The organism is Alkalimonas cellulosilytica (assembly GCF_036325985.1).
Lineage (GTDB): Bacteria > Pseudomonadota > Gammaproteobacteria > Enterobacterales > Alteromonadaceae > Alkalimonas > Alkalimonas cellulosilytica.
The window spans coordinates 115,344-229,645 of record NZ_JAUHLI010000006.1 but is presented as its reverse complement, the minus strand read 5'-3'; the positions used below and the strand labels follow the sequence as shown (position 1 = coordinate 229,645).

Below are 114,302 nucleotides of genomic sequence, written 5' to 3'. Positions count from 1 at the left end.
TGAATATCCGACAAGGTCGAGGCACAAACACGAGCGGTAAAGGTCGAGGCATTGAACTCGTGCTCGGCATACAAAATTAACGAGGCATGCATCACTTTTTCATGCAGCGGGCTTGGCTTTTTATCGTGCAGCATATGCAGGAAGTGGGCACCGATGGAGTCGTCGTCGGTGTCGGTTTCTACCCGCACGCCATCGTGGCTGAAGCGGTACCAGTACACGACGATGGCCGGGAACAACGCCAGCATCCGCTCGATGTGCTGATCGGCCTCTGAAAAGTCCGCTTCGGTTTCCAGGTTGCCCAGCATCGAGCAGCCGGTACGCATAACATCCATCGGGTGGGCGCTGGCCGGAATGCGCTCCAGCACGTCTTTGAGTGCCTGTGGCAGCTTACGCAGTTGCTTTAACCGGGCTTTGTACTCGGCCAGTTGGCCGGCATTTGGCAACTCGCCATGGGCCAGCAGGTACGCCACTTCTTCAAACTCGGCCACAGCGGCCAGCTCAGAGATATCGTAGCCATAGTAGGTTAAACCGGAGCCGGATTGACCGACTGTACAAAGGGCGGTTTGTCCTGCTACTTGTCCGCGCAGACCTGCGCCACCTAAAGCTTTATCGACCATGATTGTTGTCCTCTTGTTCTGTTGATTTGAATAGGGTTCTGATTATTCGCTGCTTGCAAAGGCCGGCTGGCAATTCTGTTGGCACAGCCAGAGGATGTCTGACTGAGCGCTCGCGCGAAGGAGTTGCTATGGCGAGCACAACAGAGATTGGCAGACGGCCTATAACACGGCAACTACTTCTTTTGGCTAAACAACTGATCCAGCTTGTCTTCAAAGCTGTGGTAATTCAGAAAATCGTACAGCTCCATCCGGGTTTGCATGTCGTCGATCACCGCTTTCTGATCGCCCTGCTGCAAAATGTTTTCGTACACTTTTAATGCGGCCTTGTTCATGGCCCTAAAGGCACTCAGTGGATACAGCACCATGGCCACGCCGACACTGGCCAGCTCGTCTTTGTTGAACAAGGGCGTTTGGCCAAACTCGGTGATGTTGGCCAGTACCGGCACATCCAGCGCCTTGGTAAAGGCCTGGTACTGCTCCAGCGTGTGCACGGCTTCGGCAAAGATGGCATCTGCACCGGCGGCCTGGCAGGCCAGGGCCCGCTCAATGGCCGCATCCACACCTTGCTGCGCTAAGGCATCGGTGCGCGCCATAATAAAAAACTGCTCATCGCTGCGGGCATCGACCGCGGCTTTGACCCGGTCGACCATTTCGTCCAGCGACACGATTTCTTTGTTCGGCCGGTGACCACAGCGCTTTTGCGCCACCTGATCTTCAATATGAAAACCAGCAGCGCCGGCACGGGTCATTTCTTTCACGGTACGGGCAATGTTAAAAGCGCCGCCCCAGCCGGTATCGGCATCGACCAGGAGTGGCACTTCGGTCGCGCCGGTGATGCGGCGGATGTCTTCACAGACATCGTTCAAGGAAGTCATGCCCAAATCCGGCAAGCCAAAGGAGGCATTGGCGACACCGGCACCGGATAAATACAAGGCTTTATGACCCACCCGCTCGGCCATCATGGCGGTGTAGGCATTGATGGTGCCGACCAGTTGCAAAGGTTGATTGTCGACAATGGCCTGACGCAGCCGGGCTCCGGCGCTAAAATGAGTGCTCATGCTTGATTCCCCGTTAGTTGCAATTCAATGTTTCGCCGTGACGCGCCTATGTGGCGGCGCATCAGTAAATCGGCCAGTTCACCATCGCGGTTGGCAATGGCATGGATGATGGCTTTGTGTTCATCAAAGGCCCGCGACACCCGCGGCCCGTTCATGCCTAACTGCACCCGGTACATCCGGACCAGAAAGTATAGCTCATCACATAAAATGTTGATTAAGTATGGATTTTTGCTGCCAAGAATAATGCGGTAATGAAAATCCAGATCGCCCGCTTCCTGGTAGTAGCTCTCGCCTTCGCGCACCCGCTGGGTGCTGAGGTGCTGGTCGAGCAAGGCGCGCACTTCAGCAATTTCGGCATCGGTCATCTGCTCGGCGGCAAGTCGGCAGGCCAGGCCTTCCAGCTCTTCGCGCAATTGATAGAGCGATATCAGCCCTTCTTTCGAGAGCGTCACGACCCGGGCACCGGCATTGGGGATGCGCTCAATCAGATGGCAGCGCTCCAGCCGTGCCAGCGCTTCACGCAGAGGCGCCCGGCTTAAATCAAAGCGCCGCGCCAGTTCAGGCTCGCTGATTTTGCTGCCGGCCGGGATATCCCCTTCCACAATGGCGCGTTGTATTTCCAGCAGCACACGGTCGGCTGCTGTCACCGGCATCCGCCAGATTGGGCTTTGCGTTGTCATCAAATTGCCACACCATCCACGCTAAATTGTCGACAGATAAAAATGATAATGCAGTTTTAGTGGCTATTGTACCGATTGTCAAGCAAAGCAACCTAAAGATTGTCGACAATAACACCAAAGTTGTAGCCAGATCATGCCAGTTTCAGCTTTCTGCAGCCGACAGATGATCCCACCATCCGTTTCAAGTACAATAATCGCCCTTTACTCTTTGGCGACCCGCACCATGTCCAATGCAAAAACTTACCCCATCGTCACCCTGGCTGCTGGCCGGGAAAAAGCGTTAAAACGCCGTCATCCGTGGATCTTTTCCAAAGCGGTGCATGCAGTCAAAGGCACCCCCAACGCCGGTGATACCGTCGATGTGGTGAGCTTTGATCAAACCTGGCTGTGCCGGGCGGCCTATTCACCCAAGTCGCAAATCCGTTTACGGGTCTGGACAGAGCAACAAAGTGAAGCCATTGATCAGGCCTTTTTTGAAAAGCGCATTCAGCGGGCACAGGGCCTGCGCAGCCTCTGGTTTGCCGATCAGGATACCACTGGCTACCGGCTGGTGGCGGCCGAGTCCGATGACCTGCCAGGCATTATTATTGACCGTTTTGCCGATGTACTGGTCTGTCAGCTACTCTCAGCGGGTGCCGAGGCCAATCGCAAGCACCTGCTGGCTGCGCTAAAAGCGCTCTACCCCGGCTGCAGCATTTACGATCGCTCCGATGTCGAGGTGCGCAAAAAAGAAGGGCTGGAACTGAAATCCGGCTGGCTGCATCAGCCACTGCAAAGCACCGAAGTGATCATTCGTGAGCATGGCATGCACATATTGGTGGATGTGGCCGAGGGCCATAAAACCGGTTTTTACCTCGATCAGCGCGCCAATCGTCTGCGCCTGCGCCAGTTGGCCGCCGGCAAAACCGTGCTGAATTGCTTTAGCTACACCGGTACTTTTGGCGTGGCGGCTCTGCTTGGTGGTGCCACAGAGGTAATCAACGTCGATGCCTCTGAAAGCGCCCTCGCCTTGTCTGAGCGTCAATTAGCGTTAAATGGCCTGAAACCAGAGCAAGCCAGCCATGTGAAACAGGATGTGTTTAAGCTGCTGCGCCAGTACAAAGAAGAAGGCAAGCAGTTTGATCTGCTGATTCTGGACCCGCCGAAATTTGCCGACAACAAAGGCCAGTTGATGGGCGCCTGCCGTGGCTACAAAGACATCAACCGGGTGGCGATGCAGTTGGTAAAACCGGGCGGCTTGCTGCTGACTTTTTCCTGCTCCGGCCTGATGGAAGACAGCTTGTTCCAGAAAGTGGTGGCTGATGCGGCGTTGGACGCTGGTCGCGACTGTTTGTTTGTGGAGCGGATGCAGCAAGATGCCGATCACCCGGTCGCCAGCTTCTACCCGGAAGGTCACTACTTAAAAGGATTGATCTGCTACCTGCCTTAACCCCGTAATCAACCGCAGACACCCGCTAATTCCATACAAAATGCGGGTGTTTGTTGGCACTGCCTTTTGCTATGCTGCCATTCACTTAGTCATACAATTGTCACACAGGGATCTGCATGAAAACGCTGTTTTGTTCTTTATTGCTAGCCACCAGCCTGAGCGTCAGCGCCAGCTGGCAGCTCGATAACAACCAGTCACGGCTGGATTTTGTCTCTCTAAAAAATGATGTCGCTGCCGAAGTCCATCAATTTAGTCAGTTAAAAGGCCATTGGCAGGACGATGGTAGCCTGAGCATTGAAATTGCTGTGGCAGGGTTACAAACCCATATTCCAATCCGCGATGATCGCATGTGGCAGTATTTGTTCAAACTGGACGATTACCCACTGATTAGCGCCACCGGCACTGTCAGCCCGGATGCCATCGCCGATTTAGCCATTGGCAGCAGCAAAACAGTGCGGGTTCCCTTGCAATTGACCATCGTTGGTCAAACACAGCGGGTGCAAAGTGAAGTGCTGGTTACCCGGTTGGCTGAGAACAGCCTGCAAGTGAATACCCAAGCGCCTATTATGGTGAACGGGGATCAATTTGGTTTAACTGAAGGTTTAAACCGGCTGCGCGATCTGGCCGGGCTGCAAAATATCAACCCGATGGTGCCGGTCACTTTTACCGTGCGGTTTGAAAAGTAACTGCGTTACAAAACGAACGAAACTTACGAAACTGAAGACAGTTATGAAAAAATAGTGCAGCCCGGTTTATATCGGGCTGCCTTACTACAGACTAATTCATATCGATAAAAGCCAGCCCCAGCTGGTAGCTTTCCCCACTTTCCTGACCACAGCGCATCACTTTGGCGGTTGCATCCAGCGGTGGCACACTGTTATTGGCAGACTCCAGCCGGACCCGAATCAAGGTGCCCATTTCCAGCGGCTCATTGATATCGACCGACATGCCAGAGGCACTTAAATCCCGGCAAATGCCATCAATGGTGCGGCCTGCTTCCGGATCATTGATCAAAAGCTGTACATCGGCATTGACCATCATGCGGTAAAAATGGCGCTTATCGCTTTGGTTTAACATCACTACTCCCCCAGCTTGTCCTTGCTTAATGTGTTTGTACCTAACACATTAGTTATATAGCTTTAACGGATGCCTGTAAAGGCAGGATTGAAAACACCGGTAGATTTAAGCCTCAGGCTGCAGACGACTTCGCGTCACTGATGGCATTGAGCACCCGCTTGAGTGAAATCGGATAGGCCGTGCCTAAGGTTTGCGCGAACAGCGATACTTTCAACTCTTCTATCATCCAGCGGATCTCCGCCACAGGCTCAGGCAATACAGCAAGGGTTTTGTAATGGCCCAGCAATGCCTGATAAGCTTCTTCAGCGCGCTGGTAATCGTGCATCATCAACCGGTCGCGGTGCGGATCTATCGGTAGTTTCTCCAGCCGTTTCTCTATCGCTTTTAAATAGCGCAGAATATCCGCTAATCTGGCTGCGCCATGCTGGCTGACAAAGCCTTTAAACAGCAAGCTTGCCAGATGCTGTTTGACTTCACCCTGCGCCTGCACATGGGCTAAATCCACCTTGCCCTTTAAGCGCTTTTGGATCTGGTGACCGAGCGACAAAATTTGCTCCACCTGCAAGGCAATGGCCAACACCCGCTCGTTCAGCTCAGCCCGTACAGCCTCTTTGATGTGTTGAAATTGCTGTTGGTTGTGTGGAAAGTCCTGCTCTGCCAGCATGGCATCCACCGCCGCCGCAATGCAGTCGTCTATCAGCTCCAGCACCTTGCCAAAAGGATTAAAATAAAGCCCAAGCTTGGCCTTGTTCGGCAACGACTCCTGCAAGTATTTCACCGGCGATGGAATATTCAGCAATATCAAGCGGCGTAGACCAAGCAAGCTGGTTTGCCTGGCTAGAGCGGCATGGTCCAGCAGCTTAATGGCGACTGAGTCGCCCTCATCTACCAGCGCCGGATAGGCCTTTATCTCGTAACCCGCCTGCAGCTGCACGTACTCACTGGGTAACTGACCAAAGCTCCAGTCGGTCAGCTGTTGCTGCTCGATATCCGGCTCTGCCACCTCACTCAAAGTTTGCTGCACATCCCCCTGCAATTGCTGCTTTAACAGGGCCAGTGAACGCCCCTGCACCATCAGCTTGCCGCTGGCATCGACCACTTTAAAATTCATCTGCAAATGGGCAGGTAAACTGACCAGGTCCCAGGCATCATCCGGGATGGTGGTACCGGACATCCGTCGCAACTGAGCGGTCACCGCCTCCAGCAGCTTGCCCTGGCCAGGTTGCAGCACCTGCAGCAGAGCATCGGCGTAATTGGGTGCCGGTACAAATTGGCGGCGGTAATTTTTCGGCAGCGATTTAATGAGCGCCACCAGCAACTCATGCAACAGGCCCGGGATTAGCCAGTCAAAGCCTTGATCGTTGATTTGATTCAGCAGCGCCAGCGGGATCACCAGACTGACCCCATCGTCCGGCTCGCCCGGTGCAAAATGATAGCTCAGCGGCAACTTCAGATTGCCCTGGCTCCATACATCCGGGAACTGTCCTTCGCCAATGTCATCGGCAGCACGCTTTTTCAGGGCTTCGGGGTCAAAGTGCAAAAAGCGTTTGTCTTCTTTGCGTTTTTGCTGCCACCATTTGCTGAAATCAACGCGGTTATTGGCTGCCAGCGGCACGCGCGCGGCGTAAAACTGCACCAGATCCTCTTCATCCACCAGAATATCGCGGCGCCGGCTTTTATCTTCCAGCGCGATCACTTCATCCAGCAGCTTGCGATTGTGCGCCAAAAAGGCTTCCTGCTGTCCCAGCTCTTCATGCACCAGGGCTTCACGAATAAAGATCTGGTGGCAGGTCGCAGCATCGATGCTGCAGTACAGCACTGGCCGTTTGCCGACAATGATCACGCCATACAAACTGACTTGCTCAAAAGCAATAACAGCCCCGCGCTTTTTCTGCCAGTGCGGCTCGCTGTAGCTGCGGCTGACCAGGTGTTCGGCCAAAGGCTCCACCCAGTCCGGCTCTATTTTTGCCAGGCTGCGGGCGTAGAGTTTGGAGGTTTCCACCCATTCGGACGCCATCACCCATTTGGGTTTGCGTTTAAATAAGTGACTACCGGGAAAGGCATAAAAGCGGGTTTGCCGCGGCCCCAGATAATCGGCTTCGGCATCTTTGCAACCAATCTGCCCGAGCAAACCACTAAGCAGACTGCGGTGAATTTCGGCATAGCCTGCTGTGGCCTGATTGGCACGAAAACCAAGCTCCTGCATCAGTTGCGTCAGCTGATAGACCAGATCCTGCCACTCCCGCACCCGCAGGTAGTTGAGTAACTCGGTTTTGCACAGTTTGCGAAACTGATTGTTGCTCAATTCCTCCTGCTGCTGTTGCAAGTACTGCCAGAGCTTGAGGTAACTGACAAAGTCCGAGTCCTGATCGGCAAAGCGACTATGCAGCTCATCAGCTTTTTGCTGTTTATCCAGCGGCCGTTCGCGCGGATCCTGAATCGATAATGCTGCTACGATCACCACCACTTCACTCAGCGCCTGCTGTTTTGGCGCTTCGAGCAGCATGCGGCCAAGCCGGGGATCAATCGGCAAACGTGCCAATTGACGGCCAAGCTCGGTCATTTGCAACTGACCGGCTTTGCGTTTGGTTTCAACCGCTCCTAGCTCTTCCAGCAGCTTGATGCCATCGGTGACAAAACGGCTGTCGGGCCGCTGCAAAAACGGAAAAGCATCAATGCTGCCAAGACGCAAAGACAACATCTGCAAAATAACCGACGCTAAGTTGGTACGCAGGATCTCCGGATCGGTGTACTCCGGCCGGTTTAAAAAGTCCTCTTCACTGTAGAGCCGGATGCAAATACCAGCCGCAACCCGGCCACAACGGCCTTTGCGCTGATTGGCGCTGGCCTGGCTGATGGGTTCAATCGGCAGCTGCTGCACTTTCGAGCGGTAACTGTAACGGGAAATGCGGGCGGTACCGGGGTCAATCACATAGCGGATCCCCGGCACCGTCAATGAGGTTTCAGCCACATTGGTGGCCAGCACAATGCGCCGGCCCGGGTGCGATTGAAACACCCGGTTTTGTTCGCTGGCACTTAAACGCGAATACAGCGGCAGGATCTCGGTATGCGGCAGTTTCAGTTTTTCCAGCGCATCGGCGGTATCACGAATTTCACGCTCGCCGTTTAAAAACACCAGAATATCGCCCGGCGGCTCGCGGTACAGCTCCTCCACCGCATCGAACAGGTTTTGCAGCTGATCGCGATCTTTATCGTCCTGTTCAGCCTTCTCATCGAAAGGCCGGTAACGCACCTCCACCGGGTAAGTACGGCCCGAGACTTCAATCACCGGCGCATCATTAAAGTGTCTGGAAAAGCGCTGCGGATCGATGGTGGCCGACGTGATAATCACCTTCAAATCCCGCCGTTTTGGCAGCAACTGTTTCAGGTACCCCAGCAAAAAATCGATGTTCAGGCTGCGTTCGTGCGCCTCATCAATAATCAGGGTGTCGTACTGATTTAAGAAACGGTCCTGCTGCATTTCTGCCAGCAGCACCCCATCGGTCATCAGTTTAATGCGGGTCTGCTCGGAAGTATGATCGCCAAAGCGAATTTTAAAACCAACCTCTTTACCAGGCTCTACCCCCAGCTCTTCGGCAATGCGATTGCTGACACTGCGTGCAGCCAAACGCCGCGGCTGGGTGTGGCCTATCATACCGGCAACACCGCGCCCCAGCTCCAGGCAAATTTTCGGCAACTGGGTGGTTTTGCCCGAGCCGGTTTCACCGGCAATCACCACCAACTGGTGCTTAGCAATGGCCGCTTTGATGTCGTCTTTTTTTGCCACCACCGGCAGCTCGGCCGGATAGTTCAGTGACAGCACCTGGCTACCTCGTTGCTGGCGCAGGGCAACCGAGCGCTCCAGCTCCTGCGCTATCGTGGCCTGTGCTTTATTACGCTTTGTTTCATCGCTGATTTTTTTCAGACCATGCAGGCGCTTTTGCAAACGGAATTGATCTTTTTGCATGGCGAAACGAAGCTGCCGGTGCAGTTCGTGGAGCGACAATGGACTGGGAATGGACTTGGGTTCAGACAAAAAAACGCCCTCAGCAGAATAAGGGCGTTATGCTAGCAAGAAGCGCAAAGCGCTGCAATCAAACGGCTTTGCGATAATGCGAATTCATTTCCTTATCGATGGCAGCCAGAACATGGCTACGGCTGATGATACCAAGCAGATGGTTGTTGTCATCGACCACCGGATACAACTTGGGTTTCAGCTTAAGCATGGTTTGCGCCAAATCGATGATGCCATCGTACGCTTTTACCGACAACACCTCGGTTTGCATGATATCGCGCACATGCGCCACCTGCTGGTCGTGGTAGGTGGATTTTAGCATTAAGGCGAGACAATCCTGCTCGGATAAAAAACCGATCACCTTATTCTGCTCATCCACCACCGGCCCGCCGGTCTGGTTGCTGATGGTGAGCCGATCGGCTGCCAGCTCCACCGTCATATCCGCAGTAAAGGTCACCGGATGGTTGTTCATGTAATCGCCTACTTTCAGTAAGTCCATGTTTCCTCCTGAAGACACATTGCTTGCTTTAAGCCTAGCTTAAACTGGTAAAACTGCCGGATTTTAGTCAGCAAAAAACCACTGACTGCTGACTTTTTAGCCAGTTACTCGTCAGCAAAAATTGCCGTCAAGGCCGGTTGATTGCTACCAATCTTACCGCGGTACATACCTGGTGTGTTAAAAGACCAGCTAAGCTCGCCTTTGGCATCCACCACAATGACACCACCGGTGCCACCAACCGGCAGCAATACATCCTGGATCACGGCATCGGCAGCAGCTTTGGCGGAAACGCCCTGATACTTCACTCGGGCACAGATATCGGAAGCCACCTGGTAACGGATAAAGTACTCACCATGACCGGTGGCAGAAACGGCGCAGCTGCTGTTATCGGCATAATTTCCAGCTCCTATGATGGGTGCATCGCCAATCCGGCCATAGCGCTTGCCGGTCATGCCGCCGGTAGACGTTGCTGCCGCCAGATTGCCCTGACTATCAATGGCAACAGCCCCAACGGTGCCCATTTGCCAGTTTGGATCACGCACCATGTTAGCCTGGTGCGGCACCGCACCTTCAGCCGCTTTCATGCGCTTGAGCGCTTCATAGCGAAACTCGGTGTTAAAGTAACTGTTATCGACCTGCTCCAGGCCCTTCTCTGCAGCAAACTGCTCGGCACCGGCGCCGGATAACATCACATGCACCGACTCCGTCATCACCTTATGCGCCAGCAAAATAGGGTTCTTGACAGTACTGACCCCAGCCACAGCACCGGCATTTAAGGTCGCACCATCCATAATCGAAGCATCCAGTTCATGGCGTTCATCCCAGGTATAAACCGCCCCTTTACCAGCGTTGAACAGCGGATTGTCTTCTAAGATGGTGACCGCTTTGATGGCTGCTTCCAGGCTGGAGCCACCGGCTTGCAAAATAGCATAGCCCTGCTCCAGCGCCAGTCGCAGTCCGTCATGGTAAGCTTGTTCCTGTTCGGGTGATAAGTTAGCGCGTTCTATGGTGCCGGCACCGCCGTGGATCACCAGGCCAAGGGGGGTGTCTGCTGCCGCGGCTAAGCCGGTGCTGAGTGCAGAGGTTAAAGCAGCTGCCATCAATGTCTTACGCATCTTGTATGTCCTGTGGTTATCGAAGTGGTGGATAGGCTAGTTGTAACCGATCTCAGCAGCACTGACAAATTTGTGCGTTTGATGGCACTGGCTTTGCGGTAGATCAAAGCCAGCCTTGGGGTTCAGCGCTAGGATGGCGTGGTTCCTGGTATACCCAAGTAACCTCAAGATGCGAGTTTCAGAGCCTTTGGGCGCTTTCAATGCAAGGCACACTGGCGACGCAATGTCGACCACCTTGCTAGCCAGGGTAACATCGCAGTGGAAGCGCCCAGAGGCTCCCGAAGGGCGGGGTTAAAAGCGCTTTAAGCGGCGTTAGCTGTTGTCGATTTGGAACCACCAAACCTTCCAACAACTGCCTTGCCTAAAGCGCTTTTATCTCCCGCTGAAGCCTGCATCTTGAGGTCACTTGGGTATATCTCCAGACACCAACCTAGTCTGCTGACATTTTAAGCGCCGCTTGCCGGCGCTTTTTTTTGTCCGCATCGCGGCATAAGCTGCGACTGAAGCCGTGATGTCAGAAGAAACGACTGAAACTAAAAAACAACTGAAATCCGCGACGCCTGTCGGTCAGTGGGCTGTCGGCTATCGCATCATCGTACCAGCGGTGATCCAGGCCTAACCGGGTCATGCCACCGAAAAAGATCGGGGTGGCTACCGACACGCCAACCCCGGGATTCCATGCACTACCCGCCTGATAGGCCGGCCGGTTGCTGGTGGCTTCCTCCGGGCGCACGCCATAGTAATAATTCACCAGCCGGGCGTTGCTGTAATCCAGACTGACGTGCGGCTCAACAAAAACCGGGCCAAAGCGATGCTGGTAGCCAATGCGATTGCGTACTTCGTAGCCATCGGAGTTGCCGAGTACATCGTGCAGCCAGGATGTTTCCAGCCGGATATTCTGCCAGTCGTAACGCAGGCCAACACCCGCATCCATTGAGGTTTTGCGTTTTTGCATGCCTTCAAAGACCGGGCTTTTCGAGGCATCGGTACCGGCAAAGCGTGGGGCTATCCGCGCCGTTAGCGTCAAGCCGTCTTGTTGCAGCAACTCATAACTGATAAAAGGCCCATACACCGATAGGCGCTCGCCCCGGTACCCAATCACCGGAATGGGCACTATTCGTCTGCGGTAATCCTGATACAGCTCCTGATTCAGCCCCACCCCAATGCCATAGATAAAGCCACGTGGCTCAGGCCGGACGGTCTCGCTATCTGCATAGGCAGATGGCTGCCAAAACAGGCTCACAGCGATGAAGGTAGTACAAAGGGTGTAGCGGTATCTCATAAACGCCTCTCGTTACAGCACAGTTGGGTTTAATTGCCAGATGCTCCAGGTAAGTACCGTCGCAAAACCTACCCAACACAAATAGGGTACCAAAAGCAGAGCCGCCAGATTGCTGTGTCGTTTAAACCATAGCAGAGTGACCAGGATAGCCAGCCACAGCAATACAATCTCCGCCAGTGCCGCTGCCCCCAGGTACCAGGCAAAAAACAGCCAGCTCCAGAGCGCATTCAGCACCAGCTGAATACCATACAACTGCAAAGCTCTGCCCGTAACGACGATACGGTCACTGCGCCAAACCAGCCAGGCAGCCACCGCCATCAGGGTATACAGCACGGTCCAGGCAGGACCAAACAACCAGCCGGGTGGTGCCCAGCCCGGCAGTTCCAGTTGTTGGTAAAACGCCGGCGCATTGATAGAGCCCAGGCTTCCCAGCGCTGCCGCCAAAAAAGTAATCAACAGGATAACCAGCAAGCCACCGCTTTGCTGTAACTTTGTGTAAGGAGATGGTGCTATCATCATCACGCCATGGTATTTAAGTTATTGTTTCATAGTTAGGTTACGGCCAGAACAGTGCTTCGATCACTTTTCTTTATACCTTTCCCCGCTGCTGCCGGTACTGCTGTGGCGTAACACCTTGCTGGCGACGAAAGGCGCGACCAAAATTAGCCGGATCGGCATAACCCAGTAAGTAAGCAATCTGCTGAACCGCCAAACGGGTGTTCGTCAAATAATGACAGGCCATGTGCTGACGCCAATGCTCTACCAGCTGCTGATAACTGGTCTTCTCATCGGCCAGTCGCCGGCGTAAAGTACGACTGGACATGGCAAACTCACTGGCAACCTGCTCAATACCGGGTAAACGTCCTTTGGTGCGCGACAACATCTGCTGAATCAAACCAGCTGTACTTTGTTGTTGCTGCCAACGCTGCAATTCCTGCTCACATTGACTGGTCATTTGCGTTTTTAGCAACGGATCTGCCCAGGGCGACACAATATCCAAATCGTTTCGATCGATAATCAACCGATGCGTTGGTTGATCAAAAACAAGCGGACAAGGCAGAAATGCTTGATACAGAGAGCTGTAAGCCGGGCGAGGAAAGCCAAATTGCACCTGCAACAAGCGGTATTGATGACCGGAAACAAAATCAAGCATGGCATGCAACGCAACCGCAAAAGCCTCCACTACAAACTGACGAACCGCACCTAAAGGCTGCACTTCAGACAGGTTCAGATGCAGTTGCCTTTTGTGCAGCTGTATACTGAGGCTGAGTAAGGGGCTTCGCACTGCCGTGTACTGACAAATAAGCTCGAGTGCTTCCTGCAAATTACGGCTACTCATTGCCGCCAGCCCAAGCAGCCCGTGTGTGGTAATCGTCAGCTGGCTGCCAAGATAAAGCCCCAGTGCCGGCTCATTGCTCTCTTGGCAGCTGGACAAAATAATGCTTTGAAATTGCGACCAGCAGAGTGTCGCATTCGGCTGCTGAGCTGCATCGGCGGCCAGCCCGGCTTCAGCAAGCACGCTCACCGGGTCGCCCCCACGGCTTTGCACCAGATCCAACAGATTGCGCAAGTAATGACGAGGCAAGTGCACTTCATGGCTGTGGTTACTGATATTCATGGCCTTATTTGTCCATTGGCAGCTTGTTGTTTGCAGCTTAACCCAGCTTAGGTCATCCGACAGACTTTGTCCGCAAATGACCAGAAATTGGCTGCTAAGGCCATGTTAATACCATCATCCAGCGCCTATGCTGAGTTTAAAAAACACATCAAGGCAACGACTATGTGGAAGTACGCTAAATTTTGCCTATTTCATGTACTAACCCTGCCTTTTTTCATTGGCATCAGCCTGGGTGGGCTCTGGATGTCACTTGGCTTGGGTTGCATGCTGCTGGTCATAGTAGCAGGCGATTTGCTGGCCGGAGATGACACGACCGAGCCGGTCTATCATCATCACTGGCTGCTAAACGGGCTCTTGTATAGCTCTTTGCCATTGATCATGCTGTTATTTTTCAGTTTGTTATGGAGTGTATCCAGCCAGGATTTGTTCGGCTATGGCCAATGGATCCAGCAATGGAGCGGCTACGATGCGCTGGCGGCCCGGACACAAAATCAGTGGTGGCATTATCTGCCCCTGAGTGCTGGTGCCGCTTTGCTGATTGCCATGGTAGCTACCGTACCAGCGCACGAGTTGACCCATCGCACTTCCAACCGGCTTGCCATGTTGGTGGGCCGCTGGCTGCTGGCCTTTAGCTGGGATAGCTCTTTTTCCATCGAACATGTGTATGGCCATCATCGTTATGTTGGCACGACCCGAGATCCGGCTACAGCGCCACGTGGGCGAAATGTGTATGCTCATATCCTGTATGCGACTCTAGGTGGCAATATCAGTGCCTGGCAGATTGAGCAAACGCGCCTCGCCAGGCTTAAACAGCCAGTGCTGAGTTACCGCAACCGTTTCCTGCGTGGGGTTGCCATGTCGTTGTGCCTTTGCGTTCTGGCCTTTGCTCTGGCTGGCTGGCAAGGCTTATTGTTGTTCAGTCTGAGCGCTCTGCTGGCCAAAGCGACACTTGAGGTGGTGAACTACATCGAGCATTACGGGATTGAGCGGCCACTCAATCAGCCGGTTCAGCCTTACCATAGCTGGAACAGCACCAAACGCATCAGCAGCTGGGCCAGTTTTAACCTGACACGCCATTCCCACCACCATGCGCGGGCGCAACTGCCCTTTTATCAGTTAAAACCGTACCCGGAAGCACCCAAGCTGCCCACGGGTTACCTTGGCTCTATGCTGCTGGCGCTGATTCCACCGTGGTGGTTTCGTTTGATGACACCAAAACTGGCAGAATGGGATCAGCAATATGGCGAACATGGTACTGGGCGTTGAGCATACTTTTCGCTATGCTGTTGCTCCGGCCATCGATTCGAGTGCGTTATGCAAACAGCTTTACCCTTTTCACAGGCCTGTGAAAACAACAAAGGGCCAATTTTACAGATCCTGCGCCATGCCTTTGCCAAACGCCAACAGGTGCTGGAGATTGGCAGTGGCACCGGACAACACGCCGAATACTTTGCCTGTGAGTTGCCGCACCTGCATTGGCAGTGCAGCGATCAACCGGCCTATTTACCGGATCTGAATCGGCGCTTGCAGCAGGCAAAACGCCCTAATCTGCCTCCAGCTGTAGCACTGGATATTCGGGAGCACCATTGGCCTTACGCCAAAGTGGATGCGGTGTTTAGTGCCAATACCTTGCACATTATGAGTTGGGCGGTGGTACAACAGTTGTTTACCCGGCTGGATGAGCTCTGCCTGTCAGCTGCCAGCCTTTGTATTTATGGACCTTTTAATTACCAGGGGAAATTTACCAGTGCCAGCAATCAGGCTTTTGATCAAAGCTTAAGACTGCGTGACCCGGCCATGGGCATTCGTGATCAGGAAGCCGTAGTTGCACTAGCGACTCAGGCCGGTTTTGCATTAATGGCCGACCATGCCATGCCGGCCAATAACCGTTTGCTGCATTTTCAGCGTTAAGATAAAGGTTCTGAGTTTGCCGGCTGGCGAAATGGCAACCTGGCCTGCGCCTGACGTTGATAGAGCGCCAGCATATCCTCTTCCCCTTCAAAATAGCGGCCTATCGCATCTTTTAGCGGGCTATCCCGAAAGTGATAGCAACCATAACGCGTAACCGGTTCAAAGCCGCGTTGCAGCTTGTGCTCGCCCTGAGCGCCGGCGTCAAAGCGCTGTAAGCCCTGCTCAATGCAGTAGGCAATGCCGGCATAATAGCAGGCTTCAAAGTGCAGAAAATCCCATTCGGCTTCACAGCCCCAGTAACGGCCATACAGGGTGTCCGCTGAGCGGAAACACAAGGAAGCGGCTATCAGTTGCTGCTGCTGGTAGGCGGCAAAAATCACGATGCTATCGGCCAGTTGCTGGCCCCATTCGTGAAAGGTGGCTTCGGTCAGATAACCGGCATGGCCGGAGCGCTTTAAGTAGGTCCGTTGATAAAAATGGTACAGTTGCCGCCAGAGCGCCGCATCGGCATCGCCCCCATGGACGACGCAAAGCTCAACACCCGCATCCTGCACCCGCTGGCGCTCCTTGCGAATTTGTTTGCGCTTGCGTGAACTTAAACTTGCCAGAAAGTCATCAAAAAACGCGTAACCATAATTACGCCATTCAAACTGCACATCCTGCCGTGGCCAGTAGCCGGCAGCGGTTAGATGCTCGCGCTGCGCTTCATTGGGGTACAAACACTGAATGCTGCTCAGGCGCTGTTTTTTCATGCGCTGCTGCAAGGCATCGAGCATCAGCGCCATCAGCTCGGCCTGATCTTCACCCGCTAACACACCAAAACGCGGCCCTTCGGCCGGGGTAAAAGGAATGGCCAGCACCAGCTTGGGGAAAAAATCCAGGCCATAGCGCTGATAGGCTTCAACAATGGCCCAGTCAAACAGGTATTCGCCATAGGAGTGTTGCTTCAGATAGGCCGGCACGGCTGCAACTAATTGCTCACCTTGCCAGATGGTCAGATGACTGGCCTGCCAGCCAGTACCTGGCCCAACACTGCCGCCACTTTCAAGCGCCTGCAAAAAATCATACCGGGTAAAGGGGTAATCCGTTGAAAACAAAGCATTCCAGCTATCGGCAGGCACCGTTTGCAAGGTGTCTATCCATTCAATGCGTCTACTGGCGGTCATTGGCTATCCTCTGCAAAGCCTGTCAGAGCTGGCGCAGCGGCCACCACCGACAGGTTATGCGTAACTTTAATGCGCAGTATTTTTGCCATACTGGCGCAGTCTGGCGCTTCGGTCAAGCAGCAAAAAACAGGTCTGGCTTTGCATCCGCTTTTGTCTATCGGTCTGTCATGCTGTTACACTAGCAGCAGAAAAAAATCGCCAGCCCAAAGCTGCCAGCCAAGAGCCATGATTGCTTATGTCTTTTTATTTCTACGATTTTGAAACCTGGGGTGCCGATCCCAAACGTGACCGCCCGGCCCAGTTTGCCGGTATTCGCACCGATGACGAGCTCACTATTGTTGGCAAACCGGATGTCTGGTATTGCCAGTTGGCTCCCGACTACCTGCCGCACCCACAAGCTGCGCTGATCACCGGTCTGACCCCGCAACTCTGTCAGCAACGCGGCCTGCCGGAAACCGAGTTTATCGGAAAAATTCTTGAGCGTTTCAGTGAGCCAGACAGTTGTGTGCTTGGTTACAACAGTATCCGCTTTGATGATGAAGTCACCCGCCACAGTCTGTACCGCAACTTTTATGAGCCTTATGGCCGCGAGTGGCAACAGGGCAACAGCCGCTGGGATTTGCTGGATGTGGTGCGGGCTTGCTATGCGCTGCGCCCGGAAGGCATTGAATGGCCGTTAAAAGACGACGGCACGCCCAGCTTTAAACTGGAAGATCTTGCCAAGGCCAATCAGTTGGCGCATGAACAGGCGCACGATGCACTGTCCGATGTCTATGCCACCATAGCGTTGGCTAAACTTGTGCGTGACAAACAGCCGCGTTTGTTTCAGTTCTTGTTTGAGCACCGAAAAAAACAGGCTCTTGGCAAGTACATCAACCTGGCCAATCAAACCCCTTTGGTGCATGTGTCCGGTAAATTCCCGGCCAGCCAGGGCTGTGTCAGTTGGGTGGTGCCATTAGCGTTTCATCCAACCAACAAAAATGCGCTGATAGCCTGGAATTTGCAGGCCGATCCAAGCCCGCTGCTGGAGCTCGATTGCGACCAGCTGCGCGAGAAGCTTTATACCAAAAGCGCTGATTTAGCCGAAGGCGAAGAGCGACTGGGCCTGAAACTGATTCACCTGAACAAATGCCCGGTGCTGGCCCCTGCGAAAACCCTATCAGAGCAGCGGGCCGATGCCCTGGGTATTGATCGCAGTAAATGCCGTGCACATTTAAACTGGTTGCTGGCCAACCCAGAGGTGCAGCAAAAAGTACAGCAGGTGTTTGCCCAAGCCGAAGCATTTCCGCAAGAAACCAATCCGGATTATCAGCTCTATCAGGGCTTTTTGGCCGACGACGACAAGCAAAAAATGGCGCAACTGCATCAGCTCAGCCCGCAGCAGCTGGAGGTGCAAGCCCCGCTGTTCAGCGATGATCGCCTGAATCAATTGCTGTTTCGCTACCGGGCGCGTAACTATCCGGCCAGCTTAAATGAACAAGACATGCTGCAATGGCAGCAGTATTGTGTGGATCGTTTAACCGATGGGCTGGATGATCCGCCACTGACACTGGAGGCTTTTCATCAGCAACTGGAGTTGGCGGCACAACAGCATCAGCACGATGAGCGGGCGATGCGGATTTTAAAAGCTTTGTACCATTACGCAGAGCAGTTGTAGTTCAGAGTTGCTTTTGAAGATGGCAGCGAGGTCTGACCCCGCTGCCTCAGACCATTACAGCGGTTGATCTTTCTCTGCCAGTTTGCGCAGATTTTCGTGAATTTTAAACAGTACAATTAATAATTCACACCAAATCCGTACCCCGATGGCACCAAAAATCAGAATACCCAAACCAGCAAAGAAGCTGGTGGTAAACATAGTCCCCAGGCCACTCAGAACAACCCCAACCAATAGCAGCCAATAAACAAAGGTGATAATTTTAGGTGTGAGCATCGAATCAAAGAATAAAACCTGATTCATCCGTAATTCCTTCTGTTGTTATTGTTTCAGTATGGCTTCATGGCAGACTGCCCAAAAAGCACTTACTAACCTTATGACAACACGAATAAAAAGCAAGCCCCTTGCATTCACTTTTGCTCTACGTATACTAACAACCACTTGTCGGAGTGCCCTGACGATTGCCATGCAATCGAAAGAGCTGAGATCGCTGATGCGAGATCCGTGGAACCTGATTCAGGCTAATACCTGCGAAGGGAACAAGATGCGCCGCCTCGTCCAGTCGTTTTGGACCCCATCGGCTGCGCCAGGTGCATGCTGTGGAATTATCGGCCCACTGCCCCGCCTTTGTTCACCCACTCCAGACAAGCAACCTCAACCGTTATCGGAACCAAGGAGCTTGCTATGTCAGAGAATTCAACCCCAGTATCCAAGCGCGAATTACGCGCCCGCGCCCAGGCTTATATTCGTCAGTTGCAGGGCGAAACCTTTCCCAACTCAGTTCGGCGGTATTTACAGGGCGAACGCCCGGATATCAAGGTGCCGGTCCGTTCTATCCAACTGCATCCGACCAAACACAAAGATGGCAGCTTAAGCGACAACCCACCGCTCAATGTGTACGACAGCTCCGGCCCTTATGGCGATCCTGAGCAAAAGCTGGATGTATTGAAAGGACTGCCTAAGCTCCGGCTGGATTGGATCACAGAGCGCGCGGATGTGGAAGCTTCTCCGGTACCGCCTTACCAGGAAATTGCGCTGGATGAATGGCACACCGAATTTTCGCATCAGCCATTGCGCGCCAAAGCCGGCAAAACAGTGACCCAGTTGCACTACGCCAGAGCCGGTATTATCACGCCGGAGATGGAGTTTATTGCCTTGCGCGAGAACATGGGCCGCTCAGAACAAGCACAGGATGATGGCATGCGCCGGCACAGCGGCAACAGTTTTGGCGCCCGCACGCCCAAGGTGATAACTGCGGAGTTTGTGCGGCAGGAAGTCGCTGCAGGCAGGGCCATTATTCCGGCCAACATCAATCACCCGGAAGCCGAGCCAATGATCATTGGCCGCAACTTCAAAGTGAAAGTCAACGCCAATATCGGCAATTCCTCGGTCACCTCCAGCATTGAAGAAGAAGTTGAAAAGCTGGTCTGGGCCACCCGTTGGGGTGCCGATACGGTGATGGATCTCTCCACCGGCCGGCGTATTCACCAAACCCGCGACTGGATTTTGCGCAACAGCCCGGTACCGATTGGCACAGTACCGATTTATCAGGCGCTGGAAAAAGTCAAAGGCGATGTCAGTCAGCTGAGCTGGCAGGTGTTTAAAGACACCCTGCTGGAGCAGGCCGAGCAAGGAGTGGATTACTTCACCATTCATGCCGGTGTGCTCAAAGAATACGTTGGCCTGACCGCCAACCGGGTCACTGGTATCGTCTCGCGCGGTGGCGCCATCATGGCGCAGTGGTGCCGCATCTTTAACCGGCAAAGTTTTTTGTACGAGCATTTCGAAGAGATCTGTCAGCTGTGTGCGGCCTACGATATTTCGCTGTCGCTTGGCGATGGCCTGCGCCCTGGCAGCATTGCCGATGCCAACGACGAAGCCCAGTTTGCCGAGCTTCGTACCCTGGGTGAGCTGACCCAAATCGCCTGGCGCTACGATGTGCAGGTGATGATTGAAGGCCCGGGCCATGTGCCGATGCAGCTGATTGAAGAAAACATGACCGAGCAGCTCAAGCACTGCCATGAGGCACCTTTTTATACCTTAGGGCCGCTGACCACCGACATCGCCCCTGGCTACGACCATATCACGTCCGGCATCGGGGCTGCGATGATTGGCTGGTATGGCTGCGCCATGCTCTGCTACGTCACGCCCAAAGAGCATCTGGGCTTGCCGAACAAGGAAGACGTCAAGCAAGGCTTGATTGCCTACACCATTGCTGCCCATGCCGCCGACCTGGCCAAAGGCCACCCGGCGGCGCAACTGCGGGATAATGCCCTATCCAAGGCCCGCTATGAGTTTCGCTGGGTCGATCAATACAACCTGGCACTGGATCCCTTCACGGCCAAAGCCTACCACGATGAAACGCTGGGTCACGAAGGGGCGGACAGCGAAGAGTTCTGCTCCATGTGTGGGCCTAAATTCTGCTCGATGCGACTGAATCAACAAATTGCAGAAGAGTCCGCAAGTCAAAGCAGCACCACGGAGTTGGCCGATGCAAGCAGCTAATACTTCGTTAGCCCGTCCTCAGCCGGCAGCAGCACTGCAGCCGGCTAAACCCCTGGTCTGGAGCATTGCTGCCTCAGACTCCGGGGGTGGCGCAGGCATCCAGGCCGATGTGCTGACTTTGCAGGATCTTGGCTGTCATGCCTGCACCGCTATCACCGCCATTACAGCGCAGAACTCGCTTGCTGTGCAGGCGCTGGAGCCGGTTTCAAATAAAATGTTACAGGCTCAGCTGGACGCCTTGAACAGTGACTTACCAGCGCGGACGATTAAAATAGGTTTGCTGCCAACAGCTGAAATGATTTGGCAGCTGGCCGACTGGCTGCAGCAGTACAAACAACAGCACCCGGTACTGGTGGTGGCCGATCCAGTGCTTGGCAGCAGTGCAGGTCAACACTGGCACAATGAGCCCCTGCTGGATGCCTGGCGGGCCTTGCTACCAATGATTGATGTGTTAACCCCCAATCTACCGGAACTGGGCTTGCTCAGTGGCCGGCCTCATCACAGCATCAATGAGCAGGTCGCACTGCTGCAAGCACTGGGGGCTTCGTCTGTACTGGTGAAAGGCGGCCATGCCAGCCAGTCATCAGAAGTAACAGACCTGCTTTACCAGCATAGTGATGTCAGTTCTTTTAGCAGCAAACGGCTGCATACGCCACATCAACACGGTACCGGCTGCACCCTGGCCAGTGCCCTGGCTGCTGTCTTGGCGCATGGTTACCCGCTGGATGATGCGCTGGTGTTGGCCCGGGCGTATTTACAGGCGGCACTGGAGCAAGGCTATGCCACCGGCGCAGGCCCCGGTACCCTGGCGAAGCCAGGCTGGCCCAGCAGGCAAAGTGACCTGCCACGAGTTACCCGTGCCAACTGGCCAAAAGCACCGGCAGAGCCTTTTGCCGGTATCAGCCAACCGCTTGGTATCTATCCGGTGGTGGACTCCATCGAGCTGCTGCAACAGTTGCTACCGGAGCAGCCGGGCTGCATCCAACTGAGGATCAAGCTCGGCAGTGCCGCAGAAATAAGCGCTGAAATTGCTGAAGCTGTCGCGCTGTGCCGCAAATTTCAGGTACGGCTCTTTATCAATGATCACTGGCAACTGGCCATTGAGCATGGTGCATACGGTGTGCATTTAGGCCAGCAAGATGTTGCCCAGGCAGACTTGGCAGCAATTCAGCATGCCGGGCTTCGGCTGGGCATATCCAGCCATGGCCCTTTTGAGCTGGCCAGCGCCTTGCAATTGCGCCCGTCCTATGTCGCTTTGGGCCATGTCTTTCCAACCCAAACCAAACAGATGCCATCCCAGCCACAAGGTCTGCGCAAGCTGGCTTTATCTGTCCCTTTGTGCGATGGCACTCCAACGGTGGCTATTGGCGGTATTGATCAGCACAGCTTTGCCAAAGTCTGTGCCTGCAAGGTGCATGGCGTAGCCATGGTCAGCGCCATTACCAAAGCAGAGCAGCCCGCCGCCAGCCTGCGCCACTTTAAACAGTTATGGGAGCAGCATTATGCATATCACCGTTAATCAGCAACCAAAACAGGTTGCTGAGCCTTGCAGCTTACTGCAGCTGGTGGAGCAACTGGCACTGAACCCTAATGGGCTGGCACTGGCGGTGAATCACACCGTTATTGCCAAAGGAGCATGGGCCAGCACCTTTCTTGCGCCTGAGGATCAGGTGGCCGCTTTTCAAATCGTAACCGGAGGCTAAGATGCTTACCCTGGATGGCGTGCAATTAGACAGTGCTTTGCTGCTGGGAACCGGCAAGTTTGCCAGTGCCGGGCAATTGATAGCAGCAGTCAAGGCATCAGGGACTGAACTGGTCACTTTGGCAATGAAACGGCTGGATCTGCAGCATCAAACCGATGATATCCTGGCGCCCCTGCAACAGCTCGGCGTTCGGCTACTGCCCAATACCTCTGGCGCTAAAAACGCCAGCGAGGCTATCTTTGCTGCCGAACTGGCACGGGAAGCACTTGGTACCCACTGGCTGAAACTGGAAATTCACCCGGATCCGCGCTATTTGCTGCCGGATCCGATTGAGACCCTGCAAGCTGCTCAGGAACTGGTAAAGCGCGGTTTTGTGGTATTGCCCTACTGCCCGGCCGATCCGGTACTCTGCAAACGGTTAGAAGAGGCAGGCTGCGCTGCCGTGATGCCATTGGGTGCGCCAATTGGCTCCAATCAGGGCTTGCAGACACAGGCGATGCTGGAAATTATTATTGAGCAGGCCGGCGTGCCGGTCATTATTGATGCCGGGCTGGGCGCACCATCCCATGCCTGTCAGGCATTGGAGCTGGGTGCCAGTGCCGTGCTGGTCAATACCGCCATTGCCAGTGCGGCTGATCCCGTGGCGATGGCAACCAGCTTTCGACTGGCTTGTCAGGCCGGTGTCCATGCCAGGCAAAGCGGTCTGGCAGTCGCTTGTACCCAGGCGCAGGCATCCAGCCCGCTGACCCGCTTTTTGGAGACCTTATGACGGCCGGCTTCTTTGAGCTTTGGCAGCAGCAAAGCTGGGAGCACCAGCTGCTTCAAAGCCGCAGCTACACACTGGCACAGGCTAAACAGGCACTCAACAAAGCCCGGCTTAGCCTGCACGACTTTCAGGCATTGCTATCGCCCGCGGCCGAACCCCTGCTGCCGGCAATGGCAGCCAAAGCCCAGCAACTGACACGACAACGTTTTGGCTGCACCCAGCAACTGTTTGCACCATTGTATTTATCCAACCTCTGTGCCAATGAATGCAGTTACTGCGGCTTTTCCATGAGCCAAAAAGTAAAACGCCGGGTGCTTACTGCAGAAGAAGTTGAGATAGAGTGCCAGGCACTGCGCAAGTTAGGGATTGATCAGGTACTGATAGTCACCGGCGAACACGAGCGCAAAGTGGGCATGCCCTACTTCCGGCAGGTATTGCCTGTGGTCCGGCGCTATTTTAGTAGCCTGATGCTGGAAGTGCAGCCCTTGCCTGAAGCCGACTACCGTGAACTGCGCCAGCTGGGAGTCGATGCAGTGATGGTGTATCAGGAAACCTATCAGCAAGCTGCTTATCAACGTTATCACCTGAAAGGTCAAAAGGCCGATATAGAGTGGCGGCTGGATTGCCCGGACCGGCTGGGTAAAGCCGGCCTTGATAAAATTGGGCTTGGAGTGCTGTTTGGTCTGTCCGACTGGCGCACCGATGCCACTTTTTTGGCGATGCACTTACTGTACCTGCAGCAGCTGTACTGGCAAAGCCGTTATTCACTGTCGGTCCCCAGGATCCGACCATGCAGCGGTGGCATCGAGGTGCCCCACCCGCTTAGTGATAAACATCTGGTGCAGCTGGTCTGCGCCTTTCGGTTGCTGTCGCCCAGCCTGGAGATCAGTTTATCCACCCGCGAGCGGGCCGAGCTGCGCGATCAACTGGTGCCCATCGCCATCACCAGCAGCAGTGCCGGCTCCAGCACCCGCCCCGGTGGTTATGCAGTGGATCCTGAAGCACTGGAGCAATTTAGCATTGACGACAACCGCAGCCCCAAAGTCTACCAACAACGCTTACAACAACTGGGGCTAGCGCCAGTATTAAAAGACTGGGAGCCTTACTTGGGGCGTCAGTTTTTCCCATGATTACATCGCAAAGGATCCAAATGACAGCCGCCCATAAGCTTTCATTGAGTTGATTTATTGATTTTTTACAAAGTAGCGACCTGAACTGCTAAGATTATTTGAAAAATTATGTATTTTCAGTGGTCAGCTAAATTCAAATTTTCCTCTGAAGATTTAGATATCCCATGCAGCATATCAGGAGCAGATCATGGATATTTTGAAGCGAAATAATGTGCAGCTGAGTGGTTCCGTTGAACACCCCACGATTATCTATGCCCATGGTTTCGGCTGTAGTCAGGCTATGTGGCACCAAGTAACACCGGCATTTGAACACCGCAGTAAACAAATCTTGTTTGACTATGTTGGTAGTGGCCAGTCTGATATCAGCGCTTATCGCTTTTCCCGCTATGCCACTTTAGATGGTTATGCTCAGGATGTACTGGATATTTGCGATGCCCTGAATTTAACGCAGGATGTAATTTTTATTGGTCACTCGGTAAGTTGCAGCATAGGTGTCCTCGCTGCCAATCAACGGCCGGGCTTGTTTAAAGCAATGGTGATGTTAGGCCCCTCACCCTGTTTTCTGAATATGCCACCTGATTATAAAGGCGGTTTTGAACGTCAGGATCTGGAAGGGTTGCTCAGTTTAATGGACCAAAATTATTTAGGATGGGCCAGTTATCTAGCGCCAGTGGTGGCTGGTGCTGAAGCAGATCCCACCATTACCGGCCAACTATCCGAGAGTTTTTGTTCCACTGATCCCGTTATTACCAGACAGTTTGCAGAGGCCACTTTTTTTGCAGATAACAGAGCAGATTTTGCCCGGTTGCAAGTGCCCACGTTGATCCTGCAACACAAAGTTGATGCTTTGGCGAGCATCGTGGTTGGCAAATTTGTGCAGCAACAAATCTCAAATAGCCAATTCCAGCTCCTCGATGTTTCAGGACATGCCGCGCATATGAGCCATCCAAGTTTAGTTATCGAAGCAATCGAGCGCTTTTTGACGACGGAATTTATTCCGTGAGCGAGATAGATGGACTAAATCAATTACCATGTGCAGTACTTATCACTAACCTGCAAAATGAACTTCTGTTTGCTAATCAAGCAGCGCAGGCTATTCAAGGCATCACGGAGACTGAATCTCTTTTAAAGCTTGAGCAATTATTACCTCGATCGGCACAGATTTTTCTATTAACGCATGTATTGCCGATGTTGCTAAAAGATACTGTGATCAATGAATTATACCTGGATTTTCTGGGGAAAAATAAAACCGTACTCCCGATGTTGGTCAACGCCAGCTTAGGCAGCTTTGAGGGGCAGCCATGTCGACGCTGGGTCTTATTCCCTGCAAAACATCGTGCCGAATTTGAACAACAACTAGTAAAGAGCCGTCAGCAAATGCATGCCTTTGCTGTAAAAGCTGAAACAGAGAGGCAAGTGTTACAAACTGTTCTGGACGGGGTAAAAGATGTAGCTATTCTGGCTTTGGGAGCTGATGGCAGTATTGTCTTTGCAAACGTTGGTGCCGAAACAATGTTTCAAACAAACCAGCACGTATTGATTCATCAACCAATTGAAGCTTGGTTAGATATACCTTTAGCTTTGAGAGATATTTTTGCAACGGATGAAAAAAATTTTCCAGGCAACGGCTCTGATGAAGACCGTTTGAAAATAGCTCAGGATTTTGAAACCAAACTACGTGTAAAATCAGACGCCCAGCTGGATGTGCAAGTGCAACTGAGAAAAGTAGAGCATATATCGGCAGATGCTGAACTGAGTTACATCCTTATTATTACTGATATTCAAAAACGTAAGCAGTACCAGATGCTGCAGGATAACTTCGTGGCTACGGTAAGCCATGAACTGCGAACACCTTTAACAGCAATGCAGGGCGCATTAAAACTCTTGATGAATGATAAAAAATCGGTATTGTCGGCTCAAGCACAAAAGATGTCCGTAATTATGCTAAAAAATGGAGAGCGATTACAGGCATTGATTAATGACATCCTCGATTTTTCAAACCTTGAAACAGGCCAGATTCATTTGCAGTTGCAAACGGTAAAGCTAATGCCGTTGTTACGACAGGCAATCAATGAACATCAGTTTTATTTAGCCGATAAACATATCCGGATTGAGTTGTTAACTGATATACCAGACATTGATGTGGTAGTGGATAAAGCGCGTTTGTTTCAAATCCTGAATAACTTACTAAGTAATGCCAAAAAGTTTTCACCTGCCAAAAGTATCGTGAGGATCACTCTGGAAGCACAGCCTGCAAGCGTCAAAGTAAGTATTATTGATTGTGGACCGGGCATAGCAGAAGATTTTATTCCTCTATTATTCAGTAAGTTTCGGCAACAAAATAATTCAGCTAATCGTGAGTACGAAGGCAGCGGCTTGGGCCTGGCAATTTGCAAACAACTAACCGAAGCATTGGGGGGCGAAATAGGCTATCAGCCTCACAATCATGGCAGTATTTTCTGGTTTACTCTACCTGTTCAAACACCAAAGAATCCAAATTGCTTGAGCAGTGACCCGAATTAAAACATCTCAGCTGGCTCCAGATCTAGCCAGCTGGATCTCTGTGCGATCAATGCCAGTTGGATGAATGATGCACCACAATAATCAACAGGTCTTAAGCTAAACCATCAATTACCCAGGTCCAGCCCAGCTGCCTGCAGCATTTGCAACAGCTCTGGTTGATGCCGTTGCGCCAGCTCCATGCCGATTTGGGCACCTTCGGCAAATAATTGTGGCATCAGGTTGATGCTTTTCGCGCCAACCGGGCTCTGGTAAAACTCCACCAACTCCGATAACTCTTCATTGGTAAAGTGTTTTTTATAAATGGCTGCCATCGGCTCGCGCATTTGCTCCCAGGTCATGTAGGTCCGGGTCCACTCCACCAATACTCCCTCATACTGTGCCAGTACCGGATTGGAGCCTGCCATCATCTGCACCATCTGCTCCTGCATTTGCGACATCTGCTCTTTGCCGCCCATCACATCCAGCAGTTGATACACAGGTTCCGCTTTTAAAGGAGCACAACAAAGCAATGCAGCCAGTAACAAAGATTTTTTTAACATACGATTCTCGTCTATCCTTCTAAAGATTGGTTAAACTAACGTAAAGATGGCGCTAAAGCAATCCGCACAACTTTGCCAAAGTTGCCAGGTAGAACACTACCATGCGGTGCTAAGCTAAAAATTATATTGAAAACAGAGGGAGATAGCATGAAGCTGGTTGAAGTGAAACACCCGCTGATCCAACACAAAATGGGCTTGCTGCGCGCAGCCGATATCAGTACCAAACAGTTTCGCGAGCTGGCCAGGGAAATAGGCAGCTTACTGACCTACGAAGCCACCACCGATTTACCGCTGGAGGAAACCAGTATTGAAGGATGGTGTGGCACCATCCCAGTCCGGCAAATTCAAGGCAAAAAAGTTACGGTGGTGCCTATTTTGCGTGCGGGTTTAGGCATGATGGATGGCGTACTCGAGCACTTACCCAGCGCCCGTATCAGTGTGGTTGGCATCTACCGCGACGAAGACAGCCTGCAGCCTGTCCCCTACTTCCAGAAACTGGCACCCGATATTGAGCAGCGGTTGGCGATTATCGTTGATCTAATGCTGGCCACCGGTGGTTCAATGATCGCGACCATTGATCTGTTAAAACAGCATGGCTGTAAACACATCAAGGCACTGGTACTGGTTGCAGCGCCGGAGGGTATAGCTGCGCTTTCGACAGCCCATCCGGATATTGAGCTTTTTACCGCCGCCATTGATGAAAAACTGAATGAGCAGGGCTATATTCTGCCTGGTTTGGGGGATGCGGGCGATAAGCTATTTGGTACAAAATAGAACCGCTTGCTGTGAACGGTTGCAGTGGGCAGGCAACTGACCTAGAATAAATAGAGCTTTTACTCTAAAGAGGCATTCATGCAACTGCGCTCTTCTTTAACCCGTTGGTCCAGTATCTTATTGCTGCTGCCTGTAAGTCTAAACGCGATGCCGCTGAGCCTGGCAGATGCCGAAAAACGCCTGGCATCGAACCCTATGATGCAGGCACAGCAAGCCGATGTCGATGCCTGGCAAGCACAACAACGTGCTCTTAATAGCCTGGACCTGCCTCAATTAAGTATTACCGTTGCTGGCATTGCTTATGAAAAAGAAGTAACTTTTGACATACCCGTCATCAACCAGCCCGCTGAACTGGACGTATTTCGCAGCGGCATTCGCTCACAACTGAACCTGTTATGGCCTCTGTACACCGGTGGTCGCACCGACGCGGCCCGGCAACAGGCAGGTGCCAGAGTTACCGAAGCCGAAGCAGAGCAACGGCAGCTGCAGCTGTCGCAGCTAAAACGCTTGTTTGACTTGTACTTTTCCAGCCAGATGATGCAGCAAGTGGTACAGGTAAGGCAGCAAGCGCTGCAAACCTTGGAGGCTCATGTCCATAAAGCCAAGCGTTTTGAACAAGAAGGCCTGATTACCCGACTGAACCGGATGCAGGCAGAGGTTGCTCATGCCGAAGCCAGGCGTGAAGCAGTCATGGCCCAACGTCAACTGAGTGATGTACGGGCAGCACTGCAAAACCTGCTGCAACTGAATGAGCTCGGCTGCCTGAGCACGCCTTTGCCTCAGCCGGTACCACTCACCAAGCCTGTAGACTGGTTTGTCAGCCAGGCTAAACGGCATAATCCTGTATTTCAACAATTGCTGGCTAAAGATCAGCAATTAAAACAACAACTGCGTATTGAGCAAGGCAAGCGGCTGCCAGAAATGTTTCTGGTCGCTAGTTATGATGTAAACCGCTCTGCCACACCCTTGACTGAGCCGGACTGGAGTATTGGCATCGGCATGCGCTATCACTTCACCACACCAGTCGATCGGCGAGCCAGCGCCAATGTGGTGCATAGCCGCCAACAGCAGTTGGCTTATAGCCATCAGCAGGCCGATGCCGATATACAACTGGCGGTGGAAAGCAGTTATCGTACTGTGCTGCTGCATCTGGAGCAATTTGAACTGCTGCAGCAGGATCTGCAGCTGGCCCGAGAACATGCCAGGCTGCAACAACATGCCTTTGAGCAAGGGATGACCACCTCGCTGGACGTAACGGATGCCCGTCTCAAACAAGCCGCGGCTGAGGTGCAGGCCCTGCAAGCCGCTTTTCAATACAGCAGCGCCCTGGCGCAGTTAACCCAGCTAAGTGGTCAGCCAGAGCGGATAACAAGCTGGCTGCCAACCTTAATGCAGCAACAAAGCTGCCCTGCTTTCTGAGGAAGCCTTATGCCCATCAAAAAAATTGTCGTTGCCATTGCTGCGCTTTGCTTGCTGCTGGTTTTATTCTGGTGGATTTGGCCCAAACCACAGCCAGAACTGTTGCATGGCAATGTAGAAGTTCGTGAAATCCGTCTGGCCAGTAAAATCCCCGGGCGTATCCTCCGGTTGCATGTAGAAGAAGGTGAGCGGGTAGAAGCCGGTCAGTTATTGTTTGAGCTGGATAGTCCGGAGCTGACTGCCAAGCTGGCGCAAGCAGAAGCAGCGGAAGCGGCTACCCAAGCCTTGCAGGATGAGGCGGAGGCCGGCCTGCGCAGTGAAGAAATTGAAATGGCGCGGCTCGACTGGCAGCGCGCTATGGTGCAACAAAACCTGTACCAGTCCACCTTAAACCGGATGCGCAACCTGCATGCAGAAGGCCTGGTATCGCAGCAGCAACTGGAAGAAACCCAGGCAAAGTGGCAGGCCAGTCTCGATCAGGCCAATGCAGCTGAAGCACGCTACACCATGGCCGCGTCCGGTGCCCGGGAAGAACAACTACGGGCAGTGCAGGCACAAAACCGCCGTGCTGCCGCGGCCGTGGCGGAAGTGGAAGCCTATCGGCAGGAAACCAGGATGTTAGCCCCTGTGGCTGGTGAAGTGGCCAGCATTGTGATTCAGCCAGGCGAACTGGCCCCGGCTGGATACCCGATCATCACGCTGGTTGATCCAACCGATGTCTGGGTGGTGTTTAACATTCGCGAAGACAAACTGAATGCACTGGTGCCCGGCACTACCTTTGATGCCAGGGTACCGGCACTGCGTCAAACTCTGCGCTTTCGGGTGAGCAAGCTCAATGCGCTGCCATCTTTTGCCAGTTGGAAGCAGGTTCGCGGCACCCCCGGTTACGATTTGAAAACCTTCCAACTGGAAGCACGGCCAGTCCAGACAGAGCAATCACTACCTCAGCTACGGGCAGGTATGACCGTGATTCTGGCGCTGGAGGACTGATGTCGGTTTTTCGACGTAGCCTGCGGCGGGAGCTTACTCACCTGCAACAGGACAAAGGCGATCATGTTTTAACCTTTTGGTTGCTACCGGCACTGTGCCTGTTTGTCTGGTGGATTTTTTCTGCCGGACAGCCGGAGCAGTTGCCCATTGCAGTCTTGGATCAGGATCGCAGCCCTTTGTCTCGTCAGCTCATCCGTTTGGTGGATGCCGCTCCAGGTGTGGCTGTGACACTAAGCGCCGACGACAGCAGCATCGCAGTCGATGCTCTGCGTAAACGAAAAGTCTATGGCCTGCTGATCCTGCCCAAGGACCTGCAGAATACCGTGTATCAAGGCCAGTCTGCCGAGCTGGTGTTACAACTAAATAGCCAATACACCACCTATGCTTCGACCCTGCAACGAGGCATCCAGCAAGCGATAGGCACCGCAGGGGCCGCCATCAGTGCTGAACGTCTGCAGCGACTTGGTGTTTTTACCGACGCCAGTGTTGCCACCGTCATGCCAGTGCAGGTGCTGGCAACCCCTTTGTACAATGAAGGCCCTAATTACGAGGTCTTTTTAGCTGCAACCCTGATCCCGGCTTTATTTCAAATTCTTGCGATGGTGCTGACGGTGTCGGCTATCGGCCGGGAGCTGAGAGACGGCACTGCTCAGGATTGGCTGGATACGGCCAACGGTTCGGTAGTGCTGGCGCTGTGCAGCAAGCTGCTGCCTTATTGGTCGATACTTTGCCTGTATGGTGCTGGTTATGTTTGGTTTTTCCAGCAGCTGGTGCCACATAGCTATACCGGCTCGCCCCTTGGTATCTGGCTGAGTTTTGTGTTAATGAATGCAGCGGCTATGGCCGTAGGGGTTCTACTGGTTGCCCTTACCCGCAACTTTCGGATGGCGCTCAGCCTGGCAGGCTTTTACAGCGCCCCGGCTTTTGCCTACTCTGGGCAAGCCTTTCCGCTGGTGGCTATGCCGGAGCTGGCTCAGTACTGGGCCAGTATCTTGCCGCTGACGCACTGGTTAAAGATCTACAATCAACAATGGTTAGCTGCAGCCCCTGTTATGGCGGTAAAAACCCCCTGGCTTATCCTGCTATCCATGCTGGTATTCGCCAGCATCGCCGGCTTGGTGTTACTCAAGCGCTCTGGCTTTAAACCAGAAAACTGGGGAGCACGTTGATGAGTATCTGGCAGCATAGTCAGCGTACCTGGCAACTGATATTTCAGGACAAAGGGGCCATCTTGTTGTTGTTCGTTGCCGGACTGATTTACTCTTTTTTCTACCCTTTGCCTTACCACTATGAGCAGGTCGAGGCGGTACCAGCCATCCTGGTTGATCAGGATCAGAGTGCCTCCTCCCGCACACTGCAGCGTTTATTGCTGGCGGCGCCAAATCTGGAGCTTCGGCAGATCAGCAATGATCCTGCCACTATCCAATCGGCACTCTGGCAGGGTGACGTGATGGCGTTGATTATTATCCCACCTGGATTTCATCAGGAAATTCTGGCAGGCCGCACGGCTCAGGTGCAGGTAGCCAGCCATGGCGGCTATTTGCTGGCTGGCAGCAAAGCACTGATGAATGCCAGTGAAGCTGCCATGACCATGGGCGCCGGCATCGGTTTGCATAAGTTGCAAAGTTCAGGCTTTGCTCCAACGCAAGCCATGGATAGCCTGCAACCCCTGCAATTGCATAGTCGCGCTCTGTTTAATCCGAACGGTGGTTATGGCCACTCGATTGTGCCCGCAGTAATGGTGCTGGTGATCCAGCAGACACTGTTGATAGGGGTTACCTTGCTGCTGGGGCGCCAAGCCGAACTGAAACAGCTCCCCACTGGCTGGCGCGCATACAGCGGTATGCTGCTCACCTTCAGCAGTATTGGGTTGTTGAACTCGCTGTATTTTTTCCTGGTGGCTTTGCGGTTGCAGCAGTACGCCCAGTTGGGTGCCTTACTGCATTTAATTGTATTTTGTCTGCTGTTCTCGTTATGCATCGCGGCTTTCGCTCTGCTGCTTGGACGGTTGTTTCAAAGCCGCGAACGGGGCCTGCAACTGCTGCTGGTCAGCGCTGTACCGATGTTGTTTATCTCCGGCTACAGCTGGCCGGCAGAGGCCCTGCCAACTGCCCTGTATTATCTGCGTTGGCTGCTGCCTTCCACTGCTGGTATTCATGGTTTTGTTGGCATTAACCAGCTTGGTGCCAGCTTGGGGGATATTCTGCCTGAAGTCATGGCACTAGGCGGCCTGACCATTGCTTTGGTGAGCTGCGGGCTTTGGCTTTATCGCAGCAGCGGCAAACTCAAGCCTTAAAGCGGCAGCCTATTGCCGCTAGATAGCTGCTGGTTGCTTTGCAGCTCTCAGTATCCCTTTGCTATAAAGTAGCGTCAAGCATGGCGCAGCCTTTGCATAACCTCTGGTTTACATGCAGTCATCTTTCCATTGCAGTAATACCATGAGGAGCCATCAGCATGCTGATCCCCCCCAACATCGATAGTCGTGAATACCAGACGCTGAAACAACGCCTGCTCGAAGGCAAAGCCAATGTCCAGCCATTGCCCATCAAGCAACCAGAGAACGGTATAAAGCCAGATATCCAACCCCAGCCAGTGCCGGATTTGCTGCCAACGCCGATACCAGAGCCCGACCGGGTGACCCTTAGCCAACCAGCCAAACAAGCGGACAGCTTAAGCCTGACCTACAGACCGGATGGCAGAATTGCCGAGGAAGCCCCCTTAGAGGTCGATTACCTGAGCCGGATGATGCAGGCCATGACCGACTCCCGGGTTGGCTTTGACCGGGAAAAATACGAAGCACTGCAAGAAAAAATAGAGGAAATCCTGGCCAAAGATGAGCTGACCGATGCCGATCATGCTCAGATTGAAGCTCTCGAACAGGAGCAAAGCCGGTTGTTCGAAGTCGCGGCGAAACGCACAGCAGAGCAAACCGCCAATAAGGAAAAAGTCTGAATCTGACTTGCGGCAGGATGCGAAAACTGGCATCTTGCCGCACATCTTATGTGCAACAGGGACAATGCTGGTGGAACTTCTCCCCTGGTCTTTTCATACCCACTATGGCTTTACCCTGCGGGGCTATCACAGCGCTCCGCGTGGCAAACCAGTGCTGCATGTATTGCATGGCAATGGTTTTTGCAGCCGGATGTATCAGCCAATGCTGCAGCAACTGGCCACAGACTATGACTTGTTTTTATCCGATGCCCAGGGCCATGGCGACAGTGATCATGGCGGTGCTTTTATCGGCTGGAACGAAAGCGCAGAATTGGCTCGTCAGGCCTGGCTGGCACATCGCCACCTCTATCCGGGGGTACCCCATATCGCTCTTGGCCACAGCTTTGGTGGCGTGCTAACAGCACTGAACAATGCCAGTCACCCTGAGCTCTTTCACCAGGTGATCCTGCTGGAACCGGTACTCTTTACCCCCAGCATGCTGGCCAGCATGAAAGCGTTGAGCATGGTAAGGCTCTATAAACGCAACCCTTATGCCCGAGCCGCCCTAAAGCGTCGCCAGCATTGGCCAGACAAAGACAGTGCCCGCCACTACCTGCAGCAACGCGCTCTGTTCCGTGACTGGCAGCCTGAAGCGTTAGCGGCCTACATTGAGCATGCGCTCAAACCCAGCGACCAGGGCGTCAGTTTAAAATGCCAGCCAGAACGGGAAGCGGAAATTTTTGGCTCTTTCCCACGTGACTTATGGCGCCAGCTAGCCAACCCCTGCGCCCCGACCCTGGTGCTCTATGGTGACAACAGCTATCCCTTTGTCGCAAAAGCTTTGCAAAAGTGGCAGCGGCTTAACCCAGCCATCGAATTGCAACAACTGCCGGGTGGTCACTGCTTTATGCAGGAAGCGCCTGAAATAGCAGCCAATGCGATTCAATCGAAACTTACCTCGATCCGAAACGTCTGAAACAGGTATAATGGTCCGCATCTGTTCAATGGGAGCATGTCCGAGTCATGATGAAAACACGTATTGCCCTTTGTGCGCTAACCAGTCTGCTGGTTGCTGCCTGTACTACCAAGCCTGAGATCAGCCGCAGCGAGCGCTTACCAGCCACCATGGTGCCGGTCGAAACCCTGGTGGTGGAAGAAGTGGCTGACAGCGATGTGACCCAGGCACTGGCTACCGATTTTGAGATGATTTTCATCGATCAGGACATGAGTTTTATTGGTACCCTGCCCTGTGCAGATTGTCCTGGTATTGCCTTTCATCTGAACCTGTACCGCGATGGTCGTTTTGAAATTCGCCAGGAATACCTGGAGCGCAACGATATATTATTGGTTAAAGGCACCTGGCTGCTCGAGCAACGCACCCTACACCTGATGAACCAGCAACACACCCTGCCTACCTTTCAGTTTGTCAGCAATCACCGGTTGACCATGCTGGATATGGCGGGTAAGCCTATTGTTTCCAGCCTGAACTACCATCTGGATCGCGCCAGCCGGTTGCAATCCATTGATACCCGCCGCCCGATGCTGGGCCTGTATCAGGTGAACGGTGACAGTGCCAGTTTTACTCAGTGCGACTCGGGCGAGCGCTTCCAGGTCGCAATGACCCAGCATCATATGCCGATGTTGCGTAATTACCGGCAGGATCCACAGCTAAATGGCCAAGCGGTGATTGCCACCCTAACTGGCCGGCTTGGCAACGGCAGCGACAGCAACACACTCTTTATCGATCAGTTTGAACAGTTCTGGCCGGGTGCCAGCTGTCCGCAGCGCCATGCGCCCAGCTCGGTGCAGGGTGTGGTTTGGCGGGCAGAGAAAATTGCCGATCAGTACGTGCCGCAACAATTGAATGTTCGGGTGCTGTTCCGTGACAACAATACCCTGTATGGCTTTTCCGGTTGCAATAACTTTCATGCCAACTACCGCCAACGTGCTAATACCCTGCAAATCAACGCACTGGCGATGACCCGCAAATTCTGTGAAGAAAGCAGCCGCATCGAAAGTGACTTCACTGAGCGCTTGCAAAGTGCTGACCGAGCGGAAGTGAATGGCCATGCGTTGCAGTTATTTAAAGACAACCAGGTCATTATGCAGCTGGTGCCCGCGGCCAATTAAGCCATCCAATGTTCAGCAAATAAAACGCCGGCAATTTTTGCCGGCGTTTTGCTAAGAGACACTAAATCACAGAATTCATTGCTCGTTCAGTTGCAAAGCACTATCCTGTTTTAAACTCTCGGCTGCTTTAAACTCTTGATGATTGGGCCATTATGCGTCGATTTTTTCGTATTTTCAGCCTAAGCCTGACCTTGCTGCTTGCTGTGCTGCTGGCAGTCTTTTTGTGGCTGCAACATCAGCTGCGTCAGCTGCCGGTACAACAGCTCGATTACCAAATCAGTCAGTGGGGTTTTCGCCAGTTGCACTTGCAGCATCTGAGTTTTGAGTATCTGCTCGATAACAGCCCGCTCCGGGTCGAATTCAAGCAACTAACCCTAGGCTGGCACTGGCAAAACTGGCGACCACAGCTGAACCAGTTGAGTTTGGAGCAACTGGCCGTCCGGCTGGAGCAACTACCTGTCACCGCTGAGTCTGAAGCTAGCCCGGCGATGCAACTTCCTACCGAATGGCACTTACCTGACTGGCTGCCAGCCTACAACACGATAGACCAATTGCTGCTGGACTTGCCTTGTGGTGAACAACGCTGCCACTATCAGGGCAGTCTGAAACTAAAGCTCAGTGACCAACTGAGTGCCTATGGACAACTGGCACCGCAACATCAACCCGACAGCCAGTTGACCCTGCAACTGGATTATCAGCTGCAACAGCAATGGCCTGACATCCGTTTGCAACTGCAAGTCACCGACTTACTTCAGCTGCAGTTACTAAGCAGCCTGCAAGCAGACCAATCCGATACCACGCAGGCTCACTGGCAGGGGGATATGGCTCTCGAGTTGCAGCCGCCACCAGCCTGGTTGCTGACAGAACTCAGGCAGTGGCAGCTAGTACTGCCTGAAACCTGGCTGCAGCAATTCCAGCAGCAAGTGACTGCCAACAGTCAATGGCAGTTGCTGGTTCCAACGCAAATCAGTAGCCAGCCCTGGCAACAGCTCACTGGCCGCATGCAACTGCAACTTAGCAGCCCAAGCCCGCTGTATCTGCCCGAATTCGGGCTGATCACCGCTGAGCTGGAAGCTAACGCCGAATTTGAGCAAGGGCAACTGGCCCCATTTCGTTTAGCGGCTGGTGGTACCCTGACTGAACTGCAGTTGCCAGAACCACTGACAGCACTTGGCTTTAAAGCTGAGCCCCTGTATTGGAGCCTGAGCAGTCAACACAATGAAGCGTTCAGCCTGGCTGCACTCCCCTTGCAGTTTCTGGTCTCCTCCGCAGATCGCAAGCAACAACTCAGAGCTGGCTTTCAATTGGATCTGCCAGCGCAGCAGGCGGTTATTGAGCAGCTGGAACTGCAGCTGACACAGCCTGAACTTAGCTCCGGCGACTGGCAGCTAAGCGACTGGCAACTCAGCAGCAGCCTGAGCGGCATGCTAAGTGCTCAGTCCATGGAACTGGTAAGTACCAAGCCTCTGCAGCTGCAGGCCATAGTGCAAAACCCGGCACTGGAGCTTAGTTTAGCGCGTATGAGCCTGGAGCTGGATGAGCTGCGATTCTCATCGTCAGGCCAATCGTCTGGCCCGGCGCCCGACATTCAGCAAAAACCAGCTCACACTGAACAAGGCTTCATGGCGAAAGCATCGGTCCATGCCACACAACTGCTACACCCTGCCGTCAAACCACTGGACTGGCAGTGGCAAGGACGCCTGGATGCCAACAGCAGCTCAGACTGGCAATTTGCAGCCGAAGGTGAACTTGCCGCCTCATCGGGCCTGGAGTTTCAAACAACTGTGCAGGCAGGTCCTGAACAACTGGCATTCAACTGGCAACTGGCTGATGTTTTTCTGTTGGCCGGCAACACCCTGGCCACAACGCTGACCGATTGGCCAGAACTGCTTACCTTACAGCGCGGCCGTATCAAACATCAGGGCGAGCTTATCATCAGCCAGCCTGATGACAGGCTGAAGCTTACCAGCAGCACCGAATTGCTGGATCTGGCTGGCTTTTATGACACCACCACTTTTCGTGGGCTGAGCAGCCAACTGCAGCTAACTATGGAGGCTGAACAACTGCTGCTCGAAATCCCACGCCTAACGCTGCAGCAATTCGAACAAGGCGTGGTCGGTGGCCCGCTGCAATTAGCGGCCACCTATCAGGCTACGCTGACTGCGCCTGCCTCCGGTACCCTTGAGTTGTTTGACAATGAGCTGGTGCTGTTCAATGGCCGGGTTAAGCTGCCGCCAATGACGCTGGATCTGGCCCAGCAAGCCTGGGAACTGCCTCTGCACATTCATCAACTGGACTTGCAGCAGTTGCTTACCCAGCACCCAACCTCGGATCTAACTGGTCAGGGTTTGATCAACGGTCGGATCCCATTGCTTCTTTCAGCTCAGGGCATTGAAGTTGCCAGAGGCCGCTTGCAGGCGGAAGAGCCCGGCGGCAGGCTGAGTTACCGCTCACCACAGGCTCAGGGGATGGCAGCCAGCAACCCGGGCATGAAAACGATCGTTGCTGCACTGGATGACTTCCACTACTCTGTGCTTAGCAGCGACGTCAGTTACAGCACAGATGGGCATCTGACACTGGCACTGCGGCTGGAGGGCCGCAATCCGGCGATGGAGGGCGGCAGGCCCGTGCACCTCAATATTACGTTGGAAGAAAACATTCCGGCGTTGATCACCAGCTTGCAATTAACCAATCAACTCAACGAAGTGATTCAAAAACGGGTTCGTGAGCGGTTACAACAACCGCGCCAGCCTTAAGGAGGAAACACCATGTACACCAAAGTGATCGGCTTGCTTGCGTTGTCGCTGTGGCTGAGCGGTTGCACCCCAACCGTGCAGGTAGCAGCGCCAACCGAGCCAATTACCATCAACCTCAATGTTAAAATTGAACATGAGATCTTAATCCGGGTGGACCGCGAATTGGATCAGCTGTTCAGTGATTCCAGTGGCTTATTCTAAGGAGAGCACGATGAAAGCAACGACAACCTTTCGTACCCTGCTGGCGACCTTGTTATTGGTATTTGCCCTGCCCGTACTGGCCATGAACTTGCAACAAGCCATGAACGCCCTGGGCCCTGCCAAAGAGCAAGGTCTGATCGGAGAACAAGTCAACGGTTACCTCGGCGTGGTTCAAGCCAGCCCTGAAGCCCAGCAAATTGTGGAGCTGATCAACGATGCCCGCCGTGCTGAATACAGCCGTATTGCCCGCGACAACAACATTGCGGTGGCCGATGTGGAAGCCAGGGCCGGCCAACGGGCGATTGAACGTACCCCAGCCGGTCAGTTTGTCAAACTGGATGGTCAATGGGTAAGAAAGCGCTGAACCAGCTATGACAGGCCGGCTTTATAACAGCGAGCAAATCCGGGACATTGAGCAGCAAGCCATTGCTGAGATGGCTCAGGGCGACTTTGTGCTGATGCAACAAGCTGCCAGTGCCTTGCTCGGCCTGCTGAAGCAACGCTGGCCCTGTCGCAAACGTTTGCTGGTGTATGCAGGAGCCGGCAACAACGGTGGTGATGGCTACCTGCTGGCTGCTTATGCCCAAGCGGAAGGCTACCAGGTTGCAGTTAAGTGCATCGGCGATCACGCGTTACTGCCTAAAGCGGCGCAGATGGCAAAAAAAGCGACGGAACAGGCAGAGGTGCCTTTGCTTGCTCTGAGCGCTGCTTTTAAAGCTGATGTCGTGGTGGATGCACTCTTTGGTATAGGTTTAAATCGTCCGGTCAGCGGCGATTACGCCAGCGCCATAGAGCAAATCAATCAGTCCTCCTGCCCGGTACTAGCGGTTGACGTTCCTTCCGGTCTGTGCGCCGATACCGGCCAGGTGTTGGGCTCTGCAGTGAAGGCCAGTGTCACGCTGGGCTTTATAGGCCACAAAATCGGTTTATTCACGGCGGATGGGCCTGATCACTGCGGTGACTTGCTGCTGGAGCCACTCTCCATCCCACAGCGCATCTTTGCTGCTCAGGAATACAGCGCCAGACAGGTCAACGGAGCGCAACTACTGGCACAGCTACAACCCAGATGCGCTCATTTCCATAAAGGCCAGGCCGGTCATGTGGTCATTGTTGGTGGTGACTTTGGCATGGCTGGTGCCCCTTTGCTGAGCGCAGAAGCAGCACTGCGTTGTGGAGCGGGTCTGGTGACAGTGCTGACCCGCAAAGAGCATGTTCCGGCATTGATTGCACGCCGGCCAGAGTGCATGGTGCATGGCGTAGAAGCACAGCAGGATTTGCACCCCTTTTTCCTGAAAGCCAGTGTTATTGTGGCAGGCCCGGGCCTTGGACAACAGTTTTGGGGCCAGCAATTGTTGCAGCAAGTACTGATGCAAAACAAACCGGTGCTGCTGGATGCGGATGCCCTTAACTTACTGACGCAACAAACAACTCCCCAACTTAAGCAGTTGATTTTAACCCCACACCCGGGTGAAGCGGCCCGTTTGCTGCAGTGCAGCAGCAAAGAGGTGCAACAAAATCGTTTCAAAGCGGTACAGGCCCTGCATCAGCAGTATCAGGCCACAGTACTACTTAAAGGCAATGGCAGCCTGATTGCAGGTGAGAAAGACCTGCAGTTACTGAATGCAGGTAATCCAGGCATGGCGTCTGCGGGCATGGGCGATTTACTCAGCGGCATCATTGCTGCTTTGTGGGCACAAGGCCTGAATGCTGAAACCGCCACAGCACTTGGCAGCTGGCTGCATGCTACCGCAGCAGATCATCTTGCTGCCAGATTTGGCCAGCGCGGCTTGTTGGCACTTGATCTGTTAACAGAGGTACGTACCCTCCTCAATCAACCGTGCAGTGGATAAATTTATTACACTCATTGATTTCAATGACTTAATCACCTATCTTTTAGGTTGTATGCGGTAATAAAGGCCGGTAATCGCACCATGCCCGTTCATTCTTTGTTCAGACAGAACCCTTTTTACAGCACAAAATGGCTGATGATTGTCTGTATAACCTGCAGTTTGCTCCAGGCAGCTTGGGCGCAAGCCTTTCCTCCGGTTCCCTCCTTATTTTTTCAAACAGGCAACCATCAACAAATTCCGGAACATATTGTCACCGCGATCGAGCAGGACAGGACCGGTTTTTTATGGCTTGGAACCGCCAATGGCCTGATCCGATACGATGGCAGCCGTTTTCTACGCTTTAGCCATCAGGCAGAGCACAGCAACAGCCTGCATGGAAACTTTATCCAGTCGTTGTTGCTGCGCCAGAATGGCGACTTGTGGGTTGCAGCGGTGCCAGGCGGGTTAAGCCGCTACCTGCCAAACACTGCTGCCTTTGAACGCTTTGACACCTTTCCGACTGAGCAAGCAGCGTTTTGGCACAGCGCCCAGACGTTGGCTGAAGATCAGCAACAACAACTTTGGGTGGGTAGTCGCAATGGCCTGGCTCGGATCTCGACCTCTGGTCAGGCGGATATTCTGCAGGCTGCCGAACTCAGAAACATCAATGTTAGGGCCTTGTTGGTGGATGCGGATAATCAGCTCTGGATTGGTCACCGCCAGGGACTGCTAAGACTTGATTTAAACTCAGAGTCAGCCCTACCAGAAGTGTTTGACCAATTAGCTGGTCAAAGCGTTCTTACTCTGAGCGAAGCCCCGGATGGCAGCATCTGGATAGGCAGCGCTAATGCTGGCGTGTTCTGGTGGCAAAAAGGTGAGCCTGCACTCAGACCTTTCGGGATTTCAGCCAAGTCAGAGGTACACAGTCCGGTACATGACATACTACACCTGAATGAGCATGAGATCTGGTTGGCCAGACTGGGTGGCATTGAACGCTGGCAGCGCACACCAGAGCAATTGCTCAATCGATTTGAGCCCGATCCATCTGATCGCTACGCCCTGTCACACAACGATGTACGGGTGCTGTTTCAGGATAGCGACCGACGGATCTGGGTAGGTAGTTTCGGTGGTGGCTTACAGCATTATCAAAGCTCCCAGCATGTAAGTATGCTGCGTTACAGCCTGAAAGATCGTCAGGGGATCTCTGCCCCGGATATCACCAGCATTTTGGAGTTGGATAATGGCGATATCTGGCTTGGCACCCGCGGCTCTGGTGTTGATATACTGCGAGCTGAAGCTGGCATTATCGCCCGGTTGCAGCCAGGTTCCTCACCGGATCAGCTGCAGCAAGGCTTTATCACCGCGATGATCCAGCAACAGGATGGGAAGGTATGGCTGGCAACCTATCCGCAAGGGATATATCTTGTCGAGCCTCAGACGTTAACCATAGAGCGCCTGACACTGGCCAATGGATTGAATGAAACCGTTCGCCGTTTTTTCATCGACAGTAAGCAGCAGCTTTGGCTTGGTACCCAACAAGGCCTTTATCGCTGGCAACATTCCCCTGCACAACTGCTGTCTTATCCATTAATGGCGGCACAACCTCAGGCAGACTTTATCAATGCAATTGCTGAAGATGGATTGGGTCAAATCTGGCTGGGTGGTGGTGCAGGCGGTTTGTACCGGCTACGCCCTGGCGAAGATGTCGCCAGGTTGGTGCACTTTGCCAACCATGAATCAGCCACCTTAAGCATCCTGGGTTTGCTGGCAGATGAAGAGCAACTGTGGCTGGATACTCCCCAGGGATTGTACGTTCTCGACCAACTCAGCGCTGATCGCCCCTTGTTGCGTAAGGTGACCAATGGGTTGAAGCAGCATCAGGCTATGGGCGCCAACCTGCTGAAGGATAGCCATGGTCGTCTATGGACACAGCAACATCTGTACGATCCTACCAGCAAACAGAGTTTCAGCTTGCCTGAAACCGAAGGCTTTGTGGTGGGAACCCCATGGTTTCGTTCATACACCCAAACCCGCTCAGGCCTGATGCTTTTTGGCAGTGCCGAGGGGTTATTGGTGGTTGATGCCGATAACTATCAGCCCGCAACCGGATTCCCGAACCTGACCCTGACCTCTGTGCAGTTGGATGGGCAAGCAGCGCCATTACCTGAGCAGCAACTGACACTGGCACCACATCACCGTGGTTTTAGTGTTGAGTTCGCCGCCCTTGAATTTCAGCAAGCGGACGCAATCCGTTATCGTTATCAGTTGCAAGGTTTTGATCAAAGCTGGACAGAGTTGGACTCTTCACAGCGTCACCTCAGTTACACCAACCTCTGGCCAGGGCACTACCTGTTGCGTATCCAAAGCAGCAATGCGCAGGGCGACTGGAATCCGGAGCTGCTGACGCTGGATATACGGGTACTGCCTCAGCTATGGCAAAAGGGGTGGTTTGCCCTGCTCTGCTTGCTTTTGCTGGTCGCTGTGCTGACGTCTCTGTATCTATGGCGAATGCACGCAGAGCGGCGTAAGGCCATAGCATTGCGCCACCAGGTTGCCAGGCAGCAACGTGAGCTGGAGGCCACGCAAAAACTTTTGGTTGAGAAGGAAAAGATGGCATCTTTGGGGCAGGTAGTTGCCGGCGTGGCGCACGAATTAAACACCCCGCTGGGTATAGGATTAACCTCCAGCACCGTCTTGTTAAATGAAACTGAGCAAATGACGGCGCTTTACCAGCAAAAGCAAATCACCAACCAGAAAATGCAATCCTTCCTGCAGCATTGCCGTGAGCATTTGCAGCTGCTGATTAAAAACCTTGAGCGAAGTGCCGATCTGGTGCATCACTTCAAACAGGTCGCGGTGGATCAGAGCGATGCCCGGTTGCAAAGCATTCAGCTGCCCAACTGGCTGCAAGAGCGGATCAAGCCTTATCAGCTCGCCTACCCGGACATCGACTTCCAGCTGTCCTGCCCACAAACACAGCTAGAGCTGCGTGCCCAGGCCCTGGAGCAAATTATTTTCCAATTGCTGCAAAACTGCTGTCTGCATGCCTTTGCGATGGACGGCTCAAAACAGGTGCGTATTGAGTTAAGCATTACGGCTACCGAGTGCCATTTGTTGATTGAAGACGATGGCCAGGGCATCGCACCTGACATACAGCAGCGCATTTTCGAACCCTTTGTCACCAGCAAACGAGGCAGCCAGTGCCATGGACTAGGTTTGCATCTGAGCTACAACTTAGCCAGTCAGGTGTTAAATGGCGGCATTGAGTTGCAAGAGAGCAGCCCCAGAGGGACCCGCTTTTTAGTCCGCTTCCCACGCCAACCTGAGGCCCTATAAACAGCGGCGCTACCCACTTGCATTTTTACCAAAAAGGTCCAATATAAGGGATATCCCCGCCTGTTCCGCAGGCGGTTTTTTTTATGTGACAGGAGATAGCAATGTCCAAACAACCTGCGATTATTCTTTCAAGCCTGGATTACGATCGCATTGATGCGTTACTGGCCAAAGAAAAAGAGCTAAGCCCAGTACACGAACAGCTATTGCTGGAAATGGAGCGCGCCACTCTGGTTGAACCAGAAGCCGTTCCGGCCAATGTGGTGACTATGCATTCTAAAGTGCGCTTTAAGCTCAAAAGCAGCGGCAAGGAATTTGAGAAAACCCTTTGCTACCCGCAAGAACTGGCAACGACCAGCGATGGCATTTCGATTTTTGCACCAGTCGGCGCAGCGCTGCTTGGCTTAGCGGTCGGCCAACACATCGACTGGCCGATGCCGGGTGGGCAACTGGATCAGGTAGAAATTGTCGAACTGGTTGATCAGCCCGAGCGCAAAGGCGAGTTTTATCGCTAAGCGCTCAGCGCCTGTGTTTTGCCAGGGGCAGCGTCGCTGCCCTATTCCACCATCTCTAAAATCGGCCCCATAATATCCTGCATCGTCACCAGGCCGGCCAGTTCGTTGTTGTTCAGCACCAGTACCCGCTTAATACGCTGTTGGCTCATCAGAGCGGCCACATGCTTGACCGCTAAATCTTCGCCCACCGCCACCACTGGCTTGGTGTAAATGTCGTACACGTGCAGCAGATCAATATCGCCGCTTTCCGCCACGATGGTTTTTAAAATATTGGTGTGGGTGATCAGGCCATAGGCATCGTGCGGCTGCTGCTTATCCACCACCAGGGACTTTAAATCGTGCTTTTTCATCAGGCTAAGCGCTTCGCGCAGGGTAGTAAAAGGTGATACCGTCACCACCTCTTTCACCATAATGTCTTTGACCAGTCGAACCGAGTCCATACTAGAGCTCCTCTTTTAAATGTTGTTCAAAGCGCTGCACTTGTTTGAAATCAATGCCGGCTAAATGCTCCAGCGGCACCGTAAAAACCAAGCCTTCAGAACCGCCCTCATTTTTGGCCACCACGTTTTTGATGGCTTTAAGGACCCCCAAAGACAATGACTTTTCCAGCACCATAATCAGCACACTCTGACTGCCTTCAAAGCTTAAGCCAAAAAAGGTTTTGCGTTCATCACAGGGAATGCCTTTACCCGCCAGTATGGTAATGCCGGTGGCACCATGCTTGCGGGCAGCTTTGATGGTTTGCTCTTCGTATTCATCATTCACGATGGCCACCAGGGCTGAGAACTTCATGCGGTTTGTCTCCTGAATTTGGCGGCGTACTCCATGATAATTGCGTACGCCATCACGGTAATAATGGGGAAAATCGAGGCAAAGGCAATCAGGCCAAAACCATCGATCAACACATTGCGTCCTTCAATATGGGTAGCCAGACCAATGCCCAGGGCGGTGACCAGTGGCACCGTCACTTCCGAGGTGGTCACACCGCCCAAATCAAAGGCCAGGGCAATAATGTATTTGGGCGCCAGCGCCGTCAGCAAAATGACCAACAAATAACCGGCCATAATGTAATAATGGATGGAATCGCCGGTAATAATGCGGTGCACGCCAACGGCAATGCCAATGGCCACCCCTAAGGCAACAATAATACGGATCACACTGCCTTTTAATTTACCGGGCGCGGCTTGTTCGGCTTGCTCACCAACAGCAATCAGTGCTGGCTCGGCCATGGTGGTAGCAAAGCCTATCATAAAGGCAAACAGGTAAATAAATGGCAGGTAGTTGCGCGCCATCAACTGCTCGGCCATGCCTTCGCCTATCGGGAACAAGCCGAGCTTTAAGCCAATCACAAAGGCATACAAACCAAGCAACACCATCACAAAACCAAAAATGACTTTAACCGGATTTTTCAGTGGTTTACGCAGTACCAGATACTGAAAGAACAGCACCACCAGAATAATCGGCAGTACATCACGCAGCATGGTCAGTAGATCGAGCAGCATTTGCAGCAGTGGATGCACTGCTTTAATTTCGCTGGAAACCAGCTCCAGTGCCAGCTCCGGTGTAGGCGCTACGTTGTACACCCAGATACCATACAGCTGCACGCTGATCATTGGCACCATCACCGCCATCGCCACCAGGCCAAAGCCATCCATTAAGGGGTTACGGCCCCGAATGGAGGCGGCCAGGCCTAACCCCAGTGCGGCAATCAACGGCACCGTCACAATGTTGGTGGTGACCCCACCCGAGTCGTAAGCCAGGCCAACAATCTCTTCCGGTGCAAACCAGGTGACCGTCACCACCAGGATGTAACCGATGATCATGTACCAATGGATCGGATGGCCCAAAATAATGCGCAATACGCCAATGGCCATAACCGCCCCTACCGACAGCGCGACAATCAGCCGAAGTGTTAGGCCATCGACCCGGCCATCGCTGATTTGTTCTGCCTGCTGCGCCACCGCAATCAGCGCCGGCTCGGCCACCACGGCCGAAAAGCCCATGGCAAAGCCAAAGGCCATTAAAATAGGAATGGATCCCTTACGGGCAAACTGATTGGCCAAGCTTTTGCCCACCGGGAAAATACTGAACTCCAACCCCTGCAAAAACATCGCCACGCCAAGGGCAACAATGCCAAGCCCAAGCGCCAGCATCCAGGGATCGTTGGGCATTTGCCGTAAAATCACCGCCTGAAAGAACACCACCACCACCACAATGGGCAGCAGGTTTTTACTGGCATGCAGTATTTGATGCAGAAAGTCCTGAAAAAAACGCACGCTCCCTCCAGTTTGGCTTTAATCAGTTGATCATACCCTGCTGCTCTGGCATCAGCATTGATCTGCTTTAAGCTTTTAACCGCTCTGCCACATGAGACGCTAAGCCAACACCTGCCTCCGACATGGTTAAATAGGTCTCATCGGCACCGGCCGCACGGATTTTTTCGGCCTGATCTTCATGCATGCTGTGAGAGACGATCACACCACTAAAGCCGTATTGCCGCAGTTTACTGGCCGCAATCATTTTCGCCTCCGCATCATTCATGCTTAAAATCACCGCTTTGATGTTCTGGCAATTAAGTCCTTGCCAGAACACCTGATCTTCTGCATCGGCAAAGAAAATATTGATCCCATTCTCTTTTTGTTTTTCTACTTTGGAGGGATCAGAGTCCATCGCAATCAATCGGTAGTGACTGTTCAAATGCTGATAAGCTGCGGTACCGGTTCGGCCCATGCCCATAATGAGTATTTCAGCGTCACCCAGATCGACCGGCTGTTCATCTGGGTGGCGAATATTGCGCTCAAATGGCAACAGACGGCGGCACAACCTCTCATACAGTGGATGTGCGATACGGTTTAATGGTGCCGACACCACAAAGGACAATGCCACCGTTAAAGCCAGCGGGATTAACCACTGTGGCAACACCACACTGGCTACAATCAAGCCAAACTCACTGTAATTCCCAAGGCTTAAGCCACTTAAAAAAGCACTACGGGCCCGTAGTTTGAAGAAGATTAGTAAGAAGAAAAACAGGATCGCTTTGAGCGGTAACAGCAACACCATCACCACCGCAAAGAGCCAGGCTTGTTGATCCGGCAAACCACCCATACCAATCTGCAGGAAAAAGCCAACCAGGAAAAATTCCTTGATGCTCCACAGCGACTCCGACAATTCCACCGCCCGCTTGTGCTTCGATAGCATGGCACCAAACACCAGAGCGCCCAGCTCACCGCTTAACCCAACCAGCTCAAAGCCATAACCACCAATCACCAGTGCCAACAACAAGCCGAATAACAACAAGAGTTCATCATGGCCGCTGGCATCCAGCAATCTGTAAAGCACCGGCCGCAGCAATGGGATGGCAAATACCAACAGCGCCCAGGGCGATGGCAAGGTGCCTGCGGCCAGGCTAATCACCACCAGGGCAATCAAATCCTGCACAATTAAAATACCAATCGCCACCCGGCCATGAAAAGCCCGCAGCTCCCGTTTGGTCTCCAGTACTTTGGCAGCCAGTACCGTACTGGAAAACGCCAGCGCAATAGCAAGCATCAAGGCGGTATAGAGGCTGATATCCAGTAGCAAATAAAGGGCCGGAGCCATCAGCAGGCAGGAAATGGCAAAATGGATCAAGCCCCCACCAATCACTTCGGGCTTGATAATTTTCCGTACATCCAACTTCAAACCAACAGTAAACAGCAGCAGCAAGACCCCAAGATGGGCTACATGCTCAAGGATTTTACTGCTCTCGGAGGGCAGACCAATTTGATCAGAGACGGCCGTGATGGCAAAACCTGCTGCCAGGTAGCCAATAAGTGGCGGTAAACCTATGGTTCGAACCAACAATCCCAGTGAAAATGCAAACCCAATCCAGATGGCTTCAAGCAACATAAAGGCACACTACCTGCATTATTTATTCCTGATTGCAGTGTAGCGGCTTCAAAAACGAAGGCAAACAGATTTTCAAATCATCTGATTTTAAATAAAAAAACGGTAGCCTACCCCGGCTTCCGTTTGAATGTACTTTGGGCTGGCTGGATCATCACCGAGCTTTTGCCGCAGATGGCTGATCACAATCCGCAGGTAATGGGTATCATCCTGATGACTGGGCCCCCAAATGGCTTTCAATAACTCAGTTTGCGTCACCACACACTGGTTGGCCTGTACCAGCCGGGATAGCACGGCATACTCTTTCGGGGTCAGCTCAACACGCTGCCCGTCCAGCGTGACTAAGCGCTGCGGTAAGTTAATGCATAAGGTGCCATCGGAAAACTCATTGGTTTGCTGTCTGTCTCGACGCTGATCGCGCAGGCAAGCCCGTACCCGAGCCAACAGCTCTTCCACACTAAAAGGTTTGGTCACGTAATCCTGAGCTCCCTGATCCAGCGCCCTGACCTTTTCTTTATCCTGATTGCGCACCGATAAAACGATGACCGGCATCTCCGACCATTGCCGCAGTTGCAGCAAGACCTGGTGACCTTCCATATCCGGTAGGCCCAGATCCAGGATCATCAGTGCTGGTTGCTGCCGTGCAGCCTGCACCAGGCCCTGTTCCCCACTGTCAGCTTCGATGACCTGATAGCCGTCGCTGGCCAGTGCAATTTTCAGCATACGCCGGATGGGTGTTTCATCATCCACCACTAAAATACGTTCATTCAACGTTGTGTTCTCGTTCAAAAATGGTATCAGTACCGCCAATACATGGGGACAAACAACACCAACAGAGTCAAAATTTCCAGTCGCCCTAACAGCATGCCTAGCGACAACGCCAATTTAGCACCATCAGGCAATGGCGCAAAGTTTCCGGCCGGCCCAATAACATCACCAAGGCCTGGCCCCACATTACTCACTGCCGTGGCAGCCCCTGTGATGGAAGTGATAGGATCAAGCCCGAACAACGACAACACAAAGGCTAGCAAAGCTATCGTGGCAAAGAAAATAAAGCAAAACGACAGTACGGAGCCAAGCAACTGATCATCGACCCGTTTGCCGGCATAGTGCTGCACAAAGACCGCATTCGGATGGATCAACAACCTGAGCTGACGGATCAGCAGATAAAATGACAACTGACTGCGAAATATTTTCAGCCCTCCTGATGTGGAGCCTGCACAGCCCCCGCTAAAGGTCAAATAGAAGAAGGCAATAAAAGCCATGGTGCCCCACATGCTGTAGTCTTCTGACGCATAGCCACAGGTGGTAATGATCGACACCACATTAAAAGTTACCTGCGTCAGCGCATCAAACCAATCCCTGCCTTGCACAGACAGATAGAGTGTCAGCCCCAGCACTGCGATGAACACTACGAGCAGAAAAGCCCGAACCTGAGGATCCCTCAGCAGCAACCAGGGATCGCCACGCAGCATGCCAACATAAAGAATAAAGGGCAAAGCAGCCAGCAACATCCAGAGACTAGCCAACCACAACAGCCAGGGCTTGTCGTTAAAGTGTCCAAACGACGCATCGTAGTTGGCAAAACCTCCTGTCGCCACAGACGTCATGCCATGGGTAATGGCATCAAACGCACTCATACCACCCAGCCAGTAGCTCAGCATCGCTAATAGACTTAAACCACCATACACCCACAAAATTGCCATCGATACCCGGCTGCTTTGCGGCAGCATTTTCTCAGAAATATCTGAGCTTTCCGTCTGGAATAGCTTCATGCCTCCTACTTTCAGCGCTGGCAACACAGCAACCGCCATGGCGATAATGCCAATCCCACCAAACCATTGTAAAAATGCCCGCCAAAACAACACTCCTTTTGGCAACGACTCAATATCACTCAAAATGGTCGAGCCGGTGGTGGTCACCGCCGAAACCGCTTCAAACCATGCATCCACTCGTGATATGCCATCCAAAGCCAGGTACAGAGGGATGGTTGCAAAAGCACTGAATAAAATCCAACCCAACGCCGTCACCAGAAAGAGATTGCGTTTAATCAGCCTGATTTCCTGGCCGGCCAGATACAACAAGCTGCCACCAACCGCTGCGGTGATGATGCTGCTCAGTAAAAATGCCCAGATGGTTCTCTCTGCATACCAGGCAGACACGGCGGCAGTTAACAGCTCAGCCGTGGCCAGAAAAAGCAACAAATAACCGAATACCCGGTAAAAAACACTGCGGCGATTGGCCGATGTGGCAGCAGAGGTCACAAACATGGATGATCAGTCTCACTTAGTCCTGGGACGATCCTAAATCAACCAAGACAGCTCCACCGTAAAAATGCCATATAGAAGCAGCCTGAAGCGTAAATTTTTCATAAAGAAATCAGCCGTCCTCTTGAGCTTTTGCCCAAACTGGCTTTAATAGCCGCCAACTGATCACAGGAGTAGGTGCAAAGATGGCACAATTTGCAGTCATTGGTCTGGGGCGTTTTGGTGGCAGCGCCTCGTTGGAGCTTATGAGCCTGGGACATCAGGTGATAGGGCTGGACAGTTGCGAAAAGTTCGTTGCCCGTGTGGCCGACAAACTAAGCTATGCCGCTATCATTGATGCCACCGATGAAGACGCATTAAGGGAATTGAATATTGGCCAGTGCGATGCAGTGTTAGTCGCCATCGGCGAAAATCTCGAGGCCAGTATCTTGTGTGTGCTGCATTTGAAAAACCTGGGTATTAACAATATCTGGGTCAAAGCATCGTCCAAATCCCATCACAGCATTCTGTCAAAGCTGGGTGTCAGTCGCATCATTCATCCGGAAGAGGAAATGGGGATCCGGGTTGCGCAAGCCCTGAACTACCCGATGGTGAATCAATACATGGCGCTTGGACACAACATCTATCTGGTTGAGATTGAGATCATCGAAAAGTTGCAAGGTCAGACTCTGGCACAGCTGCTCAAGGATGCCAGCGCCTTTGTGCATGGCTTTTTAGTCAAACGCCGTAAGGATGTATTTTCCCCAGTGCCAGCCGATTTTGTACTGGAAGCTCACGATACCCTGGTACTGGCTGGCCCTTTGACCGTATTAAAAAGCCTGGCTCCGAGACTAATTTGATGATTAAAAACTGGGATCCGCACACCAGCCATTACCGCACCATACAAACTACCAGACAACATTTTCTGGCATTAAGCCCACCAGCGATCCTGGCACTGAGCTTTCTGATGCTGATCCTAACCGGCAGCGTATTGCTGTTGTTACCGATGGCAACCACGGCCCCACTGACGCTGCTGCAGGCACTCTTTACCGCAACCTCAGCCGTGACAGTCACGGGGCTGGTGGTGGTGGATACCGGCAGTCACTTCACCTTGTTTGGCCAGTTGGTGATTGCCGCACTGATCCAGGCAGGAGGCTTGGGTTTTATGACCTTTGCGGTGATAGCGGCGGTCAGCCTGGGGGCAAAAATTGGTTTAGGCCAGCAAATGGCAGCGCAGGAGGCCATGGGGCAAACCAGCCTGGCACGGGTTGTTCAGACCGCTAAAGCCGTGCTGCTTTACTCATTGGTGATCGAATCCATTGGCTTTTTGCTGCTTACACTCACCTGGTGGTCTGAACTTGGCCTGGCCACAGCCAGCTACCACGCCTTCTTTTACACCATTTCGGCCTTTAATAATGCCGGCTTTGCCTTATCAGCCGATAGCCTGATGCCCTATGCCGGCTCTGTCGCCGTCAATGGCATCATCACCGCCTTGTTTATCATTGGTGGGATTGGTTTTGCAGTCCTGATCGATCTTCGCAGCAACAGCCGGCACTTGCGGCTAAGCACCAACACCCGCATGGTGCTCTGGGCAACCTTGTGGATCAACCTTATCGCTTTCTTCGTCATATGGCTGCTGGAATATGGCAACCCCGCCACCCTAGCCAGCCTGTCGCTGGCTGATCAGGCGCTGGCGGCTTGGTTTCAGGCGGTCACGCCAAGAACCGCAGGTTTTAATACCCTACCCACCGATGAGCTGACGCAAGCGACCACCGTCTTTACCTTGCTACTGATGTTTATCGGCGGTGGCTCCCTGAGTACCGCCAGTGGCATCAAAGTGGGCACCTTTGTCATACTGCTGATGGCCACCTATGCTTTTTTGCGCCGCCGCCAGCAGGTGACCCTGATGAAACGCACGGTGCCGCCGGCTTTGGTGATGAAGGCCCTGGCACTAACGGTGGTTTCCATGATGCTGACCTTTCTGGCCATTTTTACCTTGACTGTGATGGAAGATGCCGACTTTCTGGACATCGCCTTTGAAGCTGTTTCCGCCTTGAGCACGGTCGGTTTATCGCGCGGCTTAACCGGTGAGCTATCCGCCGCAGGCCAGACAGTACTGATTGTCCTGATGATTGCCGGTCGGCTTGGACCGCTCACGCTGGCCTATTTTCTGGCGACACCCAAGCAGAAGAAAGTAAAGTACCCGGAGTCGCGCTTTCAGGTTGGTTAATGCAGTTCAGGCTGGTTCAGTTCGTTTAACGGCAGTGACAGTTCAAAGCAAGCGCCCTTGCCTGAGAGGTTTTCCCGTACACGAACAGTGCCACCATGTGCACCTATCATGCCTTTGCAAATGGCCAGCCCCATACCAGTGTTACTCTTCTTGCTATCGCCCGATGCCACCACGAAAAACATATCAAAGATATGCTCCCGGTCTTGCTCTGGCACACCTGGTCCCTGATCAAGGACTTGCAGTAGCAAATCTTGCGCCAACACAGACTGCACAATGGTCACGGGGGCATCCTGCGGATTGAAGCGCACGGCATTTTCCAGCACATTAAACAGTGCTTGCTCGATCAAAGCGGCATGCACATAAATCAGCAAATCCGATTGCTGCAGCTGCACCTGAACCCTCGCATCCGGTTGATAGCGTTTCAGCCGCTGTACGGCACTGCCAATAATATCGCTTACCTGTACCCAATCACGCTCAATCTTAAGGGTACCATAGCCAAGCCGGGTCATATCCAGCAGATTCTGAATGTAATTTTCCAGTCGGTTACTTTCGCTGCAAAGCGCATCAATCAGCTCTGCTTTATCCTCCGCACTCAATTGCTGCTGACGATGCTTTAAAGTCTCAGCAGCGCCTATCATTGCAGCCAGCGGTGATTTCAAGTCATGGGATACTGAAGACAACAAGGCGGTACGCAACTGTTCAACTTCGGCTTTGAGGCGCGAGCTTTCCAATGCGGTGCTTAATTCCAACCGGTGCATGGTGGTCGCAGCCTGCTGCAATAACGCCGTAATCAACTGCTGCTGGAAGACACTGATTTGTGTCGCTGTTGATGGAAAGCAAACCACAGCTACGGCAAACACCTGCTGCTGGTTGGAGATCGGGAAAAAAGTCTTTTCTAATGACGATAGCGTATTGTAAAAACGGCCGGCAGGTACATTATTGGCAAACACCCAGGCTACCGCAGATTGCTCCTTAACACTTAATGGCTCCAATAGCTCCTTATCTACCACAGAGCAGCTTAACTTCAGTTGCAATTGGCAAATCGATTCAAGCTGCTGATACACTTCCCGCTTCTGCGTAAAGCGCGTTAAGGATTCAGCAAAAATCCGCAAGCTCTCAGAAAAACGGCTGGATTCGTTCAACAAAATAAGTTGCCGACGCACACGCGATGCTGCCGGTCCACTGATAATGCCAATGAATGATAAAAAAATCAGTGTTGCGACATCATCCTGGTAGGTTACGGCAAAAGTATAGAAGGGCTTTGTCAGGAAAAAGTTAAAGCTTAGGAATGATAGCAACGCGGCAGACAGTGCAGGTCGCGAGCCATAACGAAGCCCTGTAACCACAACTGCAGCGACATAAAGCAGCACTAAATTGCCACTGCTTAAATAGTGACTGGCCAAAATTGCCAGAGCGGTGGCCAAGACCACAGCACCTGCGCCCACTGCATAGCCAAGCTTTCTGCCAACAAAACCACTCGTGGTCACCGGCTTGATCAAAGCGGGAGCATGCTCCGACAATGTATAGACTGAGACCTCCAAAGACATACCGGCTTCAATCAATCGCTGGTACAAAGGTTTGCGCCAAAAACGCCATTTAACCGCAGGATTTCCCACTAACACCGTACTTACCCGGTTTTCCTGCAAAAAAGGCACTACGCCGGCAAAGCTACTCTGACCTCGCAAGGTGATCGCCTGAGCACCAAGCTCGGTGGCTAAATCAAGGCTGGCTTTTAAGCGTGCACGCTGCAAGGTTGACAAGGTACGACCCGTGTCAACCCAGAGTACATACCATGTGATCTGACGACGGTCGGCAATCTGCCGCCCCTGCCGAATCAGATAGTCGTGGTTTCGGTTGCTACTAATCATCACCAGCAACTTATCCTGGATGCTATAGCCCGGCAGCTTTGCTTTTGCCATCAGTTCTTCAGAGAGATTGGAATCGACCCGAACCAAAACTTCCCGTACAGCCATCTCCCGCAAGGCAGTCAAATTTTCACGGGTAAAGAATCTATCCAACGCATCGCGCGCATAATCCGGCACATACACCTTACCATCTTGCAAGCGCTCAATCAGACCGTCCGGGGGCAAATCGATAAATTGTATTTCAGAGGCTAAGTCAAACACCCGATCCGGGACTGTTTCCTGAACCCTAACTCCGGTAACTTTCAGCACCAGGTCATTCAAACTGGCCATGTGTTGGATATTGACTGTGCTGTATACATCGATGCCTTTTGCCAGTAACTCTTCAATATCCTGATAGCGGAAGCGATTCCGGCTGCCTGGTGCATTGGTGTGTGCCAATTCATCCACCAGAATCAAGGAAGGCTTTCGCACCAATGCGGCATCAAGGTCAAACTCATCAATACTGGCCGAGTGATACTGAATGGATAATGGCGGTAGTATGGGTAACCCCGACAACATCTGCTCAGTATCTTCCCGACCATGCGTTTCAACCAGACCAACCAACAAATTGACTCCCTGTGCACTTTTGACTTTCGCTGCACTTAGCATTGCAAAGGTTTTCCCCACCCCGGGAGCGGCCCCCAGAAACAAGGTCAACTTTCCTTTGTCATTCTGCTTCAATCGCTTCAGTAAAATATCGGCTTGTCGTTGGTCTGGCATGGATTTAAAAACTCCGGTTTAATGAAAAAACAGCCCGACTTTGACAGTCCTCAAGGCATTGACTGCGCCCAATTGAGGTACCAACCCAAGCTAAACTAAAGGCCCAATCGTCAGCAAAATTCCAGCTCACTCCAAGCTGGTAATCCCAATAGGCCGACTTACGGCCATCGAATGCCCCTAAAAGTTGATTCAAATCCGTGCTGGAATCAAACCGATTATAACCTAATGATATAAATACATCATAACTCTGCAAACTGTAGCTATAGCGACCAAACCAGTAACTGAATCGACCAACATCCTGTCCAAAGTAATCTGGGCTGTAATGCATTCCAAGCTCAAGTTGTTGCCAGGAAAAGTGAGCGTACCATTCATTGTAATTGTAGCCTTGTGTTCTATCGGCGTTCGGGTACCAGTAACGCATCACCCCCACATCAAGCCCAAATGACTCAGCGAAGTCCCCTTGCCAGCCCAACAATGTATCCAGCTCCACACTGCCATCTCCGAAGCTGATATTCGATCCCCAGACAGTGGCGTAAAAACCCGAGGTGTGGCTGGCTGAATACTCAAGCTGCACAGCCGGGCTACGCTCAGTTTGTGAAACGCCCCGAAAACGGTAGTCTGAAATCAACACGGCCTCTCCAGCCAACTCAAACGCAGGGGTTGTGCTGGCCCAGACCGGGCCTCCACACCAGCCCTGTAGAGCCATCATGGCACTCAATGTCATCAAACCTGTCATTTTTTTCATACAATCCTCTACGATTACAAAGTTTCTTGCGTCGACAACACCGGGAAGCGATCATCCAACGCGATATTCAGCGCCAAGACATTGACTCTGGCCTGTCCCCAAACTCCAAATGAAGGTCGCTCTGTAAGCTCATTGATCACTGCGACAATGGCAGACTCATCAACGCCTCTGGCAGCAGCAACACGTGCAGCTTGCATAGAAGCTGCCCCTGGGGATATATGCGGATCCAACCCCGAGCCTGACATCGAAATCAATTCAACCGAAATCTGTTGCGCAGTGACCTGCTCACGTTGCTGGATACGCTGACTGAAACCAGTTGCTAACGATCTAAGCTCTGGATTGGAAGGCGCCAGGTTACTGCCACCAGTATCCGTTGGGTCATAATCAACGGCACTGGGACGCCCATAGACATACCGCTCAGACTCAAAAGCTTGTGCAATCAACACAGAGCCACGAACTTCCCCATCATGCACAATCAGACTTCCTTTGGCCTGCTCAGGAAATAGCAGGCTTCCACTGAGCGTGCTTAACCCCGTGTAGAGCACACCACAGACCAATAAGGACAACAGAGTAAAGCCACTAACACGCTTTAACTCGGCAGCGCCCCGAAGCTCTGTTAACAACAGAGTGTGTTGCTGATTCATTTTGTTCATTGCAGCCACCTATAGAAACATCGACAAAAACATATCAATCCCTTTAATCGCCACGAATGGCACCAGAACACCACCCAAGCCATAGATCAGCATGTTGTGCTTTAACAACACATCGGCTGTGGCAGCTTTCAAACGAACACCTCTCATGGCTAATGGAATTAAGGCAGGGATGATCAATGCATTAAATATCAAGGCAGAGACGACAGCAGTGCCAGGACTATGAAGTTGCATAAAGTTCAGTGCGGCAATACTGGGAATTGCCCCCGCAAACACGGCAGGAATAATGGCAAAGTACTTGGCAACATCATTGGCCAGCGAGAAGGTGGTTAAAGCGCCACGCGTGATCAACAGCTGTTTGCCAATCTCAACCACGGCCAGTAGCTTGGTAGGATCCGAATCCAAGTCCACCATGTTGCCAGCCTCTTTGGCTGCTTGCGTACCATTGTTCATGGCCAAACCAATGTCCGCTTGGGCAAGCGCTGGCGCATCGTTGGTACCATCCCCAACCATCGCAACCAAACGGCCTGCGTCTTGCTCTTGTCGGATCAATTGCAGCTTGTCTTCAGGCTTTGCTTCAGCAACAAAGTCATCCACCCCAGCCTGCGCGGCTATCACCCCCGCTGTCACCGGGTTATCCCCTGTTACCATAATGGTTTTAACGCCCAATGCCCGTAAGCTGGCAAAACGCTCCGCGACGCCAGGTTTAATCACATCGGTTAAAGCGACAACACCAAGAATGGCCGTATCCATGGCAACAACCAAGGGGGTGCCACCTGACTTGGCAACCTGATTGACCAGAAGGTCAAGATTCGCCGGGATCCGCAACTCACGTTGCAACGCCCATTTGATGATCGCATCGGCAGAGCCTTTTACCGCGATGCTTTGGTTGGTAAGGGTGTTTCCGGAAATGCGGGTTTCAGCAGTAAATGGAATGGACTCCTGAATAGCAACCTCTTCCGGCAGGTCGGTGTGATCAAGTGTTAGTTTGAGAACAGACTTTCCTTCCGGGGTTGGATCGTTCAAAGAGCTGATACCTGCCGCTATGGCAAGCTGAGTGATGCTTACCCCTTGCACTGGTAAAAACTCTGTAGCCTGGCGATCACCATAAGTAATGGTGCCCGTTTTATCCAGCAATAAGGTATCAATATCACCGGCGACTTCAACCGCCTTACCAGACTTGGCAATCACATTGGCTTGTAAAGCACGGTTCATACCAGCTATACCAATCGCAGGCAATAACCCGCCGATCGTGGTAGGTATAAGGCAGACCAGCAATGCAATCAGCATCACATAATCCAGACTTACGTCCAAAAAACTCGCTATAGGAGGCAGGGTCGCAACCACCAACACAAACACCATTGTCAGAGCGGCAAGCAACACGGTTAACGCTTGCTCATTGGGTGTTTTTTTCCGTTCAGCCCCCTCGACCAGGGCAATCATTTTATCCAGAAAGCTATGACCTGGTTCCTGGCTCACTTGCACAACAAGCTCACCAGTCAGCAAAATGGTGCCAGCAATCACACTTGAACGATCAGTATTTGCTTCCCGGAGCACGGCAGCAGACTCTCCTGTTACCGCCGACTCATTGACGGTACCGAACCCCTTAAGGATTTCACCATCGACAGGAATCACCTCACCCGCTTTGACCAAAACCTGATCACCGGGTTTTAACAGTGATGCATCCACACTATCGAGCTTCCCTGCGCTGATGCGTGTCGCTTTTAACGCAGCACGCGTTGCTTTAAGGGACTGAGCCTGGCCTTGCCCCCGAGCTTCAGCAAAAGCTTCTGAGAAGTTTGCAAACAACAGTGTGAACAATAAAATGACACTGCAACTGATCGCCAATCCAAATGGCTGTTGCTGCAACATTAGTTGAAAACTAAGCAACAACGACACCAGTGTACCAAGCCAGACAACAAACATGACCGGGTTCTTAAAAGCATGTTGCGGTAACAGCTTCACCAAAGAAACCATGATGATGCTCTTGAAATTAGAGGTTTGCATTAGAACGACTCCTTACCAATCACCGCAAGCTCCAGACCTTCACCAATAGGCCCCAATACTGCGGATGGCAGAAATGAAAGGAAATTCAACATTAAGATCACCACCACCAACGTGATGCAAAAGGTCAGACTGGATAATGTAATGGCATTACTGGATTGCTGTGAAACCCGCTTTGAGGCCATCATGCCTGCTACAGCCAATGGCAAGATAATTGGCAAATAGCGGCCAAGCAACAAGGTAAGAACAGCAGATAGATTCCACCAGGGCGTATCATCGTCCAGTCCCTCAAAACCAGATCCATTGTTGGCAAAAGCAGAAGTGTACTCATAGAAGACCTGTGAAATACCATGGAAACCGGGATTGGTGTTGCCTGTTAAAGATGGAAATGCCACTGTCACCGCAGTCAGTACCAAGATTACAGCTGCAGGTAATACCACCAAGCCTCCCAACAGACTTATCTCTTTAGTTTCTAGTTTGCGACCTAGCAATTCAGGTGTTCGCCCCGTCAATAAGCCCGCCAAAAACACAGCAACCCAGACATAAACAATAAAGTTAATCAAGCCGCTGCCAATACCACCCCAGATGGCATTGATCAGCATACCGGCCCGTGTAGTTAACCCTGCGATTGGATTCAAAGAGTCATGCATGGCATTGACAGAGCCATTCGAGGTTTGGGTGGTTAACGTTGCCCACAGTGCAGAAGTATCCGAACCAAACCGGAATTCTTTTCCTTCCATATTCGAACCGGGATGACTTAAATCAGCCAAGGCTGCATTTTGCTGTCGCTCGCTGTATATCGTCGCCGTAATCAAGCTCAGACTGAGCACGCCCATAACCACAAAAGCCATCGCCGAGAATGAACGGCTCCTAAGCACTGAGCCGGCCATCAATACCAGTGCAATAGGGATCAACCATATGGCGATCAGTTGCAGAACATTGCTCAGCGGAGTCGGGTTCTCATATGGGTTGCTGCTGTTGGGTCCAAAATAGCCCCCGCCATTGGTACCAAGTTGTTTAATGGCAATCATAGCGGCCGCAGGCCCACGAGGGATTTCTTGCTGCACCACCTCAGTGGCAGGATCTAAGGTTGTCGCCATGGCTGCCCCTTGAAAGGTACTGGGTGTACCTTGCCAAACCAACAACAATGAAAGTACGAAGGCAATGGGCATCAGTACCCGAAACACCGCCCGGGTCGTATCAACATAAAAGTTTCCCAGATCCCGCGGTTCCCCTTCTTTAGCGCTCTGATGATTACGACCACCAGACATAGCACGTAATATTGCCAAGCAGGCAGCCAAACCCATCGCGGGTGTCAAAAACTGCAACGTAACAATTAACGTTCCTTGCGACAGATACGTCAGTTGAGCTTGACCGCTGTAATGCTGTTGATTGGTATTGGTTAAGAACGAAACAGCCGTATGCAAAGCAAGATCCCAGCTCAACGCCCCTATGCCATCCGGGTTTAAGGGGAGAATATGCTGAAACTTAAGAATGAGAAATGCCAGGATACCAAACATCAAGTTTGTTAGTAGAAAAGCTTTCGCATAGACTTGCCAAGTCATGCCCTGCGAAGCCTGAACGCCTAACAAGGTGTATAAAAGTGACTCAAGCGGCAGAAATAGTCGATCACTAAAGTGGGGACTTTGATTAAACACCCCTGCCATATAGCGACTTAATGGCCAAGCCAGTGCTAGTGTCAGCAAAATAATCGTAGAAACCTCAAGCATAACTTCTCCTAGAACTTTTCTGGGTAAAACATGGCGAATGCCAAGTAGACCAACAGAAAAATAGTGATAAGCAACAACAATGTATTCATGGGTACCTCCTGATTGGAGGCATGATTCTCTGAGGTTTTGGCGTAATTTTTCTAGATTAAGAAGCCGTGGATGGCATAAAGAATGTCTAAGTATGAATAAAGAAAGTGTAAAGTGCGACGCTGTGCTTCAAACTATTCATTAAGCTCTGCTAATTTGTCCTGTTGATACAGGCTTTCAAGCTCTGCGGCCTTTTGCTGCGCCGCCAATTTCTGCACGTCTTGATTGATTTTCTGCATATGACTATTTTTCCTTAATGTACTGGATACCCTGTTCATTTTTTTAAAACGCCAGCGAGTTAATAGCAAACTTTTGAAGCATAATATCACCAGAAACCTTGCTTCGTTAAAGCCATGATTCTTGACAAACTGCATCCGGCACCATAATCTTACCTAAGTCTTACTTTACGAAATAGCTGCCGTGGAAACCACCAAATTATCCAGCAAAGGCCAGGTCATCATACCGAAGCATATCCGGCAATCTCATCACTGGGAATCAGGTTTAGAGCTGCAAGTGATTGAACAAGAGGGTGGTGTTTTGCTAAAGCCGAAAGCCCCCTTTGCCCCAACCGCACTGACAGAGGTTGCTGGCAGCTTGCCCTATTCTGGCAGCAGCAAGACCAATGCAGAGATTGAAACCGCAATGAAACAAGCCGCGAAAAAGGCCTGGCGTGATAGCAATTGATACCAACATCATTGTCCGGCTACTCACCAAGGACGATGCGGTGCAGTATGCGGCCAGTCTTCAACTATTCGAAGCCGAACAAATATTTATACCCGATACCGTGATTCTGGAAACTGAGTGGGTACTGCGCTTCGCATACGACTTCGAACCCCAGCAGATTTGCGCAGCACTTAGAAAGTTATTTGGGTTGCCAAACGTGGCTTTATCCAATCCGTATCTGATGGCACAAGTTTTGGACTGGCATCAGCAAGGGCTGGATTTTGCCGATGCTTTTCATTTAGCCCAAAGCCAGCAGTTGCCGACTTTCAAAACCTTTGACGAAAAACTAATTAAAGCCGCCAAAAATCTTTCCTCGTGCGTAGTTCAGAAACCCTGAGCTCAGTGGCGAAAACTAACCAACGGTGTCAGCTGCTCAGCCCAGGTGTGGTGTGCACCCTCGCCCTGCGCTTCTAAAAACTCCAGCAAACCGTCGAGAAAGACTCTGACCCGGGCAGGCAAGTAATCGCGCTTGGGGTAAATGGCAAAAACGCCGTTGTCTGGCTCCGGTGGCCGGTAGTAAGGGTACAGCGAAACCAAAGCCCCGCTTTGCAGCCCCTCTTTAGCCAGAAAGTGAGGCAACTGCGCAAAACCCACGCCATCGGCACACAGCTGGGCCATGGCTTCGCCATCATCGGTGATATGCCTTGGCTGCAAAGCAGTGGGTTGATAGTTGCCATCGGCATCTGGCAGCATGATAGGTTGCAGCTGCTGGGTTTGTTTGAAGCGAAAGCCTATCCAGGCATGCTGGGTAAACTCATCGGCATAAGCCGGCGTGCCATGCTGGGATAAATAGCCAGGGGAAGCACAGACCAGAAAATCCATCGGGCTTAAGCGCCTTGCGACCAGCCGACTGTCTTTGATGTAGCCGGTGCGCAGGGCGATATCGATGTCGTTTTCTATCAGATCAACATGCAGATCATTGAGTTGCAAATCCAGCTGTATCGCCGGATAACGCTGACTGAATGCCTGTAGCATCGGGCGCAGATAGAGATGGCCGTAACAGACAGCGCACGTGATCCGAAGCACCCCGCCAGGCCGGTCATTTAATTGCTGAAGCTCACGCTCGCAGCAACTAAGCTCCTGCATCATGCTGCGCACCGTCGCCGCATAACGCCGTCCAGCCTCGGTAATGCTTAAACGCCGGGTCGAACGCTGGAAGAGTGTCAATGCCAATTGTGCCTCGAGCCGGCCAATGGCTTTGCTTACGGTAGAAGGATCCGTACCACAGCTTTTGGCTGCGGCGGCGAAGCTACCACCATCACAAGTTGCTAAAAAAATCTCCAACAAACGCAGTTTGTCCATCATTACTCACTGCCCTCAGCCCTACAATCAATCCAAAATACCATGAAATTCATGAATTGTATTCATGAGTGAAAGGGTGTTACAGCTAATTTTCTTTTAAGTGTACGACCATAGAATACCAGCCAACAACGAGCAGAAGGATACAGAGGATAACTATGTTGCGCATTTCAACATTTTCTACGGTCATAGCAACCGCCAGCAACAGACCAGATCTTCACCACTGGCTGGCAGCCCTGCTGCTAGCCTTTATCACCATGAGCGGCTTGTCTTACATCAACTTTCTCCCGGCTCTGGTCAGTGCACTGGCCGGTGACATTGGTTTTAGTGAGGTACAGGCGGGCCAAATCGTAGCACTGAATGGCTACGGTGCTTTGTGTGGCACCAGTCTGGCGATTTTCTTAGTACGCCACATCCGTTTTCGCCCGGTGCTAATAGCAGCTTTACTGCTGTTGGCAAGCATGGATATTGCCACCCTCTGGCTGGATGATTTCTTGCTGCTGCTCGGCTGGCGCTTTCTCGCCGGCCTGGCTGGTGGTCTCGCCCTTGGCTTGGGTGTGGCCCTGCTGGCACGACACCCTTACCCCGATCGGGCCTTTGGCGCTTTATTGTTTGTGCAATTCAGTGTTGGCTCCCTGGTAATTTACCTGCTGCCCACGCTCGAAGCCATGCTCAGTGCCCATGCTGTCTTTTATGTGATGGCCAGCTTTGCAGTGCTTAGCCTGGTGTTGGTGTGCTTACTGCCAGCTGGCCGGCTGCAGGCGGCCCCCGATCAGGTGCCTGGTATCTCACCCAGCAACCAGCATGGCAGAGCTGTCATCACGGTGCTGTTGCTGCTGGCAGCCATGCTGGTGTACCAAATCGCCGCCAGTGCCATCTGGGCCTATGCTGCGTTAATCGGCACTGCCGCGGGTGTGCACCATGAAAGCGTCAGCACCACCATCGCAGTGACCGGGATGCTGGGTTTGCTGGGCGCTCTGTTACCCATGATGCTGGGCAATAGCTATGGTCGCCTCCCCTGGCTGATTGCTGGCTGCGTGTTCTCCATCAGCGCTGCCATCCTGCTCACTTATCCCAGGCAAGGTCCGTCCTATCCCCTGGCGCTGGCACTGTTGTTCTTTTCCTGGCCAGCGGTGCAATCCTTCTTGTTGGCAGCAACCTCAGCCCTGGATAGCTCCGGCCGGCTGGCGACCCTGGTGGCGCTGGTGTCTTCTGTCGGCCTGGCCACAGGGCCTCTGCTGGCTTCGGCATTGATCGCTGACAGCCATTTCGGCTTGATGCTGCAGATTGGCGCCAGCCTCTTTGTGGTCAGCCTGCTGTTACTGTACAAGCCTATTCTTTGGTCCGGGCAGCATGCTAAGGAAGCTTAACTTATGATTCGTTACCTATTGAATAAAATGCTGCTAACGCTAAAAAAGCGCTACCACTACGATGTGCGCTATCAACAGGATATTCTGCAAGCTGATCTGGCTGCGTTTTTAAAGTTCATCGGGTTTCAGACCATGGCGACTCACTCAGGCCCGGTACCGCTTGATGCACTCTACGCCGCCAGAATAGGCGCTCTCCTGTCGGAAGACTGTGGCCCCTGCACCCAACTGGCGGTGGATTTGGCACTCGAGGCCGGGGTGGCCCCTACCATAATCCAGGCCATTGTGCAGCGCGATGTAGCAGCTCTGCCAACGGAAGTGGCCCTGGTGGTGAACTTTACGGAGCTGGTGTTAACCCGCAAGCCGGAGGCGGATGCGCTACGTGAAGGCATCCTGGCGCTGTGGGGGCAACAAGGGCTTATTGCCCTTGCTTTTGCAATCAGTGCGTACCGGGTATATCCTGCGCTAAAGTACACATTGGGTTACGGCAAAGCCTGCAGTCAGGTGGTTGTTGATCACCAGGCTCTGGTGCCAAAGGTCTCTGACGATTTGTCAGCCTGAGTACTGTACTGTGGTTTCTATAGGATACCCCCAACATCAGCGTCTTTGTTACTGTATAAAAAAACCCCGGCTTTGTACCGAGGCTCTGTATCAACAAGCCTTGAAAGCAGGCCTGGTTCTTAATCGACCTTACACGGCTTCAGTTGCCAGACCCGGTCTACATAGTCCTGAATCGAGCGATCCGAGGTGAACTTGCCAACACAGGCGGTGTTCATGATGGCTTTTTTCGCCCAGCCGGCTTTGTCGCGGTACCAGCCGTCGATTTGCTGTTGCGCCGCCTGGTAGCCTTCAAAGTCGGCCAGCACCAGATAAGGATCGCCACCTTCCAGCAAGCTGTGCTTGATGGCCGCCAGCTCGCCCGGCTTGCCCGGCGTGAAGTAATCGGTTTCCAGCCAGTCCAACACGGCTTTGATCTCCGGGTTGTTGTGGTAGTAATCCCGGCTGTGGTAGCCACTTTGACGCAGTGCTTTCACTTCATCGACCGTTAAACCAAAGATGGCGATGTTGTCCTCGCCCACCTCCTCGGCAATCTCGATGTTGGCGCCATCCAAAGTACCCACCGTAATGGCACCATTTAACGCCAGTTTCATATTGCCGGTACCGGAGGCCTCTTTACCGGCGGTGGAGATTTGCTCCGACACATCGGCTGCCGGGATCATCTTCTCGGCCAGCGTGACCCGGTAGTTCGGCATAAAGACCACTTTGATGCGATCTTTAACCCGCTTGTCGTGATTGATCTTCTCGGCCACTTTGTTGATGGCATAGATGATCTCTTTCGCCAGCTTGTAGCCAGGCGCTGCCTTGGCACCAAAAATAAACACCCGTGGCACCATATCGTAATCCGGGTTTTGCAGGATCCGACGGTACAATGCAAGAATATGCAACAGATTCAGATGCTGGCGCTTGTACTCGTGCAGCCGCTTGATTTGAATGTCAAAGATGGCAGCTGGATCGACCGCTACACCAGTCAGATCCTGGATCACTTTGGCCAAATCAGCTTTGTTCTGCTGCTTGATGGCCATAAAGTCGTCCTGCACCTTAGGATCATCGGCATAAGCGGCCAGTTTCGACAACTGCTTCAGATCCGTTGGCCAGTCGCTGCCAATCAAACGGTCCAGCATCGACGACAGCCGCGGGTTACAGGCTTTTAACCAGCGCCGTGGCGTAACACCATTGGTGACATTGGTAAATTTTTCGGGCCAGAGTGCTACCATTTCCGGGAACAAGTCGGATTGCACCAGTTTGGAGTGGACTTCGGCCACACCATTGACCCGGAACGAGCCCACCACCGACAAATGCCCCATCCGCACCATCGGCTCATGGCCTTCTTCGATAATGGAGAGTTTGCGCTTTTTGTCGTTGTCGCCCGGCCAGCGCACATCCACTTGCTCCAACAAGAAACGACGGTTGATTTCGTAAATGATTTCCAGATGGCGCGGCAGTACTTTTTCAAACATCCGCACCGACCAACTCTCCAGCGCCTCGGGCAGCAAGGTATGGTTGGTGTAAGCAAACACCTGCTGACAAATGCCCCAGGCTTCATCCCAGTGCATATCGGCGCGGTCGACCAGAATACGCATCAGCTCCGGGATAGCGACCGCCGGGTGGGTGTCGTTCAGCTGAATCACCACTTGCTCTGGGAACTTGCTCCAGTCATCGCCATGGGCGCGCTTGTAACGGCGAATAATGTCTTTTAACGAGCAGGAGCAGAAGAAATACTGCTGGATCAACCGCAGCTCTTTACCTGCTTCGGTTTCATCGTTCGGGTACAGTACCTTGGAAATGGTTTCCGCTTCGATGTTTTCGCGTGAGGCATCGACGTAGCCGCCGGAGTTAAATACATCCCAGTTAAAGAAATCACTGGCACGGCTTTCCCATAAACGCAGCACATTGACCGAGCTGCCATGATAACCCACCACCGGAATGTCCCAGGGCACCCCTTTGATGATGCGCCCCGGGTGCCAGACTTTCTTCATGCGGCCTTGCAGGTCATAGACGGTTTCGACATAGCCATAGACCGAAATTTCCTGCACCGACTCTGGCCGGCATATTTCCCAGGGGTTGCCGTATTCGCGCCAGCTGTCCGGTCGCTCGATTTGCCGGCCTGCCTGAAACTCCTGCTGGAACAAACCATGCTCGTAATGGATACCATAACCGACCGCCGGCAGGTTCATGGTGGCCAGCGAGTCGATAAAGCAAGCGGCAAGACGGCCAAGGCCACCGTTGCCAAGCGCCATGTCTTCTTCCTGATCTTCCAACTCGGCAATATCATGGCCCAGCTCAGCCAGCGCTTGCTTGGCAGACTGATACAAGCCCAGGTTGTGCAAATTGTTGCTAAACAGACGGCCCATCAGGTATTCCAGGCTGAAGTAATGCACCGCCCGGGTATCTTGTTGGTAATGCTCGCGCTGCGTGGTACGCAAGCCGTCGAACACGGATTCATTCACTGCCGCACAGGTAGCCCGCCACCAGGCTTGCGGGCTGGCCTTATTGATATCGGTGCCCAGGGTCGCATGCAGATGACGTACGATTCGCTCTTTCAGCTGCTCGGCAGTTAGCTGCATAGCGGCAGAACTCGGTTTTGTGGAAGTAGTTTTCTTAGTCATTGCCAATCCTGTTGGTTAGAAGCTCACCTGTCATTCACAGCCGCAGCGAAAACACCTGCTGCTGGCTGCTTGCTAAGCTTAGCTGGTTGCTAAGCTCAGACAAGTGAAAGATTTCCTGCTATTAAATGTAAAAAGATTACAAAAAACAAGGCAGGAATACGTTTGCAGTGGCATTGACAATAAATTATCGTAAGAATATTACACTATTTAGCGCCATCACTCCTTGATGGCGGCAAAAACAGCATCGACAAACGCTTTCGCATCGACTTCCAACTGAGCCAGATGGCTGGCATCGACGAAGCTTTCGAGATAAATTTTGTAGGTATTTTCGGTACCTGAAGGCCGGGCCGCAAACCAGCCATTTTTAGTCACCACTTTCACCCCGCCAATACCGGCCTGGTTGCCAGGTGCTTTGGTCATGACCGCCAAAATCGCATCCCCGGCCAATTCAGTTTGCGCGACACTGCCGGCATCCAATTGTTTCAGCGCTTGCTTTTGCGCAGGCGTTGCCGCAGCATCCAGCCGACGGTACAAAGGACTCCCCAGCTCTTTGGTCAATGCCTGGTACTGCAAAAAGGGATCAACCCCGGTTTTGGCCAGCATCTCGGCTGCCAACAGCCCCAGAATAAAGCCGTCTTTATCGGTGCTCCAGGCGCTGCCATCAAACCGCAAAAAGCTGGCACCGGCGCTTTCCTCACCACCAAAAGCCACACTGCCTTCGGCCAGGCCATCGACAAACCATTTAAAGCCCACCGGTACTTCATAGAGTGAACGGCCACGCGCCGCCACCACCCGGTCAATTAAGGCGCTGGATACCAGGGTTTTGCCAATCTTAAGCTCCGCAGACCAGGCTGGCCGATTGCTGAGCAGGTAATTGATGGCCACCGCCAGATAATGGTTCGGATTCATCAGGCCGCCACTGCGGGTGACAATACCATGACGGTCAAAGTCCGGATCATTGCCAATGGCGATGTCGTACTGATCTTTGAGTTGAATCAAATGACTCATGGCATACGCCGATGAACAGTCCATTCGTATCACACCGTCTTTATCGAGCGGCATAAAACCAAAGGTCGGATCGACTTTGTCGTTGACCACCGTTAGGTCGAGCCCATAGCGCTTAGCAATCACTGGCCAGTAATCAATGCCTGAGCCACCCAGGGGATCGACCGCTATGCGGATGCCGGCTTTGGCAATGGCTGCCATATCCACCACGTGCTGCAAATCCTCGACGTAAGGCGCAATGTAATCAATAGCCTCGCACAACGGGGATGCCAGTGCCTGTTCTAAGCTGACACGTTTCACACCAGCAAGATCAGCTGCCATCAACTGATTGGCGCGCCGCTGAATGATATCGGTTACGTCGCTGTCAGCCGGTCCGCCATGCGGTGGGTTGTATTTTATCCCCCCATCTTGTGGTGGGTTGTGCGATGGCGTGATCACCAGACCATCGGCTTGCTCGGCATGCGTTTTGTTATGGCAGATAATGGCGTGAGACACCACAGGTGTCGGCGTAAAACCCTGCCCTTGCTGGATGCGTACCCGTACACCGTTGGCCACCAGCACCTGCAACACCGAGGCAAAAGCGGGCTCCGATAATGCATGGGTATCCTTACCGACAAAGAGCGGGCCAGTGAAGCCAGCTTGCAAGCGATATTCGGCCACCGCCTGGCTAATGGCCAGCAAATGCGGCTCATTAAACGCATGCGCCAGGGCACTGCCACGATGGCCTGAAGTCCCGAAGCTGACCTGGTGCTGTGGATTAGCAACATCCGGCTTTAGTTCGTAATAACTGCTAACCAGCTGACAGACATTAATCAACTGATCCTGACTGGCAACCTGGCCAGCATTCGGGTGAACAGACATAATGGCTTCCTTATAATAAATCGCGTATTTGTTCTGCTTCCATGTCGCTGTAGCCAAGCTTTAACGCAGCTTCGGTCAGCATCATTTTTTTACGGGTGGTGTTGGAGTTGGTGATCACCCAAAAGTCGCTGTCCGGGATGGCTTTAGGATTCGTACTGCTGCCCGATTGCAACAGTTCACTGTCGCTGCGACCGAAATACTGCCGATCACGGCCTTTAATCTCCAATACCTTGGCAAATTGCTTGGGATGAGTCTTGGCCAACGCCGATAAAATCAGTAAAAAACGGCCGACAATGCTGGACTCCGCTTGCAAGTCCTGCCGGCTGATACGATCAAACACCGAGCCTTTTGCACTTTGTTTGCTGTCATCGGGCTGGTTTTTACTGGCAGCCTTAGGTTGCTCAGTCGCATCGGTTTTGCCAAGCGTGGATGAACTGCCTTCAGTGACTGGCACAACAGCATCGGCTGAGCCCAGCAGTAAACGGCGCAGGATCTGTGAGGCACTCTCACCAATTTGCTGAGTCTGGCTGGCGATGTACTGGTACAACTCTTCATCTATTTCAATGGTTTTCATGCTTTTGGCCTGTTGCGAAAGGTTCGGTTCTTTGTCTTTGGCCATTATATAAAGCCACCAGAGCAGATACCAGCCTGTATCGTCTGGTTGCTCGTTTCTGCTACCATACCCCACAATTGCATCCAGCCCAATGCTCCGGGCGCAAAAGTCACAGGATTGTCATGAAACTTTTTACAGAGCAACGTGGCAGCGGCCCCTATCTGGTGTTGCTGCATGGTCTTTTTGGCAGCCAGGATAATCTGGCGGGAATAGCCCGGGCCGCAGCGCCATTCTTCACGGTCGTCAGCGTAGATTTACCCAACCATGGCCGCTCCCCTCACTGCGATAGTATGAATTACCCAGAGATGGCCCAGGCTGTGCTCGACAGCTTGCCAGCGGATGCCGACAGCTTTTATCTGCTAGGGCACTCCATGGGCGGTAAAACCGCTATTCAAATCGCCTTGCAGGCCCAAAAGCGGGTCAAGGCCTTGCTGGTGGCAGATATTGCTCCGGTTCAGTACGACGATCGCCACAGCAGCATTATTGATGCTATGCAAAGTGTGCAGTTGGATAGTCTGGGTTCGCGCCAGGAGGCCGACCAGCAATTGGCGCGTACCATTAAGGAGCCAGGTGTACGGCAATTTTTGCTGAAAAACCTGGTGAAAGAAAACGACCGCTTTTACTGGCGCTGCAATCTGCCCGTGATCGCACGCTGCTATTCGCAGGTATTAGCAGCACCCACAGGCGCGCCCTATTCCGGGCCCGTGCTTTTTATTAAAGGCGCCAACTCTGATTACATTGAGGCCAGCCACCAAAGCGCTATAAAGGCACTGCTGCCCAAAGCCAGGGCGAAAATCATTCATGGTGCTGGCCATTGGCTGCACGCGGAAAAGCCCGCTGCCTTTCATAAAATTGTGCTGGATTTTTTACAGACAGAACCTGCTTAGCCGGTTGATTTTTGAGCAATGAATTTGTGATAAAACAAGAAATACTTACCCGCTTTATGCTATAGTGCCGCCGTTTTTTTCTGGCGGTGTGCGCATTATGGGTTACGATATTGAGTTGTACGAATCGTTGGCACTGTGGATTGGTCTGGCCATCTTGTTTTTCTTTATTGGTATGGCCATTCAGGACGTGTTAAAGCGTGGCAAGGTGCCGCTGTTTGGCCGGGTGTTTGTCTGGATCGTTCTATTTACCGGTTGTGCCGGCTTTATCGCCAAAGGCATTATCCAGTTTATTTACGAAACACAAGGGCTGGGTTGATGGCCAAAAGCAGTAGCGACCGCACCACACCCGATTTATTTGCGCAGGAAAAACGGCCGGGCCGGCCTCGCACCAACCTGTTACCGCGCCAGGAGCAACTCAAGTTTAATAAGCGCAATCAGGTAAAACGCGATCGGGAAAAAGGCTTGAAGCGTATTGAATTTAAAGTACCTGCTGAGCTTTATCAGCAGCTTTCAGAAGCGGCAGAGCAAGCGCACCTCACCCGCAGCGCTTATCTGGAGCAGGTTTTAACCAACGTTTTAATTAAGTAAAAGGCATGCATCTATGGCAACTGTAGGTATTTTTTTCGGCAGTGATACCGGCAACACCGAGCACATCGCCAAAATGATCCAGAAAGAGCTGGGCAAACACCTGGTAGAAGTGCGGGATATTGCCAAAAGCAGCAAAGAAGACATCGCCAACTTCGATTTGTTGTTGCTGGGTATCCCAACCTGGTATTACGGTGAAGCTCAGTGCGACTGGGATGATTTTTTCCCGGAGCTGGAGGCCATCGATTTCACCGATAAGCTGGTCGCTCTCTTTGGCTGCGGTGATCAGGAGGATTACGCCGAATACTTCCTGGACGCGATGGGGACCCTGCGCGATATCATTGAACCCAAAGGCGCTATTCTGGTTGGTCTGTGGCCAACCGAGGGCTACGATTTTGTCGCCTCCAAAGCGTTAGCAGACGACAATCACTTTGTTGGCCTTGGCATTGACGAAGATCGCCAGCCCGAGCTGACCGAACAACGGGTCAAAGCCTGGTGCAAACAAGTGTACGATGAAATGTGCTTAAAAGAGCTGGAAGGCTTGTAAACACAACAATCAGGGCATGCCAAGCATGCCCTTTTTTATTCAGTTTTATCCTGTTTCATGGCCGCTGATAACGATGCGGTCTCTTCAGACTTAGCCTTATCCTGCGACGGGGCTTCATCTTCCTGCATGCCCTTTTTAAAGCTTTTAATGCCAGTTGCCACATCCGACATCAACTGTGGAATTTTACCCCGGCCAAACAACAATAAAAATAACACCACCACCAACAAGATCTGCCAAAAACTTAGCGCCATAATTGCCTCGATTGTTTTTTGCCTGTCTTTAGCATGGCGCAACTTTGTGACGTTAAGATTGCACCTTTCAATTTGATGAAAAAACAACAGCCCACCCACTTTGACACAGAAAAGTCACATTGCTTTGCTAGCTTTTGTCTATCAGCAGCAAATCGAGATAACTATGTTTGATCTAAGTTGGATGGAACTGGTGTTTTTGGCTATTTTGGCCTTGATTGTGGTTGGGCCGAAAGATTTACCTAAACTGGCCCGTGGTATTGGTCAGATGTGGAGTAAGGGGCGCCGCTTGTATCTGGACATGCAACAAAAATTACACCGGCTGGAAACCGAGATGGAGTTAGCCAAGGGCGATGATCCAACCAAAGCACCCAGTTACTACGATTTACTGCCCGAGCATGTCCGGCAGGCGATGGAACGACCCGAGCCTAGTAGGGATGCGGCAGAAAACCAACGGATTGAGCAAGAATACCGCCAAGCCATGACTGAACTTGAACAACAGCATGCCGCCAAGCAAGCGGAGCTCCACCATGAAGGATGATGCACTGGACTTAGCCCGGGCTCCTTTGCTGAGTCATTTGCTGGAGCTTCGAAGCAGATTGTTACTTTGTCTTGGTATATTTGCACTGACATTCATTGGTTGCTATCTGGTGTCTGAGCAGATTTACAATTTCTTGTTACAGCCCTTAGTCCAAAGCTTTGACGATCCAAACAGCCGCAGGATGATTTTTACCGGCTTGCATGAAGCCTTTATGACTCAGCTGAAAGTTGCTCTTTTTGCAGCGATGTTACTCACGCTGCCATTTGCCTTGTTGCAATTGTGGCGTTTTTTGGCACCTGCTTTGTACCAACATGAACGCCGTTACACCCTGGTTCTAATGCTCAGTACCCCCTTATTATTTCTGGCCGGAGCTGCGCTGGCCTATTACCTGGTGTTTCCTCTTGCCTGGGAGTTCTTTCTGAGCTTTGAAACCACAGCAACGGAGCAACGCATAGCAGTACAACTGGAAGCCAGAGTCAGCGAATATCTGCACCTGGTGATGCGGCTGGTACTGGCATTTGGTATCAGTTTTCAGCTCCCTATCCTGCTATTTTTACTGGCAAAAACAGGCATCGTAACGGCCCAAGGGCTGGCAGAAAGCAGGCGTTATGCCATCGTCGCAACTTTCGCGGTGGCAGCCATCATCACACCACCTGATTTGATTTCACAAATTGCACTCGGAACCCCAATACTTTTGCTGTATGAGCTTTCCATAGTGCTCATCCGGCTGGAGCAACGCTGGCAGCTTTCCCGCCAGCACAAGCCGAAATAGTCACATAAATTACATCCAAATGAATCATAAAATTCATTTTTAAATCACCATTGCGTCATCTGGCCGGCTTATCTTGTGTCCGGTGCAGCTATGACTTCGCACAATCACAACAACAAACTTTCGGAGTAAGCAATGGACAACCAGACAATAACCGACCCAATCGAGCAGACCTCAACTGCTCAACCCATTTTAAACCGACGTGATTTTGTCAAAGGCAGTGCCGTTGGCGCTGCGGCCATTTCCTTCGGCGCCCTGGCAAGTGGCAATGCCTCTGCTTTTAGTAAAGATTATGGCCCACTTGCACCAGTAGCTGATGAAGTCACCGGCCTTCCGCTGCTGCAGCTACCTGCGGGCTTTCGTTATTTATCCTATGGGTGGCATGGCCAAACCATGCTGGACCGTACCCCAACCCCGGGTGTGCATGATGGCATGGCGGTGGTGATGAGCCAGGGAAGTAGCATCTCTTTGGTCCGTAATCATGAAGTCCGCGGTGCCGGCCCGGCAGTCCCATCACCAGCCATATACAATCCTTCCGCACCAGGTGGTACCAGCAATCTGTTGTTTGATCCTATTGCCGGACGCTGGCTTGGCTCTTACATGAGCATCAGCGGTACCTCGACCAACTGCGCTGGCGGCTTAACTCCTTGGGGAACCTGGCTGACCTGCGAAGAAACCACGGCAACCTACAATGGCGTTCCTCATGGCTGGATTTTCGAAGTTCCTGGCTTCGGTTTAGCCAACCCGGTGCCTCTGAAGGCTATGGGCCGCCGGGCCCATGAAGCAACCGCTACCGATCCGGTAACCGGTTATGTCTATATGACCGAAGATGCAGGCACCTCCTCTGGATTCTATCGCTTCCGTCCATTTGAATATGGCAACCTGGCTGCCGGTGGCGTGCTTGAGATGCTGAAAGCGACCGAGATCTTTAACGCTGATTTACGTGGTAACTATCCTAATGGTACCAGCTGGGATATCGAGTGGGTGGTGATTGATGAGCCTGAGTCCATTAACCCGCGCAACTACACTCAGGGCTTCAACAAGGGTGCAGCACGTTTTGCCCGGCTGGAGGGTGCCTGGTACGACACCGGGTTAATTTATTTTGACTCTACCAGTGGTGGTGCTATAGGCCGCGGTCAAATTTTTGCGTTTGATCCACGCAGAAACACTCTCACCATGATATTCCAAACCACCAATCAGCTGAGACACCCGGTATCCCCGGATAACCTGGCCGTAAGTCCACGCGGTGGCATCATCATTTGTGAAGATCGCAGTGGTTCCTTGCAACGCCTGATAGGCCTGACCCCAAGCGGCAATGTTTTTGAGTTTGCCCGCAATAACACCGTCCTGTCGGCTGCGGATATTGCCGCAGTCGATAGTATCTATCCGGGTGTTGCCAGCCGCATTAACCCTGGCAACTACCAGAGCTCAGAAATGGCAGGTGTCTGTTTCCACGATCGCTGGATGTTTGTCAATATTCAAACACCTGGTATCACCTTTGCCATTACTGGCCCATGGAACGATGGGATTTTATAACAGGAGTTTTGCCATGAAATCATTCGTGATGATCGTTGTGTTGCTGTGTTCTTTTCAGCTCAAAGCCTTACCATTGCATTACTTTGGTGACTTCACTGGTTCTGGTCATTACCAGGGCACGGTTACCAGTGCCAGCAGCTGGGTAAACCCACCACTATTCGCACTGAATAGCTGGAGTGAACAGGTGAACTTATGGGGCTTTGAAGCTACAGCCGGTGATCTGCTAAGTGTGGACATGCTGACCGGTTCAGATTTTGTTGGTGGCTTTAGCATCTACTTTGGAGAAATCACTGCTCAGGATCTGCTGCTGGGTTTATTCAACAACAGTGGCAATACTGGAAGTGCGCTTTATGTTGGAGGTACCAGCACCTTTATGGCGGACAGCTGGGTCCACGACCTGGTCCTTGGAACGACTGGTTTTTATACCCTGGTAGCAGGAGGAAAATCCGGTCTGGGCTTTGGCACTGAGTACAACTATGTCCTGAATGTGGTGCAAACATCAGCTACAGCTGTATCTGAGCCTGCATCTCTGGCGTTGCTGCTCAGCAGTTTGTTGTTCGTTGGTTTTGCCCGCCGTCGTTAAAACTGTTGCGAAGGTGCTCACACACCTTCGCAAACTCGCTCACCTGGCCGAGCGTTTTTTACGAACATAAATGGTTCGGTTTACTTCGCAAACAATAGCGCCCTGCTGATCTTTGATGTGCACCAGAAACTCCGGGAAATGCTTATCACCATCGTCTGTAGCAGCTTTAATATCCGCTAACACCTGATCGGACAGCCAAAACTCAGCAGTTAACGCCCCTCGGCCCGGCGCAATGAAATCAATATCCGCTTTTTTGTCCCACACATGATAATCCTTGCCCAAAGCCCCCATGATCATTAAAGGGTAAATCGGATCGGTCATCGCAAACATCGAGCCACCGAACTGACTGCGATTGATGTTTTTGGTCCAGGGTCTGGATTTCAACCGCACCCGCACATAGCAAAAATCATCCCGGATGGTTTCTACCCGGATGCCACTAAAGAAAAATGGTGGCCACAGGTTCAGCAACCGCTTCATCAACCCTGGCTTCATTGTCCACTGCATTTGCATTCTCAACTGGTATGACCTGGTGCGGCTATTCTACCTAAGCGATACCACAGTGCAAGTTTGCGTTGAATGCTTAACCTCTAAGCAGATGGCAGAATTAGCATTTGATTAAAGCTGCAATGGCTTTATAATCGAAGTTATGTTGACTAACTGAAGCATGCTATGACTGATCACAATACCGAACTTCGCAAAGCGGGTCTTAAAGTGACCTTGCCGCGCGTGAAAATCCTGGAGATCCTGCAAGATCCCAACAATCAGCATATCAGTGCCGAAGATGTGTACAAGTTATTGCTTGAGTCAGGTGAAGATATTGGTCTGGCAACTGTGTACCGGGTATTGAACCAATTTGATGATGCCGGCCTGTTAACCCGCCATCATTTCGAAGGTGGCAAGTCGGTATTTGAGCTGACCGGTAACAGCCATCATGATCATCTGGTCTGCCTCAACTGTGGTCGGGTGATTGAGTTTGAAGACGACACCATAGAGCGCAAGCAATTGGAAATCGCCACCAGGAATGGTCTAAAACTTACCAACCATAGTCTGTATTTGTACGGTGAGTGCGAGCAAAAGAATAACTGTCCGCACAACACCGACAATTAAACCAGCAGCAACAACCTGAATACGAAGGCCTTACTCTGTTAAGGCCTTTTTTGTGTCTGGCTGCCAGTTGTGCCAGCGTCTGGTGAGTCGGTAACTGGCATAACTAAACCACTCACCGCTTAACTTGGCATAAAAGTCATAGTTGCTTAAATTCACTGTCAACCAGCATTGCCAGCGACAAGGCAGAGGCCGGTAGGTACTGGTGCTGGCCGCTGAAAACTGCCCATTCAGCTGGTGCACATTGATCAGCCGTTGCACCCGCCAGCCATGATGATCACTGCTGATAAATCTCAGCGGCTGCTGGTGTTGAAAACGAGCAGCCAGCTGATAAAACTCCTGATAGGTGTTATCGCCACCATCGAAGCAATCAATGGCGCCATGAAAGCCGTGTTGTTGTAAATAGTGCACATAAGGACCACAGTGCCGTGTGGTAATCACCACAGGGAAGCTCTGGCCCGCCGTTTCTTGCAGCAAATGATCCAGCCGGTTGCGGGCACAAGCCGGCAGAGTCTGCTCTGAGCCACCACAACCAAGCAGTACCAGGGTGACATCACTCTGCATGGCTCCCTGGTTGCCTAATTGCTGCAACTGCCAGTGTCGTACCTGGTTGGTGACAAAGCTATTGCCCAGCAAATAAAAGACCAGCCACAATAGCCAAAGGCCCTTTTTCCGGTAACGCACAGCCGCAAGCAATAAAGCATACAAAAACAAGTTGTGCGGATACAGCACCAGTTGAATAAAGTCGGTCACAACAAACTCCTTTGTTCAGCGGCCAGCCTACTTTGTGTTGCCAGTTGGTAGCCACACCAACAACCCCAGGGCAGCCACAACAGGCCAGAGGTCAGTACATGACCGGCCAGCGCAGCAAGCAACAACAAAACGGTATTCACCAGCAACAACACCCGCCCCTCGGCAATCCCCCTCGCCTGCCAGCTAAGCCACAGCAGGTAACCAAACCAGCCAAGTGCAAACACTAGCGCCATGGCCCCAAAAAACACCGGCAAGTCAAAAAAGTCGGACTCAGCAAAGTATTTTTTTTGATAGAGGGCGATGCCGGCTTGCCCTACCCCCAGCAACCAGTGCCAGGGCGGAAAATGCTCCGTCAATACCTGCAGATTTTGCTGCATGTACAGCTCACGCGATGACAACATCAGGCCCAGCACGCCTTTTTCCTGCCAAACCCAGAGGAGCTTTTGATACAAACCAAGCTGTGTTAGCAAAGCTGGTAGCCAAAGCGGGCTGCTGATCAGCAACAGCATCGCCGCAGCAGCAATCACCACGGCGAATTGTCTGCGCCGCTCCGCCTCCTGATGCAATACAGGGATCAGCGCAGCCAACAACAACACCCCAAACAGGGCCGTTTTGGTCAATAATTGCAGCGCACAAAACAACGCCAGCATCAGCACCACCGCATAAAGCGCTTTGTGTTTGGCCCAGCATTGATGCAGCAAAAAAGCAGCCAGGATCAATAATAAAGCAGAGAGTTCATTGGCCGAGACAAAAAAGCCACTGCTCCCCAGCGAGCCAAGCTCAATTTGCTCCATCGGGCTATACGCGGCGTAGCCAAAACCGGCAAAGCCAAACACAAAATTCAGCAGCAACACCAGGCTAAAAAACAGCATCAGCCGCTGCAGGCTTCGCCGGGCGAGCTGCGGTTCCAGACGAGTGAGCCGCGCAAATGCCACCAACACAACCAAGGGTGCAAACAACTTACAGATAAGAATCAGCTCCTGACCAAAGCCGAGCGCAGGCCGGAGTTGCCATTGCGTGACGAAAGGCCCAAGCATGAGGCTGGCCGCCAAGCCGGCCAACAACAACAGAAAACGCCGGTCGCTGCTGTTGAGTAACCAGAGCATGGCAACCAGTAAGGCGCCTTTAAAAGCCTGAGCCACAGGCAAGCCAAGCATGCCCTGACTTTGCAGTGCGCCTTGCACCATATCAAGCAGCAAGCTAAAAGCCGCCAGCAGGAAAATGACATGCAAGCCAGTTGTGGTGGTGCTCTGTTTAATCAAATAACCCCCGCCAGCCTTTTTGCAATAACTTTAACCGTAACCTGCTTAACCAGGAGAACTTTTGTTTCAGGTAATAGCGGCATTTCAATGCTTTTAAGCCATAACGACTACTGCGCCACAGCTGACTGAGCGACATCGGTAATTGCTGCATACTATGGCGATAAAAAGCCTGATTTTGTAAATTACGCCCAGACATCAATGCCCGGTGCTTCACCACAAAGGCATCATGCGCCTGCAAGCGTTTCGGCGAACCACTAATACGGCCAGCTTCATGCCCCGCATTCACCTGATAGCTGATATGCGCAATGCGCCGGGCAGGTCCGAATCGGGCGACCACACGCACCCACATATCGTAATCCTGAAACGCTGCCAGCTGAGTATCAAACCCCCCCAGGGCCCGCATGGATTCGGTTGGTACCAGCGCCTGGTTCGATAAGGTATGCAAATCCAGCAATGTGTCCAGCGTGACTATGGCATCTTCGGCAAAACATGGCTTGGTGGTGGTTCCGTAGTGCCATAAATAGCCTGAACAGACCATGGCATCCCCCGGCTCAAAAGCCGCATACAAACTGGATAAACGATCCGGATAGAACACATCATCATCATCCAGCCCGGTAACATACTCTCCTTTGGCAGCCGCGATAGCGGTATTTCTTGCCGCACAAGCCCCCTGGCTTTGCTCATGATGCAACAAACGCACTTTGGGGTGTTGGCCATAGGTGTGTTGCAAAAAGCTCCAGCTGTCATCCGTCGAGCCATCATCGACCACGATCAGCTCAAAATTGGGGTAATCTTGTGCCAACACCGAATCAATAGCAGTTGCCGCCATCTGCTTGCGGTTGTGCGTTGGCATATACACACTGATCAATGGTAAATCCTGTTTCATAATCGCCCCCATAACGCTAACCACAGATAGTGCAACAGACGACCCTGCCTGCCGATCCGGCTGGGCTGGCTCAGTAATCTGTACAACCACTCCAGATGCAAGCGGCACCAAAGTGCCGGAGCTCGTTTGACCTGACCGGTAAACACATCAAAGCTGCCACCTACGCCCATAAAAAAACAATCAGGCAATTGCTGACGCAATCGCTCTATCAATTGCTCTTGCCTGGGTGAGCCCATCGCAACCGGGATGACTTTGGCACCGCTTTGGCGGATGTCCATCAGCAGCTGCTGCTCATCCTCGTAATAGCCATCGGTCGCCCCCACCACGGGCACACCTTGTTGCAACAACCCGGCTTTGGTTTGTGCCAGTACTTCAGCTCTGGCGCCCACTAAATAGACGGGTACCTGATAGTCGGCACAACGCAGCATCAAGCTTTGCCAGAGTTCACAGCCAGGAATTCGCTGTACCGGCTGGTTTAAACGCTTGCGCATCAGCAACACGACACCAATCCCATCGGCGTAACGAAGCTCAGCCTGGCTGAGCATAGCAGCGACCTGAGGATCCTGGCGGGCAGCCATAATTTTCTCCGGATTGATGGCAATGGCAGCGCCGGCAAATACCCTGCCATTCAAATCAATAATGGTTTCCAGCAACTGCTGCTGATGCACAAAGGCGCCGACCTTGACAGGTCCGATTTGCACACTTGCTATACTCGCTGTTTTTTCCGGGGTACTGGAGATCATACGTGGCCTTGTTGATATAGATGCTGGTAAATACGCATTAATTCGCTGGCAATCACCGGCAACAACTGTGTTTGTGCATAGTGGTGACCGGCTTGTTGCATCTGTTGATAATCAGTCTCTGGCAACTGCCAGCATCGCTTCAGGTGCTGTAGCAGTTGATTGATCAGGGCTGTTTCGGTTTGCTGCTGACTGATTATCCAGCCAAACTCAGGTCTCAACTGGGCTTTGGCACCATCGGTTTCAGTGGCAATCACCGGGGTATAACAGGCCAGCGCTTCCGTCATCACCAAGCCAAAGGACTCCTGCCGGGACAAGCTCAACAACACTTTGCTACGCTGATAGCATTTTTTCAGTTCCTGCTGGCTCTGGCTAGGCAGCCATTGAAGCTTAGGGTACTGCTGTTGCCACAGCCTTATTTTTTCCGATGCCGGCCCCTGCCCGACAATGCAGATGCTCTGCTGCGTCAAATGTGGTAACAGTTGCTCCAGCCGGTCCAGCCCTTTGTTGTCATTCAGGCTACCAACGAACAGCAAGTCGATATCTTTATCCTGCTTTGCCAACCGTTTGGCAGCTGCATAGTCTGCTGAAATACCGGCCGCCAACACACGAGCTGCATCGGGTTGCTGGTAAAAGGCTTGTTGCAAAGGTGCACTGGCAAAAATCCATTGATCCACCCATCCAGCACACCAACGATAGGCCCTACCTGCCGGTTGATAGCGATAAATATCACTGCCATGGCATGTCACAACAATCTTAGCGGAGCGATGACGCAGACACTTGTATAAAATCGCCAACCAAATCGTTGGGTAAAAAAAGTGCACATGCAGAATGTCATAACGCTGACGACAAAACACAAAACGCAGGACAAAATCCAGCAGCCAGACGGGGTATTTAAGCAAGCGGTTTAACACCCCATCATCATGCCAGCGCATCCAATGGTAAGCAGTCGCTATCGGCAGTGCCTGCCGCTGTTGCTCGATAAACTGCCCCTGCACCGGTGACGATGGCTTGGGCCCCATATTGCTAATCAGCAAAATTTGCATCAATCTATCTCATACGTCGGGAATTTTATCGTTTGTTCAGCCTAGCGCAAGCTGAATGACTGTAAGCTGAATTCTAACTTATTGCTCAGCATAACAAAAAAGGATACGTATGTATTCGCTGTTCTGGCCGGTTATTTGTTGCTTTTTGATCACGGCTCTGGCTTTAAAAGCCTTGTTGCCATTGGCGCAACGCATTGGTCTGCTGGATATACCCAAGGGCCGCAAACAGCATCAGGGCAAGGTACCACTTATTGGTGGGTTAGCTGTTTTTGCTGGTGTTGCTGCTGGATTGCTGGTGGCAGACGCCAGCCAGATGCAGCATTGGGCCTTTATCGGCTGCGCTTTCGTGATTGTAGTGCTGGGTGCATTCGATGATGCGCTGGATCTGTCAGTTTCGTTGCGGCTTATCGTGCAGTGTCTGGTGGCTATTGCCATGATGTGGCTGCTGGATTTGCACCTGGCTCACCTTGGTAACTTGTTTGGCTTCGGGCCGGTAGAACTCGGCTGGTTCGGACCACCACTCACCATCATTGCGGTGATTGCCGCTATCAATGCATTTAATATGACGGATGGCATTGATGGTCTGGCTGGCAGTCTGAGCCTGTTAACCATGCTGGCTTTGACCTTTTTTATGCTGATGTGGGGGCAGCAAGATATCGCTGTGTTACCCATCTTAATGATGGTCGCCCTACTCCCTTACCTGGCAGCAAATTTACAGTGGTTTGGCTTGCGTAAAGTATTCCTTGGCGATGCAGGGAGTATGCTGATCGGCCTGACCGTGATCTGGCTGTTGCTGCAAGGCAGCCAGAGCGCGGCCAGCAGCTTTCGTCCGGTAACGGCCTTGTGGATCATTGCTATTCCATTGCTGGATATGGCCGTCATCATGCTCCGGCGCATTCGTAAAGGGCAGTCACCTTTTAAAGCCGACCGTGAGCATTTGCATCATATTTCATTACGCCTCGGGCTTGGTCCACGCCATGCATTGCTGTTTATCGTTGGTCTGGCCGGTACCGCCGCCAGTATTGGTGCACTGGCTGAATACCTGTTGTTGCCTGACTTCCTTGTCTTGCTGTTGTTTTTGCTGCTGGGTGCTGGTTATTACTATGTACTATCGCATGTCTGGCGTATTGTGTCCGCGCTTCGTCGTCGGCCTCAGCGCTAACAGGCGGCGGCAAAAGCCGCTTTACGCCGGTTGTATTCTGCAATCATGGCCTCCATGCTGGGAGCATCATAAGGCGACAAGTTGCTTAAAATCATACGCTTCCGGCCTTGGCCAATCGAGTGGCCATCACAAGCCAGGCTAAAGTCAAGCAAAGCGCTACCGCGCTTACCGGACACTTCCAGGCTGGCATCAGACAAAGCTAGCTGGGGCAGGCAGGACGGCAACTCGGTCAATTCCAATGCCATGCTCTCATAAATCACCATTGGCCGCTGTGGATGGATCATCACCTGCTGCTGCTGCATCAAAGGATGCAAAATATGAGGGAAGTTTTTACCAGAGAACTGGACATAATCGGTGGCAATAGCCTCGATTAACGCTAAATCTTTACTAACAGCCCCTTGCTGATTTAGGGACAGGTAGATTTTCCCATCACGATCACAAATACGGATCTCGGCGCCTTCCTGCTCAAAATGCAACCAGACATCCGCCGCGACCATCCCAGCGAAGGTACAAGTCAGACGCTCGCTGATACCATACTGGCTTAACAGCCAGGAAAACATCAGATCACCAGGCACACAAAATCGTTTGGCATCTTCATCATGCAATGGATTAAAGTCACCGGCTATTTTTTTAGCGAAAGTACTTGCCTGATGCCGGCTAAAGCTGAACTCACCGGCCTGCTGATTAATATAAGGAGTCAAAAACATAACTATCCATTGGTTTTGTGCAAAACCCGACAAGTCTACCTTAGTTTTTAGAGAAATTGGTCCAGCCAGTGCAGATTTTCTGTTTATGCATCGCACAGCAGCCAAGCTACACTCAATGATTAAGAATTCTGGCAGAGTTTATGCTTGCCTTAGCCAATGATAGCTGTGACCACACCCTGTTTGAATGGATAAGCAATTAAGGCTCGAGATCACACATGACGTTTAAAACCGGCCGCCAACACTTAGCGGCAACAAAAAAAATGACGCTCGCAGAGCTGGAAGATAAACTGCTCGAACATCAGCAGTTACTGAACGCCATCCTGAAAGACAGCGGCATCTTATTGCCATCCTTGTTGCAAGGATCTGCCTCAGTCGAAATGAGCGCTACCATTTTTACCAGCGCTTTAAAAGCCTACGCCAGTAAAGACTTCCCATTGGCTGCCAGGCAGTTCCGGCAAGCAGCCATGTTAGGGCATGCCAAAGCGCAGTATTATTTTGGCCTGATGTACATTAAGGGCCTCGGCCTGCCTGCCTCGATTAAGCATGCATATTGCTGGCTGCTGCTGGCCGCCATACAGCGCGACCCATCTGCTGCTGAGTTGGTGCGCTCGTTACAAAGTAAAATGACACCAGACAAGTTGCAACAAGCGACTGAGCTTGCCGCTGAACGCTTCGAAAGCATCGAAGACAGAAAAATGTACTGAACTAAAAAAAATGCTTGATTTATCATCAGCAGCAAACTACTGTATATGCATACACTGTATATAACAACAGTTAGGAGTTAGTATGAGTTCAGCACAAAGTCGTAAGCAAGCCCCAGTGGCTATCAGCAACCAGCCTGGTTTGCATTACTGTATCAATACGGCTGAGCAACAAGCTAGCCAGTACCTGAACGAGCTGTTGGAGCAGCATCAGCATGCCAGGGGCTGGACTTTAATCCTTGCACCCGAAACAGCCTCATTGAAAATGCTGATAGAAATGGAAGCACTGCAGCAAAATCGAATTTTACTGATCCATCGCAAACAGATTCAGGACTTGGCCGGTACCTTAAAGAAAGCCATTCTGGCCGGTACCTGCAGTTGCATTATCAACTTTGCTGAGCTGACCGATCTGCAACAGTCTCAGGAGCTCGCCGTACTGGCCGAATGCTGTGGCTGTACAGTATACTGTGTAGCAACAGATACCAGCTGGTGCCACTAACAGGCAACAGCAACAACGATCAATAAAGCCCTGAACCCATGCTGTGTTATTGTGGATCGAATGTAAGTTACAACAGTTGCTGTCAGCCTTACCATAAAGGGCAGCAGCAACCAGAAAGCTGTGAACAGTTAATGCGCTCGCGCTATAGTGCATTTTGTTGTCAGGATCTCAGCTATTTACAGCACAGTTGCGTCGCAGCACTTCAGGCAGAGCAAAGCCCTGAGCAGCTGCATGACTTTGTGCATCATGCTCACTTTGTAGGTTTGCAAATCCTGCCCCTGCCAAAGTTGACTCAAACTGCAAATGAGGGGCATGTCCACTTTCAGGTAAGCTACTTACTTGGCCACCAATTGCACAGCTTTCGTGAATTATCCCGCTTTAAGAACCAGCAAGGCTGCTGGCTCTATAGCAGTGGCGATGTAACTGAGCTTGCGACACAAAAAATTGGCCGCAATGATCCTTGTCCCTGTGGCAGTGGTCGTAAGTTTAAATCTTGTTTGCCACATCAACCTTCTGGTCAGGCTGCGGCCTGATTGTCTAACTTTTGCAGCACCTCATACAAAGCTGTGGCATCCGCTGCTACCGGTTCCATCTCAACTTGATACAACCGGCGGCGGCTGTGCAAATCCAGGTTATCCGCGACCCGTGGTTCCAGCTTGCTGGCATCGTCTTTTAGCACCCAGGGCAAAGGAGTAAGTTGTTGCTGCAAACGAATTTGGGTAAAACTTTGCTGTATGGCTTTGCTGCATAAGTGACTGCTGGTCTGATCGCCAGCTTGCCAGTTAAACGGCCTTGCTGCCTGCACACCCAGGATTTGCCTTAGCGAGCGCACAGCGGTTTCGTTTTTTGCTTGCTTCAGCACGAAAGCAGCTTGCTCTTCAACCGCAGCAGATAGCATGGCCCGCCACAACCGAAAATCAGCAGGCTGCTGCTTGTGAAGAGCCTCGTTCATTTTAGGGCCAATTTGCCACTCATGAATCAACATGGATACAGTTCCAAAATTGCGCTTGCTGACTTTATCGGCAAACAAACAAATAAATGAAGAGTGCGCCTTTACATCAAAGTATTTTTTGGTATGATGCAGGCCTTGTGTGGAGGGGTTCCCGAGTGGTCAAAGGGATCAGACTGTAAATCTGCCGGCTCAGCCTTCGAAGGTTCGAATCCTTCCCCCTCCACCACTTTTCCTGTATCCAATTCGTATTTTTCTTGCTATCCCCCGTTATTTTACTGACACTTAACCTATGTCGTTTCAACTCTGTTGTTGTAATGGAAAGTAAAGCACTTGAAAACCTACGGGTTTTGATTGTTGATGACCAACGTTCATTTCAGTTGATGTTTAAAGGCATCCTCTATTCGATGGGTGCGACCAATGTCGCCTTCGCCCTGACAGGTGAGCAAGCCTTAGCCAAGTGCATTAACATGGACTACGATGTGCTTTTTGTCGATTACCATCTGGGCACCGGCAAAAATGGCAAGCAGTTGTTGGAAGATTTACGGGAGAAAAAGCTGCTTAAACCCAGCAGTATTTTTATGATTGTCACCAGTGAAAATACCGTGCCCATGGTCATGAGTGCCGTTGAGCTGGAGCCCGATGACTACCTGATTAAACCTTTCTCTCAGCGTGTCCTTCGCAGCCGGATCCAGAAAATTCAGCAAAAAAAACAACAGCTCAAACCCTTGTATCAAGCCATGCATGACGAGCAGTATGACCAGGTGATTGAACACTGCCAGCATGAGATCAGTCAGGCCGGACGCTACCAGCAGTTTTGCAAACGCGTACTGGCAGAAACCCTGATTAAACAGCAGCAACTCGATAGTGCAGAGCAAGTACTCACCCAGAATCTGCAACAACATCGCAGTGGCTGGGCTCTGGTACTGCAAGCCCATATCTGTTTTGAGCGTCAAGCCTATGACGAGTGCCTGGCACTTTGTGATGAAGCCCTTGAGACAAATCGCTACTTTGCAGAAGCGCTCGATTTGAAAGCGAAATGCTATATGGCACTCAGTGCGCCTGAGGATGCGCTGAAAGCCATTCAACAAGCGGCTGAAATTGCTCCACACTCCATTAAACGTCAGTATTTGGTGATGGATATCGCCCGGGCACTGCACGATACACCACAGCAGGTCACGGCCAGCAAGCAGCTGTACGAAATTACCCGGCGTTCGCTGAAGCAAGATGTGATCCATTTACAAAACTACATTCGCACCGTCATTGAAGCGGCTATGGAAGCCGAGGATCCACAACAGAAAAACCGTTACCAGCAAGAAACCTTGATCGCTCTGCAGCGGGCTCGCTTGGATGAAAGCATGATCCGGGATATTGATTTCGATCTTTTTGAAGTCTTATGTCAGGCACGGCTGGAGTCATTAAGCGGCCAACAGTTTCAGGCTAAACGGACCTATGCAACGGTCGCCGATCTACTAACAGACCAGGAACACAGCCTGGCTGATGCAGTCTTACTGCTGAACCAGATTGGTGAGTACGAAGAAGCTGAAACCTTAAAACAGCGGTTGCCTGCCAGCACCTTATCCAATCCAGTGTTAAGTGCCATTTTGCGCCAGCAAACCGAAAGTACCGGCGAGCGCAGAGCGCACTTTGCCGAGTGCAACAAAGAAGGGATCCGATTGTATAAAAGTGGCAACTTTGTAGAAGCCGCCCGGCAGTTTGAACAGGCGTTGGAGCTGGCACCGATGAATACCGGTGCGGCACTAAACTACATTCAGTCCCTGTTGCAAGTGCTGAGTCAGCATGACACTAAACGCAGCAAACCCGGTGATGCTTTTGAACGCTGCCGCAAAACCTTTCGGGTGGTCGATCACATGCCGTTGCCAGAGCATCACCGCGTACGCTACCAGGAGCTGTTGTCCCGCTTTGAAAAAATAACCAGCGAACGCCGGCGTTAAGCCCGCTGCTGTAACCGGGCAGATAACTCTTGAAACAGAGTACTTGCCCCCAGCCGCATACTTTGGGGCTGCGCCTGGCGCCCGGTGATTCGTTCAAACTGTTCCATAAAAGCCAACCCCTGTTCAATGGTACGAACACCACCTGAGGCTTTAAAGCCCACCGCCCGGTCTGCACCGGCAATCACGGTCAACATGACTTCAGCCGCCTCATCCGTTAAGCCTACCGGTACTTTGCCAGTAGAAGACTTGACAAAATCAGCGCCACTGTCGATCACCAACTCGGTTGCTTTGGCAACCTGCTGGCAAGTGATTAACTCGCCACTTTCAATAATCACCTTTAACAGGGTTGAACCACAGGCTTGACGAACATCCAGCAAAAAGCTTTTCACACTGCCAATCCGTCCTGCCATTAGCTCCTGATAAGGCAACACACAGTCAATTTCAGTAGCACCATCAGACACAGCAGCCGCAATCTCCAGGCAGACCTGATCAGCACTTTGTTGGCCTGAAGGAAAGTTCACCACAGTTGCAGCCGCAATGCCTGCTGTTTGGAATGCAGGAAAGCGAGTGAATAACGGCAGGTACTCCGGGTACAAGCAAACCGCTGCCGGATGAAAAGCAGACTCTGAGATCGCCAATAACCAGCTTTGCATTTGCGCATTGCTGTCAGGCTGTTGTAAACGGGTGACATCCAGCAGAGACATCATTTGTGTTAAGCGTTCAAAGGTAGTCATATTGAGCCTTTTTAAATTTTTTTTGTATTCATGGAATTTTTTTTAAAAGGTGCAGTCTTATCCATTAGCAGTGATGAGCCTATCTCTCCCAGGCGTGGCCTTCACTTGTCCTTATGTTTCGTCCTTGTGTTTGTCTTACCGGCCCTCTGGGCCGGTTTTTTTTAATTCAATAACCACAGCTGATGCTGTTGCAACCAATGCCTGGCCGCCTCGACGTCTGGATAATGACTGCGGACCAATTGCCAAAAGTTAGCTGAGTGATCCATCCACTTTAGATGCGCCAACTCATGCACCAGGACATAATCAATGACCCAGGCCGGTGCTTTTATCAAATGCCAGTTAAACCCCAACTCCAGCTCACTATTGCAACAGCCCCAACGCCGCCGCCAGGCTTTCACAAAGAAACGCCGATAGCGCAATTGCATGCGCTCTTGCCAGTAATCCAGACGAGGCCCGATCCAGGCGATTGCCTGTTGCTGGTACCAAAGCTCAATTTGCTGCTGGTAGGTCAGTTGCTGTCGCTCTGACCGAACACGGTGGCTACAAAAAACCGTTAGCTGCTCACCATCGAACAGATAGCTGGATTTGCTGGCAACTAGTTTCTGCAGTGGCACTGGCTGATCAAGCAAGCGTAGTTCCTGCGCTCTGACTTCGGATTTTACGTGTTGCAATTGCTGTTGCTGTCGATAAAGCTGCAGCTGGATCCAGCCAAGCTTCAAGCGAATAAATGCATTGATCTGCGACTGGCAGCAAAATGGAGTTGCTCTTACGTATAACGCACCATTTTTTACTTGCAGCGCCAATCGTTTACGCCTGGAACTTCGCACCAGGGTATAACTCAACTCTGTATTAAAATGCTGTAGCATAGCACCTGCTGACCACGGTCACTCACTGCTGCCAGCATAGGTATTTTTGCCGCGGCACTCAAGCTTTCATTCACCCCTGCTCTGTGCAATGGTAAGATCAACCACTGAACCTTTCAATCAACAGCAAAAGCGAATCCAGCATGAAGATTGTATCATTTAATATCAATGGCATCAGAGCCCGCCTGCACCAACTTGAGGCACTGATTAGTAAGCACCAGCCCGATCTGATTGGCTTGCAGGAAATCAAAGTCCATGATGATGAGTTTCCACTGAGTGCCGTTGAGGCCATGGGCTACCATGCCTATTACTTTGGCCAAAAAGGCCACTACGGCGTGGCTATTCTGAGCAAAAAACCAGCACTTAAGATACAATATGGTTTCCCAACCGATGATCAAGATGCGCAACGCCGCATGGTTATTGGCCGCTTTGCTATCAGCGATGGCCGTGAGCTGACTTTGTTAAATGGCTATTTTCCTCAGGGTGAAAATCGCAGCCATCCTATCAAGTTTCCTGCCAAAGAAAAGTTTTATGCGGATTTACAACACTATCTGGAAACACACCACAATCCGGATGAGTTACTGGCCGTGATCGGCGACATCAATATTTCGCCACAAGATCTGGATATCGGTATTGGTGAAGCCAATGCCAAACGCTGGTTACGCGAAGGCAAGACCTCTTTCCTGCCAGAGGAGCGTGCCTGGTTGCATCGCTTAAAAAGTTGGGGACTCACCGATACTTTCCGACAGTTGCACCCAGAAACAGCTGAGCAGTACAGTTGGTTTGACTACCGCTCAAAAGGCTTTGTCGACAATCGAGGACTGCGCATTGATGTAGTACTCGCCACCAGGTCACTGAGCAGTCTGCTCACTGAGTCCGGTATCGATTACGAACTTCGTGGGATAGAAAAACCGTCAGATCATGCGCCGGTCTGGTCCAGTTTCGCACTCTAAGCCTCGACCATCAAAGACCAGGGCAAAATTAGATTTAATTTTACAGGCTATTGCGAATAAAAGCTTTATCCAACTGCCGGTAAGCCTGTTGCAGCAACTGGCCTAGATCGTAATACCGCAGTGCCTGACCAGGCTGCGGGTTTCTTGCGGTAACAGCCACCCCTTGCAACTGCAGTTGTTGCAAAATTTGCTGATACCACTGGCACATTGCCGGTGGTAACTGCTTTTCTGCGCGAACACCAAGACGGTACCATCCTTGCAATGGGATGGACAGCAGCAACAAGCTCATGGCCAGGATCAAAGGGAGATGGGTACTGCCATGCCACCAAAGCAGCAGTGCACCATTAAGCACAATAAAAGGCGGGGTCACCTTTTGTGCCCAGGATGTTACCAAGATAAGTTTATTCTCCAAAAAGACACTGTTGAGCTCCGGCTGGCAAGGCCAAACCTTACCATAGCGCACCCCAGTCTGAATAACGCGCATTAGCGATTGCAACATGGCATACTCCTAAGATCCAGCTACTCACATGCTCTGTATAACTCTAGCATAAAGTAGGCAGTAATAGTTCAGCAAAGCTGGTGCACTAGCGACCAATAGGTTTGTTTGCAAGCACTAACAGCACAGTTGCTAACCCGGGCAATTAAAAACATTAAAGTCAATGCAATCAGCACGAAATAACGATTTCAACTTGAAATTAGCCTGAGCTGCTTGAAAAAAATCATTAGAAAGTACATTTATAGCATTTCAAGCCCAATTTTCGCTTATAAACAAACAATCAAAAATTGTGCCACAACAATAAAGTTTATAAAAACAAAAATTTATTGGAGTTAAACAGAATTAACCACAGAATTATCCACAGATTCTGTGGACAAGATGAAGGCTATTTTCTGCTGACTTCCAGGCATCATGTCAGTATTTTGTACAGCGAAAATACCGATTTCATTAAGATTTCATGCTTAGTTCATAAAAATATCATTTATTCCAACTCGAACTAGCCGGTTGTTATGGATAACAGATGCATCTGACCAACAATTTAGCTATGCTAATTAATAGAAATGAGACCACAACAACCAGACAACATGCATCTTGATACGGCCCCGGCAAACAGCAGCTACCGCTTTATGCTCCAGGCACCTACGGATGGCCTACTGAGACCACTCAGTCAGCATCCCAGCCCTGTTATCCGGTTGCTGGCTGGAGCCGGTTTTTGCTTACAAGTCAGCAGTCAACACTTGCTGAGCCCCTGCTCCGGTGAGACCAGTCTGCACTTTTTGCCACACCCCTGTATCCGTCTGAAGCATCATACTGGCATACAGCTTCGCCTGGATTTACCGATGGACTGGCTTGCCCGTCTGGGTCAGGGTTTGCACTGGCTTGATAGCAAGCGCTCGGTTGCAGCAGGCCAACCACTGCTTGAGATTGATCCGGGTTTTTTGACCAACAAGCCGCTGCTTAGTGTTGTTGTCTTTCCTCATCCGGCAATCCAACCAGAGCCAGTTCAGTACGGCAAAACTGTCCTTGCTCTGGAACCTTGTATGTTTGTTCAATTAACAGGAAAAAAAACATGATCACGCTGTACGGGATCCCAAATTGCGATACCATAAAAAAAACCAGACGTTGGCTGGATCAACACCAGCTCGCTTATCAATTTGTTGACTACCGGGAGCAACCATTGAGTAAGGAACAACTGCTCGATGCCATCAGCGAACTGGGCTACGACAAAGTGTTGAACAGCCGCAGCACGACCTACCGACAACTCCCTACCAGCGACAAAGAGCAACTGGATGCCAGCAAAGCCCTGGAGCTATTGCAACAACACCCAACCCTGATTAAGCGCCCATTACTGCATAGCCCACAGGGGTATCAGGTTGGCTTCTCTGAAGCCGCGTACCAGCGACTGTTGGAGCAATTGGCATGAGCGAACGTAGTGCAGTAGTGCAGCTTGCGATGGAGCTCATGGCCAGACCATCCATTACTCCGGAAGATGCAGGCTGTCAGCAATTAATGGCGGAGCGGCTGGCTCCCCTTGGTTTTAACATCGAGTCGATGTTCTTTGAAGACACGCTTAACCTTTGGGCCCGTAAAGGCACTGGTAAACCAGTGTTTTGCTTTGCTGGTCATACCGATGTGGTACCACCGGGTCCTGAAGATCGCTGGCACACGCCCCCTTTTGAACCGACACTCATCGATGGCACCCTCTATGGCAGAGGGGCTGCCGATATGAAAGGCAGCCTGGCTGCCATGATCGTCGCCACCGAGCGTTTTCTTGCCCGCAAGCCTCAGCTAAGCGGTGATATTGCTTTTTTAATTACCAGCGACGAGGAAGGACCTTTTATCAACGGCACCAAACGGGTGATCGAAACTCTGGAGGCAAGGCAAGAGAAAATCCGTTGGTGCGTGGTGGGCGAACCTTCCAGCAGCCGTCAGGTTGGTGATGTGATTAAAAATGGTCGGCGCGGATCCTTAAGCGGTACTTTGCTGGTAAAAGGGGTACAAGGCCATGTTGCTTACCCTCAGCTGGCGGATAACCCGGTTCACAAAGCCCTCTCGGCCCTGGCTGAGCTGGCTGAGCAGCAGTGGGATCAGGGCAATGCTTTCTTTCCGGCGACCAGTTTCCAGATTTCCAATATTCATGCTGGCAGTGGCACCACTAATGTGATCCCAGGAGAGCTGCAGGTACTGTTTAATTTTCGCTTTAGTACTGAAGTCACCGCCGATCAACTGCGCCAACGGGTCTATGCGATCCTGGATAAGCATGCACTCAATTACCAACTGGATTGGGTCTTGAACGGTGAGCCTTTTTTAACGCAATCTGGCAAACTAGTGGAGTCTGCAGTACAGGCGGTGAAACAGGTTCAGGGCTTTGCACCGAAACTGGAAACCAGTGGTGGCACTTCCGATGGTCGTTTTATTGCCCCCACAGGGGCTGAAGTGATTGAGCTTGGCCCCTGCAATGCCACCATTCACAAAGTCAATGAGTGTGTCCTGGCGGCTGATCTGGATCGCCTGGCAGAGATGTATGAGCTCATTCTGGAACAGAGCCTGACATGAGTCCGCGACGACTGACAGCCGAACAACTGACCGGTCAGGATCAAAGCCACCTGATACAGCTTGCTACTGGGGAGCAACTGCAAGCAGAAGCTGCCAATAGCTGGCAAAAGCTCTGTCAACGAGCCGCTGCCGATGGCATTGAATTGGCCGCCGTTTCCAGTTTTCGCAGTTATCAGCGCCAGGCATTGATCTGGCAACAAAAGTGCCTCGGGGCTCGCCCGGTAATGGATGAACATCAACAAGCCGTGGATGTTCAGCTACTCACGGGGTGGAATAAGTTGGAGGCCATTTTATTGTACAGCGCCCTCCCTGGTGCCAGCAGGCACCACTGGGGCACCGAGCTGGATGTCATCGATCGGGCGGCATTGCCATCCGGTTACCAGCCCCAGCTGCTACCATCGGAATATCAATCCGGCGGCGTCTTTGAGCGGCTGGGCCAGTGGCTGCCTCAACATGTTTCGGAGCTGGGTTTCTTTTTGCCCTATCAGCATTACCTGGGCGGGGTTGCTGCAGAGCCCTGGCATCTGAGTTATCAGCCGCTGGCGGCCAACTGCTCTGAGTTATTAACATTGGAGGTTCTGCAACATGCCTTGCTGCGCCAACCCATTGCAGAACAAAGCCTGGTGCTTGAGCATCTGCCAGTAATTTATCAGCGTTTTGTGCAAACCATCTGCGAGCCAACCGCATGAACTGGATGCTGTTGACTGCACTGACACTGGCTTTTGGCGTGATTGTGGGCAATCTGATGTTATTGCGCTATCTGGATAAACTACCCGGTCACAAAGCGCCCGCTAAGCCTGATGTCCCTGCTGAGTCATCACCGAAGGCAAACAGCGGCTCGCAAGACAAGCCTACTGACACCAACGAAGCAACTGCATCAAAGCCGCCCACCGATAACGACCAAAGCTAAGCTCCTTTATTGACTGCTTCCAGTCAAAAACCGCTGCAACTGATCTTTAAGATTCGGTGGCACACCACGAATGGTCAAGATGTCTTGCTGTGGATCGTACACAACCCGCTCTCCCAGATGCTTTTGCTCAAAACTGACACTGACCCCAGCGCCGGCGCCACTAAACTTCACCAGCGGCTTCAAGCTTTTTACTTCAACCGGGAATTGCTCTGCTACCGCCAGTTGTTGCTCCGCACAATAATGCAGAAAACCATGCTGATCATCCGGGTCCATCGCCTCAGACAGCTCTTTTAGAACTACATCCTGACCTTGTTTGCTTTGCTCCTCGCAGTACTGATACACCTGCTGGCGCACCTGGCTTTTTTCAGCCGGGTCAAACTCTGCGGCGCTCAGGTACTCTTCCACCGAGCTGAGCATTTGCTTGCTGTTTTCTTTTGCATCGCTTCCTTCCTCGCAGCCGAGAAAGTCCAAAAAGAAATCTGCAACCTTGCGCCCGGCCCGGCCACGGATAAACGAAATGGCGTGCGGATGCTCACGGTTTAGCTGATACTCGGTTAAATCAATCCGGGCGGCGAGTTGCATTCGGGCTATATCCAGATGTTTTGCCGCAGCCAAGTCCAGTTCGGCAGTTACACTAAAGTGCTCTTTACTGCCCAACAGGCACAGCAACAGATAATCGGTTGCCAGGTAGCGGTAATGACTGATCAACAGATAACCCGACTCAGCCAGTTGATGCTCAGTCAGTTGCTTCACCAGCTCTGCGGTGGCTGTTTTGGCGAGTTGCATAAAGTCATCCGGCTGTTGTAACCACAGCTCCATGCTTTCCTGCATCAATGGCGATTTGTCACTGCTAAAGCGAGCATAGCCTTTCGCCGGTTTACCATTGTAGGACAAATGCAATTGTTCCAGTAAATGACACACTTGCGCATTGGTTGGGATCAGAGCCTGACGCTCTCGGATTTGCGGAGCTTGTTGCTCGTCCAGCGCCAGATAATGAATGGTTAACTGGAACACATCGACCGACATAAATTTTCCTAATGTTGCAGATTTCTGTTACTATTCACACCAGATAAGCGGACTTTCCCGGTACTCCCATGCCCATTGTATCAAAGTATTCCTCTACGCAAATTGAAAATCTGGTCAACAGCCTGCTTGATGAGCTACGCCAGCAACAAGCAACCACTGAACTGAGCCTGATGTGCCTCGGCAATGCGGTCAGTCATATCGTGAACCAGAATGTACCTGCCGCCAAACGGGCAGAATTGGTGCAGCAGTTCTGCCTGGCATTGACCGACAGTATCGCAACGAAGGCCTGATCACCCGCTTATGGTGTTGGAACACAACCTTTCGCTGGTCAATAAAGTCAACCGACTGCTAAGTTGGGGCCACTGGTTTACCTTTTTCAATATTTTACTGGCTTTAGTGATCACGGCCAGTTATTGGCTGGCTGAGCCATTGCCACAGACCATCACCGGCTGGAGCTACCTGCTAAGCAACTGGCTGGGGCATACCGCCTTTTTGTGTTTTTTGTTTTTTATTCTGACCATCTTTCCACTTAGCCTGCTATTTCCTTCGCAAAAGCATGTTCGTGGCCTGGGTGCTGTATTGGCAACACTGGCACTGGTGCTGCTGATTTTTGATGCTTATGTCTACAGTAGTCTTGGTTATCATATTGGCAATACTTCCTGGCAACAGACTCTGGAGCTGATGCGTTCACAGATTGTGACCAATCTGCGTAACTTTATCCTCATCGTTAGTGTTACCGCAGCCGGGCTGCTGGCATTCCAACTGACCTTAAGTAACTTTTGCTGGAAAAAAGTTGGCCGACTGCAGGCTATCGGCATAGGCCGCCCTATTTGGGTATTCTTTGTCGGCTGCTTTACGCTCAGCCATCTGATCCATATATGGGCCGATGCTCAACTGAATATTGATGTGGTACGGCAGGATAATGTACTACCACTGAGCTACCCCGCTACCGCCAAAAGCTTTTTAGCCAGACATCGACTGCTGGATCGCCAGGAGCGAGCCAGTAGTCAACAGCAGCAGCTCGATGCATTGGATTATCTGAAACCGGTTCCTGTGCAGCTGAACTGCCCCACAGCCGCCAGTGCTGAAAAAGCGCTAACCATTGTGATCATGCCATCTCTGAGCCCGACCGATAAACAGCACCTGAATGCATTGGGGTTGCGTCAACTTGCTCCCCACTTCGCTCCGACTCAAACTAACGAAGCTCTGGGGCAACTGTTATTCGGCCAGTTCGTTGCAGCCCCACACGTTGATGCATTGCTGACTGAGCCGCCGTTCTGGCTGCAGCAAGCTCCAGAGCTTTTTGGCATCGAAGTAGCCGCGGACTTTCCGGCAGGGCCTGCCTGGCTGCATCAATTCTCCCGGCCCGAAGCCCCGGTACAACTCCGGTTTTTAACGCAAGTCAGCACCCTGAGCTTACCATCGGGTCCTTTGCTGTTGCTTGAGTTAACAGCAAGCCACAGTTACTGGAAAATGGCACCGGTTGCTGCCTGGTATCGTTGGCCGGAGCTGCGGCAACAACCACAACCGGCTGCAACCTTGCACCTGGATCTATTACCAACCTTGCTGGCTTATGCGGGGTGCAACACAACCCCTGGCTTAGCCGGTGATAACCTGTTAGCACCGCGTAACCTACCCAAGCTTGCCATAAGTCAGCATGAGATCTACAGTTTTTATAAAGATAAACTGGTTATTATTCGTGAAGACAACAGCTTTGGGATCTGGTCGGCTGCTACTGGTTTACCACTCAATGAACGTTTTGATATGCCCATGCTGGTCGATGCGCTTCAGCGTTTACCTGCACTTAGCAACGAATAAATGCTTCACAGCGCTACCATCCTAACCAAACAAGGAAACCCCATGCTGGCACTTGGAAAAATCAATCAGCTTGCGATCAAAAAAAAAGTAGATTTTGGTTATTTTCTGGACGGTCTGGAATGGGGCGAAATTTTATTGCCTAAGCGTTATGCCCCTGCTGAGGCTGAGTTAGGGCAGATGCTGCAGGTGTTTTTGTACCTCGACTCTGACGATCAACTGATTGCAACCACCGAAACTCCTAAAATCCAGGTTGGTGATTTTTCGTTATTGCAGGCGGTGGATGTAAACCGTGTGGGTGCTTTTTTGCAGTGGGGCTTAAGCAAAGACTTATTGGTGCCTTACAGTGAACAACAAATTCCGATGCAAGCCGGCAAACGTTACCTGGTGTACTGCCTGGTTGATAAAAGCAACCGTATTATTGCTTCAAGCAAGCTGGATAAGTTTCTCGACAAAACACCGGCTCACTATCAGGAGAGGCAAGCGGTAGATATCATCATCGCCAATCACACAGATTTGGGCTACAAAGCCATCATTAATCAACAGCACTGGGGGTTGGTGTTTAAAGATCAGGTGAAAGAACGACTTTATCCGGGGCAGCGACTTACCGCCTACATCCGGCAAGTGCGTAGCGATGGTAAAATTGATCTTAGCCTCAATCCGATTGGTGCAGCCAAAGTGAAGGCACTGGAACCTACTATTCTGGATGCTCTGCAACAAGCTGGTGGCTTTTTACCCTTGCATGACAAAAGCAGCCCTGAGGCCATTTATCAGCAGTTTTCCGCCAGTAAAAAAGCCTTTAAGCAGGCAATTGGCAGCTTATTTAAAGCAAAAAAAATCCGCATCGAAGCGGATGGGATTTATTTAATCTAAGCCTCATGGCTGTCTCTGAGCCAAGCCATGGTTTGTTCAGCACTCAATGGTTTGGCAAACCAGTAACCCTGCCCATAGTCACAACCAAGGCGACTCAGCACCTGCTGTTGCTCGAGGGTTTCAATGCCTTCCGCCACCACCGATAACTGCAAGGTTTTTGCCAGTGCAATAATCGTATTCACGATAGGATGATCCTGTTTATCATCTTGCATATTGGCAATAAAACTGCGATCAATTTTCAACACGTCCAACCGAAACTCACTCAGGTAGCTAAGGCTGGAGTAACCGGTACCAAAGTCATCCAACAAAATACGAATTCCCAGCTTCCTCAGCTGTTGCAGACTTTCTTTTGCCTGCAGCATATTTTCAATTAAAGCCCGCTCCGTCAATTCTAATGCCAGACAATGACAAGGAATACCATACTGCTGAATGAGCTCTTGCAGCCAGGGCACAAAGCCGGGCTCTGACACTGTTGGGCCACTGACATTGACACTGACATAAAACCGATGTCCACCAGCATACCAATAGGCAAGCTGACGCAGGGCTTGACGCAGTACATAATGATCCAACCGAATAATTAATCGGCTTTGTTCCGCAATCGGGATAAATTGATCCGGCATCACCATACCCTGCTCAGGATGAGGCCAGCGAACTAAGGCTTCAAAACCCTGTATGGCATTGCTGGCTAAAGTCATGATGGGCTGATAAACCAGTAAGAGCTGGTTGTCATTCAAAGCAATTTTCAGGGCTTGCTCGATGTTCCAACCAGGGATTTCATCCGCTTGCATGCTTTCGTCATAGACCCGATACACCCCACGACCATCTTTTTTGGCCTGATACATGGCAATATCTGCCCGGCGAATTAATTCATCCGGAATAAGGCCTGGCGCATCCAGCTGACAAAAGCTAATACCAATGCTGGTTGAGGCTAATAAAGCCTGGCCGTTGACTTCGACTGGGCGCTGTAAGGAATGCAGGATCCGCTGTGCCACCTCTTCAATGGTCGCCAGTTCATCCACATCCTCCAGCAAAATAGCAAACTCATCGCCGCCAAGTCGGGCCAGGGTATCGCTTTGCCGCATGCAGTGTTTTAATTGCTTGGCTACCGCCACCAAAAAGGCATCGCCCACCGCATGACCATAGGTATCATTCACAGCTTTGAATTTATCCAGATCAAGATACATCACCGCCAACTTCTGCTCCGGGAAGCGCTGCATGCGTAAAAAAGCATGGTGTACCCGGTCTAAAAATAGTGCCCGGTTCGGTAAGCCGGTGAGGCTATCATGCAAAGCCTGATGCTGTAGTTTTCGCTCCGAAAACACCCGTTCCAATGCATTGGAGATATGCTGGGCTACAAAGGTTAACAATTCCTGATCAGCCAGCTCGTAATGGATTTGCTCGATGTAACTTTGCACCACCACCACGCCATGCACCGTATCGCCCGAGCGGAAAGGTACACCGAGCCAACACTCCGGCATCTCTCCATAGACTTTAAGCTGCTGCTGTTGGTAAAAGTCCGTTAATTGTTCACGCGTAACCAGTAAAGGCTGGTCTGTGCGAAATACGTAGCCAGTCAAACTGTTTTTCAATATTTCCTTTGGAAAAACCTGGCTTGGATCCTGATCGCCGCGGGTATCAACAAAATAAGGAAAATAGAGATGCTCCTTTTCCTCATCGTACAAGGCAATAAAAAAGTTGGGTGCATAGATAAGCGCACTAACAACCTGATGCACGTGGCTGTAGAACTCCGATAAATCATCGGCAAAATAGGAAAACGATGCGATTTCGTACAAAGATTTTTGAAGTTTTTCAGCGTACTCCAGTTTATCCACCGACTCTTCGAGCTGAGCCAGTGTTTGCAATCGGCGGAGCTTGCTGGCCAAAATAGTTGCGACCGTTTCAAGCACCCGTTGATGGTGACTGGTAAAATAGTTAACTTGATGATGCTCGGAGTCAATAACAGCCAACACCTCACCTTCATCCACCACGGGTACAGCCAGCTCTGACAGGCTCTCACTCATGTCGAACAGATAGTGTTGATTATTACGGGTATCTTGCACCCGTTGAGTAGCACGTGTTGCAGCGCAGTAGCCCACAATACCTTGCTGCAAGGTTAAACGGCTATGGCCACAATCGGCCGTTACATTACGCGAACCTGCGGCAGAAAAACGAACCAGTTGCAGCTCACAATCCATCAGGTAAATGGCGCAATCTTCAAAACCAAGCGCTGAAGCCAAGGTATTGGCTACATAATCTGTCACTGCTTGTACATCATTAAGCTGATGCAATTCCATCGACAATTGATTGATGATGCGCAGCTCATGATTTTCTTCAGTTAACAAAGCGAGCTGTGTTGCCAGCTCGCTGGTTGTCACCGCATCTGGGGTCTGGTTACTCATAATGCAGCAAAATTACTCGCCATGTCATTGCCCTTTGTGTCGCTTATAACACAGAACAATGCTAGAGCACCAGAGTAAAACAAAAGCAGCCTACAGGCTGCTTACTATCTCATCATGCTGAGGTTTAAACGACCGGCTGAAAGTCAGAGCGATTACCCGGTTTTGATAAAACCAAATGAACGGTACTGGTAGCTCGCTCTAAGAAACCGCCCTCGCAATAGCAGAGGTAATAGTGCCACAAACGGATAAACTCATGGTCATAACCCAGCTTGACCACTTCATCCTTTTGCTGCATGAAGCGTTCGCACCAATGCTTCAGGGTTTTGGCATAATCCAGGCCTATATCCTGCAACTGACGGATCACCAGATCGGTACCTTTGGTCACCGCTTCAGACATCCGATGAATCGAAGGCAAACAGCCGCCAGGGAAAATATAACGTTTGATAAAGTCCACTTCACGCACATACTGCTTGTAACGCTGATCTACCATGGTGATGGCTTGCAACACCATAATCCCATTGGGCTTTAATAAAGACGAACACACCTGAAAATAGGTATCGAGGTAATCATCACCAACGGCTTCAATCATTTCAATCGAAACCAGTTTATCGTAGCTGCCGGTCAAATCACGGTAATCTTGCAGCAATAAAGTGATCTTATCTTCTAAACCTGCTGCTTTCACCTGTGCTTTGGCATAATCGTATTGCTGCTGAGAAATGGTGGTAGTAGTTACCCTGCAACCGTAATGCTGAGCAGCATAAATCGCCATACCGCCCCAGCCGGTGCCAATTTCCAACAGGTGATCATCGGTCGTTAACTGCAGGCGTTGGCACAATAACTCCAATTTGTGCTGCTGAGCTTGCTCAAGGCTAGCGTCCTCTGTCGGGTAAACGGCGCTGGAGTACATCATGCTTTCATCCAAAAACAAGCGGTACATGGCGTTGCCCAAATCATAATGGGCCGAAATATTCTTGCGGGCTTGTGCCTTGGAGTTCGCATTTTGCCAATTCATCAGCTTCAACCAGGGACGACTGAAGCGGGCCCAGGTAGAGTCCATCTGATCCAACAAAGTGAGATTACGGGCGAAGATCCGCACCAGATCGGTAAGCTCATCACAACTCCAGGAACCCTCTACATAGGCCTCGGCCGCGCCAATGGAGCCACTGCTGACCATTTTTCGGTAAAAAGTCGGGTCTTTCACCCGGATACTGACCTGCAGCTCGGCGGTGTTGTCACCAAACTCCAGCAATTGCTGCCCTTCGTACACACGGATATAGCCGTGCTGCAGCCTGGCAATAAAATTCAATACGAAACGGCGGCTGAATTTATCAAACCAGCTTAATTTGTTTGCAACCGAAGTTTCCGTCAACGACATCGTCATTGGCACTATCCTTTTTTGCTGTGGGCATAGACCGGGTTTCGCTTTAGAAACAACTTAAGGGCATGCCAGTAAATTCTTATCTTAACCAATACGTTAGGCCATGGGCTCTGGATCAGCAATCGCCGCAGTGCTTTTGCATCCAGCGGCTGACGCTGCAGCCTCATCCAGGCACTGAATACCTGTTGCTTATCTTTGTAGTTGCTGATGGCACAGGTCAATTGTTCTGCTGGTGCATTAATACGCCACTGGTACTGCATCAGCAAAGGATTAAAAGGAGAGACATGAAAAGCTTTATCGTGCTGATAGCTGCCATCATCTAACATCGGGATCAAGTAGTGGTGGCGCTCATTCCAGGGTGTATTGCTCACCTCTGCCAACAGGTATTGCAGTTGCTGTTGCTCATCATAACAATAGTACAAGGTCAAAGGGCTAAAGTAATGGCCCCAGTTGGCCAGTGGGCTTAGTAAATACACCTCAGCAACCGGCAAGTCGCCACCGAGCTCTACAACCTTATCGCAAACAGCCTGCTTCAGATTTGCCGCTCCGGGCAAGTAATCTTTTCGCCGGTAACTGAATGCAGCAAAGCCTTCGTACTTCATCAGCCAGCTTCGGCCTAGCTGAGGCAGCGCACTGCAATTTAACCAAAAGTAATGCAGCTGATAGCCAAAACCATGCGGAGCAGGCATAAAACGTTGATGGCCAAGTTCACCCACATACAGGGCATGACCTGTGTCACTCATCACCAAAAGCTACTCCCAACGCCCGTGCTACATCAACAGCACTGCGCACACCGTCTTCATGAAAGCCGTTATACCAATAAGCCCCACAAAACCAGCTGCGATTCACCCCATTAATTTCAGCCCGGCGCTGCTGAGCCTCCATGCTGTAGCTATTAAATACCGGGTGAGCGTACTCAAAGCGCTGTAATATGCTCTCTTTAGCAATCACCGCCGTATTGTTCAGGGTGACACAGATGGTTTGCTCCGTCTCCAGCTGCTGTAAAATATTCATGTTGTAGGTCAGCGTTGCTCTGTCGCTGGCATTGGCGGATAAATTGTAATTCCAGGCTGCCCAGGCAGCACGACGCTTCGGCAACAAAGAACTGTCAGTGTGCAGCACCACATCATTACGCTGATAAGCGATGGCCCCTAGTATGGATTGCTCTGCAGGGCTGGCATCGGCCAACAATCTAAGCGCCTGATCGCTGTGACAAGCAAACACGACCTGGTCAAACTGCTCGGTTGAGCCATCTGGCAATACCAGTTCGACTCCGTCGCTGTGGCGTCGTACCGACTGGATAGGACTATTCAAGCGAATACTGTCTGCAGCTACCTGCTGCTGTAGCCGGCGCACATACTCGCGCGAACCACCACAAATCACTGACCACTGCGGCCTATCACTGACATTCAGCAAGCCATGGTTGTTGAAAAACCGCAAAAAAAACCGCACCGGAAAAGACGGCATATCAGCAAGGCCCGCCGACCAGATAGCCGCTCCCATCGGCAATAAGTAGTGTTCCTGCACCGCCTGACCAAAGCGATGCTTTGCCAGAAAATCACCAAGCGATAAATCGAGATCCGGATGATCTTCTGCCAACAACTTTTTGCCCAACTTATTGAAGCGAACAATATCCAGCAGCATGCCCCAAAACGAAGGACGCAGCAAATTACGCTTTTGCGCAAACAAGGTAGCAAAGCTGTTGCCATTGTATTCCAATCCCGACTGTTGATGTTTGACAGAAAAGCTCATTTCCGTCGGCTGGAATGGCACCGCTAACTCCGCCAGAAAACGATTAAACAAGGGGTAGGTCCAATTGTTAAAGACAATAAAACCAGTATCAACCGCCAGTGTTTTCCCGTCGAGTTCAACATCTACTGTCGCGGTATGCCCTCCCAGGTAATCATTGGCTTCAAACAAAACCACCTGATGCTCACGTTGCAGCAAATACAACGACATCATTCCTGCGATGCCACCACCAATAACCGCAATTTTCATAGGGTTCCTTTCAGGCTTGCGCCATGCGTTGTTTAACGTGCTTGGTTGCCCAACCGATAACTGGCAAATGCCGGTATACCAAGTCGGTTAAGTCGTAATAATCCCGATGCCGAATAATTCGGCCATCACGATGCCAATGCAGTTCGCTGCACCCGTCCAGCTGAATCTTTTTGCCTTTGCCAATCGCCTGATGAGCAAAGGTCATTTGCCAACTGATAAAGCCACAATCACCCTGCTCTGACTGCGCCTTCCGCTCAAACTGACAAAAGCTCAGCCGGGCATATGCATGCTCGAAGTAACGTTGCAAAGCGGCACTGCCGACTACCTGATGTACCGGATCGATAAAGCAAATGTCCGGATGGTAAATCTCGGTCAAACGATGCAGCTCATTGCTGCTTAAGCCATTGTAAAAATTTAAAAAGGTATCAATTCTACTCATCTGCATCATCACTCTGCTGCCTTGCTTGCCGGAACAGCTCCAGCGTCACTTGCCTGGCTTTAGCATGATCCACCACTGCAGCCGGATAAGTATTGCCAATAGGCAATTTATGCGGCCAGTGGATCTGTTTTGACGAAAGCTTAGCAAGTTCTGGCACCCACTTACGAATAAAGGCCCCATCAGGATCAAAGCGTTCACTCTGGGTGACCGGATTAAAAATTCGAAAATAGGGTGCCGCATCGGTGCCGGTTGAGGCCGCCCACTGCCAGCCCCCATTGTTGGCAGCAAAATCACCATCAATCAGGCGGCTCATAAAGTATTGCTCGCCCCAGCGCCAGTCGATGTGTAAATCTTTCACTAAGAAGCTGGCAACCACCATGCGCAACCGATTGTGCATCCAGCCGGTCTGGTTCAACTGGCGCATAGCCGCATCGACCAGTGGGTACCCAGTGTTGCCCTCACACCAGGCTTGAAACAAGGTTTTATCATTGCGCCAGACAATAGCCGCTGTCTCAGCTTGAAATGGCTGATGCTTGATTAAGTCTGGCCATGCCACCAACACATGCTTGTAAAAATCACGCCAAATCAGCTCCGACAACCAGACTGAGGCTCCGGACTCACTCTGCTGCAAATCAACCCCGACTTCGAATTGCAACCGCGCGAGGCATTGCCGCACCGACAGTGCACCGATAGCCAGGTAAGGTGATAGCCTGGACGTTGCATCCAATGCCGGCACATCTCGTAATTTTTTGTAGTCCTGCACCTGTTGCTGGCAAAAACGGCGTAATTGCTGCAACACCTCATCCTGGTGTACAAACCAATCTGCAGAGCTGTTATCGCCGCTCTGCATCGGTGTTAGCTCAGGTAAATCAAGCACAACGGGGGCTTGGGGTTTCGGTTTAGCGAGCACCTGCACACCTTGCTCAGCAAAGCGTTGCAACCAGCGTTTTTTAAAAGGCGTGTAGACTTGATACATGGCGCCAATGCCATTGACAAAACTGCCTGGTGCAAAAACACATTGCCGATCGCATTGCCACCAAGCCACGCCCTGCACAGCAAGCCAGTTTTGCAGTGACTCATCGCGACGACGCTCACGGAGTTCGTACTCTGCCTCCGAATACACCCTGGCGATCCCAAGCGGCAATAGCTGCTCAAACACGGATTGTATCTTCTGATAAGTACTGCCCTCGACCAGCAGTAAAGGGACATTCAACCCGGCCAGCTCTTGCTGCAAAGCCTGCACCCGGCGACGAATCAAATCCTGCTTCACCGGCGCCATATCATGTTGTTGCCAGCTTTGAGGGCACGCAACAAACAAAGCAATGGTGGGGCCTTGTGCCATAGCCTCCGTCAAGGCCATATTATCAAGCACACGCAAATCGGAGCGAAACCAGACTAACTGCACGGCTGACACTGACTTACCCCCTTAGTCCCAACGCTTCTGGATAAGGCTGAAGATAAGTTTGAGCAGCCAGGTAGGGATGCTCAAAACGCGATAAGTGATGCTGCAACAACGTTATCGGTGCCATCAGGGGAAGATGTCCCAGCCGGAAACGATCAATCACGCTACTGAGCTCCTGCCGCTCTTTTGCCGTTAAATGCTTCTTAAAAAAGCCCTGCACATGCTGCAGCACATTGGCATGTGTTTTGCGCGTGCATGGCTGCTTCAAGGCTTGCATCAACTCCAGCAAGTACCGTTGTTGCAGCTCTGTTGCATCAAACAGTTTCGCTTGCGCTACCAGCCGGCCCAGTTGGCGATAAGCCGTTGGGCTGTGGGCCATCACCAAAAACTTGTATCGGCTGTGAAAAGCCACCAGCCCACCAACACTAAAGCCATGACGACACAGTTGCTGATAGTCGTGACAGGCATAAATACGGGTTATAAAGCTCTCCCGCAGCTCAGCGTCATGCAAGCGGCCATCTTCTTCCACCGGCAGCCAGGGATATTTGTGCATTAATTCCCGGGTAAATAAGCCTACACCCGCTTTTCCCAACTGATGACCTTGTTCATTGAATAAACGCACCCGCTCCATACCGCAACTGGGTGATTTCGCACAGACCACAAAACCGGATAGTTGCTCCATGGTGGGTAACACCTGCGCGGTATAATCAAGCATCGCCTGTGTGTGATCCTGACTGGCGTCTTTTACCTGTACCAGATGAATGTCGCCATGATCTTTTTTCAGCAACCGGATCGGTGGCCGTGGAGTTCCCAGACCAATGGCATTCTCCGGACAAACAGCATGGTAGCGCACAAAGGGTTGTAATCGACTCAGGCAAAACTCAGAAGCTTTATGGCCTCCATCGTAACGTACTTTTTGCCCCAACAGGCAGGCACTGATGCCAATGGTTAATTGCATGCAAGATTCTCACAGAGCTGGATAGTTTTTGATACAGCACCGGTCGTTGGTTGGATCAATCGCCAATGCAAAAAGAAGCTTGTTTGATTGAATTATCGACACACTGAACAACCAACGCATTAATCTGTGCTCAGAAAAAAGTAAAGCCCTGAATTTTCAGGGCTTTACTATCAATGCTGTCAGAGTTTACTGGTGCCTTCTTCAACCCTGGATTTAAGCTTCTGTCCGGGCCGGAAAGTTACTACACAACGGGCAGAGATAGGGATATCTTCACCGGTTTTGGGGTTGCGCCCTGGCCGCTCATTTTTGACACGAAGATCAAAGTTACCAAAGCCAGACAACTTAACTTGCTCCCCGGCCTCTAAGGCCGAGCGAATTTCTTCAAAAAAAGCTTCCACTATAAGTTTGGCATCGCGTTTACTTACCCCATATCTGGTAAACAATCGCTCTGCGATATCTGCTTTGGTCAGTGCCATGGTTAATCCCTCAGCGTTGCATTGAACTCGTTTTTCAGCGCCACTACTACCTGATCAACAACCTGCTGGATGTCTTTATCCTCAAGGGTTCGCGCACTATCCTGTAACGTCAGAGCGATGGCGAGAGACTTGTAACCGTCGGCTACGCCCTGCCCGCTGTATACGTCAAATAATTTTAGGCCAACCAGTTGATTTCCGCCAACTTTTTTTATAGTAGCAAGAATATCGGCAAAACGCACATCCGATTTCACCACCACTGCAAGATCACGACGGTTGGCCTGATAGCGCGACAGCTCCTGACTTTGCACAATGGCGCGCTCACCTAGGCCGGCGAGATCCAACTCAAACAGGTAACATTTTCCTTTGATCCCAAGCTTACGTTCCGCTTCCGGATGCAGAGCGCCAACCCAGCCAACATGCTGACCATGACTGATAATTTCAGCTGTCTGGCCCGGATGTAGCGCCGAATGTTCAGCAGGAATAAACGCAAAGCGATCGGCATCCGAGGTCGTTGCCAACAAGGCTTCAACATCGCCTTTGGCATCGTAAAAATCATAGGGACGCTCAGTCATATTCCACTGCCCTTGCCCGACAGAGCCGACCAGTACCCCACCAATGACCGGAACCTGACGCACACCATTTTCCGCTGCAGCATCCGGTACAAACTTCAGGCCAGACTCAAACAACCGTAACTGCAACTGTTGCCTGTTTTGATTCGCCACTACGGTTTGAAGTAAACCAGCCCAGGTACTTAACCGCATCGCGGACATATCCGCTGAAATCGGATTGGGTAGCATCAAAGCGTCAACCTGTGGATACAGCAACTGCTGTACTTTCGGATCGACAAAGCTATAAGTGATGGCTTCCAGATAACCACGGTCAACCAACAATTGGCGCAACCGATGCAGAGGGATCTCTGCTTCGGCAAAGCGGCGCATGGTTAAACGAGCGCATGGAGACTCATTCGGGATTCGGTTGTAGCCATAGACCCGGGCCACTTCTTCGATAAGATCTTCTGCAATCGCCAAATCAAAACGCCAGGATGGTGTGCTGACCTGCCAGCCAGTCGCGGTAGAAGTCACCTGAAGCCCCAACTGGCGCAAAATACGCTCCACGGTACTGGCTTCAATGCTAATTCCGAGCAACTTGTTGAGCTGAGTGACACTCAATTCAATTTGGTTGGCAGTTGGCAGATGTGCACTGCTCACTGCTTCGACTACAGGGCCTGGCTCTCCACCGACGATATCCAGTAACAGGGCAGTTGCCCGCTCCATCGCCTGGCGTTGCAAAGCCGGATCGACACCACGCTCGTAACGGTGAGAGGCATCGGTGTGCAGGCCATACTGCCGGGCTTTACCCGCCATAATGTCAGGTGCAAAAAAGGCACTCTCTAAGAAGATATCCCGGCTTTGCTCAGTCACGCCGCTGTGCAAACCACCAAAAATACCCGCCATAGCCAGTGCTTTTTGCTGATCAGCAATCACCAGAGTACCCGGCAACAAGGTCACTTCAGACTCATCGAGCAACACCATCTTCTCGTCATTGTAGGCATAGCGCACCTGAATGCCGCCATCAATTTTAGCAAGATCGAAAGCATGCATTGGATGCCCAAGTTCGAGCAGCACAAAGTTGGTGACGTCAACCACAGGATCAATCGAGCGCACACCGGAGCGGCGCAGCTTTTCCACCAGCCACAGAGGGCTTTTCACCCCAGGGTTTATGTTGCGGATGACTCGTCCTAAATAGCGAGGACAGGCATCCGCGGCCAGCAGTTCAATCGAACGTTGCTCATCGTGTGCTGGCGCTACGGCCTGGTACTCTGGTGCCTGAAAATCCAGTGCATTCAAGACTGCCACTTCCCGAGCCAGGCCCAGTAAACCTAAGCAATCGGCCCGGTTCGGGGTTAAATCAACTTCGATACTGACATCATCCAGCTGCAAATACTGGCGAATATCCTGTCCAATGGGTGCATCTGCTGGCAGCTCGATAATGCCATCGGAGTCTTCGGCCATGCCCAGCTCCGAAAAAGAACAGAGCATGCCCATCGACGGCTGTCCGCGCAATTTGGCTTTCTTAATTTTAAAGTCACCCGGCAACACCGCACCGACTTTAGCCACCGCAACCTTCAGGCCTAAACGGCAATTGCTGGCGCCACAGACAATATCCAGCAGCTCTTCATCACCCACATTGACCTTGGTCACCTGCAGTTTGTCGGCATCCGGGTGCTGGGCACAGGACACCACTTCACCAACCACCACGCCGCTAAAATCACCTGCGACCGGGCTGACGGCGTCCACTTCCAACCCTGCCATCGACAACTGTTCAGACAGCACATCCGAACTGATCGCCGGATTGACCCATTCACGTAACCAACTTTCACTAAACTTCATGTCAATCGATCCTGCTTATCTGAACTGTTTAAGGAAACGTACATCGTTTTCGAAGAACGAGCGTAAGTCAGTCACACCGTAACGGAGCATGGTCAAACGCTCCACCCCCATACCAAAGGCAAAACCACTGTACTTGGTAGGGTCAATGCCGACCGACTTCAACACATTCGGATGCACCATGCCGCAGCCAAGCACCTCTAACCACTGGCCGTTTTTACCCATCACATCCACTTCTGCCGAAGGTTCGGTAAACGGAAAAAACGACGGCCGGAAACGCACCTGTAGCTCCTGCTCGAAAAAGTTTTGCAAAAAATCATGCAAAATACCTTTCAGCTCGGTGAAGCTGACATTGGTATCCACCATCAAACCTTCGACCTGATGAAACATCGGGGTATGGGTTTGATCGTAATCGTTGCGATAGACCCGCCCCGGAGAAATAATTCGCAGCGGAGGCGCTTCGACTTCCATGGTACGGATTTGCACCCCTGAAGTCTGGGTACGCAGCATCAGCTTTGGATTAAAGTAAAACGTATCGTGATCCGCCCGCGCCGGATGATGTTCGGGAATATTCAAGGCATCGAAGTTATGAAAGTCGTCTTCGATTTCAGGCCCTTGCTTCACACTAAAGCCAAGCTCAGAAAAGAAGCTTTCAATGCGCTGAATGGTACGGGTGACCGGATGCAAACCACCGGTTTCCAACTGGCGGCCAGGCAAGGTCACGTCGATACGCTCACTGGCCAGCTTTTCAGCTAGTTGCGCTTGTTGCAGTTGATCGCGCTTTTCATTCAATGCATGCTGCACCTGTTGCTTCAGTTCATTGATGTGCTGACCCGCGACCTTGCGCTGCTCTGGATCCATGCCCCCCAGGGATTTTAGTAACTCGGTGATCCGGCCTTTTTTGCCCATGTAATCCACACGCACCTGCTCCAGACCAGCTATATCACTACTGTTCTGGATGGCTTGTGTCGCCTGTTCTAACAATGCATTCAGCTCCATCGTTTCCTCAGCTTACTCAATCAAAATAGTGTCCGTCGTCATCAGCCAGCACGGCTTTAACGAATGGAATGGTAATTTTACGTTGGTGCACAATGGATGCTTTATCCAGCTGATCCAGGATCGCCACCAGTGCCCGGATGTCACGTTGTTGCCGGTTGAGCAGATAACGCGCCACCTCTGTTGTTAATTCAATACCCCGTACATGCGCCTTGTGCTGCAGCAATAGCTGCTTCTCGGCATCGCCTGGTAAACGCAGCTGGAAGCTGGTACAGGCTTGTAACCTGGAGACCAGGTCGGCCAGTTGAAAACCCAGCTGGGTGGGCGCTTCATTCGCCACAATCAACAGGCATTTGCCCTGCTCTGCCATGCGGTTGTACAAATCAAACACCGCGGTTTGCCAGCTCATATCACTGGCAATAGCCTGAATATTATCCAGACAGACTAAATCCAGATGCTCCAGATCATCCAGCACCCTGGCATCGAGCTGCTGCAGATGTTCCAGCGCCAGCAACTGACTGGTGAGCCCCATCTCCTGAGCCTGCACACAGGCAGCATACAATAAATGCGACTTGCCAGCCCCACTGGCACCAAACAAATACAAGGGAGCCGTACCTACAGGCTCCATTAAATACTGCCGGATGTAATTCACCGCCGGGTGTGGCGTACTGCTGTAAAAACTGTCCAGCGTTTCATCTTCCGGCAAGGTCACCGGCAACGTATACTGGGTGGGCTGCATCTAAGGACGTTCAAACCGTAATTGGATGACATCCGCGCTCTGACTAACCGGAGCCAACAGACTTACAGGACGGCTCGCTTCAGAACCAGCCAGCAAGCTTAATGTTGGCTCCAGTGCCACCAGTTGCAACCATTCTTGCAGCGGGATAGATAATTGCAGACGAAGTTGTACCCAATCAGCTGTACGTTTGACCAAGTCGACCTGTCCCACACCTGGAAAGCTGCCAAGCACACGTTGCAAACGCACCCAATCGGCCCAGTCACTGGCGCCGGTAACCATCAACGCCAACGACTCACTTTCAGTCAAGTAACGCACAGAAAATCGTTGTGCCAGCTCATCAGCCAGCGCATCAATAAAATCTGCCGCCAGCTGCTCAGGCTCTTGTCCTGCCAGCTCAAAGCGGTCTACCCGTCCTTGCTGATCCAGTTGCCAGAAAAGTTGATGTTGAACGCCTGCTTCACTCTGTTGTTCGCTCAGCTGGACGGTGACTACCAGATCAGGCTGGTAACGATTGCTTGCACTGCGAATTTGCTGCCAGAAACCTGCCCAGACATCCGTTTCCGTCACACTGAGCAAGTCTTCCATATCGTACAGAGGCCAAATCAGCGGAATCATCCGCTGCTGCGCCCGTTGTTGCATGGCTACCACCAACGCATGTTGACGCTGGCTAACAAACTGACGCCCCTGCGCATCTTGTTGCACCAACCAAACCAGGCTCTGAGGCCGACGACTGGCCCAAATCAGTAACTGTTGCTCTCGAAACAACTGCTGAATTTTCTGTTGATCCATCAACACCCTGACTGCAGGGCCCTGCTCAGTGCGGATGGCTTCAAACTGCTTCACATAGGTATTGGCACGCTGCCGCTCTTGCTGCACAACCGGATGAGACAGCACATCGGGATCGGCAGCAATACGCCGGATCACCTGATCAAAAGCATCACGTTGCCACTGCTGGCGACTTTGATCGGCCGATACTTCTGCCGTATACAGTGAGCTGGCGACCACCTGGCCAGATTGCACTAACAACGCCAGACCACAAAGCAAAGTCAGCATCAAATGCCACCATCCGTGTCGCTTACCGCTGAACTGTATCGTCATCAGCTGCCTCATACGTGATAAAGCCACCTGACGGTGGCTTACGAATTAATCAATGGGAACGCCCAGGCGTTGGGCAACTTCTTCGTAGGCCTCAACAACACCGCCTAAGCCTTGCCTGAAACGATCTTTATCCAGCTTCTTGCGGGTGGCTTTATCCCACAAGCGGCAACCATCTGGTGAGAATTCATCGCCCAATACCACTTGGCCATGAAACAAACCAAACTCCAGCTTGAAATCCACCAGCATCAACCCAGCCTGATCAAATAAACGGCTTAGCACCTCATTTACACGTAAAGTCAATGCTTTCATCTGTGTCAGCTGCTCGGTCGTCGCCCAACCGAAAGATACCACATGCGAGTCATTGATCATTGGATCGTGCAACGCATCGTTTTTCAGAAAAAGCTCAAAGGTTGGCGGGGTTAATGCCAGCCCTTCTTCAACACCAAGCCGCTTCACCAGGGACCCAGCTGCAAAGTTACGCACAACACATTCAACTGGGATCATGTCCAGCTTTTTCACCAGCACTTCATCATCACTCAGGAGCGCTTCTACCTGAGTCGGAATGCCTGCTTGCTCCAATTGCTGCATAATGAAATAGTTGAACTTGTTGTTCACCATCCCTTTGCGCGCCAACTGTTCGATACGCTCACCATCAAAAGCGGAGGTATCGTTACGAAAATGCAGAATCAGCTTATCTGCATCGGTAGTGTGATAAACCGTTTTAGCTTTACCACGGTATAACTCGGTTGTTTTTTGCGCCATCTGCGACCTCGGCCTGAGCAAAATTTCAGGGCGCAAAGTATACGAGGCTTTGCGCCATTCTCAAATCACTTTTTCAAAGGTTTCATCCGCTCATAAAGTGTCCGGATAAAACCAACCCTGCTGATTACAGCTCTAAACGTGTCTCGCTAATCACTGTTAGTAGCACAGGCTCCAGTTCCGCCACGATTCCTTCCGGCAGGCTCTGGCCATTTTTATCACGGAAACTGATGCTGGTTTGCTGCTGAGTGCGGCCTAACACCACCTGATAGTCTCCGTCAGCCAATGGCAGTGTTGGCCTTGGCTTACGACGGAATACACGGGAAAACAGACCGGGTTTCGGCTGTTCATAACGCAGATAGTAGGTAGATGCTGAGCGATTCAAATCCGTGACAGATAGATTGACCTCTTCGAACAAGCTTTCCAGCTGCGACCACACCACTTCCAATGGCTGCTCAGATAACAGTGCAGGCTGCCCCTGACCATCAACCCCCAATTGCAAACTGGTATCGACCGGACGGGTACGACGCAGTTGGGCCTGACGGAACTCGTAATCGCCAACAAAGGCAGTAAAGCGGTTCAGGAAGGTAGTTTCTTCACGCTTCACCCCGGTGGGTAACAGCTCACTGCCGCGTTCAAAGTATTCATGCTCCAGCATTTCAACCAATACAGCTACACTTCGGCCATGAGGCCGCGGCTCCATGCTCAGCCGAAAACGAGCCTGATCTTTCGGTTGTTCAGACTTCCAGAACCACATACCGGTGGTTTCCGTTCGCATAACCCAATCGGTCACCCAAACCAGCTCGCCCTCTTGCTGATAACCGATGGCATTTTCGGCAAAAAACTCGGTTAGCTTTTGCTCTAAAAAAGGCAGTAAGTCACCGCTGAAATCGGTACGGTCAAACCAGATGCGAGCACGGGTTTCTTCTTCATCCACCCGGCTGCTGGACGATAAGGTTAAGACCAAACCTGGTGGTTGGGTATCAACCCGTTGCTTTGCAGCGCGCACTGGTGGAATGTCGTATTGAGCCGGTTGTGGCGGCGCTGATAAATGGGCTGGCACTTGCAACGGCTGGCCTGCGATGGCCTCTGGCTCTGGTTTGGGAGATGAGAAAAACGAACAGCCGCTAAGCAGCAAACTGGCAATAACACAACTGGTTACCGAATAATGCACCTGGTAAACTCCTAAAATTCGATGGTGGCGTGATGTAATGCTTCTTCGATACCGGCCTGGTGAATTGGTTCCAGTGTCGTTAAAGGTAAGCGAACAAAATCGGAGGCAATCAAGCCGATACGGGCCAGGGCCCACTTTACCGGAATGGGATTGGCTTCAACAAATAATTGCTTGTGCAATGGTTGCAACTGGCTATCAATAGCGCGACAGTTGTCTGCATCACCTTCTGCCGCGGCCTGGACCATCGCAGCAATGGCGGCAGGCGCTACATTGGCGGTCACTGAGATCACACCATGACCTCCGGCCAGCAAAAAGTCAGCACTGCTGCCATCGTCACCGCTGAACAGGGAAAAATCAGCCGGGCAGCAGTCTTTCAAGTCCTGCAAACGCTCCAGTGATCCAGTTGCTTCTTTAATCCCAACGATATTCGCTACTTGACACAGCTCAGCTACCGTTTCCGGCAACAAGTCAACCGCGGTCCTGCCCGGCACATTGTATAACAAGATGGGCTTATCCGTTGCCGCTGCAATGGCTTCAAAGTGCAGCTTCATGCCTTTTTGCATCGGTTTGTTGTAATAAGGTGTCACCGTTAAAAAGCCATCCACCGGCTGAGCGGCAAATAGTTTGGTTTTTTCAATCGCAGCTTTGGTGGAATTGGCACCGTTGCCAACGATGACCGGCACTGCGCCAGCCACTTGCTGACAGACCGCCTGGATAATAGCCAGTTGTTCTTCCAGCTCCAGAGTGGCTGCTTCGGCTGTAGTACCAAGTACCACCAAGCCATTCGTTCCCTGTTCCAGATGGAAACGAACCAACCGCTCTAAACTGGCATAGTCCACTTCGCCCGATGCGAGCATTGGGGTAATCAATGCCACATAACTGCCTTTCAACATGCGCTAACAATCCCAAATTCATTCCGGGCGCCTATGTTAAAGACTGCGTCCGCTAAACACAAGGTTCACTGTTAAAACAACTGCTCTTGATACTCTGGCCGCATGACAGCCCTTGGCAA

The 114,302-nt window shown here is 51.7% G+C and carries 113 protein-coding genes, 1 tRNA gene and 1 riboswitch (1 of these 115 only partly in view); of the genes, 56 read left to right on the top strand and 58 right to left on the bottom strand.

The window, feature by feature from the left end; translation table 11 throughout:
* The 3 genes from prpC to QWY20_RS08025 all read right to left on the bottom strand — a co-directional run.
* On the bottom strand, nt 1–617 hold the 5' portion of the coding sequence (prpC, locus tag QWY20_RS08035; protein WP_330128496.1) for a bifunctional 2-methylcitrate synthase/citrate synthase. It extends 508 nt beyond the left edge of the window; the window shows 617 of its 1,125 coding nt (coding positions 1–617); its start codon is at nt 615–617; its stop codon lies beyond the left edge, outside the window.
* A 173-nt stretch (nt 618–790) separates the two neighbouring features.
* Nucleotides 791–1,675: a methylisocitrate lyase gene (gene prpB, locus QWY20_RS08030; protein ID WP_330128495.1), complete on the bottom strand. Its 885-nt coding sequence runs from the start codon at nt 1,673–1,675 to the stop codon at nt 791–793.
* Nucleotides 1,672–2,355, bottom strand: a complete 684-nt coding sequence (locus QWY20_RS08025; protein WP_305944888.1) for a GntR family transcriptional regulator — start codon at nt 2,353–2,355, stop codon at nt 1,672–1,674. Before QWY20_RS08025 ends, prpB begins: the two co-directional genes overlap by 4 nt.
* Before the next feature lie 223 nt (nt 2,356–2,578).
* On the opposite strand from QWY20_RS08025, the gene QWY20_RS08020 reads away from it, so the two are divergent.
* Nucleotides 2,579–3,784, top strand: a complete 1,206-nt coding sequence (locus tag QWY20_RS08020; RefSeq protein WP_330128494.1) for a class I SAM-dependent methyltransferase — start codon at nt 2,579–2,581, stop codon at nt 3,782–3,784.
* Between the two features lie 116 nt (nt 3,785–3,900).
* Nucleotides 3,901–4,470, top strand: coding sequence for a YceI family protein (locus QWY20_RS08015; protein WP_330128493.1), 570 nt, complete (start codon nt 3,901–3,903; stop codon nt 4,468–4,470).
* A gap of 91 nt (nt 4,471–4,561) precedes the next feature.
* Here QWY20_RS08015 and QWY20_RS08010 read toward each other — a convergent pair whose 3' ends face one another.
* From QWY20_RS08010 to QWY20_RS07980, 7 genes are all read right to left on the bottom strand, one after another.
* Nucleotides 4,562–4,861, bottom strand: coding sequence for a PilZ domain-containing protein (locus QWY20_RS08010; protein ID WP_330128492.1), 300 nt, complete (start codon nt 4,859–4,861; stop codon nt 4,562–4,564).
* Nucleotides 4,862–4,973: 112 nt separating this feature from the next.
* Nucleotides 4,974–8,867 carry an ATP-dependent RNA helicase HrpA gene (gene hrpA / locus QWY20_RS08005; protein ID WP_330128507.1) on the bottom strand — a complete coding sequence of 1,298 codons (3,894 nt, stop codon included), beginning with the start codon at nt 8,865–8,867 and terminating at the stop codon, nt 4,974–4,976.
* Nucleotides 8,868–8,955: 88 nt separating this feature from the next.
* A complete protein-coding gene (locus QWY20_RS08000; protein WP_330128491.1) occupies nt 8,956–9,375 on the bottom strand; it encodes a CBS domain-containing protein in 420 nt (139 codons plus the stop codon).
* A gap of 104 nt (nt 9,376–9,479) precedes the next feature.
* Nucleotides 9,480–10,490, bottom strand: coding sequence for an isoaspartyl peptidase/L-asparaginase family protein (locus tag QWY20_RS07995; RefSeq protein WP_330128490.1), 1,011 nt, complete (start codon nt 10,488–10,490; stop codon nt 9,480–9,482).
* A gap of 514 nt (nt 10,491–11,004) precedes the next feature.
* A complete protein-coding gene (locus QWY20_RS07990) occupies nt 11,005–11,772 on the bottom strand; it encodes a MipA/OmpV family protein (protein WP_330128489.1) in 768 nt (255 codons plus the stop codon).
* 12 nt (nt 11,773–11,784) lie between these two features.
* The gene (locus QWY20_RS07985) at nt 11,785–12,288 is read right to left on the bottom strand and encodes a TspO/MBR family protein (RefSeq protein WP_330128488.1); all 504 of its coding nucleotides are present in this window, start codon (nt 12,286–12,288) and stop codon (nt 11,785–11,787) included.
* A gap of 73 nt (nt 12,289–12,361) precedes the next feature.
* Nucleotides 12,362–13,390 carry an AraC family transcriptional regulator gene (locus tag QWY20_RS07980; protein WP_330128487.1) on the bottom strand — a complete coding sequence of 343 codons (1,029 nt, stop codon included), beginning with the start codon at nt 13,388–13,390 and terminating at the stop codon, nt 12,362–12,364.
* A gap of 162 nt (nt 13,391–13,552) precedes the next feature.
* Here QWY20_RS07980 and QWY20_RS07975 point away from each other — a divergent pair, with 162 nt between their 5' ends.
* Nucleotides 13,553–14,656, top strand: coding sequence for an alkane 1-monooxygenase (locus QWY20_RS07975; RefSeq protein WP_330128486.1), 1,104 nt, complete (start codon nt 13,553–13,555; stop codon nt 14,654–14,656).
* Between the two features lie 48 nt (nt 14,657–14,704).
* Nucleotides 14,705–15,301: a DUF938 domain-containing protein gene (locus tag QWY20_RS07970; RefSeq protein WP_330128485.1), complete on the top strand. Its 597-nt coding sequence runs from the start codon at nt 14,705–14,707 to the stop codon at nt 15,299–15,301.
* Here the strand turns inward: QWY20_RS07970 and QWY20_RS07965 are convergent.
* A complete protein-coding gene (locus tag QWY20_RS07965; RefSeq protein ID WP_330128484.1) occupies nt 15,298–16,467 on the bottom strand; it encodes a GNAT family N-acetyltransferase in 1,170 nt (389 codons plus the stop codon). The genes QWY20_RS07970 and QWY20_RS07965 overlap by 4 nt on opposite strands.
* Nucleotides 16,468–16,702: 235 nt before the next feature.
* Between QWY20_RS07965 and sbcB the strand changes: the two genes are divergently transcribed.
* Nucleotides 16,703–18,124: an exodeoxyribonuclease I gene (gene sbcB, locus QWY20_RS07960; RefSeq protein WP_330128483.1), complete on the top strand. Its 1,422-nt coding sequence runs from the start codon at nt 16,703–16,705 to the stop codon at nt 18,122–18,124.
* Between the two features lie 54 nt (nt 18,125–18,178).
* Here the strand turns inward: sbcB and QWY20_RS07955 are convergent, their stop codons facing one another.
* A complete protein-coding gene (locus QWY20_RS07955) occupies nt 18,179–18,424 on the bottom strand; it encodes a DUF4282 domain-containing protein (RefSeq protein WP_330128482.1) in 246 nt (81 codons plus the stop codon).
* Between the two features lie 132 nt (nt 18,425–18,556).
* Nucleotides 18,557–18,677, top strand: a riboswitch (TPP riboswitch).
* A 128-nt stretch (nt 18,678–18,805) separates the two neighbouring features.
* On the opposite strand from QWY20_RS07955, the gene thiC reads away from it, so the two are divergent.
* The 7 genes from thiC (at nt 18,806) to QWY20_RS07920 (ending at nt 26,748) form a co-directional block, all read left to right on the top strand.
* A complete protein-coding gene (gene thiC, locus QWY20_RS07950; protein WP_330128481.1) occupies nt 18,806–20,626 on the top strand; it encodes a phosphomethylpyrimidine synthase ThiC in 1,821 nt (606 codons plus the stop codon).
* Nucleotides 20,613–22,145: a thiamine phosphate synthase gene (gene thiE, locus QWY20_RS07945; RefSeq protein ID WP_330128480.1), complete on the top strand. Its 1,533-nt coding sequence runs from the start codon at nt 20,613–20,615 to the stop codon at nt 22,143–22,145. Before thiC ends, thiE begins: the two co-directional genes overlap by 14 nt.
* On the top strand, nt 22,129–22,329 hold the full coding sequence (thiS, locus tag QWY20_RS07940; RefSeq protein ID WP_330128479.1) for a sulfur carrier protein ThiS: 201 nt from the start codon (nt 22,129–22,131) through the stop codon (nt 22,327–22,329). The genes thiE and thiS overlap by 17 nt, the downstream gene beginning before the upstream one ends.
* A gap of 1 nt (nt 22,330) precedes the next feature.
* The gene (locus QWY20_RS07935) at nt 22,331–23,098 is read left to right on the top strand and encodes a thiazole synthase (protein ID WP_330128478.1); all 768 of its coding nucleotides are present in this window, start codon (nt 22,331–22,333) and stop codon (nt 23,096–23,098) included.
* A complete protein-coding gene (gene thiH / locus QWY20_RS07930) occupies nt 23,095–24,225 on the top strand; it encodes a 2-iminoacetate synthase ThiH (protein WP_330128477.1) in 1,131 nt (376 codons plus the stop codon). The genes QWY20_RS07935 and thiH overlap by 4 nt, the downstream gene beginning before the upstream one ends.
* A gap of 187 nt (nt 24,226–24,412) precedes the next feature.
* Entirely contained in the window at nt 24,413–25,228 is an 816-nt protein-coding gene (locus tag QWY20_RS07925) for an alpha/beta fold hydrolase (RefSeq protein ID WP_330128476.1), read from the top strand.
* Nucleotides 25,225–26,748, top strand: a complete 1,524-nt coding sequence (locus QWY20_RS07920; protein ID WP_330128475.1) for an ATP-binding protein — start codon at nt 25,225–25,227, stop codon at nt 26,746–26,748. Before QWY20_RS07925 ends, QWY20_RS07920 begins: the two co-directional genes overlap by 4 nt.
* 104 nt (nt 26,749–26,852) lie before the next feature.
* Here QWY20_RS07920 and QWY20_RS07915 read toward each other — a convergent pair whose 3' ends face one another.
* The gene (locus QWY20_RS07915; RefSeq protein ID WP_330128474.1) at nt 26,853–27,287 is read right to left on the bottom strand and encodes a DUF2059 domain-containing protein; all 435 of its coding nucleotides are present in this window, start codon (nt 27,285–27,287) and stop codon (nt 26,853–26,855) included.
* Nucleotides 27,288–27,434: 147 nt separating this feature from the next.
* Here QWY20_RS07915 and upp point away from each other — a divergent pair, with 147 nt between their 5' ends.
* The 14 genes from upp to rnk all read left to right on the top strand — a co-directional run bounded on the left by upp (nt 27,435) and on the right by rnk (nt 44,165).
* Complete coding sequence (gene upp / locus QWY20_RS07910) at nt 27,435–28,061, top strand: uracil phosphoribosyltransferase (RefSeq protein WP_330128473.1); 627 nt, start codon at nt 27,435–27,437, stop codon at nt 28,059–28,061.
* A 78-nt stretch (nt 28,062–28,139) separates the two neighbouring features.
* Nucleotides 28,140–29,480: a TolC family protein gene (locus tag QWY20_RS07905; protein ID WP_330128472.1), complete on the top strand. Its 1,341-nt coding sequence runs from the start codon at nt 28,140–28,142 to the stop codon at nt 29,478–29,480.
* 9 nt (nt 29,481–29,489) lie between these two features.
* On the top strand, nt 29,490–30,470 hold the full coding sequence (locus QWY20_RS07900; protein ID WP_330128471.1) for an HlyD family secretion protein: 981 nt from the start codon (nt 29,490–29,492) through the stop codon (nt 30,468–30,470).
* On the top strand, nt 30,470–31,639 hold the full coding sequence (locus tag QWY20_RS07895; protein WP_330128470.1) for an ABC transporter permease: 1,170 nt from the start codon (nt 30,470–30,472) through the stop codon (nt 31,637–31,639). The genes QWY20_RS07900 and QWY20_RS07895 overlap by 1 nt, the downstream gene beginning before the upstream one ends.
* A complete protein-coding gene (locus QWY20_RS07890; RefSeq protein WP_330128469.1) occupies nt 31,639–32,766 on the top strand; it encodes an ABC transporter permease in 1,128 nt (375 codons plus the stop codon). Before QWY20_RS07895 ends, QWY20_RS07890 begins: the two co-directional genes overlap by 1 nt.
* A 158-nt stretch (nt 32,767–32,924) precedes the next feature.
* Nucleotides 32,925–33,422 (top strand): hypothetical protein, encoded by a 498-nt coding sequence (locus QWY20_RS07885; RefSeq protein ID WP_330128468.1) that lies wholly within the window; start codon nt 32,925–32,927, stop codon nt 33,420–33,422.
* Between the two features lie 70 nt (nt 33,423–33,492).
* Nucleotides 33,493–34,377, top strand: a complete 885-nt coding sequence (locus QWY20_RS07880; protein ID WP_330128506.1) for an alpha/beta fold hydrolase — start codon at nt 33,493–33,495, stop codon at nt 34,375–34,377.
* Between the two features lie 47 nt (nt 34,378–34,424).
* The gene (locus tag QWY20_RS07875) at nt 34,425–35,531 is read left to right on the top strand and encodes an META domain-containing protein (RefSeq protein WP_330128467.1); all 1,107 of its coding nucleotides are present in this window, start codon (nt 34,425–34,427) and stop codon (nt 35,529–35,531) included.
* A 152-nt stretch (nt 35,532–35,683) separates the two neighbouring features.
* Nucleotides 35,684–38,287, top strand: coding sequence for a YdbH domain-containing protein (locus QWY20_RS07870; protein ID WP_330128466.1), 2,604 nt, complete (start codon nt 35,684–35,686; stop codon nt 38,285–38,287).
* A gap of 12 nt (nt 38,288–38,299) precedes the next feature.
* The gene (locus QWY20_RS07865) at nt 38,300–38,488 is read left to right on the top strand and encodes a YnbE family lipoprotein (protein WP_330128465.1); all 189 of its coding nucleotides are present in this window, start codon (nt 38,300–38,302) and stop codon (nt 38,486–38,488) included.
* 10 nt (nt 38,489–38,498) lie between these two features.
* Nucleotides 38,499–38,852, top strand: a complete 354-nt coding sequence (locus tag QWY20_RS07860) for a YdbL family protein (RefSeq protein WP_330128464.1) — start codon at nt 38,499–38,501, stop codon at nt 38,850–38,852.
* Nucleotides 38,853–38,859: 7 nt separating this feature from the next.
* Nucleotides 38,860–40,338, top strand: coding sequence for an NAD(P)H-hydrate dehydratase (locus QWY20_RS07855; protein ID WP_330128463.1), 1,479 nt, complete (start codon nt 38,860–38,862; stop codon nt 40,336–40,338).
* Between the two features lie 135 nt (nt 40,339–40,473).
* Nucleotides 40,474–43,653, top strand: coding sequence for a two-component regulator propeller domain-containing protein (locus QWY20_RS07850; protein WP_330128462.1), 3,180 nt, complete (start codon nt 40,474–40,476; stop codon nt 43,651–43,653).
* A gap of 101 nt (nt 43,654–43,754) precedes the next feature.
* Nucleotides 43,755–44,165, top strand: coding sequence for a nucleoside diphosphate kinase regulator (gene rnk / locus QWY20_RS07845; RefSeq protein ID WP_330128461.1), 411 nt, complete (start codon nt 43,755–43,757; stop codon nt 44,163–44,165).
* Nucleotides 44,166–44,206: 41 nt separating this feature from the next.
* On the opposite strand, the gene QWY20_RS07840 is transcribed toward rnk, so the two are convergent.
* The 6 genes from QWY20_RS07840 to QWY20_RS07815 all read right to left on the bottom strand — a co-directional run bounded on the left by QWY20_RS07840 (nt 44,207) and on the right by QWY20_RS07815 (nt 50,320).
* Complete coding sequence (locus tag QWY20_RS07840) at nt 44,207–44,605, bottom strand: CBS domain-containing protein (protein ID WP_330128460.1); 399 nt, start codon at nt 44,603–44,605, stop codon at nt 44,207–44,209.
* Between the two features lies 1 nt (nt 44,606).
* Entirely contained in the window at nt 44,607–44,957 is a 351-nt protein-coding gene (locus tag QWY20_RS07835) for a P-II family nitrogen regulator (RefSeq protein WP_330128459.1), read from the bottom strand.
* Complete coding sequence (locus QWY20_RS07830; protein ID WP_330128458.1) at nt 44,954–46,441, bottom strand: DUF1538 domain-containing protein; 1,488 nt, start codon at nt 46,439–46,441, stop codon at nt 44,954–44,956. Before QWY20_RS07830 ends, QWY20_RS07835 begins: the two co-directional genes overlap by 4 nt.
* Nucleotides 46,442–46,508: 67 nt before the next feature.
* Nucleotides 46,509–48,050 carry a cation:proton antiporter family protein gene (locus QWY20_RS07825; protein ID WP_330128505.1) on the bottom strand — a complete coding sequence of 514 codons (1,542 nt, stop codon included), beginning with the start codon at nt 48,048–48,050 and terminating at the stop codon, nt 46,509–46,511.
* Nucleotides 48,051–48,140: 90 nt separating this feature from the next.
* Nucleotides 48,141–48,773, bottom strand: coding sequence for a winged helix-turn-helix domain-containing protein (locus QWY20_RS07820; protein ID WP_407935414.1), 633 nt, complete (start codon nt 48,771–48,773; stop codon nt 48,141–48,143).
* A gap of 74 nt (nt 48,774–48,847) precedes the next feature.
* Nucleotides 48,848–50,320, bottom strand: a complete 1,473-nt coding sequence (locus QWY20_RS07815) for a TrkH family potassium uptake protein (RefSeq protein WP_330128456.1) — start codon at nt 50,318–50,320, stop codon at nt 48,848–48,850.
* Between the two features lie 182 nt (nt 50,321–50,502).
* On the opposite strand from QWY20_RS07815, the gene QWY20_RS07810 reads away from it, so the two are divergent.
* Both QWY20_RS07810 and QWY20_RS07805 read left to right on the top strand, forming a co-directional pair.
* Nucleotides 50,503–51,156 (top strand): potassium channel family protein, encoded by a 654-nt coding sequence (locus tag QWY20_RS07810; RefSeq protein ID WP_330128455.1) that lies wholly within the window; start codon nt 50,503–50,505, stop codon nt 51,154–51,156.
* Nucleotides 51,157–51,158: 2 nt separating this feature from the next.
* Complete coding sequence (locus tag QWY20_RS07805) at nt 51,159–52,526, top strand: TrkH family potassium uptake protein (protein WP_407935413.1); 1,368 nt, start codon at nt 51,159–51,161, stop codon at nt 52,524–52,526.
* Here QWY20_RS07805 and QWY20_RS07800 read toward each other — a convergent pair.
* The 7 genes from QWY20_RS07800 to QWY20_RS07775 all read right to left on the bottom strand — a co-directional run bounded on the left by QWY20_RS07800 (nt 52,523) and on the right by QWY20_RS07775 (nt 60,740).
* The gene (locus tag QWY20_RS07800) at nt 52,523–55,150 is read right to left on the bottom strand and encodes a sensor histidine kinase KdpD (RefSeq protein WP_330128453.1); all 2,628 of its coding nucleotides are present in this window, start codon (nt 55,148–55,150) and stop codon (nt 52,523–52,525) included. The genes QWY20_RS07805 and QWY20_RS07800 overlap by 4 nt on opposite strands.
* 4 nt (nt 55,151–55,154) lie before the next feature.
* A complete protein-coding gene (locus tag QWY20_RS07795; RefSeq protein ID WP_330088921.1) occupies nt 55,155–55,895 on the bottom strand; it encodes a TorF family putative porin in 741 nt (246 codons plus the stop codon).
* 14 nt (nt 55,896–55,909) lie between these two features.
* Entirely contained in the window at nt 55,910–56,548 is a 639-nt protein-coding gene (kdpC, locus tag QWY20_RS07790) for a potassium-transporting ATPase subunit KdpC (RefSeq protein ID WP_330128452.1), read from the bottom strand.
* 9 nt (nt 56,549–56,557) lie between these two features.
* Nucleotides 56,558–58,552 (bottom strand): potassium-transporting ATPase subunit KdpB, encoded by a 1,995-nt coding sequence (gene kdpB, locus QWY20_RS07785; protein WP_330128451.1) that lies wholly within the window; start codon nt 58,550–58,552, stop codon nt 56,558–56,560.
* Nucleotides 58,552–60,279, bottom strand: coding sequence for a potassium-transporting ATPase subunit KdpA (gene kdpA, locus QWY20_RS07780; protein WP_330128450.1), 1,728 nt, complete (start codon nt 60,277–60,279; stop codon nt 58,552–58,554). The genes kdpB and kdpA overlap by 1 nt, the downstream gene beginning before the upstream one ends.
* Nucleotides 60,280–60,287: 8 nt before the next feature.
* A complete protein-coding gene (gene kdpF / locus QWY20_RS18660) occupies nt 60,288–60,368 on the bottom strand; it encodes a K(+)-transporting ATPase subunit F (RefSeq protein ID WP_407935412.1) in 81 nt (26 codons plus the stop codon).
* A 132-nt stretch (nt 60,369–60,500) separates the two neighbouring features.
* Nucleotides 60,501–60,740, bottom strand: coding sequence for a hypothetical protein (locus QWY20_RS07775; RefSeq protein ID WP_330128449.1), 240 nt, complete (start codon nt 60,738–60,740; stop codon nt 60,501–60,503).
* A gap of 46 nt (nt 60,741–60,786) precedes the next feature.
* On the opposite strand from QWY20_RS07775, the gene QWY20_RS07770 reads away from it, so the two are divergent.
* Both QWY20_RS07770 and QWY20_RS07765 read left to right on the top strand, forming a co-directional pair.
* On the top strand, nt 60,787–61,050 hold the full coding sequence (locus QWY20_RS07770) for an AbrB/MazE/SpoVT family DNA-binding domain-containing protein (RefSeq protein WP_330128448.1): 264 nt from the start codon (nt 60,787–60,789) through the stop codon (nt 61,048–61,050).
* Complete coding sequence (locus tag QWY20_RS07765; RefSeq protein ID WP_330128447.1) at nt 61,037–61,426, top strand: type II toxin-antitoxin system VapC family toxin; 390 nt, start codon at nt 61,037–61,039, stop codon at nt 61,424–61,426. The genes QWY20_RS07770 and QWY20_RS07765 overlap by 14 nt, the downstream gene beginning before the upstream one ends.
* 2 nt (nt 61,427–61,428) lie before the next feature.
* On the opposite strand, the gene QWY20_RS07760 is transcribed toward QWY20_RS07765, so the two are convergent.
* The gene (locus tag QWY20_RS07760) at nt 61,429–62,394 is read right to left on the bottom strand and encodes a LysR family transcriptional regulator (RefSeq protein WP_330128446.1); all 966 of its coding nucleotides are present in this window, start codon (nt 62,392–62,394) and stop codon (nt 61,429–61,431) included.
* A 152-nt stretch (nt 62,395–62,546) separates the two neighbouring features.
* Here QWY20_RS07760 and QWY20_RS07755 point away from each other — a divergent pair, with 152 nt between their 5' ends.
* Together QWY20_RS07755 and QWY20_RS07750 are read left to right on the top strand one after the other, a co-directional pair.
* A complete protein-coding gene (locus QWY20_RS07755; protein WP_330128445.1) occupies nt 62,547–63,758 on the top strand; it encodes an MFS transporter in 1,212 nt (403 codons plus the stop codon).
* Nucleotides 63,759–63,761: 3 nt separating this feature from the next.
* Nucleotides 63,762–64,316, top strand: coding sequence for a hypothetical protein (locus QWY20_RS07750; protein WP_330128444.1), 555 nt, complete (start codon nt 63,762–63,764; stop codon nt 64,314–64,316).
* Between the two features lie 119 nt (nt 64,317–64,435).
* Here QWY20_RS07750 and QWY20_RS07745 read toward each other — a convergent pair whose 3' ends face one another.
* From QWY20_RS07745 to seqA, 3 genes are all read right to left on the bottom strand, one after another.
* Nucleotides 64,436–66,922, bottom strand: a complete 2,487-nt coding sequence (locus QWY20_RS07745) for a glycogen/starch/alpha-glucan phosphorylase (protein ID WP_330128443.1) — start codon at nt 66,920–66,922, stop codon at nt 64,436–64,438.
* A 216-nt stretch (nt 66,923–67,138) separates the two neighbouring features.
* The gene (gene pgm, locus QWY20_RS07740) at nt 67,139–68,788 is read right to left on the bottom strand and encodes a phosphoglucomutase (alpha-D-glucose-1,6-bisphosphate-dependent) (protein WP_330128442.1); all 1,650 of its coding nucleotides are present in this window, start codon (nt 68,786–68,788) and stop codon (nt 67,139–67,141) included.
* A gap of 10 nt (nt 68,789–68,798) precedes the next feature.
* Nucleotides 68,799–69,362, bottom strand: coding sequence for a replication initiation negative regulator SeqA (gene seqA, locus QWY20_RS07735; RefSeq protein ID WP_330128441.1), 564 nt, complete (start codon nt 69,360–69,362; stop codon nt 68,799–68,801).
* 161 nt (nt 69,363–69,523) lie between these two features.
* On the opposite strand from seqA, the gene QWY20_RS07730 reads away from it, so the two are divergent.
* From QWY20_RS07730 to fldA, 4 genes are all read left to right on the top strand, one after another.
* Nucleotides 69,524–70,288 carry an alpha/beta fold hydrolase gene (locus QWY20_RS07730; protein ID WP_330128440.1) on the top strand — a complete coding sequence of 255 codons (765 nt, stop codon included), beginning with the start codon at nt 69,524–69,526 and terminating at the stop codon, nt 70,286–70,288.
* A gap of 97 nt (nt 70,289–70,385) precedes the next feature.
* Nucleotides 70,386–70,604 carry a DUF2788 domain-containing protein gene (locus QWY20_RS07725; RefSeq protein ID WP_330128439.1) on the top strand — a complete coding sequence of 73 codons (219 nt, stop codon included), beginning with the start codon at nt 70,386–70,388 and terminating at the stop codon, nt 70,602–70,604.
* Nucleotides 70,604–70,876: a LexA regulated protein gene (gene ybfE, locus QWY20_RS07720; RefSeq protein ID WP_330128438.1), complete on the top strand. Its 273-nt coding sequence runs from the start codon at nt 70,604–70,606 to the stop codon at nt 70,874–70,876. Before QWY20_RS07725 ends, ybfE begins: the two co-directional genes overlap by 1 nt.
* Nucleotides 70,877–70,889: 13 nt before the next feature.
* Nucleotides 70,890–71,420, top strand: coding sequence for a flavodoxin FldA (gene fldA / locus QWY20_RS07715; protein WP_330128437.1), 531 nt, complete (start codon nt 70,890–70,892; stop codon nt 71,418–71,420).
* 35 nt (nt 71,421–71,455) lie between these two features.
* Here the strand turns inward: fldA and tatA are convergent, their stop codons facing one another.
* Nucleotides 71,456–71,671, bottom strand: a complete 216-nt coding sequence (tatA, locus tag QWY20_RS07710) for a twin-arginine translocase TatA/TatE family subunit (protein WP_330128436.1) — start codon at nt 71,669–71,671, stop codon at nt 71,456–71,458.
* 163 nt (nt 71,672–71,834) lie between these two features.
* Between tatA and QWY20_RS07705 the strand changes: the two genes are divergently transcribed.
* The 4 genes from QWY20_RS07705 (at nt 71,835) to QWY20_RS07690 (ending at nt 75,097) form a co-directional block, all read left to right on the top strand.
* Complete coding sequence (locus QWY20_RS07705; protein ID WP_330128435.1) at nt 71,835–72,209, top strand: Sec-independent protein translocase subunit TatA/TatB; 375 nt, start codon at nt 71,835–71,837, stop codon at nt 72,207–72,209.
* A complete protein-coding gene (gene tatC, locus QWY20_RS07700) occupies nt 72,199–72,981 on the top strand; it encodes a twin-arginine translocase subunit TatC (RefSeq protein ID WP_330128434.1) in 783 nt (260 codons plus the stop codon). Before QWY20_RS07705 ends, tatC begins: the two co-directional genes overlap by 11 nt.
* A gap of 132 nt (nt 72,982–73,113) precedes the next feature.
* Nucleotides 73,114–74,514 (top strand): alkaline phosphatase PhoX, encoded by a 1,401-nt coding sequence (locus tag QWY20_RS07695; protein WP_330128433.1) that lies wholly within the window; start codon nt 73,114–73,116, stop codon nt 74,512–74,514.
* Between the two features lie 13 nt (nt 74,515–74,527).
* Complete coding sequence (locus tag QWY20_RS07690; RefSeq protein WP_330128432.1) at nt 74,528–75,097, top strand: PEP-CTERM sorting domain-containing protein; 570 nt, start codon at nt 74,528–74,530, stop codon at nt 75,095–75,097.
* Between the two features lie 39 nt (nt 75,098–75,136).
* Here the strand turns inward: QWY20_RS07690 and QWY20_RS07685 are convergent, their stop codons facing one another.
* Nucleotides 75,137–75,601: a DUF4442 domain-containing protein gene (locus QWY20_RS07685; RefSeq protein WP_330128431.1), complete on the bottom strand. Its 465-nt coding sequence runs from the start codon at nt 75,599–75,601 to the stop codon at nt 75,137–75,139.
* Between the two features lie 165 nt (nt 75,602–75,766).
* Between QWY20_RS07685 and fur the strand changes: the two genes are divergently transcribed.
* Nucleotides 75,767–76,204, top strand: a complete 438-nt coding sequence (gene fur / locus QWY20_RS07680) for a ferric iron uptake transcriptional regulator (protein ID WP_330128430.1) — start codon at nt 75,767–75,769, stop codon at nt 76,202–76,204.
* A gap of 30 nt (nt 76,205–76,234) precedes the next feature.
* Here the strand turns inward: fur and QWY20_RS07675 are convergent, their stop codons facing one another.
* From QWY20_RS07675 to QWY20_RS07655, 5 genes are read right to left on the bottom strand one after another with little or no spacing between them, the layout of a single operon-like run.
* Complete coding sequence (locus QWY20_RS07675) at nt 76,235–76,954, bottom strand: hypothetical protein (protein WP_330128429.1); 720 nt, start codon at nt 76,952–76,954, stop codon at nt 76,235–76,237.
* A complete protein-coding gene (locus QWY20_RS07670; RefSeq protein WP_330128428.1) occupies nt 76,951–78,216 on the bottom strand; it encodes an O-antigen ligase family protein in 1,266 nt (421 codons plus the stop codon). Before QWY20_RS07670 ends, QWY20_RS07675 begins: the two co-directional genes overlap by 4 nt.
* The gene (locus tag QWY20_RS07665) at nt 78,209–79,102 is read right to left on the bottom strand and encodes a glycosyltransferase (RefSeq protein ID WP_330128427.1); all 894 of its coding nucleotides are present in this window, start codon (nt 79,100–79,102) and stop codon (nt 78,209–78,211) included. The genes QWY20_RS07670 and QWY20_RS07665 overlap by 8 nt, the downstream gene beginning before the upstream one ends.
* Nucleotides 79,099–79,845 carry a WecB/TagA/CpsF family glycosyltransferase gene (locus QWY20_RS07660; protein WP_330128425.1) on the bottom strand — a complete coding sequence of 249 codons (747 nt, stop codon included), beginning with the start codon at nt 79,843–79,845 and terminating at the stop codon, nt 79,099–79,101. Before QWY20_RS07660 ends, QWY20_RS07665 begins: the two co-directional genes overlap by 4 nt.
* Nucleotides 79,842–80,888, bottom strand: a complete 1,047-nt coding sequence (locus QWY20_RS07655) for a glycosyltransferase family 4 protein (protein ID WP_330128424.1) — start codon at nt 80,886–80,888, stop codon at nt 79,842–79,844. The genes QWY20_RS07660 and QWY20_RS07655 overlap by 4 nt, the downstream gene beginning before the upstream one ends.
* Nucleotides 80,889–80,997: 109 nt before the next feature.
* Here QWY20_RS07655 and wecA point away from each other — a divergent pair, with 109 nt between their 5' ends.
* Nucleotides 80,998–82,050, top strand: a complete 1,053-nt coding sequence (gene wecA, locus QWY20_RS07650; protein ID WP_330128423.1) for a UDP-N-acetylglucosamine--undecaprenyl-phosphate N-acetylglucosaminephosphotransferase — start codon at nt 80,998–81,000, stop codon at nt 82,048–82,050.
* Here the strand turns inward: wecA and QWY20_RS07645 are convergent.
* Complete coding sequence (locus tag QWY20_RS07645; RefSeq protein ID WP_330128422.1) at nt 82,047–82,757, bottom strand: DUF3581 family protein; 711 nt, start codon at nt 82,755–82,757, stop codon at nt 82,047–82,049. The genes wecA and QWY20_RS07645 overlap by 4 nt on opposite strands.
* Nucleotides 82,758–82,972: 215 nt before the next feature.
* Between QWY20_RS07645 and QWY20_RS07640 the strand changes: the two genes are divergently transcribed.
* The 3 genes from QWY20_RS07640 (at nt 82,973) to QWY20_RS07630 (ending at nt 84,490) form a co-directional block, all read left to right on the top strand.
* Nucleotides 82,973–83,461 carry an SEL1-like repeat protein gene (locus QWY20_RS07640; protein WP_330128421.1) on the top strand — a complete coding sequence of 163 codons (489 nt, stop codon included), beginning with the start codon at nt 82,973–82,975 and terminating at the stop codon, nt 83,459–83,461.
* A gap of 82 nt (nt 83,462–83,543) precedes the next feature.
* On the top strand, nt 83,544–83,957 hold the full coding sequence (locus tag QWY20_RS07635) for a hypothetical protein (RefSeq protein WP_330128420.1): 414 nt from the start codon (nt 83,544–83,546) through the stop codon (nt 83,955–83,957).
* A 131-nt stretch (nt 83,958–84,088) separates the two neighbouring features.
* A complete protein-coding gene (locus QWY20_RS07630; RefSeq protein WP_330128419.1) occupies nt 84,089–84,490 on the top strand; it encodes a YchJ family metal-binding protein in 402 nt (133 codons plus the stop codon).
* Here QWY20_RS07630 and QWY20_RS07625 read toward each other — a convergent pair.
* Entirely contained in the window at nt 84,475–84,942 is a 468-nt protein-coding gene (locus tag QWY20_RS07625; RefSeq protein WP_330128418.1) for a VC2046/SO_2500 family protein, read from the bottom strand. The genes QWY20_RS07630 and QWY20_RS07625 overlap by 16 nt on opposite strands.
* Before the next feature lie 108 nt (nt 84,943–85,050).
* Here QWY20_RS07625 and QWY20_RS07620 point away from each other — a divergent pair.
* Nucleotides 85,051–85,135: transfer RNA gene (locus QWY20_RS07620), tRNA-Tyr, on the top strand.
* Between the two features lie 88 nt (nt 85,136–85,223).
* On the top strand, nt 85,224–86,861 hold the full coding sequence (locus QWY20_RS07615; protein WP_330128417.1) for a response regulator: 1,638 nt from the start codon (nt 85,224–85,226) through the stop codon (nt 86,859–86,861).
* Here QWY20_RS07615 and deoC read toward each other — a convergent pair.
* Together deoC and QWY20_RS07605 are read right to left on the bottom strand one after the other, a co-directional pair.
* Nucleotides 86,858–87,595: a deoxyribose-phosphate aldolase gene (gene deoC, locus QWY20_RS07610; protein ID WP_330128416.1), complete on the bottom strand. Its 738-nt coding sequence runs from the start codon at nt 87,593–87,595 to the stop codon at nt 86,858–86,860. The genes QWY20_RS07615 and deoC overlap by 4 nt on opposite strands.
* Nucleotides 87,596–87,756: 161 nt before the next feature.
* Nucleotides 87,757–88,461: a M48 family metallopeptidase gene (locus tag QWY20_RS07605; RefSeq protein WP_330128415.1), complete on the bottom strand. Its 705-nt coding sequence runs from the start codon at nt 88,459–88,461 to the stop codon at nt 87,757–87,759.
* Between the two features lie 140 nt (nt 88,462–88,601).
* Here QWY20_RS07605 and xthA point away from each other — a divergent pair, with 140 nt between their 5' ends.
* The gene (gene xthA, locus QWY20_RS07600) at nt 88,602–89,411 is read left to right on the top strand and encodes an exodeoxyribonuclease III (protein WP_330128414.1); all 810 of its coding nucleotides are present in this window, start codon (nt 88,602–88,604) and stop codon (nt 89,409–89,411) included.
* Between the two features lie 40 nt (nt 89,412–89,451).
* Here xthA and yfbV read toward each other — a convergent pair whose 3' ends face one another.
* The gene (yfbV, locus tag QWY20_RS07595; protein ID WP_330128413.1) at nt 89,452–89,910 is read right to left on the bottom strand and encodes a terminus macrodomain insulation protein YfbV; all 459 of its coding nucleotides are present in this window, start codon (nt 89,908–89,910) and stop codon (nt 89,452–89,454) included.
* Nucleotides 89,911–90,491: 581 nt separating this feature from the next.
* Here yfbV and QWY20_RS07590 point away from each other — a divergent pair.
* The 5 genes from QWY20_RS07590 to QWY20_RS07570 are packed head-to-tail and all read left to right on the top strand — an operon-like array spanning nt 90,492 to nt 93,373.
* Entirely contained in the window at nt 90,492–90,980 is a 489-nt protein-coding gene (locus QWY20_RS07590) for a PTS glucose transporter subunit IIA (protein ID WP_330128412.1), read from the top strand.
* Nucleotides 90,977–91,330: an ArsC family reductase gene (locus QWY20_RS07585; protein WP_330128411.1), complete on the top strand. Its 354-nt coding sequence runs from the start codon at nt 90,977–90,979 to the stop codon at nt 91,328–91,330. The genes QWY20_RS07590 and QWY20_RS07585 overlap by 4 nt, the downstream gene beginning before the upstream one ends.
* Nucleotides 91,327–92,463, top strand: a complete 1,137-nt coding sequence (gene dapE / locus QWY20_RS07580; RefSeq protein WP_330128410.1) for a succinyl-diaminopimelate desuccinylase — start codon at nt 91,327–91,329, stop codon at nt 92,461–92,463. Before QWY20_RS07585 ends, dapE begins: the two co-directional genes overlap by 4 nt.
* The gene (locus tag QWY20_RS07575) at nt 92,460–93,152 is read left to right on the top strand and encodes a M15 family metallopeptidase (RefSeq protein ID WP_330128409.1); all 693 of its coding nucleotides are present in this window, start codon (nt 92,460–92,462) and stop codon (nt 93,150–93,152) included. Before dapE ends, QWY20_RS07575 begins: the two co-directional genes overlap by 4 nt.
* Nucleotides 93,149–93,373 (top strand): hypothetical protein, encoded by a 225-nt coding sequence (locus QWY20_RS07570; RefSeq protein ID WP_330128408.1) that lies wholly within the window; start codon nt 93,149–93,151, stop codon nt 93,371–93,373. The genes QWY20_RS07575 and QWY20_RS07570 overlap by 4 nt, the downstream gene beginning before the upstream one ends.
* Before the next feature lie 6 nt (nt 93,374–93,379).
* Here the strand turns inward: QWY20_RS07570 and yejK are convergent, their stop codons facing one another.
* Complete coding sequence (yejK, locus tag QWY20_RS07565; protein ID WP_330128407.1) at nt 93,380–94,399, bottom strand: nucleoid-associated protein YejK; 1,020 nt, start codon at nt 94,397–94,399, stop codon at nt 93,380–93,382.
* 68 nt (nt 94,400–94,467) lie between these two features.
* Here yejK and QWY20_RS07560 point away from each other — a divergent pair, with 68 nt between their 5' ends.
* Genes QWY20_RS07560 through QWY20_RS07550 form a run of 3 tightly spaced genes read left to right on the top strand, consistent with a single transcriptional unit; the run spans nt 94,468 to nt 97,087 of the window.
* Entirely contained in the window at nt 94,468–94,689 is a 222-nt protein-coding gene (locus QWY20_RS07560; RefSeq protein WP_330128406.1) for a YejL family protein, read from the top strand.
* A 10-nt stretch (nt 94,690–94,699) separates the two neighbouring features.
* The gene (locus QWY20_RS07555; protein ID WP_330128405.1) at nt 94,700–96,217 is read left to right on the top strand and encodes a DUF3413 domain-containing protein; all 1,518 of its coding nucleotides are present in this window, start codon (nt 94,700–94,702) and stop codon (nt 96,215–96,217) included.
* 42 nt (nt 96,218–96,259) lie between these two features.
* Entirely contained in the window at nt 96,260–97,087 is an 828-nt protein-coding gene (locus QWY20_RS07550) for a CvfB family protein (protein WP_330128404.1), read from the top strand.
* Here the strand turns inward: QWY20_RS07550 and QWY20_RS07545 are convergent.
* The 15 genes from QWY20_RS07545 to dapA all read right to left on the bottom strand — a co-directional run bounded on the left by QWY20_RS07545 (nt 97,084) and on the right by dapA (nt 114,183).
* Nucleotides 97,084–99,486 (bottom strand): EAL domain-containing protein, encoded by a 2,403-nt coding sequence (locus tag QWY20_RS07545; RefSeq protein ID WP_330128403.1) that lies wholly within the window; start codon nt 99,484–99,486, stop codon nt 97,084–97,086. The genes QWY20_RS07550 and QWY20_RS07545 overlap by 4 nt on opposite strands.
* A gap of 124 nt (nt 99,487–99,610) precedes the next feature.
* On the bottom strand, nt 99,611–100,867 hold the full coding sequence (locus tag QWY20_RS07540) for a cyclopropane-fatty-acyl-phospholipid synthase family protein (RefSeq protein ID WP_330128402.1): 1,257 nt from the start codon (nt 100,865–100,867) through the stop codon (nt 99,611–99,613).
* Between the two features lie 5 nt (nt 100,868–100,872).
* Nucleotides 100,873–101,607 (bottom strand): DUF1365 domain-containing protein, encoded by a 735-nt coding sequence (locus QWY20_RS07535; RefSeq protein ID WP_330128401.1) that lies wholly within the window; start codon nt 101,605–101,607, stop codon nt 100,873–100,875.
* Nucleotides 101,600–102,862 (bottom strand): NAD(P)/FAD-dependent oxidoreductase, encoded by a 1,263-nt coding sequence (locus QWY20_RS07530; protein WP_330128400.1) that lies wholly within the window; start codon nt 102,860–102,862, stop codon nt 101,600–101,602. The genes QWY20_RS07535 and QWY20_RS07530 overlap by 8 nt, the downstream gene beginning before the upstream one ends.
* A gap of 10 nt (nt 102,863–102,872) precedes the next feature.
* On the bottom strand, nt 102,873–103,301 hold the full coding sequence (locus QWY20_RS07525) for a nuclear transport factor 2 family protein (RefSeq protein ID WP_330128399.1): 429 nt from the start codon (nt 103,299–103,301) through the stop codon (nt 102,873–102,875).
* On the bottom strand, nt 103,294–104,706 hold the full coding sequence (phrB, locus tag QWY20_RS07520) for a deoxyribodipyrimidine photo-lyase (RefSeq protein WP_330128504.1): 1,413 nt from the start codon (nt 104,704–104,706) through the stop codon (nt 103,294–103,296). Before phrB ends, QWY20_RS07525 begins: the two co-directional genes overlap by 8 nt.
* Nucleotides 104,707–104,719: 13 nt before the next feature.
* Entirely contained in the window at nt 104,720–105,661 is a 942-nt protein-coding gene (locus QWY20_RS07515) for a YbgA family protein (protein ID WP_330128398.1), read from the bottom strand.
* A gap of 179 nt (nt 105,662–105,840) precedes the next feature.
* A complete protein-coding gene (gene ihfA, locus QWY20_RS07510) occupies nt 105,841–106,137 on the bottom strand; it encodes an integration host factor subunit alpha (protein WP_330128397.1) in 297 nt (98 codons plus the stop codon).
* Between the two features lie 2 nt (nt 106,138–106,139).
* Entirely contained in the window at nt 106,140–108,527 is a 2,388-nt protein-coding gene (gene pheT / locus QWY20_RS07505) for a phenylalanine--tRNA ligase subunit beta (protein WP_330128396.1), read from the bottom strand.
* Between the two features lie 15 nt (nt 108,528–108,542).
* On the bottom strand, nt 108,543–109,523 hold the full coding sequence (gene pheS, locus QWY20_RS07500) for a phenylalanine--tRNA ligase subunit alpha (RefSeq protein WP_330128395.1): 981 nt from the start codon (nt 109,521–109,523) through the stop codon (nt 108,543–108,545).
* Nucleotides 109,524–109,539: 16 nt separating this feature from the next.
* The gene (hda, locus tag QWY20_RS07495; RefSeq protein WP_330128394.1) at nt 109,540–110,259 is read right to left on the bottom strand and encodes a DnaA regulatory inactivator Hda; all 720 of its coding nucleotides are present in this window, start codon (nt 110,257–110,259) and stop codon (nt 109,540–109,542) included.
* Complete coding sequence (locus QWY20_RS07490) at nt 110,260–111,312, bottom strand: DUF2066 domain-containing protein (RefSeq protein WP_330128393.1); 1,053 nt, start codon at nt 111,310–111,312, stop codon at nt 110,260–110,262.
* Between the two features lie 90 nt (nt 111,313–111,402).
* Nucleotides 111,403–112,119: a phosphoribosylaminoimidazolesuccinocarboxamide synthase gene (purC, locus tag QWY20_RS07485; protein ID WP_330128392.1), complete on the bottom strand. Its 717-nt coding sequence runs from the start codon at nt 112,117–112,119 to the stop codon at nt 111,403–111,405.
* Between the two features lie 124 nt (nt 112,120–112,243).
* Nucleotides 112,244–113,290 (bottom strand): outer membrane protein assembly factor BamC, encoded by a 1,047-nt coding sequence (bamC, locus tag QWY20_RS07480; RefSeq protein WP_330128391.1) that lies wholly within the window; start codon nt 113,288–113,290, stop codon nt 112,244–112,246.
* A gap of 11 nt (nt 113,291–113,301) precedes the next feature.
* Nucleotides 113,302–114,183 (bottom strand): 4-hydroxy-tetrahydrodipicolinate synthase, encoded by an 882-nt coding sequence (gene dapA / locus QWY20_RS07475; RefSeq protein ID WP_330128390.1) that lies wholly within the window; start codon nt 114,181–114,183, stop codon nt 113,302–113,304.
* Nucleotides 114,184–114,302 lie beyond the last annotated feature (119 nt).

Bases quoted from the DNA above. Each gene is read 5' to 3' on its own strand.
- prpB (WP_330128495.1), bottom strand. From the start codon at position 1,675: ATGAGCACTCATTTTAGCGCCGGAGCCCGGCTGCGTCAGGCCATTGTC.
- QWY20_RS08025 (WP_305944888.1), bottom strand. From the start codon at position 2,355: ATGACAACGCAAAGCCCAATCTGGCGGATGCCGGTGACAGCAGCCGAC.
- QWY20_RS08020 (WP_330128494.1), top strand. From the start codon at position 2,579: ATGTCCAATGCAAAAACTTACCCCATCGTCACCCTGGCTGCTGGCCGG.
- QWY20_RS08015 (WP_330128493.1), top strand. From the start codon at position 3,901: ATGAAAACGCTGTTTTGTTCTTTATTGCTAGCCACCAGCCTGAGCGTC.
- QWY20_RS08010 (WP_330128492.1), bottom strand. From the start codon at position 4,861: ATGTTAAACCAAAGCGATAAGCGCCATTTTTACCGCATGATGGTCAAT.
- QWY20_RS08000 (WP_330128491.1), bottom strand. From the start codon at position 9,375: ATGGACTTACTGAAAGTAGGCGATTACATGAACAACCATCCGGTGACC.
- QWY20_RS07995 (WP_330128490.1), bottom strand. From the start codon at position 10,490: ATGCGTAAGACATTGATGGCAGCTGCTTTAACCTCTGCACTCAGCACC.
- QWY20_RS07990 (WP_330128489.1), bottom strand. From the start codon at position 11,772: ATGAGATACCGCTACACCCTTTGTACTACCTTCATCGCTGTGAGCCTG.
- QWY20_RS07985 (WP_330128488.1), bottom strand. From the start codon at position 12,288: ATGATAGCACCATCTCCTTACACAAAGTTACAGCAAAGCGGTGGCTTG.
- QWY20_RS07980 (WP_330128487.1), bottom strand. From the start codon at position 13,390: ATGAATATCAGTAACCACAGCCATGAAGTGCACTTGCCTCGTCATTAC.
- QWY20_RS07975 (WP_330128486.1), top strand. From the start codon at position 13,553: ATGTGGAAGTACGCTAAATTTTGCCTATTTCATGTACTAACCCTGCCT.
- QWY20_RS07970 (WP_330128485.1), top strand. From the start codon at position 14,705: ATGCAAACAGCTTTACCCTTTTCACAGGCCTGTGAAAACAACAAAGGG.
- QWY20_RS07965 (WP_330128484.1), bottom strand. From the start codon at position 16,467: ATGACCGCCAGTAGACGCATTGAATGGATAGACACCTTGCAAACGGTG.
- sbcB (WP_330128483.1), top strand. From the start codon at position 16,703: ATGTCTTTTTATTTCTACGATTTTGAAACCTGGGGTGCCGATCCCAAA.
- QWY20_RS07955 (WP_330128482.1), bottom strand. From the start codon at position 18,424: ATGAATCAGGTTTTATTCTTTGATTCGATGCTCACACCTAAAATTATC.
- thiC (WP_330128481.1), top strand. From the start codon at position 18,806: ATGTCAGAGAATTCAACCCCAGTATCCAAGCGCGAATTACGCGCCCGC.
- thiE (WP_330128480.1), top strand. From the start codon at position 20,613: ATGCAAGCAGCTAATACTTCGTTAGCCCGTCCTCAGCCGGCAGCAGCA.
- thiS (WP_330128479.1), top strand. From the start codon at position 22,129: ATGCATATCACCGTTAATCAGCAACCAAAACAGGTTGCTGAGCCTTGC.
- QWY20_RS07935 (WP_330128478.1), top strand. From the start codon at position 22,331: ATGCTTACCCTGGATGGCGTGCAATTAGACAGTGCTTTGCTGCTGGGA.
- thiH (WP_330128477.1), top strand. From the start codon at position 23,095: ATGACGGCCGGCTTCTTTGAGCTTTGGCAGCAGCAAAGCTGGGAGCAC.
- QWY20_RS07925 (WP_330128476.1), top strand. From the start codon at position 24,413: ATGGATATTTTGAAGCGAAATAATGTGCAGCTGAGTGGTTCCGTTGAA.
- QWY20_RS07915 (WP_330128474.1), bottom strand. From the start codon at position 27,287: ATGTTAAAAAAATCTTTGTTACTGGCTGCATTGCTTTGTTGTGCTCCT.
- upp (WP_330128473.1), top strand. From the start codon at position 27,435: ATGAAGCTGGTTGAAGTGAAACACCCGCTGATCCAACACAAAATGGGC.
- QWY20_RS07905 (WP_330128472.1), top strand. From the start codon at position 28,140: ATGCAACTGCGCTCTTCTTTAACCCGTTGGTCCAGTATCTTATTGCTG.
- QWY20_RS07900 (WP_330128471.1), top strand. From the start codon at position 29,490: ATGCCCATCAAAAAAATTGTCGTTGCCATTGCTGCGCTTTGCTTGCTG.
- QWY20_RS07895 (WP_330128470.1), top strand. From the start codon at position 30,470: ATGTCGGTTTTTCGACGTAGCCTGCGGCGGGAGCTTACTCACCTGCAA.
- QWY20_RS07890 (WP_330128469.1), top strand. From the start codon at position 31,639: ATGAGTATCTGGCAGCATAGTCAGCGTACCTGGCAACTGATATTTCAG.
- QWY20_RS07885 (WP_330128468.1), top strand. From the start codon at position 32,925: ATGCTGATCCCCCCCAACATCGATAGTCGTGAATACCAGACGCTGAAA.
- QWY20_RS07875 (WP_330128467.1), top strand. From the start codon at position 34,425: ATGATGAAAACACGTATTGCCCTTTGTGCGCTAACCAGTCTGCTGGTT.
- QWY20_RS07870 (WP_330128466.1), top strand. From the start codon at position 35,684: ATGCGTCGATTTTTTCGTATTTTCAGCCTAAGCCTGACCTTGCTGCTT.
- QWY20_RS07865 (WP_330128465.1), top strand. From the start codon at position 38,300: ATGTACACCAAAGTGATCGGCTTGCTTGCGTTGTCGCTGTGGCTGAGC.
- QWY20_RS07860 (WP_330128464.1), top strand. From the start codon at position 38,499: ATGAAAGCAACGACAACCTTTCGTACCCTGCTGGCGACCTTGTTATTG.
- QWY20_RS07855 (WP_330128463.1), top strand. From the start codon at position 38,860: ATGACAGGCCGGCTTTATAACAGCGAGCAAATCCGGGACATTGAGCAG.
- QWY20_RS07850 (WP_330128462.1), top strand. From the start codon at position 40,474: ATGATTGTCTGTATAACCTGCAGTTTGCTCCAGGCAGCTTGGGCGCAA.
- rnk (WP_330128461.1), top strand. From the start codon at position 43,755: ATGTCCAAACAACCTGCGATTATTCTTTCAAGCCTGGATTACGATCGC.
- QWY20_RS07840 (WP_330128460.1), bottom strand. From the start codon at position 44,605: ATGGACTCGGTTCGACTGGTCAAAGACATTATGGTGAAAGAGGTGGTG.
- QWY20_RS07835 (WP_330128459.1), bottom strand. From the start codon at position 44,957: ATGAAGTTCTCAGCCCTGGTGGCCATCGTGAATGATGAATACGAAGAG.
- QWY20_RS07820 (WP_407935414.1), bottom strand. From the start codon at position 48,773: ATGCTGAAAATTGCACTGGCCAGCGACGGCTATCAGGTCATCGAAGCT.
- QWY20_RS07815 (WP_330128456.1), bottom strand. From the start codon at position 50,320: ATGTTTGTGACCTCTGCTGCCACATCGGCCAATCGCCGCAGTGTTTTT.
- QWY20_RS07810 (WP_330128455.1), top strand. From the start codon at position 50,503: ATGGCACAATTTGCAGTCATTGGTCTGGGGCGTTTTGGTGGCAGCGCC.
- QWY20_RS07800 (WP_330128453.1), bottom strand. From the start codon at position 55,150: ATGCCAGACCAACGACAAGCCGATATTTTACTGAAGCGATTGAAGCAG.
- QWY20_RS07795 (WP_330088921.1), bottom strand. From the start codon at position 55,895: ATGAAAAAAATGACAGGTTTGATGACATTGAGTGCCATGATGGCTCTA.
- kdpC (WP_330128452.1), bottom strand. From the start codon at position 56,548: ATGAACAAAATGAATCAGCAACACACTCTGTTGTTAACAGAGCTTCGG.
- kdpB (WP_330128451.1), bottom strand. From the start codon at position 58,552: ATGCAAACCTCTAATTTCAAGAGCATCATCATGGTTTCTTTGGTGAAG.
- kdpA (WP_330128450.1), bottom strand. From the start codon at position 60,279: ATGCTTGAGGTTTCTACGATTATTTTGCTGACACTAGCACTGGCTTGG.
- kdpF (WP_407935412.1), bottom strand. From the start codon at position 60,368: ATGAATACATTGTTGTTGCTTATCACTATTTTTCTGTTGGTCTACTTG.
- QWY20_RS07775 (WP_330128449.1), bottom strand. From the start codon at position 60,740: ATGCAGTTTGTCAAGAATCATGGCTTTAACGAAGCAAGGTTTCTGGTG.
- QWY20_RS07760 (WP_330128446.1), bottom strand. From the start codon at position 62,394: ATGATGGACAAACTGCGTTTGTTGGAGATTTTTTTAGCAACTTGTGAT.
- QWY20_RS07755 (WP_330128445.1), top strand. From the start codon at position 62,547: ATGTTGCGCATTTCAACATTTTCTACGGTCATAGCAACCGCCAGCAAC.
- QWY20_RS07750 (WP_330128444.1), top strand. From the start codon at position 63,762: ATGATTCGTTACCTATTGAATAAAATGCTGCTAACGCTAAAAAAGCGC.
- QWY20_RS07745 (WP_330128443.1), bottom strand. From the start codon at position 66,922: ATGACTAAGAAAACTACTTCCACAAAACCGAGTTCTGCCGCTATGCAG.
- pgm (WP_330128442.1), bottom strand. From the start codon at position 68,788: ATGTCTGTTCACCCGAATGCTGGCCAGGTTGCCAGTCAGGATCAGTTG.
- seqA (WP_330128441.1), bottom strand. From the start codon at position 69,362: ATGAAAACCATTGAAATAGATGAAGAGTTGTACCAGTACATCGCCAGC.
- QWY20_RS07730 (WP_330128440.1), top strand. From the start codon at position 69,524: ATGAAACTTTTTACAGAGCAACGTGGCAGCGGCCCCTATCTGGTGTTG.
- QWY20_RS07725 (WP_330128439.1), top strand. From the start codon at position 70,386: ATGGGTTACGATATTGAGTTGTACGAATCGTTGGCACTGTGGATTGGT.
- ybfE (WP_330128438.1), top strand. From the start codon at position 70,604: ATGGCCAAAAGCAGTAGCGACCGCACCACACCCGATTTATTTGCGCAG.
- fldA (WP_330128437.1), top strand. From the start codon at position 70,890: ATGGCAACTGTAGGTATTTTTTTCGGCAGTGATACCGGCAACACCGAG.
- tatA (WP_330128436.1), bottom strand. From the start codon at position 71,671: ATGGCGCTAAGTTTTTGGCAGATCTTGTTGGTGGTGGTGTTATTTTTA.
- QWY20_RS07705 (WP_330128435.1), top strand. From the start codon at position 71,835: ATGTTTGATCTAAGTTGGATGGAACTGGTGTTTTTGGCTATTTTGGCC.
- tatC (WP_330128434.1), top strand. From the start codon at position 72,199: ATGAAGGATGATGCACTGGACTTAGCCCGGGCTCCTTTGCTGAGTCAT.
- QWY20_RS07695 (WP_330128433.1), top strand. From the start codon at position 73,114: ATGGACAACCAGACAATAACCGACCCAATCGAGCAGACCTCAACTGCT.
- QWY20_RS07690 (WP_330128432.1), top strand. From the start codon at position 74,528: ATGAAATCATTCGTGATGATCGTTGTGTTGCTGTGTTCTTTTCAGCTC.
- QWY20_RS07685 (WP_330128431.1), bottom strand. From the start codon at position 75,601: ATGCAGTGGACAATGAAGCCAGGGTTGATGAAGCGGTTGCTGAACCTG.
- fur (WP_330128430.1), top strand. From the start codon at position 75,767: ATGACTGATCACAATACCGAACTTCGCAAAGCGGGTCTTAAAGTGACC.
- QWY20_RS07665 (WP_330128427.1), bottom strand. From the start codon at position 79,102: ATGAAACAGGATTTACCATTGATCAGTGTGTATATGCCAACGCACAAC.
- QWY20_RS07660 (WP_330128425.1), bottom strand. From the start codon at position 79,845: ATGATCTCCAGTACCCCGGAAAAAACAGCGAGTATAGCAAGTGTGCAA.
- QWY20_RS07655 (WP_330128424.1), bottom strand. From the start codon at position 80,888: ATGCAAATTTTGCTGATTAGCAATATGGGGCCCAAGCCATCGTCACCG.
- wecA (WP_330128423.1), top strand. From the start codon at position 80,998: ATGTATTCGCTGTTCTGGCCGGTTATTTGTTGCTTTTTGATCACGGCT.
- QWY20_RS07645 (WP_330128422.1), bottom strand. From the start codon at position 82,757: ATGTTTTTGACTCCTTATATTAATCAGCAGGCCGGTGAGTTCAGCTTT.
- QWY20_RS07640 (WP_330128421.1), top strand. From the start codon at position 82,973: ATGACGTTTAAAACCGGCCGCCAACACTTAGCGGCAACAAAAAAAATG.
- QWY20_RS07635 (WP_330128420.1), top strand. From the start codon at position 83,544: ATGAGTTCAGCACAAAGTCGTAAGCAAGCCCCAGTGGCTATCAGCAAC.
- QWY20_RS07630 (WP_330128419.1), top strand. From the start codon at position 84,089: ATGCGCTCGCGCTATAGTGCATTTTGTTGTCAGGATCTCAGCTATTTA.
- QWY20_RS07625 (WP_330128418.1), bottom strand. From the start codon at position 84,942: ATGTTGATTCATGAGTGGCAAATTGGCCCTAAAATGAACGAGGCTCTT.
- QWY20_RS07615 (WP_330128417.1), top strand. From the start codon at position 85,224: ATGGAAAGTAAAGCACTTGAAAACCTACGGGTTTTGATTGTTGATGAC.
- deoC (WP_330128416.1), bottom strand. From the start codon at position 87,595: ATGACTACCTTTGAACGCTTAACACAAATGATGTCTCTGCTGGATGTC.
- QWY20_RS07605 (WP_330128415.1), bottom strand. From the start codon at position 88,461: ATGCTACAGCATTTTAATACAGAGTTGAGTTATACCCTGGTGCGAAGT.
- xthA (WP_330128414.1), top strand. From the start codon at position 88,602: ATGAAGATTGTATCATTTAATATCAATGGCATCAGAGCCCGCCTGCAC.
- yfbV (WP_330128413.1), bottom strand. From the start codon at position 89,910: ATGTTGCAATCGCTAATGCGCGTTATTCAGACTGGGGTGCGCTATGGT.
- QWY20_RS07590 (WP_330128412.1), top strand. From the start codon at position 90,492: ATGCATCTTGATACGGCCCCGGCAAACAGCAGCTACCGCTTTATGCTC.
- QWY20_RS07585 (WP_330128411.1), top strand. From the start codon at position 90,977: ATGATCACGCTGTACGGGATCCCAAATTGCGATACCATAAAAAAAACC.
- dapE (WP_330128410.1), top strand. From the start codon at position 91,327: ATGAGCGAACGTAGTGCAGTAGTGCAGCTTGCGATGGAGCTCATGGCC.
- QWY20_RS07575 (WP_330128409.1), top strand. From the start codon at position 92,460: ATGAGTCCGCGACGACTGACAGCCGAACAACTGACCGGTCAGGATCAA.
- QWY20_RS07570 (WP_330128408.1), top strand. From the start codon at position 93,149: ATGAACTGGATGCTGTTGACTGCACTGACACTGGCTTTTGGCGTGATT.
- yejK (WP_330128407.1), bottom strand. From the start codon at position 94,399: ATGTCGGTCGATGTGTTCCAGTTAACCATTCATTATCTGGCGCTGGAC.
- QWY20_RS07560 (WP_330128406.1), top strand. From the start codon at position 94,468: ATGCCCATTGTATCAAAGTATTCCTCTACGCAAATTGAAAATCTGGTC.
- QWY20_RS07555 (WP_330128405.1), top strand. From the start codon at position 94,700: ATGGTGTTGGAACACAACCTTTCGCTGGTCAATAAAGTCAACCGACTG.
- QWY20_RS07550 (WP_330128404.1), top strand. From the start codon at position 96,260: ATGCTGGCACTTGGAAAAATCAATCAGCTTGCGATCAAAAAAAAAGTA.
- QWY20_RS07545 (WP_330128403.1), bottom strand. From the start codon at position 99,486: ATGAGTAACCAGACCCCAGATGCGGTGACAACCAGCGAGCTGGCAACA.
- QWY20_RS07540 (WP_330128402.1), bottom strand. From the start codon at position 100,867: ATGACGATGTCGTTGACGGAAACTTCGGTTGCAAACAAATTAAGCTGG.
- QWY20_RS07535 (WP_330128401.1), bottom strand. From the start codon at position 101,607: ATGAGTGACACAGGTCATGCCCTGTATGTGGGTGAACTTGGCCATCAA.
- QWY20_RS07530 (WP_330128400.1), bottom strand. From the start codon at position 102,862: ATGAAAATTGCGGTTATTGGTGGTGGCATCGCAGGAATGATGTCGTTG.
- QWY20_RS07525 (WP_330128399.1), bottom strand. From the start codon at position 103,301: ATGAGTAGAATTGATACCTTTTTAAATTTTTACAATGGCTTAAGCAGC.
- QWY20_RS07515 (WP_330128398.1), bottom strand. From the start codon at position 105,661: ATGCAATTAACCATTGGCATCAGTGCCTGCCTGTTGGGGCAAAAAGTA.
- ihfA (WP_330128397.1), bottom strand. From the start codon at position 106,137: ATGGCACTGACCAAAGCAGATATCGCAGAGCGATTGTTTACCAGATAT.
- pheT (WP_330128396.1), bottom strand. From the start codon at position 108,527: ATGAAGTTTAGTGAAAGTTGGTTACGTGAATGGGTCAATCCGGCGATC.
- pheS (WP_330128395.1), bottom strand. From the start codon at position 109,523: ATGGAGCTGAATGCATTGTTAGAACAGGCGACACAAGCCATCCAGAAC.
- hda (WP_330128394.1), bottom strand. From the start codon at position 110,259: ATGCAGCCCACCCAGTATACGTTGCCGGTGACCTTGCCGGAAGATGAA.
- QWY20_RS07490 (WP_330128393.1), bottom strand. From the start codon at position 111,312: ATGCTGACTTTGCTTTGTGGTCTGGCGTTGTTAGTGCAATCTGGCCAG.
- purC (WP_330128392.1), bottom strand. From the start codon at position 112,119: ATGGCGCAAAAAACAACCGAGTTATACCGTGGTAAAGCTAAAACGGTT.
- dapA (WP_330128390.1), bottom strand. From the start codon at position 114,183: ATGTTGAAAGGCAGTTATGTGGCATTGATTACCCCAATGCTCGCATCG.